Source organism: Robertmurraya sp. FSL W8-0741 (assembly GCF_038004005.1).
In the GTDB taxonomy this organism is placed as follows: Bacteria; Bacillota; Bacilli; order Bacillales; family Cytobacillaceae; genus Robertmurraya; species Robertmurraya siralis.
In genome coordinates, this window is record NZ_JBBOQG010000001.1 from 535,686 (window position 1) to 651,028 (window position 115,343).

Consider the following 115,343-nt stretch of genomic DNA (forward strand, 5'->3'; position numbering starts at 1 on the left):
GGCAGAACAGCTGTTGCTCGATGTTCGCGACCAGATTCTTGGGGGAAGTATTTCAGTTGAAGAAGGTTTAAAGGCAACAGAACAACAAATTAACGAATTATTACAGTGATCGAGGATATGGTAAGGGAGCCTAAACCGGCTTCTTTATCATGAAAGGTTGGAGGATAGGAAAAATGAGTGCTCTTACAACAGGTGTAAAAAGATTCAATAGAGAGAATTGGAAAGCTTATTTTTTATTATTTCCGTCCCTGCTAATATTTGCTTTCTTTATGTTTTGGCCGTTTATTTACACCATTTATTTAAGCTTCTTTGATTGGAATATGATCAGTCCTACAAAAGAATTTGTCGGTTTGCAGAACTATATAGATATCCTAACTGATCCGAAGTCTTATAAAATTTTTGGCAACACATTTATCTATATTGCTATCTTGCTTGTTTTAAATTGTGTCGTCCCATACGTTTTTGCCTTTGTTATTGATATGGTTTTGAAACGATTTAAAGGCTTCTATAAAGGGGCGTTGTTTATGCCCGCCTTTATTTCATTGGTAGTAGGCTCGATTTTATTTACATGGATTTTGAATCCTGTTTCAGGGCCAGTTGCTATTATTCTAGGCTGGTTTGGGCTAGAAATGCCGATTTGGAGCAAGATGGACGGCTGGGTCATATTCGTATTAAGCTTGATCACTTCATGGAAGGTATTTGGCTACAATTTCATCGTTCTATACGCCTCCATCAATGGAATTTCCCGAGAGTTAATTGAGGCGGCCCGTTTGGACCAGGTGCCTTTATGGAGAATCTTTTTTCAAATCGTGCTTCCAATGAGCAGTGCAACAGGGATTTATGTGTTTATTATTACGATTGTACAAGGACTCCAGTATGTATTTACACCGATAAAGGTCATTACCCAAGGCGGCCCGAATTATGCCAGTTCAAATGCTATTTACCATGCTTATCATGAAGCATTCGTACTGTATCGCACAGGTCATTCAGCGGCATTGTCTATTTTAACAATGGTGATCTTTCTTGTTCTTTTACTCATCGAAATTAAGTTTGTTGAAAGAGGTATCTATTATGAAAATTAAACGCTTCGTGTCGATACCTTGGCATCTCATTTTTATCGCAACAATTTTTATTTTGATATTCCCGATTATTTTTGCCGTGGGCTCCTCATTTAAATCATTACAGGATGCTTATAATAACGTTTTAAATATCATTCCTATTCAACCTACATTAGAAAACTATCAAACCTTTTTTGATAGCTTACCAGCGATTCAGATCACGGTAAACACTTTTATCATTGCTGCAGTTGTCACAATTTTTAAAGTGATTACATCGTTTTTAGCAGCGTATGCCTTTGTTTATTTTCAATTTAGAGGCAAAACGGTTTTGTACTTTGTGTTAATTAGTACGATCTTTATCCCATTTACAGTGACAATGATTCCAAACTATTTAATTATTTCTAAGATTGGTTTAACGGATAGTATCTGGGGAGTCATTTTACCGCAGCTTGCTGATGCACTTGGGATTTTTTTAATGAGGCAGTCGATGAAAACAATCCCCATGTCATTAATCGAGGTGGCCCGGCTAGACAATTTAAGTCATGTTCAAATTATGAGAGATATTGTCCTTCCGCTCATTAAACCAGCGGTAACGTCAACAGGGATTTGGTTCTTTATTAGTTCGTGGAATGAATACGTTTGGCCAGTGTTGATTTTAAAGACGACAGACAACTTCACGCTACCTTTAGCATTGCAAATGTATATCAGTTCAGAGGGAGGAACGAACTTTACTGTAGCGATGGCAGTGTCTGTCATCACAATGATCATTCCGTTAGCATTGTATTTGGCTTTTCAAAGATATATTGTCGGGACGTTTACTTCTTCAGGAATAAAATAGCGGGGGATGAAAATGAAGGAAATTCGCTTTGAAAATGTATGGAAATCATATGGGAAAACAGAAGTGGTAAAAGGCTTGAATTTTACCATAAAGGAAGGGGAAAGATTAATTCTTTTAGGCCCTTCCGGCTGTGGGAAGTCCACAACATTACGAATGATTGCAGGTCTGGAAGAGATTACTTCTGGCGAATTATATATGAATGACAGAGTAGTAAATGATGTTCCAAGCGGAAAGCGGGATGTTGCAATGGTCTTTCAGAATTATGCGTTATATCCCCACATGAATGTCGTTGATAATATTACTTATGGATTAAGGGTTCAAAAAGTTCCCAGGAGTGAAACCAGGAATCGTTTGGATGCAGCCTTGAAAATGTTAAAGCTCGAAGGCTATGAAAATCGGTTGCCAAAAGATTTGTCAGGCGGCCAAAGACAACGCGTTGCTTTAGCCAGAGCTGTTGTAAAAAAATCGAACTATTTTTTATTAGACGAGCCGTTATCGAATTTAGATGCACAATTACGTGTTTCAGCAAGAAAAGAATTGGTTAAAATTCACGAGCTGTATAGACAAACGATTGTCTATGTTACCCATGACCAAATTGAAGCAATGACAGTGGGCGAGCGGATTGCCTTAATGAACGAGGGCAAATTGCAAATGCTGGATACTCCGGAAAACGTCTATCATCGACCGGCCAATATCTTTACGGCTAAATTTATTGGTTCACCACCGACTAACGTGGTAGAAGTGACCTATTTGGATGGGAAAATAATGTTCGGTAATCAGTCTTTCCAGTTGTCACCGATGTGGGTCAAACAAGTTGAACAAAGCAAAACAAGCAGAATTGCCTTTGGAATTCGACCGGAACATCTGGAAATCAATAAAACAGCCGATAAAAATACGCTTAAAGGTACTGTTAAATATGTTGAAAATCAAGGCAATAGCTACGGTGTATATGTCGACCTTCAAGGAAATGAAGTGATCGCTCTAAGCGAGAGTAAATATTGGCCTAAAGGTGAAACGGTGTATTTAAAACCTTTCATGAACCATATTCATCTTTTTAATTGCGAAACGACGAATTCGATTGGTTATCCGGCTGAACTAGATCAGGAAGAAACGACATTAGAAAGGGTGCTGATTCATGAATAAGGAAATTTGTTATTCCGATTTACCGTTAATTACAAACGACATAATTAAAAATGTAGAGGGATTAATTGAGAATGGTGCAGATAAGGTGGAGCTGTTAATGGATGGAGAGAAATGGGATGAGATGGAGTCTCTCTTTTCAGAGCTAGCACCACAATTAAAGGCATTGCCAGTTGGTTATACGGTTCATCCCCCTGCTTGGGATATTAATCTAACAAGTGAAAATCAGGCCATTCGTGAAGCTTCGTTTTTACAATATAAAAAGGCGATTGAGTTTGCCGGTATGATCGAAGCGGACCATGCTGTGATCCATCCAGGTTTTTGTTTTTCACCAGTGTTTAATAAAAAGAAAGCACAAGCGCGAGCAGCGGAATATATTCGCAGCCTTTGTCAAATTGCTAAGCCTTTAAATGTGAAGATTGTCGTTGAAAATGTTGGCTATAACGGCAGCTCGCTATTTACTCAAGAAGAGTTTACAAGATTTTTAGACCCAATCGAGGAAACGGCCGGATATTTAATCGATATTGGTCATGCCCACTTAAATCAATGGGACATACCAAAGCTGATCAAAGACACAAAAGATAGATTACTTGCTATTCATATTCATGATAATCACGGAATAGGCGACGATCATCTGCCAATTGGCAAAGGGACGATTCAATGGACAGAAGTCTTCTCTGCGATGCGAGAGGTAGCGAATGATTGCCAATTGATTTTAGAGTATGCCCCGATGACATCATTAGATAAATTGCGCATGGGAAAAGAGATTTTACAAAAAGAGGTTTTGTTTTAATAAAGGTGGAGTGGCAGGTTGATTAACATTGATGAATTTGACGCATTTTGCTTTGATTTAGATGGGACGATCTATCTTGGTGAAGAGCTTCTACCCGGGGTAGAGAACGTAATCGCTCATTTAAGAAAAGCGAATAAAAAAATAATGTTTATTACGAATTCACCAACAATGACAAGATCAGAGTGTTGTACGCGTTTAAAAAAAATGGGAGTGGCTGCCGAGCTTGAAGAGGTGATCACGGCGACTTTTTTATCAGCAGTTTATTTTACAGAGCAGGCTCCTGATGCACTTGTTTACATAGTGGGTGAAAAATCCATTGAAGAGGAATTTAAGCTGTTCGAATTGAAAACGACGAACAATCCGCTTGAAGCCACACATGTTTTAGTAGGGCTCGATCGCTCCTTTTCCTATCAAAAGCTTAACTTAGCGATGAATGCATTGAGAAATGGAGCGAAACTTGTTTTGACCAATCCTGATCCGGCATGTCCAGTTCCAGGAGGCTTTATTTCAGATACAATGGCCATTGCCAGTGCGATAAAGGTGGCTTCTGGGAAGTCGAATGAGCAAATTGTGGGCAAACCGTCCTCATTTTATGCAGAAAAGGTGCTTGAAAAATTGCAGATCAATACGAATCGTTGCCTAATTATCGGTGACCGCCTTGAAACAGATATTCTGCTTGGAAAAGAGAATGATATCCGAACCTGTTTAGTTTTAACAGGTACCTCCACATTGGCAGATATAAAGAAGGAACAAATTTATCCTGATTATATAGTAGAAAATCTCCAATTTTTTTTAAAAGAATAGATCTGTTCGTATTAAACAAGCGCAATTCCGAGTGAATTGCGCTTCACTATGCTTTTTAATAAAGTGTACTGCTTGTTTAGTTTTCCAATTCTTCAAAGTCACCAGGAACTTCAACTAATGTGATGATATCTCGAATATCTTCTATGGAAAGTGTATTCGCAATTTTTTCAATATGTTCAAATTGAATCCGTTCACGTTTCCCGTTAGCGAGCTCACTCAAGGCTGCTCTGCGAATCCCCGTGCGAATATGTAGTTCGCTGATGGACATATTGTATTTATGGAGCAAATCATTAACGCGGACGACTACTTTCTTCACTATTTTCCACCCTTCCACTCATTTCATTCATAAGTTGACTGTACACTTAAGCGTACAATATAATAAAGGTACATCATGTACGCATAAGCGTACATATAGTTTATTAAACTTGATGAATTTATTCTTTCTTCCACATCCGCCGGATTATTATGTTGTAAAAATAATAGATTAGGAGGGGAATATGTTTACAGAGTTAAAGAATGAGGACATTATGCAAACATATCAGCATGCAGTAAAACTAAAGCTTGATCAAGAATTTATTGAAATTTTAAAAAAAGAAATGGTTCAAAGAGGCATTATGATTGAGGAAAATTTGAAAAAGAAATAAAGTCAATATTTGAGCTGTGGGCTCGTTAATTAAGAAAAAACTTTATTTGAAAATTTGTCCACCGCTAAGGCGGTGGTCTCTTTTTTCCTCAGTGATGGAACCGATAGTTCACTCGATTGAGGAGAACACGATGCGGCTAATGAGGGGAAATATCGAATGCTAGCAAGTATCACAGTTTATTTGATTTTAGACGGAGCGGCAGGGGCGAACGAACTCTCTTGGAAGCGCTTGTGACGAGGAGTGAATTTAAGGAAGTGTCCTCATTGGACCGGAACGAGCGGAGAAAACGAAGGGAAAGTCGGAAACGAAGCTCTATTGGACCGGAACGAGCGGAGAGAACGAAGAGAAAGTGCGAAACGAAGCTCTATTGGACTGGAACGAGCGGAGAAAACGAAGGGAAAGTCGGAAACGAGGTTCTAATGGACCAGAACGAGCAGAAAAGACGAGAGAATGGACCGAAGAGAACGGCTATTAAGACTAAAATCGAATCCGGACAGGGAAATGAAATATTCGTCTGAAAGGGAGGAGCTGAACACGAAGGACAGCTCCTTTGGTAGTTGTAGCTTTGCAGGAACCAACAATGGCTCCGCAGGCATTTTGCTCTTTTGGCCTCGCTGCGTTTGCCGATTCTATAAAAATTAGCAGCAGTCATTAAGTAAACACGTTCTTTCTTATAACAAACTCTGCAGCGATAAGATTAAGGAACCAACAGAGCCAGACGGCTAAAGTATATGAAGTTCCATAAGGAATATGGATGACATGATGTGCAATCGTGACCACAATATAAATCGTCATATTGGCAAATGAAAGAAAGAAGCTTCGGAGCATCCATTGACGATGAAGGGTGACTTTCCCGCCTTTAATATACCAATAGCCTAAGACGGTTGTACCGAGCCACAATATATTTAAGATAAGAAATCCTAAGGTGCTCAGCCATCCACCGGTTGCAAAAAATGAAACGTAGACACCTGGAATAAAGTTAAGGATGATGGAAATGACGTAAAGCCGACCATTCCAACGGTGGAAGAACAATGATTTTATCCTTATTTTTTTAAGAACACCCAATGGTCCTGTGAGAAGAGAGAGCACTGCCAGTAGAATATGGATCCGTATCATGAATGTCCACAAGTCTTGGTTTGTTAACATTTCCTCTTTTCTAGATATAAACGTCTCGAAGTTCGGATCAACGATAAAGTTTTTTGATAGTGTATGGAGAATCCATAAGATCGGGATGATAACGACAGCAATTTTAATTGACTTTTTCATAAACGATTCCTCCAATGGGCTTTATGCAAATAAACCTCGATTTGTCATGATGAAGCTCGCTGCTATGATGAATAAAAAGAGACACCACCCATACCATTTCAGCTTTGCACGATTGTTTATTAAATTTTCCTCGGGCTGTTCTGATGAAAGTATTTTTTTCAAAAGAGTGTTGATCATTCCAATCATGGCGCCAATGAGGGCAAGCAGCAGTGTGGCAATGATAACCCACTCAGTGGAGGGATAGGTTGAATAGCCCATAGTCATCCATCCTCCAGTAATCAGTATAAGAACTAAGGCATAATGGCCACCACGGGTAAAGCTTAAAAAAGTCGTAATGACGGTCTTTAATTCCTGGCCCGTTTGAGAGAAAAGACGCTTGATAATAATAGGAAAGGTAAGAAACACGCCTAAAAATATTGCGCTTATCACATGAAAAAATACTAGAATAGCATACATGAAATCACCACCTTATGAAATTCTCGCTCCGATTAATTTTGATGAAGGAAGCATGCCTGCCTTCGCTTCACCAGATATGATATCGCCATCAACTGAGACAGTGAACTTTAGTGTAAGACGCATCGGCTTGGACACTTTCATTGACCATTTTAGTGAATTCCCTTCTATGGTAACGTCGTCCAAAGGAACGATATCTTCTCCTTGTTTACCCGTACCCGTCAGTTTCCCGTCGTTGTTTTTTATATCAAATAAGACAGCTAGCTTGCCAATAGGCGTATTAATCGTTGCGTCCCATTTTCCTACAAATTCAATGCCGTCTGATGTGGCAGTGAGAGAATGGGAACTTGCTGCTTCTTTCACACTTTCATCATGAACTTCTTGAGGGGCGTTTCCGTCATTTTTCCAAACGGTTCCTCTGCGTTCATATTCGAATAATTGCTCGACTGCGTGTGCGATGCGAGGTCCCCATCCGCGCTCAACTAAATAGAGAGCAAGATCGAGTCCGGAAGTTACGCCGCCGCTTGTAACAAGATCTCCGTCGTCTACTACCCGTGCGTTCACAGCTATCGCATTGGTGGCATTTAAAAGCTCCATTCCCAAATGATGTGTAACCGCATGGCGGTCTGTCAATAAACCAGCCATGGCTAAAATAAGAGAGCCGCCACAAACAGTGGAAAGAAGGATCTCCGTGTTGTCCATTGCTTCCTTGAGCATGCTCCCTAACACGGTTTCGGAAGCTTCTTTTAATTTTACGGGGATGGAATCAGGACCATAATGATTAATAGAACCAGAAGCTCCTGGAACGACAATAATACCTCGGTCATGTATATTCAGTTTATCAACGGCTTGAAGCGGTACGTCATTAACACCGCTTCTGACCAGTCTTTTTCCTTCTGCTGATACGAGCTTGACTGTAATATCTTCATGGCTGTACATGGCAGCGGCAGTGAATACCTCAAAAGGAGCGATGGCATCAAGTAAATCAAAGCCATCAAATAATACAATTTGTACGTTCATATTCATTACCTCCATTTTTACTTTGGGCTGTGTATAAAATAGAATAGCGGTAAGATGTCACAAATAAATGGACAAAAAAGTCACAAAACGATCACAACATTTCGGCCTTACTTGTTCTGTAGGGGTAAAATGGTAAACTAGAGGTAAATTTTAGTTGTAGCGAAAGCAAGGTGGAAGCGTGGAGGCCAAACAAACCATTTTAGTGGTGGATGATGATAAAAGCATTGTGGAACTTTTGAGGGATTTTTTGGAAAATGAAGGATTCTCTGTAAAAATCGCTCATGATGCAAAACGAGCATTAGTTGTTCTAGAGGAAAATGCCATTCACGCACTTATCCTTGATATTATGATGCCGGGGCAAAGTGGGTTTGAGCTTTGTAGACAAATTCGTGAAGAAAGTGATGTTCCCATTCTTTTTTTGAGTGCTCGCAGCGATGATATCGATAAAATCCGCGGATTAGCGCTTGGAGGAGATGATTACATTGTTAAAACAGCTTCACCGGGAGAAATTGTCGCAAGAGTGAAGGCTGTATTGAGACGTTCCCATTCTCAGCCTAAAAGAAACGTTATCGATTATGACCGGCTTACATTGGACTTATCGACAAGAGAAGTATTGCTAGATGGACAATCTGTTTCTTTAACGCCAAAAGAGTATGATTTGCTAAGATTATTTGCCGAACATCCTAAGCATGTTTTTACTTATGAGCAATTATTAGAGCGATTTTGGGAAGGGGTTGGCGATAAACATACCGTCCGCGTCCAGCTTAGTCGTCTTCGTGAAAAAATTGAGCCTAATCCGAACGCTCCGCAGTTTATCAAGAATGTTTGGGGGATAGGCTACTGTTTTAAAGGGGAATAAAATGAAAACGATTCGTATTCGTAAATTTACAGTGCTTTGCTTCGCACTCATCCTCACTCTTCCATGGCTGTTTTACGTCGTTGCTCATTTTCTCGTAACGAGTACATTTACTTTCAGAATCGATGATACTCAACTGGAGCAAATCGAAGCAGCAGTGAGCATGATTGAAGAAAATGTTGATATGTGGACGGTGCCCTCATGGCAGGAGCAATTAAGAGAGCAAGTGGAAGGATCCCAATTGGATGTTTCCATATGGTCGGGGGCAGGTCAATTAGTATTCCATACAGGGACGGAACGAGAACGGGCTTTTTTAAGAACAGAACAATTATCTATTCTTGAGGAAGGGGAGGTTCTAGGTCGAGTTGTGATCTCACAAACGGATTCAAGAACAATGCAGATCATCGCAGCTTTTGTCGGTTTACTTACAGCATTTATGCTTGTTGGCGTTCTCCTGCGAAAGTATATTCTTAAACCGTTAGAAAGTATGAGCAAAGGTGCACGGCAAATTGCAGAAGGTGATTTAGATATTCAACTGCCAACATCCCGAATTGCCGAAATTAGTGAGGTGCATGAAGGGTTTAATGTGATGGTAAGGGGGTTGAAGGATTCCTTTCAAAAACAAATGGAGCTGGAGGATGAAAGGCGTTTTATGATCGCGGCATTGGCTCATGACTTGCGGACCCCATTGTTTGCCTTGCGAGGTTATTTAGATGGTCTTGAAAGTGGAATTGCGGACACTGAAGAAAAACGGGCAAGGTATTTAGCTGTATGCAAGGAAAAATCAGCTCAGCTCGATCAGCTTGTGGAGGAGTTGTTTGCATTTTCAAAGTCTGAATACCATGATGAAAAGCTGAATAAGAAAGAGCTTGATTTTAATCAGCTTTTGCAGAGAGTTATTAACAGTGTAGTTCTGCAGGCGCAAAACAAGTCTATTTCGTTCGACTTGTCTCATTTGGAAGAAGCTTGCTTTGTGAAGGGGGACGCACATCTGTTAGAACGTGCCCTGAATAATTTATTAGATAATGCGGTGCGATATTCCCCTATGTATGGGAAAATAGTTGTCACCTGTGAAAAAGATAATGATAACTTGATTTTTAAAATTCAAGATACAGGGGAAGGATTCACTTCGGAAGATTTGGCACGTGTATTTGAACCGCTTTATCGTGGTGAAGCATCAAGAAACCGTGCTACCGGAGGAACTGGATTAGGGCTAGCTATTGCTAGACGAATCTTGAGGCAGCATGGCGGAGATTTAGTTGCAGCAAATCATGAGAGCGGCGGAGCGATAATAACAGGTTGGCTTCCTCTTAATAATTAAAACGGATTTTTCCCTTAACGTTTCCTTGAATCTAAAAAGTTCGGTTCAATAATAGAACTTTTTTGTTATAGTAATTATATGTGGAAAAATCCAATAGCGGGGGAGAATAGATGAGCCATTTACCAAATTGCCCAAATTGTAGTTCAGAGTACACGTATGAGGATGGGGCTTTGCTCGTATGCCCAGAGTGCGCCCATGAATGGACGCTGACTAGTGAAGTGGAAGAAGAGAAGATTTACAAGGATGCAAATGGCAACGTATTACGTGATGGGGATACGGTGACAGTGATTAAGGATTTAAAAGTAAAAGGAAGTTCATCCGTCTTAAAGCAAGGAACGAAAGTAAAAAATATTCGTTTAGTCGATGGAGATCATGATATTGATTGCAAGATTGACGGTTTCGGTGCAATGAAATTAAAAACTGAATTTGTGAAGAAGATCTAATATAAGGAGCACAGTGGCAACTGTGCACTTACCAGAAATGCCCTCAAGTTTGTGCTTGAAAAAGGAGCGAGACATTAGTGGAATTACAGCAAACTAGGACAAATGAATGGTATACAGCGATCCTCGTTTTATCAATTCTTATTCCTGTTCTTTATGTCATATATTTATTGACGATGTTACAAGAAAACGAACAGTCGATTAAAGGATTATTGAATTTACAGCCTATCTATGTTGTACTTATGTTGGTTGCTTTTATTAATCCGATATGGGGTCATTTCCTTAAGCAAATTCCAAAGGAAGAGCGGGTTAAAGAAGGAAGAGGTGATCGTTTCCTTACTTATTTGCTTGTTTCTCAAATGGTCGTAGGGAATATCGTCATGTTCATCCTTGCTTTGTTAGAAAAAAGAAAACTCCCGAGAGCTTCAGAGCCACAGCCATTAACAGCCCTTGAAAAAACTGTGGCCTTGACTTTACTCGCATTATCACTATTTGCAGGATTTCTTTTATTAAGATTCATATTCTTTGTATAGCAATCGTTTAGTAGCGCTTATCAGAAAGGTGGTTATATGCTATGTTGTCAAAATTATTTGGTAAAAAAGAAACGAAAGTAACAATCTATTCACCTGTTGATGGAGAAATTATCCCGTTATCAGAAGTACCCGATCCGGTGTTTTCGCAAAAAATGATGGGTGATGGTGCTGCGATTAAGCCCTTGAATGGAACAGTGGTTTCTCCAATTGAAGGAAAAGTTGTTCAAGTTTTCCCGACAAAGCATGCTGTCGGACTGCAAACGAAGAACGGTGTTGAAATTTTAATCCATATCGGACTAGAAACAGTTGGGATGAATGGGGAAGGATTCGAAGCACATGTTGCAACGGGGGATTCCGTTAAAGCGGGTGACAAGCTAATCACCTTTGATCCTGAATTAGTAAGGGAAAAGGCAGCAAGTGATATCATTCCGATCGTAATCACAAATACAGATCAAATGCAGTCGATTACGAAAAATGATAAACAGTCTGTTCGCGCAGGACAAGATGAATTATTAGTCGTAGAAGTAAGTAAATAATAATTAAAAACCAGGACATCTCATTGTTAGCTGTATGTTTAACAATGGGATGTCCTTTACTGTTGAAGTGTTTTTTTGCTTTAAGCGTGAGTGTTGGCAGGAACAGTAAATTCTGTTACAATATCTGTTTGTGGCTCACCTATTTTTTAGGGAGAGCGGGTAGGGAGAGGGCTAATTGAATAGTAAGGTATTATAGATGTTTAATCGATTTTTTCAGCTGGAAAAGAATGAGACAACGATTAAGAGAGAGTTGTTAGCGGGGATAGTGAGCTTTTTTACGATCGTCTATATTATTGCGGTCAATTCACTTATTCTATCAGAAGCTGGAGTTCCGCTGGAAGCAGCGATAATGGCAACGATTGTGACTTCCTTTGCAGGTTGCTTTTTAATGGGGTTTTGGGCGAATGTCCCGATTCTTCTCGTTCCTGGGATGGGTGTGAATGCTTTATTTTCATACACAATTGTCCAATCGATGGGCATGTCATGGCAAGAAGCATTAGCTGTTGTCTTAGTATCAGGAATGATTTTTATGCTCGTGGCCTTCTCGCGGTTTTCGAAAACGTTGAGTGACTCGATTCCTCAGTCATTGAAAGAAGCTATTACGATCGGACTTGGATTCTTTCTTATGCTCATCGGACTTGAAAAGGGCGGCATTGTGGAAAAGGGAACAAACTCGATCATTGCATTAGGTGATTTGGGTGAACCGCAGGTACTTGCAACAATGTTAACGTTCCTCATTGCAATTGTATTGTTTTTACGCAATGTTCCTGGGAACTTCTTAATTACAGTCGTAGTAGGAACAGCCTTAGCCTGGGTATTTGGCGGAATTCATTTTGAAGAGGGGCAATCAGAAACTTTTTCACTGTCTGATTATACCGCCGTAGTTGGAGCTTTTTCCTTTGATAATGTCCTGTCATTTGGCTTTTGGATTGCTGTTTTTTCCTTAACGATGGTGCTCGTCTTTGAAAACATCGGACTGGTGCATGGTCATGTTTCTTTCATAAACCGTTCAGATCGATTTTCACGTGCATTTCAGGCTAATTCGATATCAGTCTTTCTATCTGGTTTGTTTGGATCAAGTCCAACTGTCGCAACGGTTGAAAGTACAGCAGGGATGGCTGCAGGCGGGAGAACAGGCTTAACAACTGTGACAACAGGTGCTTTGTTTCTTCTTTCAGCATTTTTTATTCCGGTCATTAAGCTGATCCCGAATAGTGCCGTTGCACCAATCCTAATTATTATTGGAGGATTAATGCTGCAAAACATCCGTAATCTGAATTTAGGAGATTTGAGTGAAAGCTTTCCTGCGATTTTTATTATCGCGATGATTCCTTTCACTTATAGTATTGCAGATGGAATCGCTGTTGGCTTTATTTTGTATCCGATCTTAAAGATTGCAATTGGAAAAGCAAAAGAAGTCTCCGTTACGTTATACGTCATTGCTAGCCTATTTCTTTTTAACTTTGTATTTCATATATTTGGTTAATGACTGAAAAATTCCAAAACACTAAAGCAAGTGAAGCTAAATACCTCGTTATTCTTCACTTGCTTTTTAAGCTTCGATCATTAAAAGAGAGATCCACAGATCAACCTCAAAAACCCTTCAATGAATTCGTATATCTTGCAAATTAAAGATGAATTTTCACGCAATCCAGCCATCAATAAAAGGGGACATGTTCGCCTGTAATTCCGAGAGCATGAAAAAAATCTTTCCAGAGTTGAAGAACGCAATAGAAAATGGGAAAATAGAAGGAGACAAGGAAATGGAAGAATGATGGGCAATTTTTCAACTAAAGGAAATTGATGCTCCTTGTGTTGAGGAAATAGGCAGTCAGTACTTCAATAGGTCAATAAGCAATAAACAATCATTGCTTGTGGAGAATATACCATGAAAAATATACAAAATTGTATTTCTTTTCACAATAATCAATATATTGAATTTGTTAAGGAATACTTTAGTTAAAGTAAAACTTTTTATAGTAATATAATTAGAGTAAGTAAGGATTCTTAAAATTTACATTCGTCTGTACACAGATTAGGATGAGGATAAGGGAAGAAAAACTTAACCTGCTTAGTAAGGGAATTGGGAGGAAGATTGACGATTGTCAAAACAAAGTCTTATTAAACGAATTTTAATGACAGTATTTATATTGATAGTAGGAGTTTTTATTTATATTTATTTTTCTGCATTTTTACCTGTGTTATTAGCTCTTTTAACAGCCATTGTTTTTGAGCCTTTTGTTAAATGGCTTCAGCAAAAGTTAAAGGCAGAAAAAAGATTGCTACCGGTTATAATTGTTTTTTCAACTTTTATTATCATATGTGGTGCTAGCTTGTACATTATCTTAACTAAGGTTGCAAGCTCCATATATGAGTGGTCCATTAATATACCCGAATATGCAGTAGAAATACAACAATTTACTAATAATTTGATTGTTCGATTTAATCAGTTTGTTGAAGAAATTCCACAAGGTCACCTGATTATTATTGAGTTAGAAAAACAGTCAGATGCCCTCATTAATACCGTAACGCAAATTACTACACAATTAATTAATTCTCTTGGTATATGGCTACAGTCTATCCCTAATATGTTATTTGTGACACTTGTTTATTTGATTACTTTTTTCTTAATCAGTTTAGATCTACCGAAATTAGTCACCATATTTTACAACTTATTTAAAACAGAGACATCGGACAAATTGCGTTTTGTTTCTCAGCAGATGAACAAAGTCTTTTTAGGGTATTGGAAAGCACAATTTGTTCTTAGTATTGGGGTTTTCCTTATTACCTATATTAGTCTTCTATTTATTTCACCGCGGGCTGCCCTGATTATGTCAATTATAATTTGGGTGGTTGATATTATTCCACTTTACGTTGGTCCTGCACTTATCCTTGTTCCATGGGGGATCTTGGCTGCCATAATTGGAGATATGAATACAGGTATTCAACTTATTGTTCTTGCTGTTATCCTTCTTATCCTAAGGCGTGCCATTGAACCGAAAGTGCTGGGTGATTCAATAGGTCTTAATGCATTGCCAACGGTACTAACAATGTACTTCGGTTTTGTGTTTTTTGGTGTCATGGGATTGATATTGGGCCCTTTTGTTTACATTGCCATCCGTTCAGCAAAGGATTCAGGATTGTTTGATTTTGCATTAAAGAAAACACAGGAAAAAACTTGAGGTATGTATGGGCAAACTTTATAACAAAAAAGGGGCATTCGTAAAGAATCGCCCCTTTTAACGTTGGGATTATATGATTTACGGATTTGTCGACCATAAGCCTGCTGTTTTGATGAATACTCTTGGGTTTAGTTTTAAACCTGCGACAAGGAGATCAGCTAAATCCTCCGGTTGCATCACATTTTCAGTGTTTCCAGAAATGAGATTTGTTTCAATTGCTAAATCAGTGGCCACGGTGCTCGGTGTTAATGCTGTGACGCGGATATTATGCTTTCTCACTTCCATCATTAGCGATTCGCTTAATCCTAAAACAGCAAATTTAGAGGCGCTGTAGGCACTTGTTACAGGAGCACCTTTTTGACCAGCCGTAGAAGAAATATTGACGATATCACCGGATTTTCTTTCGATCATCTCTGGTAAAACGGCTCTTGTTACATTGTAGACACCCATTACATTTACGCGGATAATGTTCTCCCATTCTTCTGGTGTCAAGTCTAGGAAGCCTCCGAATTTAGCTGTTCCAGCATTGTTAATGAGGATATCAATGGGACCAAGATCTGATTTGATATGTTCAACTGCATGGCTAACCGCTTCAAGGTCTGCAACATCTGCTGTTGCTGCGGAAATATTGATATCATAGGTTTCAAGCTCGGCAGCAACCTTCTCAAGATTGGACATTGTCAAGCCTATTAATCCTAAGTTAACACCTTCTTTTGCTAATGCTACGGCGACTGCACGTCCAATACCTCTGCCTGCACCGGTAATGATAGCTGTTTTTCCTTTTAGTGAGATCATATCATCATCCCTTATCAAAGATTTTTAAAACATTACATTTGTAATTAAAAACGAAGGAGGATGAAAATGCAAAATTTTTACCTCAGCGTCGTGATAAGTTTTTTAATTCGCTCTACATATTGAAAAAACTTGATCTTTACAGATCGGTGTATTATTATTTAAATCGTAATCTTTACGATTTAAATACGATTGCTATCCGGCTTTGTCCCTCATTGTTATGAAAACTTATGTTCACGATTTAGTAAGTAAAAAGGAGGAGCTATTATTATATTTTAAATCGTAATAATTACGAATTAATTGAAGGAGTGCTAATAAAGTATGGGAAAAATACCAGTAACAGTATTAAGCGGATACTTAGGATCTGGAAAAACAACGTTGCTAAATCATATTTTGGCTAATCGAGATAATAAAAAAATTGCCGTTATCGTCAATGATATGAGTGAAGTAAATATAGATGCCTCGATGATCAAGCAAGGAGGATTTTCTAGAACCGATGAAAAGTTAGTGGAGCTTCAAAATGGTTGTATTTGCTGTACATTAAGGGAAGATTTGATCATTGAAGTGGAAAAACTTGTGAAGCAAGGTGATATTAACTACATTGTAATCGAGTCTTCTGGAATTTCAGAGCCAATTCCTGTTGCTCAAACCTTTACTTATATTGATGAGAACTTAGGGATCAATTTAAGTGAATTATGTAAGTTGGATACAATGGTAACGGTTGTCGATGCGAATCGTTTTTGGCATGATTTTGCTTCAGGGGAAACTTTGCTTGAGCGAAATCAAGCCAACGATGAACTGGACACGCGCGAAGTCGTTGATTTATTAATCGATCAAATTGAATTTGCTAATGTGCTTCTTTTAAATAAAATTGATTTAGTCGATAAAGAGGATGTTCAAGAATTGAAAGCTGTCCTTCAAAAATTAAATCCAGGCGCAAAAATAGTGGAAAGTATTCAAGCACAGGTGCCTTTACATGAAATTTTAGATACGAATCTATTTGATTTTGAGGAAGCAAGTCAAGGAGCAGGCTGGATAAAAGAATTGAATGAGGAACATGTTCCAGAGACAGAAGAGTATGGAATTTCTTCCTTCGTTTATCGCAGAAAAAGACCTTTTCATCCGGAAAGATGGATGAAATGGCTCGAACAGTGGCCAGAGGATATTGTACGGGCAAAGGGCTTTTTCTGGCTAGCCACTCGCAATCATATAACAGGCTTACTTTCACAAGCTGGTCCTTCTATTATGATTCAGGGAGCAGGTGAATGGATTGCGGCTTATTCTGAATCGGAAAGAGAACAAATGCTCAAGGAGGAGCCTGAGTTATTGGAAAGATGGGATGAAAAATTTGGAGATCGGATCATCGAACTCGTCATGATCGGGATCGATATGAACCAAAGAGAAATTGAATCGACATTAGATGATTGCTTGTTAACTGACGAAGAAATGAACATGAATTGGAGCGATTTGGACGATCCGCTTCCAGCATTCACAATCGCTAACTAATAAAGGAGGAAGAAAAATGAGAGTCAAAATTACTTTAGCATGCACAGAAACAGGAGATCGCAATTACATTACCACGAAGAACAAAAGAAATAACCCTGATCGGATTGAACTCATGAAATATTCGCCAAGATTAAAAAAACATACTTTGCATCGAGAAACGAAATAAGGAAAGAGCCAGAATCTATAGAAAAGCTGCTAGTTATCAGAATAAAATAACATGTGTAGGTAATGAAAAGGCAATCAAATGCAGATTTTTTATTAAGAGCTAAAATTATTAGGCATAACATATTAGTCATATAAAATATGTTATGCCGCTTCTACGTTAGTGCTCTATTTCTGGCCTTGTCTCTTTAAATTGATAACGTGGTTTTCCTTGCTCCATTCTTATTTATATCCGAAAAAGACATCCTTTTTAATATTCCGTTTTGGAGTGCCATTATTTTGTAAATAAGTAGAAATTGATTGTATCATTGACGTTGGTCCTGCAATCAAGTATTTACCTTTACTATTATACAAGGTTGAAAATCTTTCTATCTCCTGATATAAGTTATCCCTTGAATCAATGTAAGTTATAGTAATTGAAGCATTGTTTGCAATGCTATCAAGTTCATCTTTAAACAAAAATGCCTTTTCACTATCCAAATAGAGTAGTTGTATCGGCTCCTGATTACCAATTCCTTCTTCTTCTATCTGCTTTAACATTGCTCTAAATGGTGTAATTCCAATTCCACCGGCAATTAAGAGTGAAGGATTGTTCTCTTTTAAATAAAAGCCCCCAACTGGTCCATTCATACTTACTTTCATTCCCTGCTTCAGTTCTAACAGTGCATTCTTAAATTCACTTGGATTTTCATCAATTTTTGTAGTAATTTTAACAATATCTTCAGATGGCGTAGTTACCAAAGTGAAAGGTCGTGTAGGATTTTTAATTTTCTTATGAGTTATATTAAACAACCCATGTTGCCCAGCTTTCCAGGTTAAATCCTTTTCTTTTTCAAATAGAAAAGTATATACGTCTTCTGATTCTTTATAGTACTCTAAAAAAGGTATTTCTCTCTTTTTGAAAATGGACAACGAATCCTTTAAGAAATTCATTCAACCAACTCCTTCCTAGCTTCGAAATGCCGTTTATTTCCTCCAAAAAGTCGAACAGTTTGCCTTGTCCCAAATATTAAACTCAATCATTTTCTCTAGAAGTGAGTATTCAACTGGTTTATTATTCCAAGGAATTCGAATTAACTCCTTAGTGTAGTCGTATCCAGCCTTCACAATATCATCCTCTACATGAGTTATAGTTATACTTTCTGGTGCAACGGCTAAATGTTTTTTAGAAACGCTAAAGCCGATTATGAAAGTGCCATGATCAGTAAACATCTGCTGATTCCATTTGATTTCTGCCTTTAAATTTGGATATTTTTGTTCTATCCAGGTAAATATCTCCTCTGTCCTTTCCCGGTGAAAAGGGTCATCAATTTCTGCTAAAAAATCATCCATCGTTTTTCCTCCCAAAATTAACGCTATGGTCACACTGTCGCGTTGAATATTTTAAAATATCGTCAGAGTTATTTTTACATCTCTGCTAACACTTTTTTAAGTTCATCAACTTTATAAGCCCAACCATATTTAGCACCATTGAATGCTTGACCCTCTTCTTCGAACCCAGTCTGTTCAAGGTGTAAGTATGTTGTATCACCCTCTTGTTTTAACGTCCATGTCACTATAGTATTAATGGAACCACCTACCCACGTGTAAGATAATTTATAAGGCTTGTCCACTATCAATACTTCACTATCTACAATTAGGTCTATTTCATCGTTGCGAAACTGGCATTTGTATCCTACGATTGGCTTGAAATTATTGTCCATAACCCATTGTGCCAGAATTTCCGAAGTGGTTAGGGCATTCCATACCTTATTGATAGTACTCTTAAATTGAAAATCTAATGATAAATCAGCCATTCATTTACTCCTCCAATATTTTTTTTAGTAAAGTAGCTCTTTCATTCCAAAACTTCTCATAAAAAGATAACCAATCCTTAACTTCCTGTAGAGGAGCTGCATTTAGCCGGTATCTTGTTTCTCTGCCTAATTTACGGTTAATTACTAAATCAGTTTCTTTAAGGATAGCTAAATGTTTAGATACTGCAGTACGACCTATTTGAAATTGCGCAGTTAATTCGTGAAGAGGTAACTCATCTGCATCTGCCAACAAACGTATTATTTTTCTTCTTGTAGGATCTGCGATTGCTACATAAATGTCATGCTTTGGGTGAGTTTTATTCAAAATCATCCCCCTTTCTGAAAAAAAGACACCGATCAGTGTCGTAATTATATGACACTGATCGGTGTCTAGTCAATAACGATATTTATACTTTTTCTATGTTATTTAGTATTTTATGTGTTTTTAGGTATTGCTTAAATATCTCCCAGTTTATATTTAGTGATTGTTATATGTCTATTGCCAAAGTATGGGTTAATTCTAATTAACGAAACTATTTAAAAATTTACTCGCATCACTATTAAATTTCCACGTTATACCGAATTTATCGACTAACAAACCAAAACTTGCTGACCATGGAGTTGAAGATAACGGCATGATTACAGTACCACCTTTGGAGAGACTTTCGAAATAGTGTTGATTCATTTCAGGATCAGCATCGATAATACTAATTAAAACATTATTCCCTCTTTTTACCTCGCCTGTCACAGCTTGCATAGAAGGCAGTACGTCAGAGAGCATTAAAATATTCCCTGAAAATTCAATTCGAGATTCCATAATCATGTTTTGTTCTTCATCTGATAATGGAAAATTTGGATCTTGACCAAAAGCACCAAATTTCACCTTTTTGCTGCTTGTCACTTGTAGTGCCTGCTCGTAAAAGGCCAGTGCTTCTGCTGCCTTTCCGTCAAATTGTAAATACGCAATAGTGTTCATCATGTATTTCCTCCTTTCATGATTGAAGTATAATAGGAGATAGGCGACATATGTATGTCGTATATAGGAGGGAAGTATGAAAAAAATTGAGAGACTTATCTCGATCGTGATGATCTTGTTACAGAAGGAAGTGGTTTCGGCATCAGAGTTCAGTCACCTTTTTAATGTGTCGAAGCGAACGATTCAGCGTGATATGGAGGCATTAAGTTATGCTAACATCCCTATTTATGCCGAATATGGTGCTGAAGGGGGATATGCGTTAATGGAGGAATACAAGTTCGATAAACGACTATTAAACCACAAAGATATTGAAAATATTCTTGTGGCTTTAGGTGGGTTTGAGCAGTTAATCACGAATAACGAAATTCAAGCAACGATTCAAAAAATCGCAGCAATGACGAACGTAAATATCTCTCCAAAACTGGATTTGACTTTTTACGAGTGGCCAGGGAGAAAGGAAATCAAAGAAGAAATTTCGTTTATCAGTCAAGCGATTGAGAATCATTGGTTATTAAAATTTGATTATGTGGATCAAAATGGACACACAACATATAGATCTGTAGAACCCTATAAAATTCATTTAAACGAGATGCATTGGTATTTATTTGGTTATAGTTTAGAACGTGAAGATTATCGAACATTTAAGTTAACAAGGATTTTAAATCTCAAAAAAGATGGTTTTTTCGTCCCAAGGTCCGATAAGAAGGTAAAGGAAGAAAAGGATAGCAAACGTCAAGATTTGGTGAGTGTACAGCTGTTGCTTGATGTTGCTGTAAGGGAGCAATTTATTGAGAGATATGGGAAAAATGCAGTTGCAAAAGTGGATACGAGAAGTTACATAACGACAATTGAATTGCCTGAGAGTCAATATGCTTACCAGTTTTTAGCCGGATTTGGAAATAAAATTAAAATTTTGAAGCCAAAGAGTTATATTGCTCAATTTGTGAATTTTTTGGAGGAAACAGTGAAGTTGTACAAATAAAAAGGATCAGGAATGGCTGTTCTCGTTTTCCGTTTCTTGTGGCAGCTCTACTTGTCCAACCGAAAGAGCCTGATATTTTTGCAGGAGCACAATAATTTTTCTCGTTTGCTCTGCTTCACATTGTATAATAATGGTTGCTTCATCCATTCTATCCGCTTGCTTCTGTCTCTTTCTCCCGTTTTTAACGAGAGAATAAGCAAGTAATCCGAGCGCAAAACCAATGGCCGTTCCGAAGAGCCCCCAGAGAATGGGTCCTAATGTTAAGACAAATCCGCAGGAAGCTCCAATTACAGCGCCTGCGGTTCCAAATGAAATTCCTACTTCAAAAGCGTGGGGGTTGTTTAGATCATTTTTGTTTTCACCTGAGTCCATGAAAGCAATCAGTATACGTTCCCTTGAAATGATTTTTTCCAGTTCAGCAAGTGCCTGCTCTAACTCGATTGATTGTTTAAATAGACCGATAATCAACATGTAAAAAGCACCTACCTGATTACGTAAATATTCGCAGTTTAGCCTGTTGGTATCTATTTTTTAGCAAATAGCGCTGCTCTATTTGAAAAAGCTTGTTGTGCTCAATGCTTGTTCGATATGAGAAGTAAATAGAAGCAAATAATACAGATGGCATAAAGAGTAGCCAATGGGGATGAAGTATGGCAATTGATTCTTCAAAATGGCCTTGCAAGAGCAAACAAAGGGAATGGTGCAAGTTTGAAAGCGCTGCATAAATCCATCACCACAACATGGCATAGAAGGCAAGTCCAAAACGATGATTGTATAATTGGCCTAATCCAGGATGGAAGAAAGAGTATAAAGCGCCAATGATTGGATTTTTCTTTTCAATATATTGAATTTCCATTGGGGAAATATGCAGTCTACGAATGCCCTTGTATTCCAAAACAGCAAGGTGATGGAGCTTATTTTGATATATTGCCGAACGGTAGCTATCTGCGATTGCTACTAAATAAATGGTTAAGTACCCGAAAGCCCATTTAGGTTCAATTACTACTTTGGCAAGTTCAAATTGGCCACAGAAGGAATAAATCATTCCTTCGTTAATATGGGCCAATGTATTGAGGATCACCTCGGCTAATGTTAAAAAGGTGCCTCTTAAATATTGGCAAAGCAAGTAAGGCCCAAAACCAGAGAATACAGCCGACCACCATGCGACCATATACGGATTTTGCTGTTTTAATTGAGTACTCCAAACATACTATTTTTGGCAAGAGAATGTTGATTCTGAGCTGTCATATATAAAACCTTCTTAATCCAGTTTTAACCATAGTATGGGATAAACTGTAAAAATAATGATGTTGGTCGTGCACGATATATCTGCATTAATCATTACACTATTTTTTGGTGTACATATTTATCTCACTGTATTTCATCCGAGTGAACGAGCCTCTTTTAATGCGATGGCAACGGGATATATGGATTCGGAATATGCAGAGCATCATCATGAAATTTGGTATAACGAAGTGCAAGAGCAAGATGAACATAATGAACAGCAACTCCAGCCAGAGTCGAAGTCTTACACCGTGTAGCTTAACAAGAAAAGCGAATCGTGAATATGGACGATTCGCTTTTCTGTGAGAATGAGTTTGGGAAGGATTAAAAGATGGATTTAGAAAAACACTTTCATCATTTTAGAGAAAATACCATTGGAAATGAGCAAGTTTTTCAAACACATTATGGAAACAAACGGATTCTCTATGCAGATTGGACAGCTAGCGGAAGGTTGTATAAACCGATAGAAGATAAAATTCTTTATCAGTTTGGTCCTTATGTTGCCAATACTCATACGGAGACGAATGTAACCGGAAAAAGGATGACATGGGCGTATAAGGAAGCAAAAAGTATCATTAAAAAACATGTAAACGCTTATGAAAGTGATCTTCTTTTCTTTGAAGGGACAGGCATGACCAGTGCATTACATAAGGTACAAAGAATCTTAGGTTTAACACTTCATGAAAAGTATGCGGAGATGGTCAGTGACATACAAAAACCAGTCGTTTTTATCACGCATATGGAGCATCATTCCAATCATATTTCTTGGGAAGAGACGGTTGCTGATGTGGTTGTGATTCCCCCTGATGCAGATGGGAAGGTATCACCTATAATGCTGGAAAAGGTTATAAAGAATTATACGGATAGACCGATGAAAATCGGAGCTTTTACCGCTTGTTCAAATGTCACAGGTGTTCAGACACCTTATCATCAACTGGCGGATGTGATGCATCGCTATGCTGGCGTTTGTTTTGTTGATTTTTCGGCTTCCGCTCCGTATATATCAATTAATATGCATCCTCAAAACCAGTCTGAGCATCTAGATGGGATCTTCTTTTCACCACATAAGTTTTTAGGTGGCCCTGGTTCAATGGGGGTAGCGATTATATCGAATAATCTATATAAAAATAATGTTCCTGATCGTCCGGGTGGTGGCACAGTTCAATGGACGAATCCATGGGGTGGAAAATCTTACACGGCAAATATCGAGGATAGGGAGGATGGAGGAACACCTGGGTTTTTACAAGCAATCAAAGCAGCTTTAGCTATCCGTCTAAAGGAAGAAATGGATAGTGAGTACATGTTGGCACAGGATGAAAAACTGATTCGCTTATTGCTTGAGCGTTTAGTAGAGAACAAGAAAATTATTATTTTAGAAGAGCATAGATGGGACAGGCTTCCGATTGTATCATTTTACGTAGAAGAGGTTCATCATCAACTAATTGTAAAATTATTAAATGATGTCTATGGAATTCAAGTACGAGGAGGATGTTCCTGTGCAGGAACATACGGGCATTATTTACTGCAAATTGGAAAAGAACGTTCTTTAGCGATAACAAATGAAATTGATAAAGGAAATTTTTTTATAAAGCCAGGCTGGGTCAGAGTGTCGCTTCATCCAATAATGACAGAAAAAGAAGTTCTCTATCTTGCGAAAGCGGTTTGCGATATCGTTGCTCATATAAATCAGTATAAAAAGGACTATCGGTATTCGGAAAAGAACGATTTTTATCACATAGATGAGAAGCCCATTTTTTCCGATCATTTGTTTGAATTTTGAAGTTAAAAAGATGTAGGGAAGCAATTGTTTTTGCATCCCTACATCTTTTTTTCCGTATTTGTATGCTGCTTAAGGTGGTTTAACAGTTCACCAAGATGGTCTTCAAACAAGTTATCTACAGCCTCTTGAGCTTTTTTCTGAAAGATTTCGTATTGAAGGAGTAACTCTTTCCCAGCAGGAGTTAAGGTAGTTCCCTTTTTCCTATTTCCCTGCTGGCGTTCGACTAACTGCATAGCCAATCTTTCTTCTGTAGCCGTTACTTTCCCCCAAGCAGCTCGATATGACATTCCTAGCAAAGCGGCAGCCTGACTCATTGAACCAGTTCGTTCAATTTCACGAAATAAGCGAATGCGGCCAAGTCCAAAAATAACTTCGCTGTTAAGTTCGATCCAAATTTTAGATTTTACTTTAAGAGATTGTTTATCACTCATTTCCACTCCTCCTTCTCTATAAATCTACCACTGACCTTCTCATGAGCAAAGATCATAAATTGTCATTCGTATGAACTTTTAGAACTAGTGAGCAAAAGAAGGATAAAAAGCCATATCGGGATTAGTTTTGTTAAAGAAAGAGCATTGAGTTTATTAAAGATCAATAAGAACAGGCAAAATACGAGAATAAATGAATAAGTAAGCAAATTTCAACACACCTTTTGTTTTAAGTATTTCATTTTAGTATTTACTCGTAAGGTCGCTTTTATTGAATGAAAAGATGCAGCAAATTTTTAAAATGAACAGGAATGGAGATAGTAAAAGTATCAATGTAAAAGGAGGCTCTTGCGTGGAAAAACTACTTCAAGGTCAAGTCGCTTTTATGACAGGAGCAGGTTCTGGGATAGGGAAAGCGGCGGCACTAAAGTTAGCTGAAAACGGAGCAAAAGTTGCTTTAGCTGACTTACATAAGGAGAACATAGAAGAAGTAAAAAGTCAGATTGAAAAATCGGGCAGCGAGGCTCTCGTTCTAGAGGCAAATGTTTCTTCACCTAAGGAAGTGGAGAACAGTTATAAACAACTGATGCACCATTGGGGGAGAGTAGATTTAGTTTTTGCTAATGCTGGAATAAATGGGGTAGTAACACCGATAGAGGATTTGGACCCGAAGGAATGGGAACTAACGCTTTCCAACAATTTAACGAGTACTTTTTTAACGGTGAAATATGCAATCCCTCATATGAAAGCAAATGGAGGAAGCATCATTATTACGAGTTCTATTAATGGAAACCGCGTTTATAGGAATATAGGTATGTCTGCCTACAGCACTTCTAAAATCGGACAAATGGGATTTGGGAAAATGGCTGCTCTCGAACTGGCAGAGTACCAAATCAGAGTCAATATGATCTGTCCAGGTGCGATAGAAACCAATATAAGTGAAAATACGTGGAAAGAAAAAGACAATTTAAAAAAGGTGGAGATTCCTATTCAATATCCGGAGGGAAATCAGCCGCTTGAGCATCGGGCTGGAAGGCCTGAACAGGTCGCCGATCTTGTCTTATTTCTTGCTTCGAGCCAATCGAGTCATATAACCGGGAGTGAAATCTATATTGATGGTGCAGAGTCCCTTTTATAAGTAGAAAGCTCCCAATCACAAATTTTAAAAAAGTAGTTGACAAAACATGTATATACAAGTTACGATGAAAACGCAATCATATAACATGTATATACAAGTTGTCCAAATAAATTTTTGAGAGTGGGGGAAATACATGAGTAAATATACTCAACCGGCACAAGAGCTACTCGAGCATATTGGTGGAAGCGACAATATTTCTGTTGTGACACACTGTGCGACAAGAATGCGTTTTGTATTAAAAGATCCGAAAAAAGCAAATGTTGAAAAAATCGAAGCCATTAGCCTTGTGAAAGGAACGTTTACACAGGCGGGGCAATTTCAAGTGATCATTGGGAATGAAGTATCATCCTTTTATAATGAATTTACAAAAATAGCGGGAGTAAGTGATACATCAAAGGATGAAGCAAAGGAAGCGGCTAAGCAAAATATGAACTTCCTGCAAAGAATGATTGCTCATCTTGCAGACATCTTCACACCACTCATTCCAGCAATAGTTGTTGGGGGTCTCATTCTTGGTTTCCGAAATGTAATCGGTGACATTAAAATGTTTGAAGATGGAACGAAGTCATTAATTGAGATTTCTCAATTTTGGGCTGGAACACATGCCTTTTTATGGCTTATTGGGGAAGCAATTTTCCACTTCCTCCCTGTTGGTATTACATGGGCTGTAGCAAGGAAAATGGGAGCTACACCAATACTCGGAATTGTACTCGGAATTACGCTCGTGTCACCGCAACTTTTAAACGCTTACGGGGTAGCAGACGCAGTGGAAATTCCATTCTGGGATTTCGGATTTGCTCAAATTGACATGATCGGTTATCAGGCTCAAGTTATACCGGCAATTTTTGCAGGCTTACTTCTTTCATATCTTGAATTGCAATTGAGGAAAATTGTTCCAAATGCAATTTCTATGATTGTTGTTCCATTCTTTGCATTAGTTCCAACTGTATTAATCGCTCATACTGTTCTTGGACCAATCGGTTGGCAAATCGGAGCTTTCATTTCTGATATTGTCTATTCTGGTTTAACTTCTGCATTTGGTTGGTTGTTTGCGGCGGTATTTGGTTTTGCCTATGCACCGTTAGTTATTACAGGGTTGCATCACATGACAAATGCTATTGATCTTCAATTGATGAGTGAATTTCACGGCACGAATCTTTGGCCGATGATTGCCTTATCAAACATTGCCCAAGGTTCTGCGGTTTTAGCGATGATTTACATTAATCGCAAGAATGAAGAAGAAAAGCAAGTTTCGATCCCAGCGACAATCTCTTGTTATCTTGGGGTAACGGAGCCGGCAATGTTTGGGATTAACTTGAAATATGGCTTCCCATTCTTAGCAGCGATGATTGGGTCAGCAGTTGCGGCTGTGATTTCAGTAGGAAGCAATGTGATGGCAAACTCCATTGGTGTGGGCGGATTGCCAGGAATTCTTTCTATTCAACCTCAGCATATGGTAACCTTTGCGATTGCGATGGTTGTAGCGATCGTGATTCCATTCATTTTAACTATTATCTTCGCTCGAGCTAATGTAGGCAAAATTTCTTTTAATCGCAAATAAAATAAGGGAGAGGGACATTTACTTGTTCCTCTTTTACTATTCAGTGTAGATTAAATTTGTGGAAATTTAGCTCTTTGCTATTGGGATAACCACTAGAAAAAATCATCTTGATTTGAGACAAGTTAAATGATCTCAAAACCAAATAAAAAAGGTAAAGGGCAGGTGAGTAGATTGACTCAACCTTGGTGGAAAAAAGCAGTTGTTTATCAAATTTATCCGAAAAGTTTTTGTGATACGACCGGCAATGGTGTCGGTGATATACAGGGAATAATACAAAAGTTGGATTATCTGGCCAATCTCGGTGTCGATGTTGTGTGGATTACTCCGATTTATGATTCGCCGCAAAATGATAATGGTTACGATATTCGTGACTACTTTCATATATACGAGCCGTATGGAACGATGGGAGATTTAGAGCAGCTTTTAGCAGAGGCGCATAAACGCGATATAAAAATTATTATGGATATTGTCGTCAATCATACATCTACTGAGCATCAATGGTTTATTGAATCCCGCTCTTCCAAGGAGAATGAATATCGCGATTTTTATATTTGGAAAGATGGCAAAGATGGGGAGCCTCCGACAAATTGGGAGTCAAAGTTTGGAGGCAACGCCTGGCAATATGACGAGCAAACTGGCCAATATTATCTTCATTTGTTTGACGTCACACAGGCAGATTTGAATTGGGAAAATAATAAAGTTCGAAGTGCTGTCTATGAGATGATGAAGTATTGGCTTGATAAGGGAGTTGATGGCTTCCGTTTAGATGTGATTAACCTCATTTCAAAGGATCAGCAATTTCTTAATGATGAACTACCTGGGGATGGGCGGAAGTTTTACACAGACGGGCCGAAAGTTCATGAGTATCTTCATGAAATGAATGCAGAGGTATTTTCAAAATATGATATGATGACAGTGGGAGAAATGTCTTCGACCTCTATTGAAAATTGCATTAAGTATACAAATCCAGAGCGTAAAGAACTGGACATGGTCTTTAGTTTCCACCATCTGAAGGTCGATTATCCGAATGGGGAAAAGTGGACAAAAGCTGATTTTGATTTTTTAAAGCTCAAGCAAATTCTCTCTGAATGGCAAGTGGAGATGAATAAAGGGGGCGGTTGGAACGCTTTATTCTGGTGCAACCATGACCAACCGAGAATCGTTTCCCGCTTCGGCAATGACAAGGAGTATCATCGTGAATCAGCAAAAATGCTGGCGACAACCATGCATATGATGCAAGGGACTCCTTATATTTATCAAGGAGAAGAATTTGGAATGACCAATCCAAATTTTGATAAGATTGACGAGTATCGCGATATTGAATCATTAAACATGTTCCAAATTTTAAAGGCAAGCGGAAAATCAGAACAAGAGATTTATGATATTCTTAAGCAAAAGTCTCGGGATAATTCAAGAACGCCTGTTCAATGGGATGACAGTGAACATGCTGGATTTACAACTGGCACTCCGTGGATTGGGACGGCAGCCAATTACAAGGAGATCAATGCGAAAAATGCTTTAGCGGACGATAATTCGATTTTCTATCATTATCAAAAATTAATCCAACTGAGAAAAGATTATGATATTGTGACAGATGGCAATTATCAATTGATTTTACCGGAGCATGATGCTATTTTTGCTTATATACGGGAAAATGCTGCGGAAAAATTATTGGTGGTAAACAACTTCTATGCAAATGACGTTGAGTTTACGTTACCAGCGCATGTGGACATCGAGGGCTACGCAAGTGAAATCCTTCTTTCAAACTATCCTGATTCATCACAAGATCTGAAAGGATTTACATTGCGTCCGTATGAATCGATTATCTACTATTTAAAAAAGTAAATTGGAGTTTTTTAACATGATAAATAAGTATTTAATGATTCATAACGATATTGTAGAGAAGATAGAGGCGGGGGAACTCGCCTTTAATTCTCTTTTGCCTTCAGAGCATGAGTTGAAGGATCATTATAATACTTCAAGGGAAACCATTCGGAAGGCGTTAAATCTGTTATCACAAAATGGCTATATACAAAAGATTAGGGGAAAGGGCTCCATCGTGATTAAAAGTAAAAAGGTCGATTTCCCTGTTTCCGGTCTGACTAGCTTTAAGGAATTAACAACGAAAATGGGGAAAAAGCACCGGACCATCGTTCATGAACTGTCGTTAGTTAGGCCGGAGCAGCATATACAAAGCCAACTCTCCCTTTCAAGCAAGGACTTTGTTTGGCAAGTTTTTCGCGTGCGCGAGATTGATGGAGAAAATGTTATTTTAGATAAGGATTATTTAAATAAAAAATTTGTTCCCGAGCTGACAAGGGAAGTTTGTGAAAACTCAATCTATGAATATCTTGAAAATGATTTACAGCTAAATATAAGCTTTGCCAAAAAGGAAATCATCGTTGAAGAGCCGACGTCGGAAGATAGAAGGCTGCTAGATCTGGATGGCTTCCACAATGTTGTCATCATTAAAAATTATGTCTATTTAGACGACGCTAGTCTATTCCAATATACAGAATCACGACATCGTCCAGATAAATTTAGATTTGTAGATTTTGCAAGACGAAATCACGTATGAAAATAATAGTGCACGATTAAAATGAAGATCTCTCAAAAATAAAGTGTCCTTTTGATCCTTTATTGAAGTAGAGAATCTTCTTTTTTTATGTCGTATTAATTGTTGACTTCTTTCTTGTGAAACCTTGGTTTCAAAAAGCTTTTTATAAATAAAAATCGGAATATTCGAATTTATACACTTGCAACTTAATATAGTAAAAGTAAACAGGCTTAAATGACTTTGTAACAATGGCAAAAGTGAAAAGAGGGGGGAATGGAATGCTGCATATTGTAGCATGTATTAAGCAAGTACCAGATACGAAAGTTATTAAAATGAACCCAAAAACAAACACGATGGACAGGAGAACGGCACCGGCAATTTTAAATCCGTATGACGCCCATGCAGTAGAAGAAGCTGTGCGTTTAAGGGAGCGGTATGGGGGAAAGGTATCCGTCTTAACGATGGGGCCGCCTCCTGCAGTTAAAGCGATTAAGAAATGTATTGAAATAGGTGCTGATGAAGGCTATTTGATAACGGATCGGAGATTTGCGGGAGCTGATACGTTAGCGACCAGCTATGCATTAACGAAAGCGTTAAACAAAATTTCAAAAGAGAATCCAGTAGATTTGATCATTTGCGGAAAAATGTCGATTGATGGTGATACTGGGCAGGTCGGACCAGGTATCGCGAGACGCCTTGATATTCCTCCGCTTACATCTGTCAACAAAGTGGTGGAGATAAATAAAGAAGAGAAAAAGGCGATCGTTCATCGGAAATTGGAAGATGGTTACGAGGTAGTCCAATCAACGTTACCTTGCTTATTTTCTGTTGAAAAAACCATTAATGAAGTGCCATATGCCCCGTTTCCAAATATGCTGAAGGCAGCAAAATACAATCCATATATTTGGTCTGTTGATGATTTAGAAGACGTGGATATTAAACAATTAGGGTTGAAGGGCTCGCCAACAATCGTTTCAAAGGTATGGGCACCGCCAAAACCTGAGGGCGGTACAATGCTAGAAGGAAACCGGCAGGAGCAAGTTGAACAATTGCTTTCCATTCTGCACAAGAAGAAAGAATTGTTTACGATAAAGGGGGAATCATAATGGATTTCCAAGATTACCAAGGTGTTTGGGTATTTATTGAGGAAAAGGATGGTGCCGTTGCTTCCGTATCGCTAGAATTGCTAGGGGCGGGGAGAAAGCTGGCTGATAAAAGAGGCGTTGAACTCGCGGGTGTGATTATTGGTGAACATATTAAGCATCTTTCCAAAACAATTTTTGAATATGGGGCAGATATTGCTTACGTTTACGATGATCCCATTTTTAAAAATTACCGTACAGAGTCATATATGAAGGCTTTATTAGATTGTTCAGCAAAACATAAGCCGGAAATTATTCTTTATGGTGCTACTTCAACGGGAAAGGATTTGGCGAGCGCAGTAGCAACGGATTTGCCAACAGGTTTGACGGCAGACACAACCGAGCTGGATGTGGAGGAGGATACTGGGCTATTGCTTGCAAGTCGACCAGCTTTTGGCGGGAATATTATGGCAACCATTTTATGTAAGAAGTATCGTCCGCAAATGGCAACTGTACGGGCAAAAGTAATGAAAGCGCTGCCTCCTGAGCCTGGAAGAGAAGGGAGGATTGTAGAGGAGAGCATTTTATTGCGTGAGGAGGATATTCGCACAAAAGTATTGGAGATTGTGAAGGAAACAACAAAGAAGGTGCGAATTGATGAAGCGGATATTATCGTTGCTGGTGGAAAGGGGTTAGGGAGCGCGGAAGGGTTTCAATTGGTGCATCAATTGGCGGAGACACTAGGTGGAGCTGTTGGAGCGAGCCGAGACGTGGTAGAAGCAGGTTGGATTGAACATGCCCATCAAATAGGGCAAACGGGGGTTACGGTAACCCCGAAAATTTATATAGCACTCGGCATTTCTGGAGCGATTCAGCACATTGTTGGAATGAAAAATTCAGGACTCATTATCGCCATCAATAATGATCCGGAAGCGCCCATTTTCGAGTCATGTCACTACGGAATTGTCGGGGATGCATTTGAGATTGTGCCGATGTTAATTGAACAGTTAAGTGAGGTAATGTCGAGAGAGGGGGTTAGTCATGTCTGAGAAATTTGATGCTATTGTCGTTGGAGCAGGGCCGGCCGGGATTTCATGTGCTCATGATTTAGCAAAGGGAGGAGCGCATGTCCTGCTTTTGGAAAGAGGGGAATACCCAGGTTCAAAAAATGTTATGGGCGGAGTGCTTTATCGGAAAATGATGGAGGATATTATTCCTGAATTCTACAAGGAGGCTCCGCTCGAGCGCCCTATTGTGGAACAGAAATTTATGATGATGGATAAGGAATCAGCAGTCACCTTTAGCTATAAGGGGATGGAATGGGGAAAGGAACCTTATAATAATTTCACGGTTTTACGGGCGAAGTTTGACCAATGGTTTGCCGATAAAGCTGTACAACAAGGAGCAATCCTTATAAATGAAACAGTTGTACTCGAATGTATTGTTGAGAATGGTAAAGTCGTGGGCGTTCGCACGGATCGCCCGAATGGGGATGTGTATGCTGATGTGGTCGTTCTTGCAGATGGGGTTAATTCCCTCCTAGCTCAGTCACTTGGTTTTCATAAAGAATACAGGCCAGATGAAGTGGCGTTGGCGACGATGGAAATATTGAAGCTTGATAAAAAGGTGATCGAGGATCGCTTTAATTTGGAAGACAATCAGGGTTGCACGATTGAATTGTTTGGGGATGCGACAAAGGGGATTCTAGGTACCGGATTTCTTTATACGAATAAAGATACTTTAAGCATCGGCGTCGGCACGCTTTTATCAGGCTTAATTAAACACAAAATTAAACCATACGAGCTTCTCGAATATGTCAAGTCTCATCCGATGATTCGCACCCTTATTCAAGGGAGCGAGCCACAGGAATACTTGGCTCACCTTATACCGGAAGGTGGCTATCACTCGATGGGGAGGATTGTCGGTGACGGGGTTATTGTCATTGGGGATGCCTCTCAATTAGTCAATGCGATTCATCGTGAAGGATCGAATTTGGCGATGACATCAGGCAGATTGGCAGCGGAAACGATTCTTTTAGCAAAAGAAGCAGGGGATTTCACCGAAAAAACGCTTGATCATTATCGTGTTCGATTACTGGACGGATTTGTCGGTCAGGATATGAAAAAGTATAAGGATTCAACCCATCATTTTGATCAAAATCCTCATTATTTTGACCAATATATTCCGATGCTCAATAGAGCAGCTAGTCAAATGTTTACGGTTGATGGACAATCAAAATGGGAAAAACAAAAGAAAATCTGGAAGGATCTTGGCTCACCCAAGGAAAAAATGAAAATGGCTCGTGATATGTATCGAGCGTGGAAGGTGGTCAAGTAATGAGTGAACAGAAGAAGTATCAAACGATTGAAGAGAAGCAATATCTTGTTCGTTTTAATGCTGATACAAAATCCCATCTTCATGTAAAGGACGAATCAATTTGCTTAACAAAATGCCCCGATAAAATTTGCACAATTTTTTGTCCAGCTGAGATTTATAAGTGGGAGGACATTCGCATGCATGTTGGCTACGAAGGCTGTCATGAATGTGGCAGCTGCCGGATAGGTTGCCCTCACCAAAATATTAAATGGGAATACCCAAAAGGCGGTCACGGGATCGTATTTCGCTTGGGATAATGAACGAAGCCGCTACTTTTATAAGGAAGCGGCTTTCTATACGCGCCTTTTGTAGATGTGCCAGTGAAATTCCTCTGGAATTATGTAATTCCGGAAAAAATAGCTGCGATTCCGGAAAAAATCGGTCTAATTCCGGAAAAATCCCCTGTAATTCCGTAAAATTCAGTTTAATTCCGAAAAAACCCCTCGTAATTCCGAAAAAACCGTCCATAACATAAAAAAAACGCATGTGTTTTTACAGGAACTTTAGAAAACCCCTTTTCCTCTTAACATAGCATTTACAAATGAACGGTATAATTTTTATAGGAAAATAGTTGCGTACAAGGAGGAATCCTTTTGAAAAAATATAGGATTAAAGCATTAAATCCTTTGCAAAAGATGAAAGGGTGGAGTACGAAAATTTTGCAAAAATTAACGTTGGGAAAGAGGATATTTCTGCTGTTCGTCTCATTATTAATTGTTGCTGTTGTAGGAGTTGGGTTCACATCCTATATGAAGGCGAAAGATATTACAATGGATACGATAGAAAAGCGATTAGAGAGGGAAACAGAATTGATCGGTTATATCGCTGAAAACTTGAAATTTGTCTATATTAGTGATGATGCTTATTTCATGCAACAGCTAGACAGCAGTGTTCGTTCTCAACAGGAGGTTCTTAAAAAAGAGGGCATTGAGTCAGAGGTTATGTACATAGCAGATGGTACAGCTATTCCGTTTAAGGTCAGTGAAAAGAGCTTACCTAACCTTTCTCCAAAACTAATACAAGAGATAACAGAACTAGAAGATGGGGTCTTGCATAGGTCAATTAATAATAAGGAATATACGATTACTTTTCGGCAGTTGGAGGAGATTGGAGGAATCTACGTGATGTTGATTCCAACAAGCGCTTATTTGCAGCCTGTTCAAAAGATGGTTTATGTTACCCTTATTGGGATTGGGATCAGTGTGTTAGTAGCGACCGTCATTATTCTATTACTCGTTCGCACCGTAACAAAGCCGCTTAATATTCTCCGCAATACTATGCGAGAGGTGCGTGGCGGTACATTCAAAATGACCAGTGGAATCAAAACGACCGTTCCCGAAATAACCTCTTTGCAAAAAAGCTACCATTCTATGATTGAACATATGAGCGGCATTATCCGCGAACTGCAGATGACGACAAAGGAACTTGCACAAACGGGTGGCGATTTAATGAAATCGTCTGAACAAACTCTTGATTCTAGTCATCATCTCATCTCCGCCATCGATTTAGTAAGGCATGGTGCAGAGCAAACTGCTAGCAGTTCAGAGGACAATGCCAATAGCTTCAAAGATATGAAACAATTAATAGAAGCGATGATTGTGAAAATGGAAGCGATTTTTGCCAGTTCTAATAAAATGAATCAAACCGCCGAAGACGGAGAGGTAAATATTAAGGAACTCATTTCGATGATCTATCAGTTTGAGGAAGATTTTGAGCATTTGACTGGTACGATTACGGAAGTAAAACAATTTTCAAGTTCGATTACAAAGCTTGTCGGTTTAGTGAGTGGCATATCGGAGCAAACAAAATTGCTGGCACTTAATGCATCGATTGAAGCGGTGAGGGCAGGAGATGCAGGAAAAGGGTTTGCAGTTGTCGCTCAGGAAGTTCGAAAATTGGCAGAGCAATCTTCGAAGGCGACAGAGGACATCGCTAATGCGATTGGAAAAATGGAGAATATTACAATTGGTGCAACGAAAGAATTTGAACAAATGCTAACTAAGATTAATATGAACTTGAAAATGGCGAGTGCTTCAAGAGATTCTTTCGATGAACTAATGAAGGAGATTGGTGAGGAGAGCAGCCGATTACAAGGAATGAAACAAGAATTATCGCAATTGGCAGGTTTTTTACCTAAGCTTGAGCAAGCAACTGTAAGCTTTACTTCCATCTCACAGGAGACGCTAGCAAGTTCAGAGGAAATGCTTTCTGTTAGTGACGATCAAATCGAGCAAATTGAGAACACCAATCAAATTGGCAAGAAACTCCATCAATTGTCACAAACTCTCACTGAAATGGCAAACAGATTTCAATTTGAAGGGCAATCAAGCACTAAAGCATAAAATTTTCGGGGCTGTCCGATAAGTCTCTAAAATAATGGAAGTGGAGTTTCTCTCGATGGATACTTTGAAAGTAGCTGGCGAATACCTGCTACTTTCCAGATATTGAGCTCATGCTACAACTTACGAACTCGACGTACCCAAAATGAGAAAGTTACCATGACTTCTTAAACAGCTTTTTTTGTGAGCTATCGTAATGCAAGGGAAATCCGCAGTTAACTTTAAAAAACCTCGCAATCAACCAGTAAATCCCCGCAATTTTATGCAAATTTTTCACAATTCAGTTAGGTGGTCGAAAAAATAGCTCATGCGATTTAGCTGATCATCAACCTCGTATCATAAATGCAAAACCACTGCGGTCAAGCCAGAGTAGAGTTTTTCTGTCGGCCTTTCTTACGGCTGCCTTTTAAAGAAAATGGTTTTATAACAGAGTATCTTCCTCATGAATTTCCTATTCGTTATTTTTCATCGCTACATCCGAGGTTGTCTCGGCTGAATCCATTCGGAAGAATCTCCGCCAAAACAGCCGAGGCCAAAAAATTTTCGCTTGTTGGACATTCCCATTGCTTTAAGACTGTATGGAAGAGGCGTTGTTCTTCATTTCAATCTCAAATTCATTAAATTTTTCAACGACAGAATTATGTGGCTTAGTGAATAAACTAACAACAAAGATGGCAAGAGAGCTAAAGGCAAAGCCGGGAATCATTTCATAGAGAACCTCGGATAATCCGAGGTTGGCCCAAGTGATTACCGTTGCTGCTCCGACTATCATTCCAGCTAACGCCCCCCATTTCGTCATTCTTCTCCAATAGAGGCTAAATAAAATAAGAGGACCGAAAGCAGCCCCGAAGCCTGCCCAAGCATACCCAACAAGCTCAAGAATGGTTGAGTTCTTTTCCCATGAGATGGCAAATGCCACGAGGGATACGATAAGTACTGAAAATCTTCCGATGAGTACTAGTTCTTTGTCAGTGGCTGAGCGCTTGAGGAAAGTTTTATAAATATCTTCTGTTAGCGAGCTAGAAGAAACTAATAATTGCGATGAAATCGTACTCATAATAGCAGCAAGAATCGCAGCAATTAAGAAACCGGTAATAATAGGATGGAACAACACGTCTCCTAATACAATGAAGACTGTTTCCGCATCCTTTAATGCTTCGCCTTTTGTCGTGAAATATGTGATGCCAAGAAAGCCTGTAGTGATGGCGCCAAGCATGGAGAAGATCATCCAGCCCATTCCGATACGCCTTGCCTTTTTAATTTCTTTAACTGCTTTAATCGCCATAAAGCGAACGATAATATGTGGCTGGCCAAAATAACCAAGACCCCATGCGAACAAGGAAACAATCCCCAAAAAACTTGTGCCTTGAAAAATATCGAGAAAAGCTGGATTGATAGTACGAACTGTCTCAATTGGGCCATCTCCACTTACATGAATCCACGTAACAAGAGGTACGAGAATGAGGGCAATTAACATGATGAGCCCTTGGACAAAGTCAGTTAAGCTTACAGCTAGGAACCCACCGAATAATGTATAGGCAACGACAACGGCAGCAACAATCCAGAGGCCTGTCGTATAGTTTAAGCCAAACATGCTTTGGAATAATACGCCACCGGAGACCATGCCTGACGAAACATAAAAGGTAAAAAAAATTAAAATGACCAGGCCAGAAATGATTCGTAGAATTTTGGAGCGATCGTCAAAACGGTTTTCCAAGAAAGCAGGAATCGTAATAGAGTTATTGGCTTTTTCTGTAAAGATTCTAAGACGGGGTGCTACATAGATCCAGTTTGCCCATGCACCGAGTGTGAGTCCGATTGCAATCCATGAACCGCTGAGCCCTGTTGCATAAATAGCTCCTGGGAGTCCTAATAACAGCCAACCGCTCATATCAGAAGCTCCGGCACTTAGTGCTGTAACCGCCGGACCTAGTGTTCGTCCGCCAAGCATGTAATCAGTTAAATCGGAAGTCCTTTTATAGGCATAATAACCAATCCAAAGCATTCCAAACATATAGATTACAATCGTAATTAGTACAGAATAATCCATGAACTTTCCCCCTTGTAATTCGTTATGGCGATAAAATATTATTTCATTTTGAAATAAACAAACCAAAATGTTTAGCATTATTAATAGATATGTAATCTAGACGAATCATTATACTATTTTTTTAGCTGTGCTAAACAAATTGCTTGGCTTAGGGCTTTTCATGGAGTTAACACTACTTTTAAACAGAGCGGGAAGGTGTGAGCAAGACGGGGTTTACATAAAATGATCCAATAAAAAAGGACAATCTGAGGTGATTGTCCTTTTGCTGATAAAAATGTTTATTTTTTTGAGAAAAATCCTCTTAATGCAAATCCGACATTCTGTGGTCTTTCTGCTAAGCGGCGCATAAAATAACCGAACCAATCATCACCGAATGGAACATAAACACGCATCTTATAGCCTTCTTTCATAAGACTTTCCTGAAGCTCTTCGCGAAATCCATAGAGCATTTGGAATTCAAATTGGGTGCGCGGAATATCATTATCCTCAGCAAATTTTTTAACTTTTGCGATAATACGGTGGTCATGTGAAGCGATGGCAGTGTAACTGCCGCTTTGCAAATGCTCTTTAATAATCTTCATGTAATTTTCGTCAATTTCTTTTTTATCTTGATAAGCAACCGCTGGTTCTTCTTTGTAGGCTCCTTTTACGAGACGGAGAGATATCCCCTTTAAGTCTTTCACGTCATTGTGGGCACGGTATAAGTAAGCTTGAATAACCGTACCGACATTATCAAAACCGTACACTTCTCGGAGTTCCCGTAAAATATCTAATGTTATTTGACAATGAGCATAATCTTCCATATCAATCCTTACAAAATTGTTCGTTCTTTTGGCGGCATCAAGAATTTGGCACATATTCTTTACACAAAACTCCCGATCGATATCAAGTCCAAGCTGGGTCATTTTTACAGATAAATGGCTGTTTACCCCCGCTTTTCCAATCGCCTCTAGCGTACGGACGTTGTATTCGGTAGCCTGCAATGCCTCCTCGGTGCTATTAACAAACTCTCCTAAATGATCCAATGTACATAAAATGCCTTTGTCATTAAGTTCTTTCACAGTTTGAATGGCATGATCGATCGTTACGCCCGCTACTACTTGCGCTGCACCGAACTTCAGCCCCCACTTTCGAGCTGCTTTATTCAACCCTTTATGCTGAGATACATAGAGAAAAAAATTTTTAGAAATTGTTGAAAACATACAAATTTCCCCCATTATATATAGTTTCCAAAAAACTAAGCAATTCCTTGCTCAAGAATGAATGCTGTTTTTTATAACAATGCAAAAAACATGCCAACATTAAAAATAGTTACTTGAGTACATTTCACAATGTACAAAGACTGAATAAAAACGAACAATTCTTCAAGTGAATATGCTAGTAGTTCGTGCTTCATAAAGCTTAAATAAGGAGGGAGCTTCTGTATTTTTATTTTTTAATTTGGTTTTATTAAACAATACATGATTTTTGGGCTCATTTCGTGTGAAACCTTGGTTTCACACGCCTTCCAGTTATGCTGAAAGGTCCTCTAATCCCATGAAACAATAGGAGAAAACAAGATTTCTTCTAGTGTTTCATGGGATCAGAGAGAAAATGAGCCCAAAAGTAACACCAATATATAACAAAGTTATTAATTCAAAGTACGTGATCAAGAAATTAATTTAATTATAAAATATTCTTTACATGTTGTTTATGAGATTGTATTGTTTGGTTAACAAAAGTGTTTATAATTGTATTTTTTTTATACAAAATAGAGGTTTAGTCTTAAACAGTACTCAATAAAAGGTGGGTTGATATACATGGAAGCTCGGTTTGCTCTACAAACGTTGCAGGCAATATTGTCTTCGTTGGAGGAAGCGATTTCAGTTGTTAATACAAAGGGAGAATTAGTCTACTGGAACGAGGCGGCTGAAAGAACGTACCAGATTAAAAAAGAAGAAATTATTGGAAGAAACATCCGTGATTTTTTTCAGCAAGAAGATGTGATGCACTTAAAGGTTTTGGCAACAGGTAAGCCTGTCCGGGATGTCTACCATATGCCAAGACCTGACAAGCATGTGCTTATTAGTACGACCCTGCTTTACAATGAAGAAAATGAAATCATGGGCAGTTTGTCGATTGAAAAAGATATTACGTCGACGATTCATTTAAATGAAAAACTATCATCGGCATCGAAGGAATTACAGCAGTTAAGGCAGCATATGAACCAACAGCATGATGATCCGTTTGCAAAAGTAAAAGGCGTTCACAGTTCAATCCAACAGTTGATCCATCAAGCAAAGAAAATGGCAAAATCAGATGCGACGATTCTGATTAGCGGCGAGAGCGGTGTTGGGAAAGAGTTATTTGCCCATGCCATTCATGAGAAAAGCAGTAGAAAGGAAAAACCATTTATTCCGATCAATTGCGGAGCGATTCCGAATGCATTGTTTGAAAGCGAGCTCTTTGGTTATGAGTCAGGTGCCTATACGGGGGCATCAAGAGGAGGAAAGCCAGGGAAATTGGAACTGGCAAACGGAGGAACTCTCTTTTTAGATGAAGTAGGCGAGCTCCCTCTTGATATGCAAGTAAAGCTACTGAGGGTTTTGCAGGATAGAGAAGTTTATCGAATTGGAGGTTTAACTCCGAAACAAGTTGATATTAGAGTGATTGCCGCCACGAACCAAATTTTGGAAAAGATGGTTGCTGAAGGAACTTTCCGTTCAGATTTATACTATCGCTTAAACGTGTTCTCCGTAAACATTCCACCTTTACGGGCAAGAAAAGAGGATATTCCGTTACTCGTTTATGATTTCCTTGAGGAGTTTTCCTATAAATATCAAAAACAAGACTATACAATTGAGCAGAACGCTTTGGCGATATTGCTTGATTATGATTGGCCAGGTAATATTCGCGAGCTGCGAAATTTAATGGAAAGGCTCGTCGTGTTAAACGAAAGCGGTGAAATTACGGAGACAGATCTATATCAAGTACTTCATGTTGGGAAGGAGCCTTCCGTACATCTTGATTTCCAAGTGGCATCCCTTGCAGCAGAGAAAGGAAAATTGGAAAAGGAACGGATTTTGGAGACTTTGCAAAGTACATTTGGCAACAAAAGCATCACGGCAAAAAGACTTGGCATGTCGCGGGCGACCCTATACAAAAAGATGCGAAAGTACGGAATTGTATTTGAAAAATGATGGGAGTGAACAAATGTATATTCCAGATTCATTTCGGAAAAAAATGACACGAGCCTTTAAAGAAGAAGGAGCACGCTGGTTAGATACTCTTGAAGAGCGTGTCAATGGTTACTTAGCAAGATGGAATCTAATCTCATTGGGACCGGTTTCTAATTTATCTTATAATTATGTGTTAAATGTGTTAGATGAAAACGGTGTGCCAACTATTTTAAAAGTGTCACTTTCGAGTCGTGAATTGGAAAATGAAATGAGAGCATTGCAGCTTTATGATGGAAACGGCTGCTGCAGGCTATTGAAGGCAGATGTGGAGAACGGCGTCATTCTCTTGGAAAAAGTAGCACCAGGGACGATGCTTGCAGAGCTAGAGGACGAAGAACAAGTGCTAGAGCAATTTATGAACGTTTGGAAAGCTCTGCGTCGCCAAGATCCAAAGGGGGCTCACTTTCCTATGATTCATCAATGGGCTTCCCAGCTTCCGAGATGCAGAAAAATGCAAGAGTACCAAACTGGCCAATTTTCAGAAGAGATTTTGCAATTAGCTGAGCAGTTTTTTAAGGAAATGACCGATACAACCGAGGGTTTGCAACTGCTTCATGGCGATCTCCATCATGAAAATATTCTTTTTTCAGAGGAGAAAGGGTGGATCGCGATTGACCCGAAGGGAATCATCGGGGATCCTTATTTTGATGTTGTTTCATTTTTAATGAATCATCTACAGGAAAAGGAAGATCCGAAGCGGGTGTTATGGGAGAGAGTGGAAGTACTGTCTCGCGGCTTGTCATTTGAGCGTAAGCGACTATTAAAAGCGGGACTAGCGATGACGGCATTGTCAGCCTTTTGGAGTATGGAAGAAGGCGATCGGAGCTGGAAGCAAACTTATCAATATACATGGTGGTTTCATGAGTGGTTAAGAATGTAAGGAGGATGGGTATGATGGAACATTGGGAAAAGGCAACTTTTGCAGGGGGCTGTTTTTGGTGTATGGTTTCTCCGTTTGACGAGCACCCAGGAATTAAAGACGTGATCTCAGGCTACACAGGCGGCCATAAAGAGAATCCAACCTATGAGGAAGTGTGCTCTGAAACGACAGGACATTATGAAGCTGTCCAAATTACCTTCGATTCGACGGTAATGCCTTATGAAAAATTACTAGAGATTTATTGGCAACAAATCGATCCAACCGATGAAGGAGGTCAATTTAACGATCGTGGCTCTTCTTATCGTACTGCGATATTTTACCATCATGAAAAACAGAGAATTGCTGCGGAGAAATCGAAGGAAAAGCTTGAAGCTAGCGGACGTTTTTCCAAACCTATCGTCACGGCTATTTTACCAGCAAGTCCTTTTTATCAAGCAGAAGAGAAGCATCAAGGTTATTATAAAAAGAATCCATTTTATTATAATTTATATAAAGAGGGTTCTGGGCGTGGGCAATTTATTCGTGAAAATTGGAAGAAGGGTCCGTCAGCTGAAGAGCTCCGCAAGCTCTTAACCCCGATTCAGTATGAAGTGACGAGAAACAATGGGACAGAGCCCCCGTTTCAAAATGAATATTGGGATTTGGAAGAGGATGGAATCTATGTTGATATTATTTCGGGAGAACCTTTATTTAGTTCCCTTGACAAATATGATGCAGGCTGCGGCTGGCCCAGCTTTACGAAGCCAATCCGTCGCGTGGAATTGGAAGAAAAGTTTGATACATCCCATGGTTTGAGGAGAATTGAAGTCCGCTCGAAAACTTCCGATTCCCATCTCGGTCATGTCTTTGATGATGGCCCAGGGCCTGACCGAGCGAGGTATTGCATAAACTCAGCCGCATTGAAATTTATTCCGAAAGATAGGCTTTTCGAAGAAGGATACGGCCAATATATTAAGCTTTTTGAGTAAAACTAGGTAGTAATAACAAGGTCAACTAGAAAACGGAGGTTGACCTTGTTTATTGTTCAAAATTCAGATGGTCTGCTTTTCGCTTTATCCTTCTCCAACAATACGATTAATCCAGGTAATAATATCCCGCGAATCAAGAACGTATCCAATAAGATGCCGACAGCAACGATGAAGCCAAAAACAAATAGAAGTTCAATTGGTTGGGTCATTAAGACGGCAAAAGTTGCCGCAAGGATTAACCCGGCTGATGAAATGACCCCACCTGTGTTGGCTACCGCAATTTTTACAGCTTCTCGAACGGAATGCTTCTTTCGTTCTTCTTGGAACCTTGATACAAGAATGATATTATAGTCAATCCCTAATGCAACTAAAAAGACAAATGAATAAAGCGGGACGCGATCGCTGATTGAACTGATATCAAACAATAGGTTGCTCAAAAATGTTCCGAGTCCTAAAGCGGCAAGGAAGGAAATCAAAATAGTGCCCATCATATAAAGCGGCATTTTCACTGATTTTGTTAAGAAGATGAGCATGACAAAGATAAGAATGGTTTCCAACAAAACAATGAGGATGACATCGCGATCATTGATTTTTCTGTCATCAACTTTTGCCGCAGTCTCACCAGCAAAATAAAGCTTCCCTGTTAATTGGCTGTCAGAGATGAATTCGTTGCTTTTCTCGATCATTTTTTCCAAAGTGTTCATCGTCTTGATCGCATAGGGGTTTCCTTCAAATGTCAGGTTATAATGAACGGCCGTCTTGTCGTCTGTTATCCCATTGACTCGGATATTGCTGACAAGCTCTTGCTCCGCCAGTATGTTTTTTAATACATCTATTTGTTCGGTTGTTAATGGGCTCGTTGATTCAAATAAAACAGCTGTTGGTGCAAGCTCCCCTTTTTCGAACTTATCTTCTAGAATTTCGTAGCCCTGACGCGAAGGCATATCGTCTGGGAATGATTTCATTGTGTCGAATTCATATTTTAAGTTGAACATATTACTGGCGGAGATAAGAAGAATGAGACTAATAGCTGCCACAGAGAGCTTTGGCTTATTTGTCACAATTTGGCTGACTTTTCCCCAAAAAGAGTGTGAGTGAGTGTTTGTTTCACCCACTTTAGGGATTTTAGGCCAAAATGATTTTCTGCCAAATAACGTAAATAAAGCTGGGATTAACGTTATCGATGCAATCATGATAATGACCATGGTTGTAGCAAAGGTTGGGGCAAAGTTACGATAGTCCCCTGATTGTGCAAAAAATAACACAAGCATGGCGGCAAGTACGGTTCCACCCGAGAAGAACACGGGCATACCTGTTTCTTTCATGGCTGCCTGCATGGCGTCATATTTGTTGTTATAGGTTTTCAATTCCTCGCGGTAACGAGAGAAGACAAATAAAGAATAATCAATTACTGCGGCAAACAAAAGAATCGACATAATCGAGATCGTTTGACTGCTAATGTCGAGTCCGCCTTTGCCCATGATTCCAAGCGACTGTATCACAATTTGATAGACAAACACGGCTCCGAGTAATGGGATTAAGGCTAATAAAGGTGAACGATAGATAACGATTAATAAAACTAAAATGATTCCGATTGTTGAAAAGATCAGAACTAAATCAGCACGGGAAAATAAATCAAGGGTATCAGCTGCAATTCCGGCTGGTCCTGTTACATAAAGAGTAAGCTCAGATGAATCCTTTACGATTTGATTAATATGTGCAATCGACTTTTGCATTTCTTTTGTCTCTAAAGAAGAATCAAAGGTCAGAGGAATTAAGGCAGTTGTTTTATCCTCTGAAAAAAATTCAGCCGTTGCTTGAGGAGGCAGAGCTGATAACGGTACAATCTGTTGGAGCCCGGGAATTTGTTCGTTTCCAATCATGTCTAATAAGTTAGTCAGGTCTGAAAGGTTTACATTCTCGCTTTTGTTTTTTGACTGGAAAACGAAAATGGCGGGTACTCCTTCACCATTTTTAAAATACTGTGTTATTTTCTCTTGGGCGACAACGGAATTTGCGTCATCAGGAAGAGTATCTATGTTTGAGACTTGATGATCATGTACGCTCGGTGCAAATAAAGTCAAGGCAATCGTAGCGATGAGCCAAAGGGTTAAGGTGATCCACATACCTTTTTTCGTTGTAACGCGATTGGTGACGGCCTGTATGAATGTTTTCATTGTTTTCTTCCTTTCTAAAATGTTTTGTTAAACCGTATTGTTGATCAACATTTTTGAGCTCATTTCGTGTGAAATTTTGGTTTCCCATATCTTAAAGCACAGTTTAAAGGTCCAGAGAGAAAATGAGCAAAAACCGACATATAAGAAAGCCTTCTTGTCTAAAGTAACACAAGTGTCACTTTAGGTAAATTGATAGTAACACTTGTGTTACTTATCATTATCTTTAAAGTTTGTCAATTAATGATGATTTAATATTCCATGACAAAGGATCTCTTTTATGGATTGAACCCATTTTGATTGAGGGATTTCAAAATGATTAGGGATCATAATGGACTGGAAGATAAATCCTAGAATCAATGTATCGGGTACCGACGGATTCAGCTTTTTTTCCTGTCTTCCGAGATCGATAAATTTTTGGAGTTGCTGATACATCTTAAGGCGAAGGTCCTCCAACTTGAAGAAATCTTCTTTCATTTTTAGATTCTCATGAATTGGAAGACGTTGTCCAATTTCGATTAATCTTGGAACAGCAGGATTTTTAAAAATAAGCTCTAATAAAAACGTTAATTTTTCGTCAAAAGATGGAAATTGCTCAACATCTTTTAAGTCTGTCAGAAAAATTTTCATTTCGTGTCGCATAAAGTGGACGATGAGTTCCTCGCGATTATCAAAGTATTTATAAATGGCTCCTCTTGAAATATTCAATTTTTCCGCTAAAAGGCCAAAATTAAAGCCATCATAGCCCTGCTCAAGCAAAATTTGTTTTGTGGCATGGTATAAATCTTCTGTGGAGAATTTGCGGTCGCGTGCCATTGGGTCACCCCCTAGCCATTATTATAATGCAAGAGTCGAAGTCTAACAAACTTCAGTTATCAGTAAAGTACTAATACTGTAGGTTTCCCATTATTGAAAGAAAGGACATTAGAAGGGCACTAAATTTTGAATAAAAAGAATAAGGGTTGGAACTAACCATAAAATCAACAGATTTACCGACGAAAAGGCGTGGAAGATACTTAAAAAGCTATGTGAAAAAGTCGTTCTAAACGGTTCCTCCCATAGCTTTTTTTGATTATCCCTGTTCTTCCATAATGATGCTCTTTTGCTTGCTTGTGTAGACGAAAAACATAAAGAGCGCGACAACAGATAAACCAATGCCGATCACAAAGGGAAGTCCGATGGAGATCGAAAAGAGCCACCCACCTAAAGGTGGACCAATGATTCTGCCAAGAGAATCAAAAGAGGAAAGCATCCCGGTTGTACTTCCGTGACCAGTGCCTGATTTCTTCGTAAGCAGTGAAGATACTCCAGGTCGGATTAACCCATTCCCGATACCGAAAATGGTCAAATAAAGAGCGGACGTCCAAAATGAATTGGATAGGAGAATAAGGCCAAAGCCAATTCCAGAAATGATAATTCCGAGTTGGATGACGAATCCTTCTCCGAATTTTTTCGTCATCCTTCCAATTAACCCACCTTGGACAAATGCTTGAGCAAGTCCCATAATCATGAAAATATAGCCAAGCTTTACGGCATCTAAGTCAGCTTTTTGTGCTGCGAAATAGGCAAAAGTTGCTTCTAATCCTGCAAGTGAAATAGAGACAAAAAGTTGTAAATAGAAGAGCGTGGAAACAGGGCTTTTAATCGCTTCTTTCCATGGAGCTTTTCGCTTTGAGTTCATCCTGCGATTCTCAATAAGCAGTGATTCTTTCAAGACAAAGATGACTAAAAAGAAAGTAAAGAGCGAAGAGGCACCAGCAATAAAGAATGGGAGACTTAAGGCAATTTCAGAAAAGATGCCGCCGATAGCCGGTCCAAAAATGAACCCAAGCCCAGTAGCTGCGCCGATGATTCCCATTCCTTTTCCTCTATCCTCTTCAGTTGTAATATCCGCTACATACGCCATGACAGTTGGCATATTAGCTGAAGATAGAAAACCGCCGAGGATTCTAGCCAAGAAAAGCATCCAAAGCTGTTCGGAAATAGCCATTAGAAAAAAAGAAATGGACAAACCTAATATGCCAATCATGATGACTGGTTTACGACCGATACGATCGGAGAGACGCCCCCACATCGGTGCAAATAGAAGCTGCATAATGGAGTAGACAGCCATCAATAAACCTAGTTCAGTGGGCGAGGCCCCGATATTCTCCGCATAAAAAGGTAGCACGGGAATAATAATGCCAAATCCGACCATGACAAGGAACATAACGATAAATAAAATAGGCAATGATTTTTTTGATTCCAAATTCATTTTCACTCCGAGCTTTCTGTTTTCAACTGAACGTTGTTCGTGGCAGTAATGTTAAATAAACAATCCTACAAACATAAATTATACCATTGTAAAGGTGAAAAAAAAAAATTCAATTGTGAACACTTTTAGGTGCAGAAAAAAATAGAAACTAGTTTGAGCAAGATGGTATCTTGAATTCAGTATTATAGAAGGCTAATAAGGTTCTCTTTAGTATGAAGGCGGTACTCGAAAAACTCTTGGATCAATTGCAAAAATACTCATTTCAGCAAAACCGATTTTAGTTTGCCTGCAAGTGTTACCTTTTTTCTTTGCCTTGTCCGCATCTTATATATTCGACCAAAAAAAGGGAGGGAAGTGTGCGTAAATATGAGCATAACTTGCTATCTCTTCCCACATGGGAAGAGATTATCCTATACCATAGCGAAGGTAGGAAATCGACAGTATATTTTCAATTGGTCCTTTATTGGCAAAAAGTAAAAATAATCGAAAATCAAACAAACCATATTTGGGGACTATGTAGGAGAAGTTGAACACTCCCGTCACATAAAGAGATAGAAGAAATAAATATGTGTCGTAAAGCATCAGTTGAAAGAGATTTCGGCTGATACAAAAGAAAAGCGTGGGATGGGAAGTGCAAAAATTAAATAAATGGACAAGATCGGTAACTTGCTTAAAAGAATGCAGCTGGTTGACTGGAGCGGACTCCCCGTGGGAATAGCGTACCCCGAGAGCCCTCAGGAGCACCAGCGACGAGGAGGCTTTGAGAACAATCCTCGGAAAGCAAGCGTCTGGAGCGGAAATCTATGAAGTTATGGCAGTTCCTAAATGACAAAAGTCAACAAAAGGTTTCTCGATGCCTTTTGTTGACAAGCTGGAATTATCATAAAAACTGTCTTTTCCTAATTAACATTTGTTTATTTCACACCACCTTTTGACTGTTCTGCACTTTGCGAAGCAGTTCATCAGCACGTGCTCCTGCAGCCTCGGCAAAGTTCTCATAAATTTGATCCCGTAATATATCTAATTCAACAATTTTTTTAGCTAAATCAATGACATCTTCTTTATTGGCCATTTTTGGTTACTCCCTTCTTTTTATTGACTAGCTTTTTATATTCAACTTCAAGCTCTGTTAATGTTAATAATTGAAGATCCTCTTGCCTGAAGGCTCCGATTCTTGTTAACACAGATATAACATACTCTCTTCTCTTACGTACCGCATTTCTCAGTACTGGCATGAGCGCTCACCCTTCATTATATTTTTCCGTTGGTTTTCTCAATGACCTCTTTTTCATCCTCTTTTTTAACTATTTTCTTTCTGTATAGAGACATTGTATGAAGATTCGCGTATTAAATCACTTGTTTTGTTAAAAAATCTTACAGAGTTTTTATTTTTATGTAAGAAAATCTTACATAATACTAAAGGTTTTTCGAAAGCCGGTATATAATTGAAATAAACAAAAAAATCGAGGGGTGAAGGGATGAGGGAAGACCCTTTATATAAGAATAGGAAGGTTATTACAATCGGTGTTGTTAGTGAGTTGACGGGTTTATCGGAAAGGCAAATCAGATATTATGAAGAAAGAAAGCTTATCTTTCCAGAAAGAACTGAACGAGGGAATCGCAAGTATTCTTTTTCGGACGTGGAACGATTAATTGATATTGCCAACAAGAGGGATGAAGGTGTACGAACTTATGAAATTAGGCAGGAGATGCTGAAAAATAAGAAAAAGGAGGATGCAAAAATTCGTAACCAAATGCTGCGAGGGCAAATTAATGCTAGATTTGGAATTCAGAAAGGAAAAAATTAGTTAGGTGGTGAATGAGTTTCCGGTGGCTTTTAAAAAGATACTGAGGCGAGAGAGAAAAGGGTGCGTAGCCGGTATGTGAATTTTCTTTACATCAAGAGAGTCGTTTAATTTTTTCAGGATATTTTAAATAGGGTTACAGGTGAATGGTTGCTTAATAGCAAGAATTTTAAACGCTGCCGTACATCTATCGCTGTAAATGCAATTTTCCGTTTTGTGATTTGAGGTATGGGCTTCTCTTTTGCTTATCTCTTTATAAAGGGAGAGCTCTTTTTTGTTTTCATAAAAATTTAGGGAATCGAATGGTATCGAAAATAATGAATTTTTGGTAAAATTGGTAAATCGAAGATGCTAGCGGATTCCTTTTATAGGGTTTCTTTTACAGCGAGAATGTACGGGGGAAGACAGATGAAGTTATTGTTTAAATTTATTCAACCATATAAATTAGCGATGTTGATTGCCCTTTTTTTTACTATCCTGGAGCTTGCGGTAGAATTGTACCAGCCAGTTATTATGGCCATTATCATTGATGATGGAATTGTCGCTGGGGACCTCAGCATCGTCTATTTATGGGGAAGTGTGTTGCTTGGTACCTCTTTGCTAGCCTTTATTGGCGGAATCATTAATTCTTTTTATGCGGCGCAGGTCAGTCAAGGAGTGGGATATGGTATACGTAAGGAGCTTTTTCAAAAGGTGCAGGAATTTGCGTTTCAGCAATTTCAAAAATTCCCAACGTCTTCATTGATTACAAGATTAACGAATGATGTTACGCAAATTCAAAACTTTATTTTTATGGGTCTAAGAATTGCGCTGAGAGCTCCTTTGTTTATCATCGGCGGAATCATTATGGCTTATATGGTGAATGTAAAGCTTGCTCATATTTTGCTAATAACTGTACCGGTTTTGTTGTTGATTACGCTTTGGTTGTTGAAAAAGGGTGTTGTGCTATTTCAACGTGTTCAAAGGAAACTAGATTCATTGAATCGTGTCATTCGTGAGAATTTATTAGGGATTCGTCTAGTAAAAGCGTTTACTAGAGAAACATATGAAGAGAAGCGCTTCAAGGAAGTGAATTCCTCTTTAATGGGGGACAATAAAAAAGCATTGCGGATAATGGAGCTAACGATGCCGATTTTGATGCTGGGAATGAATGGGGCGATGCTTCTCATGCTCTGGCTTGGTCATAAGGAGCTGGGGATTGGTACTGCACAAGCAGGGGAAATAGTTGCCATTATTAATTATGCTACACGAATTATGTTTTCCTTTACGGTATTTTCCTTTTTAATGATGAATTATTCTCGGGCGAAAGCTTCCTCGTCAAGGATTACGGATGTTCTTGAGGAAGAAACAGAGGAAGGGAAGCATCAGTCTGCTGTTTGTGAAAAGATCGCCGGCGAGATTGACTTTGATAACGTCTCTTTTCGCTATGGAGATGACTTGGTGTTAAAGGGGCTTTCTTTTTCCGTCAAAGCTGGAGAAACAATTGGAATTCTCGGCGAAACAGGATCTGGGAAATCGTCGCTGTTTCAGTTGATTCCAAGATTATATGAGGTAACATCAGGAAGAATTTATATAGATCAAAAAAATATAAAATTGCGGAATGTGGAAAATCTTCGTCAACAAATTGGTTTAGTTCCGCAAGAAGCCCATTTGTTTTCCGGAACGATCAAGGAGAATATTCTGTGGGGAAAAGAGGATGCTAGTTTAGAAGAAGTGATGGAGGCAGCGAAACAGGCGGAAATTCACGAATTTATTATGAAGTTGCCAGATGGTTATGATACTCTTATCGGTCAGCGAGGAGTTAATTTTTCCGGTGGGCAGAAACAGAGGCTTTCGATCGCGAGAGCCCTTGTTAGAAAACCTAGCATATTGTTGTTAGATGATAGTACAAGCGCGTTGGATGCGCGCACGGAAGCGAGCATTCTTAGTACGTTAAAAAAACAGTCCTGTACTATTCTGCTTATAGCTCAAAAAGTTAGTTCCGTAAAGGAAGCGGATTCGATTCTTCTTATTCATGAAGGTGAGCTTGTGGCAAAGGGAAGCCATCACGATCTTTTAAGAGAAAACAGCTATTATCAAAAGATTTATTCATCACAGTCAGAGGGAAAGGAGGCTGGTTGTGTTGGGTAAAAAAGCTCATAATATGAACGGTACTTTACGAAGAATGTGGCGTTATTTTGCAAAGGAAAAGGGTCTCTTTCTTCTTGTTTTGACAATGATAATGATTAGTTCTGTTCTTTCCTTAGCAGGTCCTTATTTAATGGGACTTGCTGTAGATGGTGTTCTCGCGGGTTGGACTGGAAGTGAGTTGCTGCATATGCTCATCTGGCTAATGCTTGTCTATCTCCTTCAGTCTGTTGCTGTCTTTTTCCAAAACTATTGGATGATTGGCATAGCTCAAAATGTCGTTTTCTTTATGAGAAATCAATTATTTGCCCATCTCCAAAGACTGCCGCTTTCTTTCTTTCAAAAGCGTCAGCATGGAGAATTGATGAGCCGCTTAACAAATGATATGGAGAATGTCAGCAGAACGCTTAACGGTGCTGTTATTCAAGTAGTGACAAGTACATTAACGTTAATGGGAACGATCGTAATGATGCTATGGCTAAGTCCGTTATTAACGGTGTTAACTTTGCTGATTGTCCCGGTGTTATTTGCTGGAATGAAATGGATTACAAAACGAACAGGGAGATATTTCAAGGCTCAGCAAAGAAATATTGGAGATATGAACGGTTTTATTGAAGAAACGATCTCTGGTCAAAAAATAATAAAGATGTATTCTCAGGAGAGAAGGGTCATTGCTGAATTTGAGAGCAAAAATGAGGCTCTTCGAATGTCCAGCTATTGGGCGCAAGCTTATTCGGGCTTCATCCCAAAGCTGATGAACATGCTAAATAATATCAGCTTTACGATCATTGTTGGAATCGGAGGGATTTTAGCGCTAAAAGGGGCGGTTTCGATCGGGGTGATCGTCACTTTTACGACGTACTCGAGACAATTTACTCGCCCTTTAAACGATTTGGCGAATCAATTTAATATGATTCTTTCTGCTGTTGCGGGAGCGGAACGGGTTTTTCAAATTATGGATGAAGAGAGTGAAGAAAAAAATGAACAACGGGCAAAATCAATTTCTACTTTAACAGGAGATATCGTTTTTGATCAGGTCTCTTTTTCCTATGAGAATGAAGTAGCCACACTGAATAGCGTTTCATTCCATGTTTATCCAGGGCAAATGGTGGCCCTCGTTGGTCCAACTGGTGCAGGGAAAACAACCGTTCTTTCTTTATTGTCTCGTTTTTATGATGCTGATGAAGGAACGATATATGTCGATGGCACGGACATTAAAAATATCACAAGAAAAAGTTTGCGAAGACATATGGCTTTCGTTCTTCAGGATTCTGTCCTGTTTCGGACAACTGTGAGAGAGAATATCCGTTATGGGAAGCTTGATGCAACGGATGAGGAGGTAGAAGAGGCAGCGAAGCAGGCCAATGCCCATGATTTCATCATGAAGCTTTCGAAAGGTTATGATACGGTATTAACTTCAGAAGGAAGCGATTTAAGCCAGGGGCAAAAGCAGCTCCTTTCAATTGCAAGAGCGATGCTTGCCGACCCTCGTCTCCTTATTCTTGATGAAGCAACAAGCAGCATTGATACAATTACGGAAATGAAAATTTCAGAAGCCTTGAGCAAGCTTATGCGGGGAAGAACTACATTTGTCATTGCGCATCGCTTAAATACGATCCAACATGCCGATTTAATTCTTGTATTAAAAGCTGGCATGGTGATTGAAAAAGGAACAGATCAGGAGCTTATGAAGCAAAATGGCTTCTATGCTGATTTGGTGCAAACGCAGCGGCAAAAAGGAGTTATGTAGGTAGACATATTCAATCTTCTCTCGGGGAAGCTATAAAGTAACCTTGTCCGAAAGGAGATTTTTTCTTGAGATATGATTGTGTCATTATCGGTGGAGGAATTGCAGGCTTGCAGGCAGCGATACAATTGGGAAGATACCGGCATCATGTGCTGGTCATTGATGCTGGGGTTGGCCGTTCTACATTATGTAGAAGGTATCATAATCTATTAGGATACCCAGATGGCGTAAGCGGAGAGCATCTGCGTAAGGTCGGAAGGAAACAAGCTGAAGGGTTGGGAGTACAGTTTGTCCTTGGTAAAGTAGAGGCAGTGAGTAAGAAAGAAGAAGTTTTCGATATTCGAACTGAAAATGGCGATAGCTTCCTTGGAAAAAGGCTTTTGCTTGCCACTGGTGTGATGGATCGACTGCCACCCTTGCCTTCGTTAATTCCATGTCTTGGTTCAAGTGTTTACGTATGCCCGGATTGTGACGGCTATGAAATAAAGGATCAGATCGCGCTCGTGCTTGGTTCTGGAAATGTTGGCGCTAATATGGCCTTAACATTATCTTATTGGACGAAACAGTTAAGCTATATTAATCATGAACAAAGACCGGTAGAGGGTAAGCTTCTTCAAAAGCTTCAGGAGGAAGAAATTGATTATTATGCAAGCCCGATTGTGGAATGTTTGGTAGAGGGGGAGCAATTTCAAGGAGTTGTATTGCAAAATGGAGTTAAGCTGACAGCTAATCATGGGTTCATTGCTTTTGGAGCGAATGAAGTGAAATCTCAGCTAGCAAAGCAGCTTGGTGTAGAATTATTAGAGAACAAACATATTGTGGTTGATCCGCGTACGAAAATGAGCAATGTTAAACATGTATGGGCGGCTGGTGATGTTGTCGCACACTCCGAGCAAGTAACGATTGCGTTAGGGGAGGGCTCGCAGGCGGCAATATGGATTCATAAGTCGCTGTTGGAAGCTTGAGATGACAGAAGCAAATGGGAGAAAAGAAGGTTATAGCAGTGAAGGTAAATAAAACGAATGCCATGCGGATATTAGATAAGAAAAAAATTGCATATGAGCTTTTGACCTATGAGAACAAAGATGGGAAAATAGATGGCATTTCCGTTGCCGGAAAGATTGGCAAAGAGCCAGCAAGCGTTTTTAAAACATTGGTCGCCCAAGGAGCAAGCAAGGAAATCTATATCTTTATCATTCCTGTAGCAGAGGAACTTGATTTAAAAAAAGCTGCCAAGGCAACGGGAGAGAAAAGGGTTGAAATGATTGCCGTGAAGGATATTCAAAAATGGACAGGGTATATTAGAGGCGGCTGTTCGCCAGTAGGGATGAAAAAAACGTATCCAACCTTTATTCACGAAAGTGCGTCTACACTTGAAACGATCGTTGTGAGTGCTGGGAAAATTGGTATCCAGATGGAACTGAAAGCAAGTGATTTACAATTGATAACAGGGGCGAAGCTAGCTCCGCTCATTAAAGAATAAAGCTTTGAGATAGGCACTCACCCATTATTTTGCTTTTGCATATAAATATCCTGAAGAAATCAAAAGGATGTGTTTATGTGGCTGGGAAGATCAAACATTACTTCGCAGGTGGAAATACGGCTCGCGGATTTTTCAGCTTATTTGAGGAGTGCCTGGCAGGGCTAGAGAGAGTATTTATTTTAAAAGGTGGTCCAGGTACTGGAAAATCAACATTAATGAAAAACATTGGAGCTAAATGGCTAGAAAAGGGGTTTGATCTAGAATTTCTGCATTGTTCCTCTGATCCTCATTCAATTGATGGTGTAATCATTCGAGAGCTTAAAATAGGAGTTGTCGATGGAACGGCTCCCCACATCATTGAACCGAAAGTGCCGGGTGTCGTTGAAGAATACGTCAATCTTGGTGAGGCGTGGGATTCAGAAAGGCTAGCTTTAAAGAAAGAGAGAATCGTCGATCTCAACAGTAGGATTCAATTAGCTTTCCGTTCTGCTTATGAAACGTTTGAAGAAGCGTTAAAAATTCATGATGACTGGGAGAAAATTTATATTAGCAACATGGATTTTGAAAAGGCTAACAAACTAACTGACAAGCTGGCAGACTTATTTTTTAACGATGCGGCGTTAAATAAACACTCCGATGTGAAGCATCGTTTCCTAGGCGCAGCTACCCCTGAAGGAGCCGTGGATTTTGTTCCAAATCTGACTGAGGATATTGCCCGCCGTTTTTTTATAAAAGGGCGACCTGGTTCTGGGAAATCAACCATGTTAAAGAAATTAGCAGCGGAAGCAGAGTCAAAAGGCATTGATGTGGAGATTTATCATTGCGGTTTTGATCCACATAGTCTTGATATGTTAATTTTTCGCGAGCTTGGGATTGCCATCTTTGACAGTACGGCACCCCATGAATATTTCCCATCCCGTGAAGGGGATGAAATTATTGATTTATATGGGACGATAATCGAGATGGGAACAGATGAAATTTTTGCTGAAAAAATTAAGCATTATTCGCAAAGCTATCAAGAGAAGATGAAGCAGGCGATTTCTTATTTAGCTCAAGCTAAGGGATTAAGAGATGAACTGGAGAGCATTTATATAGCTGCTATGGACTTTGCGATCGTCGACACTTACAAAGACAGGATCAATGCGGAAATCATGAGGATTGTAAAATAAAGGTAATTCAATCAGCCTGAAGGTAACTGCCGTCTAATATTTTTGAGCTTTGTCTTCACTCTGGAATGGCTATCTCATGATGGATAGCCATTTTTTATATGAATATGTTAGAATATGAAATAGTCTTAAAAATCAAAATTATTTACGGGGTGCAGGGAATGAGCAGTTGGAGTATGTATTGGACATTTACAAAAAAGGCTTTTCTTCGCTCATCAGTTTATCGTTTTGAGGTTTGGTCACGGACAGGCTCCAATATTATATTTTTATTAATGTGGGGCTCGATTTGGACAGCTCTTTATGCGGGACGGGATGAGGCTGGTGGAGTCACCTTTACAGCGATGCTAACTTACATAGTGGTGAGTCAATTTTTAGATGGAGTGAATGAGGCTGGGACTCCGTTATGGGAGATTCAAGAAAAGGTAAGAACGGGAGATATTTCATTGGAATTAATGAGGCCGTTTGATGTGCCATTAAGGTATTTATTTGCCGATTTTGGTAGTGTCGCCTTTTATATGATCACCGCGTTATTGCCATTATATCTTGTCATTTTTTACTTTTTAGACTTAGCTTTGCCGACCAATTGGCTGACTTGGGTCTACTTTATCATTTCTGCATGTATCGGCTTTTTAATTCGCTACTGTGTAGAAATGACATTCGGATTGTTAACCTTTTTTCTAGTGGAAACAGGAGGAATAGAAGATATCTTTTATTTTGCGATGTCCTTGCTTTCTGGTTCAGTTATTCCTCTTTGGTTTTTCCCAAGCTGGCTGGAAACAATCGCTGTTTATTTGCCCTTCCAAGCCATTTTCTTTATGCCGATTTCGATTTTTATCGGGGAGACGACTGGGGGAGAGGTTTTCACCTCTTTAGGGCTTCAATTATTTTGGTTATTCGTATGTTACCTTGTTTTAAGAATGGTCTGGAATCGGGCATCCCATAAAGTGGTTGTTCAAGGAGGATAAAGAGATGACAATCGCAAAATATATAAAACTTTATTTTAAACTTGTCTCCGCGGGGATTAGAGCCCAGCTTCAGTATCGCTTTGCCTTCGTGATGCGGATCATCGGGATGATTACGGCCTATACAGGAACGGCTGTCACGATGTGGGTCATGCTCTATCAATTTCAAACATTAGGAGATTGGAACTTTTTTGAGATGCTTTTTTTATTCGCGTTGTCCATTCTCTCATGGGGATTTTGCATCATCCTTTTTTTTCATTTTCGCAGTCTTGATACATATATTTTGAATGGCACATTTGACCGCTTTCTTGTCCGACCGCTTAATCCATTCTTTCATTTTATGGCGATGAAATTTGATATTGCCTCATTCGGGCAGTTTCTGTTTAGTATCGTTGTGTTCGTGATTGTCAGCTTTCAGCTACAGCTTGAATGGACTTTGGGCAAGTTGCTTTTTTTACTCGGGGCGATCGTTGGCGGTGTGTTGATTCAAGGGGGACTCCTTGTCATCATTTCGGCATTTGCATTTTGGACGACGAAGTCGGAGCAATTTTATTGGGTTGCCATGTTTCCGGCGCGAAATTTAACCTATTATCCATTGGCCATATATCCAAAGTTTATCCAATGGATAACAGCATTTGTCATTCCGTTTGGCTTTGTAAATTACTTTCCGACAACGGTTATTTTAAATAAGGAAACTCCTTATTTCCCAGATTACATGGGCTATTTTTCCCCGCTTGTCGGTGTGCTGTTCTTTGGTCTTGCCTATTTTATTTGGATGTTAGGATTAAGCAGATATAAGAGTACTGGCTCATAGAAGGACGTGAGAAGATGTCAATTATTGAAGTGAACAACCTGCAAAAGGAATTTATGATTGCCAAGCGTGAAACGGGGCTAGTTGGTGCGTTAAAGAGCTTGGTTAAAAGGGAATTTGTAAAAAAAGAAGCGGTAAAAGATATCAGCTTTTCGATTGAAAAGGGGGAAATGGTCGGTTATATCGGGCCAAATGGAGCAGGCAAGTCAACAACGATTAAAATGCTTACGGGAATATTGGTACCATCTGCTGGGCAAGTGACTGTGAACGGAATCGTTCCGTATGAAAATCGCCAAGAAAATGCGAAAAGCATCGGTGTTGTCTTTGGCCAGCGGACTCAGCTATGGTGGGATCTTCCAACGATTGAATCATTTGAGCTTTTGAAGGCCATTTATCGGGTAACGGATCAACGGTATAAGGAAAATATGAGTATCTTTCAAGAGATTCTGGGTCTTGATGAATTTATCAATACACCTGTACGGCAATTGTCACTGGGTCAAAGAATGCGAGCGGATATTGCCGCGTCCTTACTTCATGATCCTCCCATTCTATTTTTGGATGAGCCAACGATCGGCCTCGATGTTGTGGCCAAAGAGAAGATGAGGACGTTTATTCAGGAGATTAATAAGGAAAAGGAAGTGACGGTTATCTTAACAACTCATGATATGGAGGACATCGAAAAGCTTTGTCAACGAATGGTTCTGATTGATCATGGGCAAAAGGTATACGATGGGGACATACTTGCGGTAAAAGAACGGTTTGGAAAAATGAGAACACTTGTCGTCGATTTAGAGGATGCAAATAGTTCCTTTCATATTAAAGGCGGGGAGCTATGTAAGCAGGAGGGCAATCGTTATTGGCTTCGCTTTAATCGAAATGAAGTCTCCGCATCTGACTTGATTACACAAATCTCGCAAACGCATAATATTAAAGATTTAACGGTAGAAGAACCAGATATAGAATCGATTATTAGTCGAATTTATCAGGAGGGCTTTATCGAAAAGCAAACCGTGAAAGGATAATAGCATGCATGCCTGGCGATAGTAAATGCGCCAGGCATTTCAGTGGTGATTAGTTAATGGGTTTAGGTCTGTCTCCTAATTTTGCTACGTAGTCGATCAAGAAATGAAGGAGCATAAGTGGCAGTATGGAGCCAATTCCTATATAAAGAATTGAAAAAAAGACACCTACCATTGTGGTTTGCAACACTCCTCTAACACCTTGATAGGTATGTGCTAAACCAAATAATAATGAAGATAATAATAGGACGAACCAAATCGAAAAATCAGGAAATAAATAAGAGAAAGCAAAGATTAAAAAGCCTCTATATATTACTTCTTCAGTAATTCCTGCAGTTAATGAAACATAATTCCATCTCTTTTTCTCTTTACTCGTAATGGGCAAAATCTCTGAAAAACCGACATTATCCCATTCTTTTTGTTTTGCTTCTTCTAATTTAGCTCTAATCTTTTCACTTAATTGATAACCGATAGAATAATATAGGAGTCCGATCAAATAGAGTATTGCTAAGACAAATACAGAATAGGTGATGAATGGTCCTAAGCTGTCCGTGTTAATGGTTGGAAAAGATAACCCGATATCTTGAAAAGATAATTCTGTAAACAGAGCTAGCAGTACTATGAAAATTGTAGGAATCCAAAGACCAAGCATGGTCTGCTGATAAAACTTCAACCTTACACGTTGATTTTCTCTGACGTCAAGTATAAATTTTTTGAAAGCAAAATAGCCGATAATGGGCTCATAAAGGATTGCAAAGAGGATAAGCAACCAATAGTTAAATTCCATCAATCATCATTCTCCCTAAATTCTTTTCCGACTTCAGAAGTTAGTGATTCATTTCTTAATTGCTGTTCAGCTAACTTTTTGTATAGGTTATGAGCATGTAGAAGTTTATTATGGGTTCCAATCCCTGTGATTTCACCTTGTTCCAAAACGATGATTTGCTCCGCCTCGACAACGGTTGAAAGGCGATGAGCGATAACGAGTGTTGTCCTCCCTTTCATAAGATGATTCAGTGCATTTTGCACAAGTTCTTCGGAAGCGCTGTCAAGGTTGGAAGTGGCTTCATCAAGAAGGAGAATTTTAGGGTCTTTGATCAATGCCCTTGCAATGGCAATCCGCTGTCTTTGACCTCCGGATAGTTTGATGCCTCTTTCTCCCACCTCTGTTTGAAACCCGTTCGGGAGGCGTTCAATAAATTCTGCCGCATTTGCCTGTTTGGCGGCGTGGAGCACTTCATCATCGGAGACCTCCTGTGCCAGCCCATAAATTATATTATCTCGTATCGTTCCAGACATAATGGGACTTTCCTGAGAGACATAGCCAATTTGGCTTCGCCACGAGTGTAAATCAAAGAGCTGAATGGGTTTGTTGCCCAAACGAATTTCTCCCTCTGCGGTTAAATAAAAACGCTCCAATAAAGCAAATATGGTAGTCTTCCCGCTTCCGCTTGGCCCGACAAATGCTGTTGTTTTCCCAGGTGGGGCGACGAAGGAAATATTTTTTAAAATCGGTTCGTTCTTTTTATATGAAAAAGAGACATTTTGAAAGATGAGTGGTTCTGCTTCTTGTCCCACTGCAACACCTGTTGTTGTTGGTTCCTGATGAATAGAGAGGATTTCTTGAATACGTTCAGTTGCGCCCATTGCTTTTTGGAAAGCGGTAAAAAAGGTGGCCATTTGACTAAATGGGACAACGATTTGAAACATATATATGATGATTGCGACAAGAGAGCCTGCGGACAAGGCTCCAGAGGCAACGCGGACTCCGCCATATCCGATTAGTACGACAAGTACTACCATCATAATAAAAGTCATGAACGGAGAAATAACAGCAAGTATACGTGCTTCCTTTAATCCATATTGAAAAAGGTGGCGAATTCCTTGCTCCCCTTTTGCTTTTTCACCCTCTTCTGCATGATAGGCTTTGACGAGGCGAATATCAGCCAGTACGCGACCTAAATTGGCCGTAAAGGTGGCCATTTCATCCTGTGTTGCCTTGGAGACTTTGTACATCTTTTGTCCGAGTGGCATGATCACGAGGATGGCAATAGGGACAGAAATGATCATAATTAGCGTCATTTTCCAATCAATAATGAATAAAATTGTGACTGCACCGATAATGGAGATGACTCCGGAAACAAACGTAATTAAATGCTGGGTGATTAAGGTTTTCACCGTATTTGTATCCTGAGAGACACGGCTCATCGTTGCACCTGATTGATGTTCATCAAAATAAGGGATCGGCAAATGGATAATATGCCCCCACAGCCGCTTCCGTATCGAAGCAACGATTGATTCTCCGATGTAGGTCATAAAATAATAGGAAAATCCAGATGAAATCGTTTGAACGATAAAAGCAGCACCCAATAGGACAATCAGTGAAATTTCAAGCGCGGATTGTGCCAATTGATCGACTAACGATCTCGTGAATAAGGGAAGCACGAGTCCTGCTGCCGTTTCAAGTAACCCTAAAGCTAAGGCAAGAATAAAGATCCCTTTTGGTGGGTTGGAGCTCTTGATTAACCTCCAAAAAGCTTTCAAGTGATTAGCATTCATTTGTTCCTTTTTTTCTTTCATTTATGGTGATTCCTCTTTTCTGTAGATTTATTTCGATCCCTTTGGAAATCCACTCCTCAACATCTTTTGAAAAAGGGAATGGAATCGCCCAGTCCTCATCGTTGATCTCAACATTACCAACCTCCTCTAGAAAGTGAAGATCTCCTCCTGTCAATTCTGCAATTAAATCGATTAGTTTTTCGATTAGTAGTTGTACTTTTGCGGATTTAGGATCTGTACCATAAAGTTCCTTCAGCTCCGTTAATAATCCAACTGTATTTGTGTTGATTTCCAGATGTCTTTTTTCGTCGATACTAAAAATTTGTTCTACTTTTTGTTCGTCAAGGACTCCCTTTAGCAATTTTTTATGTTCTTTTTCCATGTGAATATCATTAATTAATGTAATAAATATGGATGAATCTAGTTCACCATGGCGATCTACAATATATATAGCATGATCTAATGCTCTAATGACCTGTTCCAGTTGTTCCTTTTGCTTCACCATTGCTTTTTTTTGTATGGAAAGGGAGTCCTTTAAATCCCATTTTTCGGATTTTAGGAACATTTTAATTTCTTCGAGCGAATAGCCTAGAAATTTCAAGGTAATGATTTTATGCAATGTAATAAAATTTTCTGCGGTGTAAATTCTCTTTCCTTTATCGGAAACATGTGAAGGTTTAAGAATTCCAATTTCATCGTAATAATGTAAAGTTCTTACTGTTAAACCGGTCTTTTTGGCGAATTCCCCAATTGAAAATGTATTCATTGCCATCCTCCTATCTATTACTATCATAAGTCCTAACGTAACGTTAGCTGCAAGTTTAATGTTAAATTTCTCTCAATTATTGGATTATCTTCCTCGAAACTCTTACAATGAAAAAGGAGGACAAGATTGAGGGGGAGCAAATTTGAACTATATCAATGAGCTTGAGACAATATTTGTCGGACATCGTAATAAAGAAATGGCAGTTCCAATGGAAAAGTATATGCGAAACCAGTTTTCCTATCTTGGCATAAAAACACCTGAGCGCAAAAAACTTCTAAAAGAGTTTTTTCAGGCATCCGCCATTTTACAGAAACCGCTACAGCAAGATTTTGTTCTTGCCCTTTGGGAGAAAGACGAAAGAGAGTACCAGTATGCGGCGTTATTTTATTTGGAGAGTATAAGGAAAAAGCTGGGGCCAACCCACCTTGAATTGTTAGAAAAGCTGATTACAACTAAATCGTGGTGGGATACGGTCGACACCATTGCTCCTAAGCTTGTTGGATATATAGCTGCTAAACATCCTGAAGTAATCCCGGCAAAAATTGACCATTGGGCAAAAAACAATAATATTTGGTTAAGAAGAACCGCCATATTATTTCAACTAAAATATAAGGAACGAACAAATGAAGAGCTGCTTTTGCAGTATATTGAACAAAATGCTGGAGAGCAGGATTTTTTTATTCGAAAGGCAATTGGATGGGCCTTAAGGGAATACTCGAAGACGAACCCACAGTCTGTCAAGCAAATAATTGAAAAGGTGCCCCTATCCAATTTGAGCGTCCGCGAAGGAAGTAAATACATATAAAGATAAAGGGTGATACAACAATGATTAAATGCGTAGCAATTGATATGGATGGAACATTATTAACGAAGGATCATGAAATTACGGAAGAGAATATGACAGCAATTAAGGCGGCACAAGATAAAGGTGTGGAAGTAGTCATTGCTACAGGCCGCTCCTATCCAGAGGCGATTTATTTACTAAAGGAGGCAGGGATTAATTGTCCGGTGATTTGTGCCAACGGGGCGGAGGTGCGTTCACCAGAGGGAGAAATTGTTGCTGATAATCCTCTTAAGAAGGAGATTGCAAAGGATGCATTAAAGGTTCTTTCTGATAGCAATATTTACGTTGAATTTTTTACAAGTAAAGGAATTTATACAGCCGATAAGGAAAGAGGCATCCGCCATTTTAAAGAGTATACTGCTAACAAACTTGAGAAAATAGAGGTTGAAAAAATAGAAGAAATTTTACAAGAAAGAATGAATTTTATAAAAGCAGTAGAGAGCGCCGATTTTATTTTTGAACAGGAAGATTATCATCTTTATAAACTATTAGCTCTCTCTTTTGATCCGGAGCAACTGCAAAAGGTAGAAGAACAGCTAAAAGAAATTGAGGGAATTGCTTTAAGTTCTTCAGGGAAAGAAAATTTAGAGATTAACGGGGTTGAAGCGCAAAAAGGAATTGCTTTAGATCGTTTTACAAGAGAAAAAGGCATCTTGCTAACGGAGACGATGGCGATCGGTGACAATTACAATGATTTATCGATGTTTCAAAGGGTTGGAAGAGCGGTGGCCATGGGAAATGCGGACGACTATATTAAAGCTCAATGCCATTTTGTCACAGCTACAAATGAGGAAAGTGGCGTAGCAAAAGCGATCTGGGATGCTATAAATTAGTTTTTCTGTAAAATGTGCTTGACGCTAATAGTTATAAACTGGGTAGTAAAAAAGTTCAAAAAGAGAGCTTAAATCGCGGTGTTGTGTTTTAGGTTAATCTTGTAAAGGTCTTGATAAAATAAGGAGGAGTGCGATGAAGAAAGGATTCCTGCTGTTAACCGTTTTGTTTTTGGCTGCATGCTCTGGGGGAAATGAGCGTGAAACAATAGATGAAGATGAAATGGGGGAGGCAGCAGTTACGGCTACGGGCAGGGAGGTAGTTGCTGAAAACCTCCAAGTTCCGTGGTCCATTAATAAGATGGGGCAAACGTTTTATATCAGTGAACGAAACGGAACGGTCATGAAAATTGAAGGAGATAGGCAATCAAGACAAAAGGTGGAGCTGGAGAAGACGTTAGCAACAGCAGCGGAGGCAGGCTTGCTCGGATTTGTCCTAGCCCCAGATTTTGCTAACACGAATCGCGCTTATGCCTACTATACCTATACGGACGAGCATGGGCAGTTTAATCGAATTGTTACGCTAAAGCTTGTGGACGAGGTGTGGAAGGAAGAAGAGTTATTTCTTGACGGAATACCAAGTGGGCAATATCACCATGGAGGACGTTTAAAGCTAGGACCAGATCAAAAGTTGTACGCGACGACAGGAGACGCTGCAACAGATCCAGATATTGCCCAAGATGTGAAGTCGTTAGGTGGAAAAATTTTGCGGCTCAATTTAGATGGCTCTATCCCTGAAGATAATCCTCTTGCTGACTCCTATGTATATAGTTACGGCCATCGTAACCCTCAAGGTTTGGCATGGGCTAGTGATGGCACGATGTATGCTAGTGAACACGGTCCTTCAGCACATGATGAAATCAACTTAATTAAACCTTTTGGAAATTATGGGTGGCCGATGGTGATCGGAGAAGAAGAGCAGACAGGTATAGAATCACCTCTTTTTCAATCCGGAGCAGAGATGACCTGGGCACCGTCAGGAATAGCCTATTATGAAGGAAGGCTTTATGTTGCAACCTTAAGAGGAAACGCTGTAAGAGAGTTCAATCTTGAGACAGGTGAGACGAATGAGGTAATCACAGGGCTAGGGAGAATTCGTGATATTTTGATTGAGGATGGAGTCCTTTACTTTGTATCCAATAATACGGATGGTCGTGGTACTCCCGAAGAAAATGATGATCGCTTATATAAGGTTGAGCTTAGTGAAATTTAAAGGAAGAGGTACCTATAAAACGATCGGAGACTATTTTGCAAAAAAGGATATGTCGTAAGTTTCGAAGATGAAGCAGTGGGACATTATTGAATAATGAGCATTCTTTTTAGATTAAGAAGAGAAAACAATTTTCTTTAAAATAATGAAAAAAGCCGCTCATTAAAGGCTGTTCGATTGTTTCGAATTTCTTTATATGACCAGGGAAAGCAAGGGAGATAACTAGCAAATTTATCTTCCTTGCTTTGTTAGATGGAACTTTTCGGTCAACTCTCTTTTTAAGCTTATTTTTGTGTTGAAATCCCATGCATAATCATTTGAATCGTCTGTTCGATTTCCGCTTTATCATCCCAGTCAAGTTCTGGTAACAGAAGATTGCGAAAGATAAGGTAACCAAATATGGTAGATGCTATAAATCGAATGATATTAAAGGGAGGGGCCACGAGTATTTCCCCTTTTGCTTGGTAATACTCAACAACTTGTGTAAAACGCGCAATGACTTTTGTACCGATATGCTCTTTAAACAGATTTTTTAATTCGGGTTGAAAAGGGATCTCCTGAATAAAAATTTTTAACAAAAGCATATTTTTAGATAGGAATTTGATACGGTTTTCAATCATTGCTCTCAAAAAATCTTCAAATGTAGCATGCTTTTGGTTTAGAACCTTTTCCATATCTTTTAGGACAAAGGGAGCTATAAATTTTTCCAGCATTGGTTCGATGATCGAATAGAGTAAATCTTTTTTCGTTTTATAATGGCGGAAAATAGTTCCTTCTGCAACTCCAGCGTTTTTCGCTATTTCACTTGTCGAGGTAGAGGCATACCCTTTTTCCGCAAATGCCTGAATAGCAGCAAGAATGATTTTTTTTTGTTTCTCCGTAAGCTCGTCGCTATGTTCAAAAATTTCCTCAATAAGATTATCTGGACCGTTCATGATAAACTCCTTCAATACTTGATATTCTTATTGTAATGGATTATAAGACAAGATGCTAAATCTTTCGGTATCTCTGTAAAGCGGATATATTCAAGAATATAAATAATGCTGAAAAACCGAGGAGCACAAAAAGGTTTATATAGATATCACCCCATCCGTATCCTCTGACCATCACATTCCGCAGAGCATCGGCTGCGTAATAGAGCGGTGTCAGTGGACCAATCCAATTTAACCATGGAGAGATCGTCTCTAAATTGAATAGTCCTGAAAAAAAGATTTGCGGGACGACAACAATGGGAATAAATTGAATCATTTGCAGCTCATTATTAGCGAATGCAGATAGTAATATTCCTAACGTTAATGCTGTTAAGGAAAGTGTTAACGTAATCAGAAGAACATATATAAAGCTCCCTTCCATAAGCATCCCCAACACATAAATAGCATAGGCCGCTATAATTGTTGCCTGAAGTAATGTGAAAATCCCGAACCCGATAATATAACCAACGACAATTTCCCATTTTCGTAACGGACTAGATAGTAGTCGCTCTAGTGTACCAGTGGTTCGTTCTCTTAAAAAAGAAACACCGGCAATTAAAAAGACGAAGAAAAATATAAAAAATCCTAATAAAACTGGACCAAAATAATCAAACTGGCTCATATCTTCCGAACCGTGAATAAACTCAATATCTAGCTCATTTGCGTCGCTTGACTGTAAAGGAGCAAGAGCCTTTTGCAGCCACTTTATCGTAGCGCCATTGACATTTGGATCACTGCCTTCAAGGACAATGGAAGGGCTAGTGTTTTCAAATGTGATATAGCCATCGAGCAATTGCTTTTCAGTATCTTTGTTGGCGGATTCGATATTTGTGTATTTTGTAATGTCCGCATCGTCTAAATCTAGCTGTTCTTCAAAAGCTTCAGGAATATCAACCAACCCGACCTTTGGCACATAATCATCACCGTTAAAAACAAGATGAAGCATCGTTAAAATAAGAATTGGAGCAAAAATTAGTAGTCCAAGCGTTCTTTTATCACGAATAATTTGTCTTAAAATCCGGATTACGAGTGCTCTTACTCTCACGCCTTTACACCTCCATATGCTAGAAATGCTTCTTCAATGGAAGAGGAATCGGTGTCTGCTTTTAATTGCTCGGGCGTGCCAACAGCGATTAGTCGACCATCGCGAAGCATTGCTAGACGGTGACATTTTTCCGCTTCCCCCATAACATGCGTCGTAACAATAATCGACACGCCCTTTTCATTTAATTCGTAAAAGGCCCTCCAAATACTCATGCGCAAAACAGGATCAATTCCTACAGTTGGTTCATCAAGAATTAACAGTTCCGGTTCATGGAGCAAAGCAGTTGCAAGCGATAATCTTCGCTTCATTCCCCCGGAATAATGGTGGACGGTTTTGTTTAAATGGTCGCTTAACTCAACAACGTCCATCACTTTGCTAATTCTACTTTGCAATGCTTTTCCATTTAAACCGAAAAGAGCACCGAAAAATTCAAGATTTTCCTTCGCAGTTAATTCTCCGTATAAAGCGTCTGATTGCGCCATGTAGCCAATCTTTTCAATGAGCTTTAAGGAAGGCATTTTTTCTTGGAAAAGATGGTTTTCTCCCCGATTCGGCAAATCTAATCCAGTTAGCATTTTCACTAATGTTGTTTTACCAGCACCAGATGGACCTAATAGCCCGAAGATCTCCCCTTTGTAAACATTTAAAGAAATATCGTTCAACACTTCCTGCTTACCAAAAGCCTTCGATACATTCTGGATAGACACGATCACTTCATTTGTATTCATTATATTCACTCCTTTTCAAAAAGTGAGTAATCACTCACTTACATCATAAAGCATAAAAGGAGATTTGTGAAGTGAGTAATCACTCATTTTGCAAAAAAATAAATCCCGATTAAGCTCAGGATTTATAACAGTTCAATTGTTAATGAATTAACTTGAGAAACAAGAAGTTCTTCGTATTGTTTTTGGGCAAGATAAAGGATCTCCTGCTCGTTGACATCGGGATTTTCTTTTCGTACTTGAGCAATCAAATCGTTTTGAACCTTTTGCGAGAGAACAATGAGTTCATATTGTTGTTGTTCTTTGTTCCAGAATTTCTCTTCTCCAAATTCTTGAATCATTTTCTTGGCAACGGGGACTGCTTCATATTGAGTGCGTACCTGTTTGACTTGCTCGGTTACTTCCTTTTGCGTTGCCTCATGGCCTTTTTCAAGAGCAAGCAGAGCCATGGAACGGAGGCGGATAATCTGGGTTAGTAGCTGATTTCGATCTTGATTTAGCTTCTCTTGCCCGTCCCAATAAGCTAACGCTTCTTCTAATTCGTCGCCTTCATACTTTGCTTTATCCTGTTCGCGGTTAATGGCAATGTGCAGTTCGTTGATAAACTGATAAAATTCTAGATCTTCATTTGTAATCCATTCACCGTTGATTTTAGCGATTCCACTTGGCTCTTTCACATCGTATGTGATTACTTTTTCAACAGATTTCCCATTATGGTCAAACGTGAAAACAATCTCCCATTTTCCGGCCATCGGCAATTTGACCTCTGACGAATAAATACCTTCTCCGATTTCTTTAAAGTCTGCTTCTATCTGCCCATGGTCCATGTCACTCATCGCGAGCACGGCATTGACCTTGAGGCCGGAAACAGGTTCATTGTCATCAGTAATTTTAATGACAAGCTCGGAGTCTGCATCTTTTTCATAATATAAATCCTTTTCGACCTCGACAGCGACAGAATCTTTATTGCAGGCAGTCAGTAAGAAAAGCAAACTGGCTAAGGCGAATAAAAATTTTTTCATGATCCATTCTCTCCTAATTTTTGTGTTAGTAGAAAGTCTGCAACTGTGTATTTACTGATTTGCTGATTTTCTAAAAAAGCGACGTGTGAACATAGCTGTTTAATTTCATCTAAATGGTGGGAAGATACTAAAATCGTTTTATTTTGCAAAGACCTTAACGTTTCCAAAATTTCTTTTCTACCAATTGGATCAAGACCGCTTGTCGGTTCGTCCAAGACGAGGATTTGTGAATCTTGATAGAGCGTCACTGCGAGTCCAAGTCGCTGCAGCATTCCCTTTGAATACCCCTCGATAATCGTATGACGCTCCTCCCAAAGATTGACGGATTGTAAGAGCTCTTCCATTCGTTTCTCATCGTAGGTCTGGGAAATGCTTCTGGCAAAAAAACGCATATTGTCCAGTCCAGTTAAAGAAGGATAAAGCAAAAATTTTTCTGGAAGATAAGCGATTTCGCTGCTTATATCTCTTTTTTCCTTGCCATTGATTTTGATTGTCCCCTTTTTGACAGGAAGAATTCCGAGAAGACTATTAATAAAAGTTGATTTCCCAGCCCCGTTTCGACCAACGAGAGCACATATTTCATTTTTTTCTATTTTTAAGTGAATATCTTGAAGGACTGTTCTCTTTCCGAACGATTGATAGAGATTGGCAACTTCAATCATTGTGAGCCCTCCTTTCGTTTAAAAGCAACTCCAGCTCCAAACGAGAGCAGTAGTCCGAGTACAACATTGCCGATTAAAAATAAAGACGGCTTTAACCACATGAATGATTGAAGGAGCTTTGACATATGCTCAAAGGAATAGACGCCGAATGCTGATTCAAGGTAAATTCTTGCGGCTTGCAACGGGTTTAGGAAATAAAAGCTAGAAAAGAGTTTCACATTATCATAGGTAACGTTACTTAACCATGATAGTAAGAGAAAATCGTGTAAGAAGAAAAAGTAGAACCAGATGGCGATCACGAAGCCAACAATTTGCATTCTGGAGCGGCTGATGCTCCCAACGAAGACTCCAAACTGGGTGAAGACGAGAATAAGACTTGTGATAGTGAACAAGAATGCAAGGTAGGCAGGGCCATCTATTTGAAAATAAAATTTTAACGGAATCAAGTAGAGAAAGAGCCATAGAGCAATCGGCCCTAATAACACTGATTGAATTGCCACGCTTTTTTTACATAGAAAGCCAGTAAAGTGCTCTCCCCTTGTTAAGAGCATGATCAATGTTTTTTGTTCTTTTTCCTGAAATAGGGAAAAGGCCCCTAAAAAAAGGCATAATATCGGGATGAAATAGACGAATGCATCAAATAAATTAATCAAGTGAATATAGAATCCTTGATCAAAGGAAAGAGCAGAGGAACGGAACAATAAACTAACTGAAACGAGAACAATGAGCGCAAAGGCCAGCCAAAGCCCTTTTCCTTTTATGTTTTCCTTCCATTCTTTCCAAATATAATGCATAGTGGATGTCTCCCTTATAATAGTCTCTTTTTGTAGTGGCGATAAATATATAGGTTGGATGAGATGGCTAGCACCCCGATGAGAATGAGCGACGCTTGTTTCCTTTCATGCTTTGTCACGAGCGGATAAGGATCGGTAAACATCGTTTTCTCTTTATGGAGAAACTGATTCAGCTTCTCATAAACAGCGATAGCAGGACTTTGTAAAAAGAGATAAACTAGTTCTTGATCTTCTATTAGTTGATGGAGTGAAGATTGATAGCGCACCTCTTCATCACCGATCCCGTCTTGATCTAAATCGATCATAGGAAATGAGCGCCCCCAGTTATTGCCAATGCCATTTTCACTCCAGCTATTTCTTCCTTCCCCACCAAGGCTGGCAACAGGAATGGTATTTTCATTAATTTCATTTAAGGTAAAAATTTGCTCGTTTGAACTTGCCCATATTTCGATCCCGATTTGGTTCTTAATAATTCGGTTGTTTTTTACTAAACTCCCTGTTGCCTGATCGATATATAATCCTCTCTGATTGAGAAAAAAGGTGTTATCTTGAATGATTGTGTCTCTGGACGATAATAACAGGAGGCCGAAGGATTTATGTCCATAGTTAAAAATAAATTCATTTTGCTCAAGCTTAATTCCGTTGGAATGCATAATGGCGGCGCCACCGGTATTCATCGTAAACGTATTCCCTTCAAAAAAATTATCATCAGAATACATATAGTGCAGACCATAGCGTGTTTCGCTTATGGAATTATAAAGAATTTCATTGCGGTTGGCATAATCAAAGAACATGCCATCTCTAGAACCTTTGACCACGTTGTTTTGTAGAATATTATCGTTTGCGTAATAGATATGAAGCCCGTTTCCTTGATTGGCAATCTCCCCTTTGCCTAATCCTGTAATGAGGCTATTCTCAATCAGATTATGATGGGCTTGACTTAAATAAATACCGTGAAAGGAATGCTTAATCGTTACTGAATCAATCACATTATGATTAGAGTAAACCTTAATTCCTGCGTATTCCTCAGAGCTATTGCGATTCATGCTGCTGCCTAACACGGTCATATTGCGAATCTTTACATTAGGTGCTTCGATAGAAATGACATTTCCACTTCCATCACCACTTATAACGGTTCCTTCTTTTCCAATTAATTCTATTGATTTATTGATGGTAATATTTCCTTCGTACGTCTTATCTTCTAGCTCCAGTATGTCTCCGTTGTGCAAGGCATCGATCATTTGTTGCAGATCATCTTTCGCCAAGCTTGAATGCGGAGCAGCAAGGAGAATGATGGACATGATGAAGAATAAGAACGTCAGCTTTTTCATTGTTTTCGATCCTTCCATAAAGGAATCAGCAGCAAAATAAAGGCTGCAATGACTAAATAAGCACCCGTTCCTAACAGGCTATAGGTTGTAAAGTTGGCGACGACATTTTCTCCAATGATCGGCGGGACAAATGGTTCCATTTCAATTGGAGCCATTGGATCTAAGTTGGTTCCATACTCCTTAAGTGCTGCCCATAAATCCCATACACCGATTGCACCACCAATAAGAAAACTAGCAATAAGGCTTATTAAATAAGCTTTTTTACGAATAAAGGCTCCAAGTAGTACGAGTATGGAAAGCCCGCCAATGAGATAAGGAAGATAATTTAATTCTGGGAAGCTTTCTTCATTGAATTGGGCCATGCCAATATAATGATTCAATCCGTTAATTTGCTCCAGTTCCCCTTCAAGGTGATCAGGATAAACAATAATATTCAGTCCCTCGGGGTATTGAGGAGCGAAAAATTCCATTCTCCACCATGGGAAGAACAGGGCTAACATGACTAATATGGCAGAGATAATCATTAAGAATGATGAGAATCGAGAAAGCTGTTTTCCTTTCATTGCAAACACTTCTTTCTAGTGACTACCCATTTTATAAAAGGGGCGCTGAACGTTTAAATGCTGCCCCTTCTTTGTCTAAGGCTTTGTTATATGTCAGTATTGGTTATCGGCTCATTTTCTCCCTGACTTTTCAGTATAAGTGAAGGCGAGTGAAATCAATGCTTCACACGAAATGAGCCAAGAATCGTTTTACCAACATAAAGATTTTACTAAAAAACGGAATTAAACAAATATTATCGTTTTTTTCAGTTTTTCGGCTTTACGAGGAAATAGCCTGACATTTCTTGATGCAGGGCAGAGCAGAAATTCGTACAATAAAGTGGATATGTTCCTGCTTTATCTGCTGTGAATTCAATCGTATTTGTTTGTCCAGGTTGAACCTCCATATTGAAATCATATTGATTAATCGCGAAGCCATGCGTGATATCCTGGTCAAAGTCTATATTTGTGAGATGAATAACGACTTTATCTCCCTCATTTACTTCAATCACGTCCGGCCGTTTCGCGTTGGCATCAAAGATAAATTTGGAACGCATGGCGATCCCATAGACGTGAACTTCATTGCCTTTACGGACGATTTTTGCATCTTCTTGGTTATAAATAGCATTTGGATTGCTTTCGTCCTTATCATATACGGTAATCGTATTGATTTTATCCGCCTTAATCATTTGCGCATAATGTGGTTCAGGGTTGACAGGTGCCGATTGGATCACTTCCATTTTGTCCCCTGTTAAATCGATTAGCTGCATGGATTCTGGATGTGATGGCCCTACTGATAAATAGCTGTCTTTTGCAATTTTGTTAAGGGCAATAATATATTTACCATCTGGCGCGACAGTATCTCCTTCAGCGGCAACTGAGTGTCCCGGAGAATATTGAACAGGAACCCGATCTAATGTTTCTCCTGTAGCTGGATCCCATTTAACAATTTCAGATGAAATAAACATGGTAGTATAAGCCATCCCTTCATCATCAAATTGAGTGTGAAGCGGACCAAGAGCGTTTTCAGGATTAACTTCTCGTTCCATAACAGATTCATATTTGAGAATAGGGATTCCGTTACGTTCTCCGTCAAATTCACCGTTTTCAATCGCTGCAAAAGCTTTTTCAAAGGAGAAAACCGTCATCGCTGGAGCAAGCTTACCCGAAGCAATGAAGTGTTCCCCATCTGGTGTAACGTCTACCCCATGAGGCGATTTCGCAACAGGAACTAGGTAAATGCCACCTTTATGCTTTTCAGGAAAGATCATTTTTTGGCCTGTCACTTCGTCATATTCTCCAGTGGCAATTTTCTGTTCAAGCTCCTTCCAATTGAACAATACGATGTAATCACGATCTGCTTGAGAAGCATTAATTTCTAGGTTTGTTGTTGCTTCTTCCGTATTGTACGTCGTCATAACTGCCCAATCGGCAGACATCTTTTTACCAGCGTCAGATAAGTCATAGGACCATGGTGGCAAGGCTACTTGATAGGCAATATCCAGCTTTTCTTTCTCTTCATCAAATGTTACAGCAGACATGACACCATGGTATTGTTCACTATAGTTATCAAGGTCTGCATATTCACTTCCAATCGGCACAGAAAAACGAGTTGGAAGGAACATATACTCAGTGTTTTGCGTGACAAAAGCGGCACAGTGCGGGCCAGAGGTATTCGGAACTTTCATAATATCTTTTACAGTAAACGTTTTTAAATCCATGACGGCAGCACGACTATTGGCGACATCGGTGGCGAACATATACTTTCCATCATAATCTCCCTCGGTTTCTGAGAAAGCGGGATGATGGAGATCTCCCCACGAATAATCTCCCATTAACTCTTTCGTGTGGTTATCAAAACCGTATCCAGTCGCAGAATCTGGTGAAAAAACCGGGACTGTGCGGATGTGGCGCATGGATGGAACTCCGTAAATGAACATTTGCCCAGAATGTCCACCGGACGCAAATAAATAGTATTCGTCTTTTTCCCCAAATGGGACATAGACCTTCTCTGCATTCGTTTTATTAGCTGAGTCAGAGGTTGCGGAGCCGCTGGGACCAGTTGAGAAGTCAGCGAAAAATACCGTTGCCGCTAAGAAACCGGCGGCTAGCCCGGATGCAGCAGGTATCCATTTCTTCATGGTAAAACACCTTCCTTTTTATGAGTCGTTTCGGTGCGCTGTTTTCATCAAAAATGAAATTCGTTCTATAAAGCATTTTTTTGATTAAGGTACAGATAATTACAGAATGTCAAAAATTATTGTTCTGCCGCTTTTTTTAACTCCTTGACAATTTGGTCAATTTCTTCAGCAGATAAAGGATTCCCGCCGATCACGGATGACATGACGGCAGAGGTTGGCTCTTTTAAAAATTCTTGAAGCGGCTTACCATGCTTACCTTCAACTTCATTATAGGCTTTGGACAAGTCCGGACCGGTTGCTCCACCTTGAAGCTTCAGCCCTTCCACAGCGTGGCAGCCAATGCAGCCTTTTGCTTGAAGAATGCTCTCCTCATTGGAAACGTTTTCAACATCGGATGTTTTGGTTTCATGGTCCTCCTCGTTTACAGTAGCAGTCTGATCAGCAGTTTGTTCTTGTGTTATCTCAGTATCTTTACCACCGCTGTCTAAGATTACATCAAACACAAGATAACCTAGGCCAAGGCCGATGATGGCGCTTATGACAAAGTGAATAATGGATGTCTTCAAAAGTTCTCCCCCTTTGCAAAGTAGTATTTCATCACAAATTCATCCTAGCTGTTAGGGATATTGTCAGGTGTGATTCACTTCACATGAAAGAAGTCTCTTTGTGAAGGTTTTGTGAAACTCCAATGAAAGATCTTTAATATCACGGGAAATAAGAGAAAAAATGTGATATTTTACACATTCTTGTTGAATTGGATTCTCTAGAATAGGAGTAAATCTGAAAGGGGGATTTGAGATGGAAAATCAGAGCATGGAGGTTTCCGCCATTCATGAGTTTTTAAGTAAAGTAGAGGTATTTAAAGATCTGCCGCCACAGTCTTTGCAAATAATTGATAAGCGAATCAAGAAGATGTCATTTAATAAGGGTGATAAAATAATATCTGAATATGAAAGAGCTAGGGGAGTATTTTTCGTCCATTCAGGTATGGTGAAGCTTACAAAACAAAATGAACAAGGGAACGAACTTATTGTTTGTATGAAGAAAAAAGGGGATATTTTTGCTGAGGCATGCTTATTTAATTATGGCGATCTCACCTATCCAGCAACAGGAACGATGATTAAGCCTGGTGAAATCTATTTTCTTAGCACAGAGGATTTTGAACAAGAATTATTATTAAATCCAGAGTTGGCAGTCCAAATGATTCGATATATGGGTGAGACTCTCCGGGATCTTACGTCGATAATGAGAGACATTGCCCTTCTTGATGTTTACACGAAAACGATGAAAATGCTCGAGCGATTAGCAGAGAAATTTGGGGCCAATCGATGTAATCGAATGTACATTGAGCTTCCGTTAACAATTCAGGAATTTTCCACTCTGATAGGCACATCAAGAGAAAGTGTAAGTCGCGTTTTTTCAAAGCTAAGAAAAGAGGGCTTAATCGATATAAAACAAAAGCATATCATTATTACTGATTGGTGTAAGTTCTGTGCAGTTTATAACAATAAATTAATGTAGGAACATTAGGCAGCTGAAGAAATGGAGACATCATAAATAGCATAAACTTCAGTGCAAGAAGCTCGATTAAGGGAACGCTGCTTTTCCTTTGGAAAATAAAGATGAACATTATCTTGAAATAATATTTACCTAAGTCTCGATGAGTGTTCATCACGCCCGGGCTCCCACTGCTTAGATAATTTGGTTAAGGGGAAATGCGAATAAAGCAAGCGACTGTCAAACAGCTTGTTATTATTCGTTTTTTTTATAAATGAAAATCATTTCAAAAATAAAGCTCAAGCGTAATGGAGATGGTAAAGCTCCAAAAAACTGTGTCAGATGACCTGACAAATTGTAAGACAGATGAACTTAATTGAAATAGAATGATTGTAATTAATAGAGTTATGTTATTAAGTAAGAGATTTTATTAATAGGGAAGTTGTAGGAGATTACTTAATAAGCCGAACTCCAAGTCATGAATATTTTTGAATTATTAGAAAATTTTTAATTGATTTCAAAGATTTTTAATGATATTATTTTATAAAATTTGAAATATTTTAAAAATACAAGAAACTGATATGGTGGTTAAAAATGACAAGATCGGTAAACCGAGCATTAGAAATTGTTTATCTTTTACTCTCTGACAATAGCAAAAAAGGTTGGCAAATTAGCGAAATTGCGGAGAATTTGAAATTGCCATTAAGTACGACGCACAGGCTGATTGGTACTTTAATAGAGCATAAACTAATCACGCAATCAATTGATACTAAAAGATATTTAATCGGACCAAGGTGGTTAGAAATAGGCTTGCTGCAACTAGAAAAAATGGATTTAAGAACAATTGCAAGGCCGATTATGGAGAGGCTTTCTTATGAAGTTAAAGAAAGCGTTTATCTTAGTATCCCAGATGATTATTTTTCTTTTCCAATTGAACGAATTGATAGTCCTATGAAGGTGCGGATTGTTGAAAACCTTGGAGAACGCATTCCAATGAATATTGGTGCTCCCAATAAAGTAATGCTGGCACATATGGCTTCCTCTAAGGTAGAAGAGATACTAACTAAATTATTGCAGACTAAAGAGGAGAGAAGGGAATTTTTAGAAGCCTTAAAACAAATAAGGAGTGCAGGATATAGTATTAGTGTTGCAGAGAAAACAGAGGGAACCGTCTCAATCGCTGCTGTAATAAAAGAGTTCGATAATCAAGTGGCAGGGGCCATTAGTATTGGACTTCTTAGTCATGATTTAAGTGAAAAAAGAGTAGCCGAATTAAGCAATGCTGTAATTCGATGTGCTGATGAAATATCTGCTCGATTGGGTGGATAAAAAATTTGCTATAAAAATGGAAACACTTTCCGTACAACGGAAAAATAAGTACATTTCTTATCTGAATTGGCTAAAGGGGGTAATGGTGTGGGGAGTTTTATTATTCGTAGGAGCTTTACAGGAATACTAATTATTTTTGTTGCTATTTTCCTTAACTTTATGCTGATACAGCTCGCTCCAGGAGATCCTATCAGTATTTTGTCAGGGCAAGATAGTCCTTCACCAGAGATGGAAGAGGCATTAAGAGAGAAATACGGTTTAAATGATTCTGTGGGTGTTCAATTTCTAACATATCTTCGAACACTTGCCGATGGAGATTTAGGAGAGTCTATTTTGAGCGGGCGTCCTGTAAGTGAAATGATTGGGGAAAGGATAGGTCCTACCCTTATGCTCACGCTTACAACAGCGATATTGGCTTTGCTAATAGGTACCTTATTAGGTATATATTGTGCCCGACGACCCGGTTCAAAATTGGACAACTTCCTTTCTGGTTTATCTTATCTATTCGATTCCATGCCGAGTTTTTGGTTGGGAATGATGTTTATTTTACTATTCGCCTCTTGGTTGGGAATTTTTCCAACTTCAGGGATGGTTGATTTACGTGCAAATCATTCGGGAATCGCATACTACATAGATGTTTTGCACCATATGTTTCTTCCTGCCACTACACTAACATTGCTTAGTATTCCATACTTCTTTAGAATCACTCGTTCTTCTGTTATTCAGGTTATGTCAGAGGATTTTGTAACAACTCTTAGAGCAACTGGAATGAGTGAAGGCAGAATATTCAATAAATACGTATTGAAAAATTCAATTTTACCGACCATTACTGTTTTTGGAATTACGATTGCATACATGATTACTGGGGTAGCTATTATTGAAATTGTATTCTCATGGCCAGGGATGGGAAGTTTCATGCTGAATGCAATTTCGCGAAGAGATTATCCGCTATTGATGGGAATTTATCTCGTGCTTTCAATATCGGTGGCTGTGACGATGATTGTAGTTGATGTTCTATATGCTTTTATTGACCCTAGAATAAGATACAGTAAGTGAGGTGGTATATTTGGAGATCAAGAGGAATAATCAAAATATTTTCAAAAAGTCCATAAACAAAATTAATGACATTAAACAACTAAAAGTAGGGGTTATTCTATTAGTTCTATTATTAATTGTTTCAATATTTGCTCCTGTTTTCGCAACGCATGATCCATATTCATTGGGGGATGAGATGATAGCCGCACCAAGTTCAACCCATTACCTTGGTACAGATGGACTAGGGCGTGATGTGTTTAGCATGATAATTTATGGAACTCGCACTTCGTTAATGATCGGAATTGTGGCTGCGCTCATTTCAGGGGTTATTGGAACATTGCTAGGCGGTATAGCTGGTTTTTTCGGAGGAAAACTAGATAGACTGCTAACGGAAATAAACAATATATTTTTGATGATGCCGACTTTTTTCCTGATTTTGATCGTTGTTGCACTGTTTGGAAGCAGTCTCATAAACGTCATGCTTATTATCGGCTTAACAAGCTGGGTTGGTAATGCACGTCTTATGAGAGCGCAGGCTATGTCATTAAGAGAAAGGACATTCATTATGGGGGCCTATTCTATTGGAGAAAAGAAATGGAAAATTCTATTAAAACATATTATTCCGAATGGAATATTTCCCATTATTGCTAATACAACCATGATCATTTCTGGAGCAATTCTTACGGAGGCAAGTCTCAGCTTTTTAGGGCTTGGAGACCCCAATGTAGTCAGCTGGGGACAAATTATTTATAACGGCCGTGAATATATGACATCTGCTTGGTGGATATCGACTTTTGCAGGAATCGTCGTTGTACTCACTGTACTTTCATTTTATTTAATTGGCGACGGGCTTAATCGAGTGCTTAGTCCCAAGCTTCATGATCAAAATTAGGTGGTGAGCAATATGTCCATTTTAGAAATTAAAAACCTCACAGTAACCTTCCATACAAAAGATAAGATTACAAGAGCTGTTCACAATATTTCACTTTCTGTTGAGGAACAGGATTCCATAGGTATTGTGGGGGAGTCGGGATCAGGTAAATCTACTTTAGCAATGGCAATATTGCAATTATTACCAAAAAGAATTGCCAGAATAGAAGGGGAAGTTATTTTAGACGGGAAACATTTATTTCAATGTACAGACGAACAAATAAGGAAGATAAGATGGAGGGATTTGGCTGTTGTGTTTCAGAAATCAATGAATGCTCTCAGCCCAGTCCATAAAATCGGAACTCAGATGTCTGATATTTATAGAATACATGAAAGCAAGATTTCCAAAAAAAAGCTTAAAGAGAAGATAATTTCATTACTAGAAATGGTGAATCTACCGTCACGAGTATATGATCTTTATCCTCATGAACTGTCAGGAGGGATGATGCAGAGAGTATCAATTGCACTGAGCTTAATGCACAATCCTAAATTGCTAATTTTAGATGAAGCAACAACGGCATTAGATGTGGTAACTCAAGGTCAAATTTTATCTGAGATAAAAGAGCTTGAAAAGGAGCTGAACCTAACTCGCATTATGATCACGCATGATATGTCAGTGGTAGCTTCAGCTTGTAAGAAAGTAGCAGTTATGTATGCAGGGAATATATTGGAGTTTGGGTACGTAAAAGACGTTTTAGTTAATCCTTTACATCCCTATACACAAGGCCTTCTAAAGTCTATTCCTACTTTTAAAGGAGAAAAGAAAAACATACGAGGGATTGCAGGAGCTTTACCAGATTTAAGTGTTCCTGTTCAAGGCTGCATATTTGCTAGTCGTTGTGAATTTGCAACAGACATTTGCTATCAAGTAAAACCAACTGAAGAGCTTTTATCTGGTAATCATCGAGTGGCTTGCCACCTTGTGGGAGGTATGGAACATGCAAACGTTAATCACAGCTGAAGAAAAAGCTATTTCCGTAGAAAATATATACAAGTATTACAAGCAAAGAGGAAAAAGACAAAGAAATCAGGATATCAAATCGGTTGATGGTGTAAGTTTCTCATTAAATAAAGGAGAGATTTTAGGCGTTATTGGCGAAAGCGGCTGTGGTAAATCGACTTTAGGGAGAATTTTAGTAAAACTGGAGGAGCCGACGTCAGGTTCAATAAGCATTAATGGAGTTCCTTCTCAAAATCTATTTAAACAAGACCCTCTGGCATTTCGAAGAACAGCTCAAATGATTTTCCAAAACCCATTTGATACTTTTGATCCTAGATATACAATTGCTAAGGTTCTTATCAGTACGATGAAATTACATCATATCGGTGAAAGCAAAAATGAACGACTTGCCATGTGCATCGATTTGCTAGAAAAGGGAGGGCTAAAACCGGCGACAGAATACTTGCACCGATATCCACATGAATTATCAGGTGGACAATTGCAACGTATTTCAATCCTGCGTTCAATGCTGCTTGAACCAATGTTTGTCGTTGCTGATGAGCCAGTTTCGATGTTAGATGTATCAATTAGAGCAGATATTATCAACATGCTCGCAGACTTATGTAAACAGGAAAATACAGCTATGGTATTTATCAGTCATGATATTACAACGACCCGATATATTTCCGATAGAGTTGCAGTAATGTATTTAGGACGTATTGTGGAGACTGGTCCTACTGATGAGGTCATGCATAATCCCCAGCATCCGTACACACGTGCGTTAATTTCCAACTCCGTTCAGTTAGACTCCTTTGAAAATCAACAAATTATTCATATCGCGGGAGAACCTCCCACACCAATTAATATTGGCCCAGGCTGTAGGTTTGCTCCAAGGTGTTATCAAAGCAGGGAATCTTGTAACCATGAAGACCCAGAGTCAACACATATTGGTAATGGCCATTATGTCAGTTGTCCTTATATCAATGAATAGGTTGGGCCAAGCTTTCTTTAATAAATCAGATTATATTTAAAATAATTCAAAATAGCAGTTGGAACTGGAGAGAGGTGATAAAATTGCGTTTCTCCATCCAAATACAGATAAAAGGAGTTTTGATGAATGAAGAAGGGACTTTTACTACTTATAAGCTTCGTATTTTTTGTTGGGATTATTGCTGGTTGTAGTGGTGGAGTAAGTGAAACGCAAGGGAACGAAGGTGATTCTGAAAGTGGTTTGAGTGGAGGCGACACATTAATTGTCGGTCTCGCTGGAGACCCGCAAACGTTCAATCCAGATGCACGAGCAGATGACTTCCTATATCCAATCGCTCAGAATGTTTTTAGCCGATTAGTGAAACTAAATAATAACCAAGAAATCATTCCGGATTTAGCAGAAAGATGGGAGTTCAATGATGATGGAACTGAAATTACCTTCCATCTAAATGAAAATGTAAAATGGCATGACGGAAAAGACTTTACTTCAGCTGATGTTAAATTCACCTTGGATTCAATTAAAAATAATAATGGCTACGCAGTTTCAAATTTAAAGAGTATGGAAGAGGTTAGTACTCCAGATGACAATACGGTCGTAATAAAATTATCTAATCCAGATGCTACATTTTTAGGGTATCTAGCTTGGTATGCCACTTTTATTCTGCCTGAGCATGTCTATAGTGGAGAAAATTGGGATTCTGGGACAAATATTGAACCGATCGGGACCGGACCATTTAAGTTTTCTGAGTACACAACAAGTGTGAATGTTACTTTAGAGCGAAATAATGAATATTTTGGGCAAGTACCTTATGTAGATAGGTTAGTTTTTTCGATTATCCCTGATCCAAATACATTGGTACAGGCTTTTTATAATGGTGAGGTAGATATATTTGGAGGTTCCCCTCCAAGTTCTGAAATTGAGAAAATGAAAAATGATCCTAATATTGAAGGGGAATCTAAGGTATGGCCTTCTCGACAATACTTAGTGTTTAATTTTGAAAAGGAGCCATTTAATCAATTGGAGGTTCGTCAAGCAATAGCCTATGCGTTAAATAACGTGGAAATTGTGTCAAAAGCCCAAAAAGGCGATGGTCAAGTGGCAGAGCACTTCTTATCACCTGTTTATAATTGGGCAATAACAAATGAATATAAAATTCCAGAATATAATCCAGAAAAGGCAAAAGAGTTATTAGAGCAGGCCGGATATACTCCAGACAAAAATGGAAATTATTTGAACATAACTTTTGACGTGTTTGAATCAGGTTCGAATGCGGATATGGGAACAGTTATAAAAGATCAACTTAGACAAGTAGGTATCAATGTAGAATTAAATATTTTAGAATATGCGACATGGCAGCAAAAAGTAAAAGATAATGCAGATTTTGAAATGAGTATGTTAGGTGGCTATCAAGGACCTGATGTAGGCTCAATATCTCCGAGAATAAGCTCGGAAGGCTCCAACAATTTATCTCTATATAAAAACACTGAATTAGACGAGCTTCTTGTCAAAGGAGCCCAATTGGTGACAGAGGAGGAGAGAGCACCTATCTATCAAGATATTCAGCGTATTTTGGCAGAGGATTTACCAATTTATCCAATATCTGAGTGGGTGGGTTATTCTCCAGTGCATTCATATGTAAAAGGGGATCCGTCTTCTGATGAAGCGATTCAATCCACTGGGTTCTCTGAATACAACTATGTCAAGATTGAAAAATAAAATAAAGTAGATAAAGGGGATTTGTTTGATGAATAACACGATAAATATTCAATCTGTTGTTGATAGGGTGCCAGATTATAAAGTTTTCTTAACGGTAGACGAAATGGATGAAAGTACAAGACAATTGGCTGAAGAATTCCCCGATATTGTTACGGTATTTGAAGCAGGAAAATCTCGAAATGGACACTCTATAGAATGCATTAAAATAGGGAACGGAAAGAAAAATGCTTTATGCTTTGCTTGTCCTCACCCCAATGAGCCGATTGGTGCTATGACTATGGAATATTTTTCCCGTGCTTTGGCAGAGGACGACAACCTACGGGAGGCACTTGGGTTTACTTGGTATATTATCAAATGTATTGATCCCGATGGTGCGAGACTGAATGAAGGGTGGTTTAAGGGGCCGTTTAATATTTATAACTATACTAAACATTTTTTTAGACCTGTCGGGTTTGAACAAGTGGAATGGACATTTCCGGTAGATTATAAAGAATTGCATTTTCATGACCCACTTCCGGAAACGCAAGCCCTTATGAATATCATAGATGAAATAAAACCTGAGTTTATGTATTCATTGCATAACGCTGGGTTTGGAGGAGCTTACTGGTATATTTCTAAAGATATTCCGGAAATTTATGAGGATTTACGTAACTCGGCGATTAAACAGGGTGTCGCGCTGAGTTTAGGAGAACCAGAAGCACCTTATATTAAAGAATTCTCACCAGCCGTATTTCAAATTATGGGTGTTGCACAGTCATACGATTATACGGAAAAGTTCACAGGCAAGGCCCCGACTATTCATTCTGGGACTTCAAGTGCTGACTATGCATCAACAAAAGCTGATTGTGTTACTTTGCTCACGGAGTTGCCATACTTTTTTGACGAACGTGTGCAAAATTTGAGTGAAGGTGATATCACCCGTAAAGAGGCGCTCTTAAAGAATATCGAAATGAATAAAAATCACTACGCTCAATTAAAGGAATATTTAAGTGAAGTGCGTCCATATTTGACAGATAGGAATCCTTTTGTAAAACTGGTTGATCAAATCATTGTCCATCAAGAAGAGAGTAGTGAAGCAAAAAAGAATTGGGCATCAAGTAGTTTAGAATTTGAACAGCCTGCAAAGATAGCTCAGATTTTTGATAATCTTTACACAGCGAAATTTTATAATGGGTTGTCACTAGGTTTATCCGTTCGTACGTATGATTACGAAATTGCTCAGCTTGAGAAAGAAGAAAATATAGATCTCGAAGCAATTGAAAAACTAAAAAAAAATCTTAGACAGGGGGCAAAGTGGTTAGAGGAGTATTGTAAAGAACTTGAAAATGAATTGAATTATTCGGTTATCTCCATTCAGAGGCTTGTTCGCATTCAAGTTGAGAGTGGCCTGATTGTTGCAAGCCATATAAACAAAAATAAATAAGGGAAATGATAACGACCTTTCTTGCTTTTTAGGAAACAAGGCAAGAAAGGGAAAATCATGGAAACTTGCTGATGAATCTATAACACTACTAACATGGAATAGTGATTCCTATCTTTCCTTAGGAGGATGAGAATGGTGGAGGAGCTTTACTATAATGGTCAAATTTTTACCTCAAATACAGAACAGCTTTATGCAAGCGCAATGGTCGTAAAATCAGGAAAAATAGTATGGGTTGGAAATCAGCGTGATGTTAAAAAAGAGGGAAAGAAGTTGATAGACCTTCAAGGGAGAAGAGTGCTTCCTGGCTTTATAGATGCTCATATGCATCCATTATTATTGGCAGAGGTAGAGCAGCAAATTTATTGTGGTCCTCCGCTCATCAATTCAATTGAACAATTACTATATGAAATAAGAAAGAAATATGAGGTTATAAAAGAGAATAAAAAAGATGAATGGATTCGAGGGTGGGGATTTGATGAAGCAAAATTAAGAGAACAAAGAGAGATTACCCGTTGGGATTTAGATAGGGTCGCACCAGATATACCAGTTATTATTACTAGAGCCTGCTCACATATAATTATTGTGAATAGTTTTGCCTTAAAGCTTGCTGGGATTGATAGGTATACAACATCCCCTATAGGAGGGCAAATTGATGTTGATGCTAGAGGAGAAATAAACGGAATATTAAGGGAAAAAGCAAGGTATCTATTTTATGATATTATTTCTGACTTAACGCTTGCAGAAAATGCACAATTACTTACGAAGTTAAGCTGTAAGCTATCCTCACAAGGGATAACGACGGTTACCGATATGATGTCCAAAAACTCTCCAATTGATTATTATGATTTATACAAAACAGCGACAAGCCTCGGATATAAACAAAGAACGGTTCTTTATTATATTTGGGAGGATTTACAACATGTAACAACACTTCCTAAGACCCAATTGGATTCTCTTGAGCCCATCCATATTGGTGGTGTTAAATTATTCGCAGATGGAAGTATTTCTGGAAAAACAGCATGGGTAGAGCAACCATATTTAGGTGATGGGAATAATACTGGTTTAGCCATTACTACCGAAGAGGAACTTTTACAAGCGGCTGATTTTGCCAAAAAACAAGGAATTCAATTGGTCGTACATGCGATGGGGGAAAAGGCAATTAAACTTATTGTAGATACATTTGCCAATCAAGAAATGTGGATTCAGGATGCTCCTTCTATAAGAATTGAGCACGGATCTTTTCCGACAATTGAGACATTAAAAAAGGCGCAAAATGCAGGTATAGGATTTGTTACTCAACCTATCTTTCTTTTCGCTGAATATGATAGTTATTTGAATAATCTAGGAGTTAGTAGGGTTGAAAAGTCTTACCCTTTTAAAACAATGTTAGAACATGGAGTGATCTTTTCATTTTCATCAGATGCACCGGCTACTTCGTGGCCAGATCCTTCTGATCCATTCATTGGGATTAAATCTGCTGTTACAAGAAAAACCTACACTGGATTGGAATTTAACCGAAATGAAAGAGTTACGATAGAAGAAGCTGTCCTTTTGTATACGAAATATGCTCAACAAATTATTCGTGTTCCGAAGATAGGGCAATTAAAGCCTGGTTATTTTGCTGATTTCATTGTGTTGGATAAGGATATTTTGACTGTTCATCCCGAAGAGATAGATGAAATAAAGGTTTTGGAAACATATTCTGGAGGGGAAAAAATCTTTTCTTTAGAGGAGCTCACTAAAGCCAGCGGGTGAAAATAGGAAAGGAGGGAAATGAATGCGTCGAGAATTACCATTTAATAAAATGATAGGATCAGAAGAAGAATTACGAGCGTTAGTTGGTTATCCAAGTGAAATTGTAACCAAAAAAGTTGTCCGTTATTTGGATGAACATTGTCGTACGTTCATCTCTTTATCGCCTTTTTTGACAATGTCGACAGCTGATAAGTCGGGGTTTTGTGATGTATCACCAAGGGGAGACAGTCCGGGTTTTGTATTGGTTTTAAACAAGAATTATTTAATCATTCCTGAAAGGCCGGGTAACAAGAGGGTGGATTCGCTCTCAAACATAATTAGCAATCCAAAGGTGGGGCTCTTATTTTTTATTCCAGGATTAGGAGAAACGTTGCGGGTCAACGGAAAAGCTTTTATAGTGAAGGATGAGGAGTTGCTTAAGCAAATGGCTGTAAATGGGAAAACCCCCATGTTAGCTGTTGCTGTCGAGGTGAACGAGTGTTTTATCCATTGTGCCAAAGCATTTAAAAGATCTAGGCTATGGGATTCTTCATCATGGCATAGTAAAGCGAAGTTACCATCCGCGGCAAATATGCTACGTGATCACACTAAGTTATCCGATTATTTATCAGAGGATTTAGAAGAAATGTTAAAAGAGGACTATAAAGAACTTTATTAGTCTGAAGTACATATGAGTATTGGGCAAATTACTTAAGAGGACGACTCCTGCAGGAAATGCTAAGTTTTTCGGACATCCTCGTCTTTTAGTTAAGCTAAAAGGATATAGAAAGTGATCTAAAAATGAACACCGATACATAACAAAGCCAAGAATTTTAAAACTTTTTGACTCTTGACTAATACTTGTAGCTTTTGAGACGATAATCCTATCACTTTTTGAAAGATGAGGTTGTGTTATGGCGGATTTCCAATCAAGTATTATCATTGAGAGACCTGTAGCGGAAGTATTTGAGTATTTAATAACGTTGGAAAATATTACAGATATCATGCCTAATGTGGTGAAGTTAGAAAAATTGACAGAGGGTCCGATTAAAAAAGGGACGAAACTATTAGAAACAAGAAATGTTCGCGGAAGAGAGACAAAAGCGGAAATTGAAATTATTGAGTATGAGCCCAATCGAGTTTATACAACGGAAAGTGTGGCAGGTGCCATCACGATTACGTATAAATACTTATTTGAAGCGATTGAAGAAGGGACACAAGCTCAGTTTGAAGCCGATGTAAAAATAAAAGGGCTGTTCAGCTTTTTCTCAAGGCGTGCACTTGTGAAAATCCTTAAACAGGAAGATGGTTATTTGCTGCGATATTTAAAGGAAGAAGTCGAAGGAAAGAAAGAAGGGACTGAGTAAAAAGGTCGGACTCTTTACACGATCCCTTACTGATCTCCTGACTTAATCTATTTTGTAGCTCCAGAAGCGCTCGTTTTGTAGCCACGCAATAATTTGTGGGTCGTTTTGCTTCAGTTTTTTCTCGGCATCGGCGACCATTAATTGGGTCTGGGAACGATGCGCTTTAATTGTCGCAAGCTTTGTTGAAATAAAAGGATGAACATCATGAATAATATCTGGTTCCCCTAACTCCTCAACACAGTTCTTTGAGAATGCCACTAAATTTAATTTCGGTCTTTTCTCTTTTGCCATTCGCTTTACGGTTTCAACGACAGCGGCCCCTGTTGCATCATGGTCTGGATGGACAGAATATCCAGGGTAAAAACTAATAATAAGCGAAGGATTGACTTCAGCAATGATTGAACTAAAGTCATTGATCAATTTCTCTTGATCTTCGAACTCAACGGTTTTATCTCGATAGCCAAGCATTCTTAAGTCAGTGATTCCTAATGTTTGTGCGGCATTTTGCAGCTCCTGCTTTCGTATTTGTGGAAGTGTTTCCCGATTACAGAAAGGAGGATTTCCCATGTTTCTCCCCATTTCACCTAACGTCAGGCAAGCATAAGTGACCGGTGTACCATTGCTAATATGACTGGCGATCGTACCTGAAACACCAAATGCCTCATCGTCTGGATGAGGGAAAATAACTAATACATGCCGTTCTTTTTCCATTAAAGATCTTCTCCTTCCATACTATAACTTTATAGTGAGTTATTTTCAGTCGTTCTAATTTTATGCCAGCTCCATTTTCAACTATTCAAATGGTGTTTGGCTAATCTCTAAGGCAACAGCGAGCTTGCCTTGAAAATCATGACCGGCTAGAAGCAATCTTCCTTTTTCATCCATTTCATAATGAGTGATTCCCTCGGCATACACCCAGCCAATATCCAGTTTTAATCCTACACGATATGGATTCGGCCCTGTAATTTTTCCAAGCGTGTAAACTAACTTTGCGTTACGAATGTAAGCACCTGATGAAAAAAAAGATTCATCATGGTGGGTTGCATATGCACCATTAGTCGTTTCAAGATGGATATATACTTCTTGATTAGCTAAGCGATTAAGTTCTTTTTGTACAATTTCCGTATTCACTGCTTCCAATGTAGAATACCTCCTTTAAAACATCCAAGCGTACATTCATTCTACTAAAATTGATGGCAAAAAAGAAATAGTTGGCTTACAACCATGATCAATCTACTTAAAAAGGGCTCTTATAGGTTGGGAATTCTGGTGTTTATTGCAGTTGTTTTGAATGTCATTACAAAGATATGGTGATGAATGGCGCGAAGCTGAGGCATCATTGCCAGTGTGTTACTTTTTAGTGCAGCTTTCTTCCAAAAATCCGAATCAAAAAAAGAGCAGCCTCTTGGATGCGCTCAGCTTTTCAACAAAGGCATCGAGAGTACTCTCGCTGTCTTTTGGCATTTTGGATGGAATTGCGGTTAAAATACGTTAATTTCAGCTCCAAGCGCTTGCTTTCCGGGGGCGGTGAGCCTCCACGGAGCAGTGGCCCCAATGAGAGGTTTTCAGACAGAACGGGTAAAGCGATCAAGACTTCAGTCCGAATAAGAGTTGTAATCGGACAGAACGGGCAAAGCGATCAAGACTTCAGTCCGAATAAGCTCGCAATTCGATTGATCGGAACAAAAGAGGTTTGCAACTCAAGAGTTCAATTCGATTATTAGTGACAATTATAAAACAAACTGCTGAACCAAAAAAACATGGTCCGCAGTTACGGATAAATGAAGGAGAAATCAATTGCAGACTCGAGCTAACGTATTAAATGATCTTGAGGTACCAACTGCTCTACTGTAATCATTTCGAATGGGTCTCTGTCTGTAATAGGATTTCTCGTCATCATTTTACTATCATCTTTATATAACTTTTAATGAATATTCTAAATCAAAATAGACTGTAGGCAACTTGATTTCATCGAGTTTGTCTACAGTCTATGAGCAGCCTCTTGGATGCTCTTTTTTCACTAGCCCTTTTGTAAACGGCAGTCTGTTTATCGTTTATTTTCTTTCTGCACCAAACGTACGGTACGCTCCGTGCATTGTTGGTCCAACATATTCATTTAATTTAAAGCCATGACGAATGGCAGCCGTAACAAAATCTTTTGCAAGTGCAATGGCTTCTAATACGGATTTCCCTTTTGCTAGCTCAGCAGTGATTGCTGCAGAATAAGAACAACCCGCACCGTGCACATAGGTTGTATCAATTTTTTCACTCTCATAAAGCTTGTATTCTTCCCCGTTAAAGAGCAGGTCAACTGCTTTGTCATGATCCAGCTTGCTTCCGCCTTTAATGAGAACATACTTTGCTCCGAGAGCATGGATCTTTGCAGCCGCTTCTTTCATATCATCTATCGTTTTGATTGGGGCAGTTCCAGCAAGTTGGGAAGCCTCAAATAAATTTGGTGTAACAATTAAAGCTCTAGGTACGAGCACATCCCTTAATGCAGTTGCATTCTCAGGGTTTAACACCTCATCCTCACCTTTACAAACCATCACTGGATCGATGACCACATTTTTCACGCCATATTCATCAATTGCCTTTGCAATCCGCTCAATAACTTCGACATTTGCTAGCATTCCCGTTTTCAAAGCATCGAGATTAACAGAAAATACCGTTTCTAGCTGTGCCTCAAAGGAATCGATTGAAAGAGGAAAAACGCTGTGGCGCCAATTGTTTTTTGGATCCATCGTAGCAATGACGTTAATAGCAGACATTCCATAAACATCGAGTTCCTGGAATGTTTTTAAGTCAGCTTGAATACCGGCCCCGCCGCTTGTGTCTGAACCTGCGATGGTTAAAGCTTTTTTCATTGACATTGTAGTTGCCCCCTAATGAAGTGTTTTGTTTTTCATTTTATCTTAAAGAGACAGGTTAATCAATTTTAGAACGACTACGGACATTATTAAAAAAAATCAGTGCACATAAAGTATGTGCAAATTGTGAATCGTGGTCTCTACAATTTTGAACATTCTGTGAAGACGCTGGAATGTCAAATTTGCAACATTAACAAGGTAAAAGGGTGGTTTATGATAAGAGTGTAGACATCCTCATTTTCACTACGTAAGTGTGATAAAAGTTACAGAATTAATAGGCAATAAGATTTAAGCTACGATCGTAACACTATCCAATTGCACTATAAAAACGCTGAATATATTAAATCTACTTTCCCATTTTTTGTTAACATTCTTGCCAAAAACATATAACTTGAAATTATTGGAGAATAAAAAATGTCACTGAATAGACAAAAAATAATTTCACAATTTCATCGAATGTGCCTTTTTTATCGGAAAGATTAACACGAACGATATTATTGTTTTATTCGTTAATATCCGTATATAGTGTTTGGTTTCAAAAAGATGAGTCATAAACATTCGTTTTTAACAATGAAAAAGAGCTGGACCAACGACACGAATGAGTTGCAGAAATCATTTGTGAACGCCTTCATGCTAACTTCGATAGCAAGTATAAACTTGTGATATTTGTCGCAGAAATCGAAGGAGCTGTTTTTTTAAAATAAACAAGTGAACCAAGCTGGGTTTGCTGACGAGGTGAATAGTTATGAACCAAAAAGGTTGCCCGGAGGAGTATCCTATTACTCTTGTAGTCAATGATTTTGAAATTGCGGTCTTTCAGTTAACGAAACAGGATTTAGAGGATTGGGTTTATGGGTATCTTTTTTCTGAAGGAATGATTGAGTGTGCTGCTGATGTACAAACGGTTCTAATTAATGAAGAAAGTGGCGTCATCGATGTTACATTAGCGACAAATTTTAATACAGAAAAGATGTTTTCAAAGAAAAAACACTACACTGCTGGCTGCGGCAGAGGGGTTACTTTTTTCTCCATGACAGATGTGAAAACGTTTAACAAGGTTGAGGTAGGAAAAACATACCAACTTTCTTATCTCTTAAAAAAGAGAAGCGAGTTTGCTAGAAATTCCCCTCTTTATCTTGAGTCGGGCGGAATGCATGGAGCTTGCATTGTCGAGGAAAGTGGAGCTATGACCATTCGTGAGGATATTGGGCGTCATAATGCAGTTGATAAAATTATCGGTCATGCGATTAGAAATGAGTTAGAACCGTCTTCTTTATTGTTGCTTACGACCGGTAGAATATCCTATGAGATGCTATCAAAAGCAGCGAAGTTTGGCTTTCCAGTCGTTGCTTCAAGGACTGCTGCCACAAAACAAGCCGTTCAACTTGCTAAATATTTAAATATTGAAGTGGTTGGATATTTAAGGGGGAGAATGGCCATTCAATATACATCACTTGGTAGAGTGATATATGACTTGGAAGAAAGAGTTTTGGGGGCTAATCCTAACTAGCCTTTTTTAACATGGGTCAGATACTTCGTTACAAAGGATCTGACGGGGATAGGTAGGATTTTCTATATAATTATTATTTTTTCTATTTATGGAAAAGAAAATAAACACAACGGAGGGGGAAGAGAAATGGAAGTGAATGTAACAAGAAGGCAGTTCCTTAAACTGTCTGGTGCAGTAGCTGCTACTTTGGCAGTTGTTGAGCTTGGATTTGACGAGAAGTCAGCAAAAGCACAGTCAGAGGAATTTAAGATTGCGAAACTAACGCCAACACCTACTATCTGTCCTTATTGTTCTGTAGGCTGCGGAATACTAGTTTACGCAAATGAAGATGATGTTGTTTATACAGAGGGTGATCCTGATCATCCAATAAACGAAGGCACTTTATGCAGTAAAGGAACGACAGTGCGTCAAGTATATACATCAGAAAAACGTGTGACTAAGCCAATGTACAGGGCCCCAGGAAGTTCTAAATGGGAAGAGGTAGATTGGGATTTTGCGCTTGATAAAGTAGCGAAAAACATTAAGGAAACAAGAGATAAAACGTTCATGGAGAAAGAAAATGGAATCACCGTTAATCGAACTGATGCGATTGCCTATTTAGGCGGTGCAGCGTTGGATAACGAGGAATGCCATTTGCTTCAGAAATTGTTCCGTGCTGGTCTAGGGCTATCTTATATTGAACACCAGGCCCGAATATGACACAGTTCAACGGTTGCCGGTCTGGCGCCTACATTCGGTCGTGGAGCAATGACAAATCATTGGAATGATCTGCAATTTGCTGATGTCCTTATGGTTATTGGGGCAAATCCTGCAGAAAATCATCCAATTAGCTTTAGATGGATCTCAAAGGCCATTGAAAAGGGGGGTAAATTGATTTCTGTAGATCCCCGTTATACGAGAACATCACAAATGGCGAACGTATATGGACAACTCCGCTCAGGAACGGATATCGCTTTTATCGGCGGGATGATTAATTATGTTTTAGAGCATGAACTTTACCATAAAGAATATGTAGCTCATTATACGAATGCAGCTTATATTGTTGCGGATACGTATAAGTTTGAGGACGGAATGTTCAGCGGTTATGACGAAGCGACAAGAAAATATGATCAATCGCAATGGGCCTTCAAAACGGATGAGGAAGGAAATGTTTTAACCGATCCAACATTAACCGATCCAAATTGTGTCTATCAACTTATGAAAAAACACTATGCGCGCTATGATATTGACACAGTAGTTGGAGTGACGGGTACGGATAAGGATACCTACATGGATATTTGTAAAACGTATGGTTCAACAGGTGAAGTAGGCAAAGCAGGAACGATTCTTTATGCAATGGGTGGTACTCAGCATACAGTTGGTACGCAAAATATTCGTGCATATGCAATTCTGCAATTACTCCTTGGAAATATTGGAATTGCCGGTGGTGGTGTAAATGCTCTGCGTGGGGAGTCCAATGTTCAAGGTTCAACTGATTTCGGTTTACTTTATCACAATGTCCCAGGTTATATGGAAGTACCGACAGGCTCTGAAGGAGATTCAACTTACCAAGGTTTCTTGGATCGAATTACTCCAGCATCAGGGTATTGGGTCAATAAGCCAAAGTTTTACACAAGTATGCTGAAGTCATTCTATGGGGATAACGCGACAGCCGATAATGAATTCGGCTATCACTTTATGCCAAAAATCGCACCTGGGAAAGACTACTCGTTTATGCGCTTATTTGATGCGATGCACCGAAAAGAGCTTGAGGGCTTAATCCTTTTCGGATCAAATCCAGTTGTCGGTGGTCCGAACAGCTTTAAAGAACAGGCTGCCATGGCTAACTTAAAGTGGATGGTAGCAGTGGACCTATTCGAGACGGAAACATCTGCTTTCTGGCAAAAAGAAGCGGGAAACGACCCCTCTTCGGTTCAAACGGAAGTCATTTTTCTACCAGCATGTTCATCCTTTGAAAAAGAAGGTTCTGTGACAAACTCAGGACGTTGGATGCAATATCGTTGGCAAGGAATTGCTCCGAAGGGAGAATCTCGTGCTGATTTAGAAATTACCCATATGTTAGCACGCCGCTTGAAAGAGCTTTACAAAAACGAATCAACCCCTGCTGCGAAACAAATTAACGCCTTATATTGGAATTACGGGGACGATGACCATCCAGATATTGAACTAGTATGTAGAGATATTAATGGTTATGATTGGAAGACAAAGAAGCAAATTCAATCGTTTGGTGACCTTCAAGACGACGGCTCGACTACTGCTGGATGTTGGATTTATACAGGTTTCTATCCTGAAAATGAAAATCTAGCAAAACGTCGTGATAATACAAACGAAGGTATGAGCAACTTCTTGAATTGGTCCTTTGCATGGCCTGCAAACCGTCGAATCCTTTACAATCGTGCGAGTGCTGACCTCAACGGAAAAGCATGGAGCAAGGAGCGGGTAGGAATAGAATGGAATGCACAGGAAGGCAAGTGGACAGGATATGATATTCCTGATTTTGTGGCAACGAAGGGTCCGGATGACCCGACCTTCAATGATCCATTCATTATGATGGCAGGCGGAAAAGGTGCGCTCTATGCGGCAGCGAAATTAAATGAGGGACCGTTCCCTGAACATTACGAGCCATACGAAAATCCAATTTCCAATGCATTCTCCAGTGTGCAGTTGAACCCAGCTGTCCAATTTGGTGAAGAAGAAATGAATGCAAAAGGGGAAGCGGATAAATATCCAATTGTTGCAACAACTTATCGTTTATCAGAGCACTGGCAGTCCGGTGCAATGACAAGAAATGTTCCTTGGCTGGCAGAGCTTGTCAACCATATGTTCATTGAGATAAGTGAAGAGCTTGCCAAAGAAAAAGGCATTAAAGAAAAGGATAAAGTGATCGTCGCAACTGCGCGTGGTGAAATTGAAGCATACGCCATGATTACGAAGCGTTTTAAACCGTATAAATTAAAGGAAAAAACTGTACATCACATTGGGATGCCATGGCATTTTGGCTATAAGGGAATTGCAACAGGTGCTACGGCAAACCGCTTAACACCGCATATTGGATGTGCAAACTCAACAATACCGGAATATAAAGCATTCCTGTGCGATGTAAGGAGGGTGTAATGATGGCCGATTATATTAAATTTGTAGATGTAACAAAATGTGACGGTTGTCGTGCATGTATGGTTGCTTGTAAAAACTGGAATGACCTTCCTACCGTAACGGAAGAATATTCCGGCTCCATTCAATCACATGCGAAGGTAAATGCTCATACATGGAATGTGATTACTTATAATGAGCATGAAACGGCAAATGGTGGTTTTGAGTGGTTATTTAGACATCAATCATGCTTACATTGCGTCGAAGCTGCTTGTGAAAAAGCATGTCCAGAGGATGCGATTAGTCATACAGAATTTGGTTCTGTCGTCATTGATCATGATAAATGTGTTGGCTGTGGATACTGTGTGCAAAACTGTACGTTTGACGTGGTTGAGTTGGCTACCTATAAGGACAAACATGGGAAAGAATATCGCAGAGCGCAAAAATGCACTCTTTGTACAGATCGCCTTGAGCAAGGGCTGGAGCCAGCGTGTGTAACAGCTTGTCATACAGATTGCCTTATCTATGATGAAAAGGAAAAAGTGTTATCCGAGGCTGAACAGCGTTTAGCAAAAATTAAGGAACGCTTCCCGAACGCGAATATTTATAATCCGCAAGGAATCAAGGGGACAACGACAGTCTACTTGCTTGCAGATAAGCCGTCCGTATACGGACTTCCGGAAAATCCGAAGGTGCCACTATCACAAATCGTATGGAAGGACTATGCTCAACCGCTAGGAAAAGCAATGTTCGGCGTCACAACGATGGCAGTGGTCGGCTCAGTCATTGCCCATGCGATGAACAGAGAGAAAGGGGAGCATAAAGGAGGCCAGGATCATGAGTAATCATGGGAATCAAAAAATGGTTAAACGATTCAATTTAGGTTTTATTATTGCTCACTGGGTAAATGCTGGTGCATTCTTTGTTCTCTATATCTCTGCACTGCCGATGTATACAGACTTTTTCAATTGGCTCTATCCAATACTTGGTGGTCCAGAAGGGGCACGTTTAATTCATAGAATTGCAGCAGTAGCTTTTATGCTGCCACTTCCAATTTTATTACTTTTTGATCGCCATGGCTTAAGAACATGGAGCAAAAATATTTTCACTTGGAAGAAACACGATTTTCAGTTTTTCCCCCAGTTTGGAAAAGAGTTCTTCGGAATGAAGTCGAATACTCCAAAACAGGATTTCTTTAATGCAGGAGAAAAGCTTAATTCTTGGCTCATGATCATTACGACGATTATGTTGATTTGTTCGGGTCTTGTCATGTGGTTCCCGCAATATTTCGCAAAGGGAATCATCATGTGGGCCTACCCTATTCATAATATTGGACTTGGTCTTGCTGCGGCGGTAGCGATCGGCCATATTTATATGTCCGTGGCACTAGCAAAACCATCTTTGCGTGGCATCTTCAAGGGTGATGTAACGGAAGATTATGCAGAACATCATCATGGTCGCTGGTACGATGAATTGAAGGAAGAAGAAAAGAAGAAATCAAAAAAGCATGCCTAAGAAGAACCATTCGAAACTTGATAACAGGATAGAGGGCTATTGAATGATCATGATGTGGAAAGTGCTACCCAACTTTTGGGTAGCCTTTCCTCTATTAATGAAGAGGTGAATAATATGAATGTGCTCAATAAAGAATATCAACAATTGGAAGAACAGATTCAATTGTTAAATGATAAATGGAGTCAGCAATTAGAGGCCGAGAAGTTGATCGATATAGAACAAGTAAGGGCATTGACCCAGTATCCTGTGCTTCCTCAAGTGCAGCTGTCGGTCGATTTTCAACAATATCATCGTTTTATTGAAGAACTGCTTACACTATTAGAAGAGAAGCAGCCTTCACTTGAGGCTGATACTAAAGCGTTAAAATCAAGAATTTCAACAAAAATATTGGAACAGTGGCATCCCGAGGTGCTAACTGTTCATCAGCGTTATTTTCAAGCATTTGCAGAAGAACATCATATTGCAAGCTGGCTTCCTTATTTTGTGGCTGAGCACGCGATCCGTCCATTTCTCCAAAGAGCTACCGCTGAAATAAGAGACGAATTAAAAAAAGCTGATGTTCATGGTTGCTGTCCAGCTTGTGGAGAGGCTCCTCGCCTTGCTATTATTAACAAAAAAGGAAGAAAAGAAGTTACTTGTCCCCGCTGTCATTATGCTTGGGAAGTGAAAAAAATTAACTGTGCCCATTGCGGCAGTGAGGAACCTGGAAAATTGGAAATCCTCAAGGTTGAAAAGGATGATAGTGCGGAGATTCATGTTTGTCATGACTGCAACGGCTATACAAAGGTAATTGATGTTCGCAAAATGATCAAAAAGGACTCCATTGCCCTTCTTGATATTAAATCCATTCATTTAGATTTCATTGCGCAAGAAAACGGATATGGTATGCCTGACGATACGAAAGTAAATTAATATACGGAGCTTATGTTTTTGATGAGGTGGAGAAATGGAAGCGACAGGAATAATATTAGCCGGCGGTAAATCGAGTCGAATGGGTACCAATAAAGCATTATTAAGGATAGACGGAAAATCTGTGATTGAGCATGTGGTGGCAGAGCTAGATTCGATAGTTAACAACATTATCATTGTTACTAACTCGTTTGAAGATTATGCTTTTTTAAATCTTCCCATGGTGGAAGATGAGTGGAAGGGTATGGGGCCGCTTGCAGGTATTCATGCTGGACTAAGCGCAACTAAAACAGAGCAAAATTTGCTTGTTGCCTGCGATATGCCGTTTATTTCGGCGCAACTTGGTTCCGTGCTTCTTGGGCAATTGGCAGAGTACCAAGTAGCAGTACCTAAAATTTCTGATAAGATCCATCCTTTATTTGCCGCTTATCGAAAGGAAGTAAAAGAAGAGGCAAAAGCAGCGCTGGAACAGAAGCAATTGCGGATAAGAGGGATGTTTCGGAATATTCATGTTAAAATAATGGATGAAAAAGAATTGAATGATTACGGCATTAAGCTGAGTGAATCTGACTTATTTAATATGAATCATCCGGAAGAGTATGAGCAGGCCAAGAAGATGAGTATGAAAAATGGCATAAGCAAAGGGTAGAGATGATATGAAATTTTTCCAGGTTAAATCAGTGGAAGAAACTCAAAAGTTAATTCATAAGATGGTAAAACCGCTGACAGAGGCCATTACAATGCCTCTCGATCATGCACTTCATTTCGTTTTAGCTGAAGATATAACTGTACGAGAGAATGTTCCAAATTTCCGCCGTTCTTCTGTTGATGGCTATGCTGTTAGAGCTAAGGATACATTTGGCTCATCAGAGAGCATGCCAGGCTTTTTAACTGTAGTGGGGGAAGTAAAGATGGGACAGGTGCCAGAAAGGCCAATACAAAGCGGAGAAGCGATGTATGTTCCAACTGGAGGAATGCTTCCGGATGGCAGTGATGCTGTTGTTATGATTGAACATTGCGAAGAAATAAGTCACCTTTTGAATTTATATCGGCAAGTTGCACCGGGGGAAAATTTAATATCAATCGGAGAAGATTTAAAAGAAGGTGCGGTGCTTTTAGCTAAAGGAACTAAACTGCGTGCGCAAGAAATTGGCGCTCTTGCTTCCCAAGGAATTCATCAAGTTTCAGTTTGGCGAAAGCCGGTGGTAGGATATTTATCTTCGGGAGATGAGATTGTTCCTATGGAGTCGCCAGATTTGCGAATGGGAGAAGTCCGTGATATGAATGGGGCAACCATTGGCTCATTAGTTAAGCAATGGGGGCTTGATTTTATTTATGGCGGGATTGTCGAAGATAGCCGAGATGAATTGGAAAGACGAGCGAGAGAATTGCTCGATATTTCGGATTGTCTTATCCTTACAGGTGGCAGTTCAGTGGGAACGAAGGATTATTCGGTCGAGGTGATAGAAGCATTGGGAGATCCGGGTGTATATGTCCATGGAATTTCAATTAAACCAGGAAAACCAACGATTTTATCACAAGCAGGAATAAAACCGATTATTGGTCTCCCTGGACATCCAGCTTCAGCGATGATTATTTTTTCGTTATTTGGCAAACCGATTCTCGATATTCTTGGAGGAGGAAGCGTGAATCATTTGAGTCTCACCTTTGCGAAGGTAACAAAAAATATCCCTTCTGCTCCAGGTCGTACTGATTATATTCGCATTCGACTTTTTGAAGAAAATAATGAATGGTATGCCGAGCCGATTTTGGGGAAATCAGGGCTCATCTCTACTCTTGTAAAAAGTGATGGGATGTTGGAAATTGCTTCCGAGAGTGAAGGGATCCATAAAGGAGAGCGAGTACCTGTTATATTATTTCAATGAGGTGTGGAACAATGAAAAAATACAAACGAAAAGTATACCTCCAGGATAAACCTCGAAAAGTGGCAGTAGAAGAGCTTCTCACCCATTTTCGTCCGCGCAGGGAAACGGAGTGGATTGATAGCAATAAGGCATTAGGAAGAATAACAGCGGAGCCAGTATTTGCATTAAATTCAATGCCTCACTACCATGCTTCTGCTATGGATGGAATTGCTGTAAGGGCTGAGGATACTTTTTTGGCTCATGAACAGAATCCAATTCAGCTAAAACGAAATGAAGATTTTGTCTATGTGGACACAGGAAATATTATTCCTTCTCCATACAATGCAGTGATTATGATTGAAAATGTGGACGAGTTATCGGAGGATGTCGTTGAAATTATTGAACCGGCTTCTCCATGGTTGCATATTCGTCCGATAGGTGAAGACATCGTCCAAGAAGAAATGCTTTTTTCGCAAGGACATAAAATTAGACCGGTAGATATAGGGGTATTATTGGCGTCGCAAACGACAAAAATTAAGGTGATGCGTCCGCCTGTTGTAACGATTATTCCAACGGGAAACGAATTAATTGCTCCGAGTGTAGGGGCTGAACTAGGAAAATTAATCGAATTTAATGGTTCTGTAATCGCCAACTACATTTATGAGTGGGGCGGGGCCCCGATCCTGCATGATATTGTAAAGGATCAACCGGAAGAAATTAAGCAAGCTTTGCTACATGCCGTCGAAACTTCCGATATCGTTGTCATCAATGCTGGCTCATCAGCAGGTTCAAAGGACTATACTGTTCATTTAATCAAAGAGCTTGGAGAAGTGTTTACCCATGGTGTGGCAACAAGGCCGGGCAAGCCAGTAATTTTAGGAAAAATAAACGATACCATTGTTATTGGTATTCCCGGCTATCCTGTCTCCGCGTATTTATCCCTTGAATGGTTCGTGCGCCCGCTTGTTTGTGCATATTTAGGAACAACAGAACCGAAAAGGCAGACGTTAAGGGTAAAACTTGGGCGCAGGATTGTTTCAACAATGGGGGCCGAAGATTTTGTGCGCATGACGATTGGCTATGTAGGAGGCGAATATATTGCTAATCCCCTAACAAGAGCGGCAGGAGTAACAATGTCTCTTGTGAAAGCAGACGGGTTATTAGTTGTCCCTTCTGAACAATTGGGGTATGAACAAGGGGAATATGTTGAAATAGAGCTTCTTCGTTCCGAGGAGGAAATAAAATCCGCAGTGGTGTTTAATGGCAGCCACGATTTAACCATTGATATTCTCTCATCTTACCTACGAGCACAATCGAACAGTGCCAAAATTATTTCTTCACATGTCGGCAGTATGGCTGGGATTATGGCAATCAGAAAAGGGGAAGCTCATATGGCAGGGGTTCATTTATTGGATCCTGAAACAAAGCAATATAATCTTTCTTATGTGAAGAAGTTTCTTGCGGAGCAAGAAGTCGTTCTTTACCCTTTTTTGAGACGGAAGCAAGGGTGGCTTCTGCCAAAAGGAAATCCGTTAAATATCGAAAATGTTTCTGATATTGCTGAAAAAGGAGCATTGTTCGTAAATCGTCAAAAAGGAGCCGGCACGAGAATCTTATTTGATTTATTATTAAGAGAGCACGGGATAGAGCCAGAACAAATCAATGGTTATGATCGGGAGATGTTTTCCCATCTTAGTGTTGCAGCTGAGGTGAAGGGCAGTCCGAAAGCGGTCGGCCTTGGAATTTACCCGGCAGCAAAGGCGATGGGCTTAGATTTTATTGCGATCGCTGATGAAGAGTACGATCTGCTCATGACGAAGTCTTTCTTTGAAAGTGACCGAGGGCAGCAATTAGTAGGCATCATTCAGTCAAAGGAGTTTCAGGCTAGAGTGGAGGCAATTGGTGGCTATTCTGTTGTAGTAAATGCGGAGCCGAGAAATTTACAATGACGTTGAAGAGGGTGCTAGATGATGAATTTTGAAATTGCAAAAGAACCAATTAATATACAAGCAGTAATTGATAAGGTTGTACAGCGCAATGCAGGGGCAATTACGACATTTATTGGGACAGTCAGGGAATTAACGAAGGGGAAAAAGACCCTTTATTTAATTTATGAGGCCTATGAGTCAATGGCTGTCAAAAAGCTTGAGCAAATTGGTGATGAAATTAAAGAGCGGTGGCCAGGCGCGGAGGTAGCTATCACCCATCGTGTTGGGAGATTAGACATTACCGATGTAGCGGTAGTGATTGCTGTGTCAACCCCTCACCGTGCTGATGCATATGAAGCCAATCGCCATGCGATCGAGCGAATTAAAGAAATCGTTCCTATTTGGAAGAAGGAGCATTGGGAGGACGGAGAAGAGTGGATTGGTGATCAGCTCGAAAAGGTCGCATATCCTACAGGAAAACCAGAGGAGAAGGATTTATATGAATAAAATTCTATTTTTCGCTCATTTAAAGGATGAGGTTGGTGAAGAAAATATTCGCATCGATGTAGCGGGGAGAACAGTTGCTGAAGTGAAGGAATTACTTGCAGCGGAATATAACCTTCAGAAGCTTGACTCTGCGATGACAGCGATAAATGAAGAATTTGCTTCAAATGAGGATGTTATTGAAGCAGGCGATGAAGTTGCGTTTATTCCTCCTGTGAGCGGAGGTTAATTTCCAGACAGATGACGAACGCTCGCATTCTTCGTTGCTTGCCTTTGTCTGGATACAAATTGCTTTCATTGTAAAGTTACATATATGCCCTGTTAGAGTAACTTCGCATTTCTCAAGGGTTTGTGTGCTTTACAATCAGCCTTTTAGAATGATTTTCATTTAAACTGTCCGTTGGGCAGTTTTTTCTACCTGGAAAGGAGGGATAGTGATGTACGAACGCTATTCAAGACAGATGTTATTTGCTCCGATTGGGAAAAATGGACAAGAGAAGCTGCGAGCAAAGCATGTTCTCATGATTGGTGCAGGCGCACTCGGTTCCAGCAATGGTGAAATATTGACTCGGGCAGGGGTTGGGAAATTGACGATTGTCGATCGGGATTATGTGGAAGCAAGCAATCTCCAGAGACAACAGCTTTATACGGAGGAAGATGTGCTACAAAAACTGCCGAAGGCTGTGGCTGCAGAACGGCGATTAAGAGCGATTAACTCTGATGTAGAGCTTTGTGCCGTAGTTGGTGATGCGACTCCTGAAATGCTTGATGAACTTGTGAAGGGCGTCGATCTCATCCTTGATGCGACTGATAATTTTGAGACAAGAATGGCGCTTAATGATATTGCCCATAAATATCAAATTCCTTGGATTTACGGTGCTTGTGTAGGAAGCTTTGGGATGAGTTTCACGATTATCCCTGGAAAGACGCCATGTCTTAATTGTTTGCTTAAGTCTCTTCCTGTACAGGGAATGACTTGTGATACAGTTGGGATTATTGCCCCAACTGTGCAGATGGTTGTGGCCCATCAAACGGCTGAGGCATTAAAAATTCTCGTGGAAGACTGGGAGGCACTGCGTCACTCTTTCGTCAGCTTCGATTTATGGAGGAATCAATATAGCAGCATGAAAATGTCGAGAGCAAAGGATGAAAGCTGCTTATCCTGTGGTAGTGAGCGAACGTATCCATACTTAAGTCGAGAGAATTTGATGAAATCAGAAGTGTTATGTGGTCGAGACACGGTGCAAATCCGTCCGTCAAAGGAAGGAGAGGTGGATCTCAATGAGCTCGCCGCTCATTTAAGCTCGATTCACTATGAAGTGAAAGGAAATCCATACTTATTATCAATCGAAATGGAAGCTAATCGAATCGTGATTTTTAAAGATGGACGAGCCCTTATCCATGGAACAAAAGATTTAGCACAGGCCCGCTCCATTTACCAAAGATTGCTTGGATAATGTGAATGATGTACCTCTTTGCTGTAATGGCAAGGAGGTTTTGAATTGCAGAAAGTTCAAAGTTTTTTTAACTAATGAATATAGGTGGTTATTAATACTGTTCAATGTATTAAACTTAAAGAAAGATAAATATACAAATTCTTCATAAAGTGGAATTCAGTGTAATAAAAATGATCATGGTTCGTTCTGCAGCGTGCTTTAAATTAAAAGTGTTTTTAGTTCTTACAAGGTAGAGGCACTAACTTTATTTATGCATTTTAAGCTTACCTCATATACCTGGGCTAGACAGTTTTCCATTTCTACTATACAGTATTTTATTTGACTTTAATTTTTGTCTCACTTACTTATGAGACCGATTCATTTATTTTTATACTGCAAAAATACTTGCTTTATATAAAATAGTGGATTTATTTAATAAACAGCATGAACACATTTTAAATTCTTCTATAAGACTATATCGATTATTTTTTTATAGCCTTGAAATTGGTTTTACCAAGAAATGACCCAAATTGCGCACTAATCGCGAGTTATTTATGTTTTTATATTTTTAAATTCCTAACCCGTGTTTGATTACTTGAATTCTAAATACAAATGTAGATGTTCCTCTATTCACGTTAACTGAGGTGGTAGAACTAAGACTACTTGCATTAGTATTTTTACTCAACCATCTCCAGGAAGATGGGGCATACTTAGTGAAAGAATTTGAGGTAAGATTTGAAGTTGAATTGCAATCATTGTAAATACATGCTTCTAAACCGACTTGTCCATAAGTAACTTTTCTGTTTGATAGATTAAAAGTAGAATCCTGTAATGTCCAGCTTCCAGAAGTGCTATATAATTTAAAATACATTTTTGAATTCTCAAACTTTTCTTGCCAACGAATAGATACAACACCTCTAACAGTTGAAGAAGGATCTACTATGTTTCCTGATGATTTGTCTTGATAAGTTACTACGGCATTTGTAACATATTCAGTAGTAATAACACCTTCTGATGATTGAGTTTGTTTAAGTTTTTGAGTAGTTAAAAACACCTCAAATTCTTCTTTATTAAATAGATTGCTTATAGGAATTGAACTTAGTTTTTGTATTGAAGGTAATACATCAAAATAGATATTTTTTACATCTGTTTCACCGTTGACAGCTCTATCAATGATTTTATTAGTTTCTGTTATTTCTGACTTTAAGTAAATTACTTTTTCCTCAATAGACTGCTCTTTACTAAATGATGCAAAGGCATAGTCTGGTATGAAAAGTAAAAACGTCAAACATAAGAGAACTACAAATTTCTTCATCATTAACACCTCTAGAATTGTTATTTTATACCATTCTAAGATATTACGTTTGAAATGTATATAGTAATATTTTACTTTATTTTTAAAAAAAGGAATTTTTATCATTTTCTAGATTTAATGATATAATTATATATGAATATTCTTAAAATTTGATTAAAGGGATGATTTTATGCAAAGACTCAAATTGTTATTCTTTACTTTAATTTTCTTATTAACAAGTTGCTTTCAACAAAAAAATATTGAGGCTAAAGGTGAAGGTGAACATTGGAAGGTACATATAATATATGAAGTGACAGATTCATATCTCTATGAAAGAGGAGGAATTGAGTTTAAAGGCGATGAGAAACTCACTAATGTCAAATATACAGTTATTACTGATAACAATGTTAGTCGGAAGGGAGAATTTTACCCTCAGGAAAATCAAATCGCTGAGTTATTTGAAACTACTGTAACTAATCATCCACCAACTAAGAACGAAGCTATTAGTCTGTTAAATCATTCTTATATAGAAATTACATGGAAAACTAGTACAGGGGAATATCAGGAAAGGATTAATTTGAAAGTGAGTTCATAAATTCATTTTAAAGAGGGTATGGATTTCAAGAAAAAAGCAGTAAATTGCATCTATTTTTTAAATAGGCATTGCTTCTTGTTATTCATATGTTCATTTTATAATCAGCGATTGTACATTATGAAATCATTCAGTTAATTTCTATCAACGTGAATATTACTTTGTGTTCTTGATTATTTAAAAATTCCTAAAATTACAATCTTAAATAGAAAAATCAGAATGATGCTTCTCTATTAGTTTTTAATTGGTGCTTAGAGCACAAACTATGATGTTTGAAAATAATATACTTCTTTGAGTTAAATAATATTTAAATGTTCTTAGTTTATTTTTAGATGTGCCAACCTTAGTGTGATTTACATTTGAATGCATCACCTATTATATTTGTTATATAGTTCTTGGTATGTTAATTGCTGCTATCCCTCGAAATGTATAATAATTTTTCCTGTTCAAACCTGACTCCTCATACCCTAGTAAACTTTGGTCAGTATCTTCATCTATACTTCTAAATGGGAGATAGACTTTCTCCACTAGTAATCTGACTTTATTCACATTTTTTTCTGAAAGCTTATTAATAAGTATGCTCAATAATAATTATGAGTTGTATCCTTGTATTACTCTTGATTTTCGAACAACTCTTGTTTGTATGGAAAATCTATTAACCTTATCGATTCTTTCTTTTTCCTTTATAATAGGTAGAAGGACATAGGATTAGGAGGGCGAGGATAATGGAAAAGAGAGATGATGAGAAAATATTGGCACAGCTTGATGCAATCATGAATGAACTTCAGCAAGGTAAGGAGCAGACGGCAACTGCAGCTGCTTTAAATATAAATAAAAGAACGCCAACTTTTAAAGGCTTTTTAAAAGTAGGTCTTCGGAAGTGGTATTTTAAAATAATCGTTATTTTAGTTGCGCTATTATTGGTTGGAACTGTAATTGGGATTGGAACTTTTAAGCTCTTTTCTGGAGCAGAAGCAAAGGTGGAAAAAGGTAGTTTCATAGAACAGATGAAGGAGCTCTCTTCACTTGCCTCTTCCCAAGCATTTGTAAAGGCCGTGATTGAAAAAGAGGATAACCAGCTATTTGGGAAGGAAATTTCAACGAATATTCCTGGGACAAAAAGAAAGTTATTATTAGTTGTACCTGGAACGGTGACTGCAGGAGTAGACTTAGAAAATGTGGCTGCCGAGAATTTAAGAATAGACGAAGAAGAAAAGACGCTAGAAATCACATTGCCTTCTGCGACCATTATTCAAGAGCCAGCATTAGATTTTAATCATGTACAAGCTTTTTCGGTCGAAGGAATTTTTCGTGCGGAGGTCAATTGGGAGGAAGCTTTTGAACTGGCTGCAGAAGCGAAGGAACTCGTGAAGGAAGAGGCGATGGCACAGGGGCTGTTGCAAATGGCTGAGGCAAATGCCGAAAAAACATTGCAGAAGTTTTTTGAACAAATGGGCTATGAGGTGACCGTACACTATGAACATGAATAGTCTCTTGCATCGCGATTGGCGCGAGAAATTGAAATCGGAGATGGAAAAGCGATACTTTCAAGAGCTGATCGATTTTGTGCGAATGGAATATGATCGTACGAACGTCTATCCAACGCAAGAAAATATATTTCAGGCACTTAACTTAACCTCATTTGATGATGTGAAGGTTGTGATCTTAGGTCAGGATCCTTATCACGGTCCAAATCAAGCACATGGATTGAGCTTTTCTGTTTTACCCGGAGTTCCGATTCCGCCATCACTTAAAAATATTTACAAGGAGCTTGAGGCAGATCTGGGCTGTAACATTCCAGATCATGGCTATTTAAAAAAATGGGCGGAGCAAGGCGTTCTCCTTTTAAACACGGTTCTAACAGTTCGAGCAGGGGAGGCCAACTCCCATCAAGGAAGAGGCTGGGAAACGTTTACGGATAGGATTATTACATGCCTAAATGATAGGGAAACTCCGATTATTTTTGTGCTTTGGGGGAAGCCGGCTCAAAAAAAACGGAGTCTGATTGATGAGCAGAAGCATTTTGTTATTGCTTCTTCCCATCCAAGTCCTTTATCGGCTCATAGAGGCTTTTTTGGAAGTAGGCCGTTCTCGCAAATAAATCAATTATTGAAAAAAAGCAAAAGCGAAGAAATTGATTGGGAACTGAGCTTTGTTTCTGAAATAACAGTAGAAAATGAGTTAAAATGAAAAGGGTTGACGATATTGAAGGAAGAACGAATCAATTGTTTTGCCTGCAAACATTTTTACGTTACGTGGGATAAGAAATTTCCGAAGGGTTGTCGGGCGTTCCAATTTAAAACAAGCAGGCTTCCTTCTCAAGAGGTTTTGCGAGCTTCAGGACATAATTGTTTGAGATACGAGAAGAAATAAGCGTTTCCCTCATGGAATCTAGGTCTTTTTTTTAAAAATCCAGTTCTGTAAGATATGATATGGTAAAGTAGATAACTGTGAGGTGGTAAGATGAATATTTCGATGCAATCATTGCTTGGTAAAATAGAGGAAGAATTAAAGCAGGCGAAACAAAGCGACTCGGAAGTGCGAACAAGAGAAAAGATCTATGCGATTAAAACATTGTGTGAGTTGGTATTGGAGCAGAAGACAAGTCGACAATCCCCAGCACCTATAATAGAACCTCAGCGGGCAGTTCAATACCAACAGCCAGCAAAAATGAAAGTAGACGATGAAGCAAACGGTGATTCCCTGTTTGATTTTTAAACGCTTAGCATTGCTCTGTGCCGCTTAATTTGCAAGAGCTGCATTGTAATGGAGAGTGCTGATAATGGTTAAGGAACAACGCCATTCTATTCATCAAAATTTGCAATTTTTGCGTCAAAGGAGAATGAACATGAAAATATTAATTATTTTAGGTGCGATAAATGCCTTTTTAGCAGTCGCATTAGGTGCTTTTGGAGCGCATGGATTAGAGGGGAAGCTTGAACCAAAATATATAAATATTTGGGAAAAAGCGGTTAAATATCAGATGTTTCACGCAACAGGCTTATTTATTATTGCACTACTGCTTGGCAAATATCCTGCAAGTGCGCTCTTAACGTGGTCTGGTTGGCTCATGTTTATCGGAATCATTCTTTTTGCGGGGAGCCTATACATCCTTGCTGTAACGCAAATATCCGTGCTCGGGGCAATTACTCCATTGGGTGGTATAGCCTTTTTGGCAGCGTGGCTATTGCTTGTGATTGCAGCTGTAAAAATAATGTAAAAACGGGAACCTCAAGGGAGTTCCCGTTTTTACATAGACTTTCAATGTTAATTTTTAAGGCGAGCGCAACTAAGGTTTCACACGAAATGAGCGTTTTATCAACCACTCTGTTTAACAAAGCCTTTTCATAAAGTTTTAAGATGGTGCATACGCTTTTTTATCTCGGAGGGTAGGCGGTTGCCCCTGGTACTCCGTATGGATAGTCGTACTCTAATTCCTCATCAAATGTGGCATAGCCGAAGTAAACCATTGGAATCAGATAGCGCGTTCCAGACTCCGGATCACTAATAATCAGATGGTCTCTTCCAGCTGCTTCAATAATTCCTCTAAAGGTTCGTGTTGATGGACCTTCAGCAGATACTGTGTCGAACATTGCATACACCGTGACTAATTTCCCTCTGTTTAAACGTAAAATGTTTTCAATATAAGACTGTTCCAGCGGCAGCATTCCTGGAATCTGCTGTGTCGGCTGTTGTCCTCCGGCAGTTGGAAACATGGTTCCTGTCTGCACAGGAGGCGTTGTCGGTGCTTGACCTGTCGGAGCGGCATATCCGTAGTTGGGCTGCTGGTATCCATAATAGGGTGTTTTTGAATAAGAATTGGGATTGTACGTCAATTGACTTCCCTCCTAAATATGAATGTAATTTTAATATTTTCTTACACTAGACAAAAAACGAAACGATTTTGGACGGATCTTCATTAATGAAGCATTGCTATTAAGAAAAAAGTTGAGCTATCACTATATATATTTTTCCATGTGAAGAATATGTTCGTTTTTTACATATGAAAGCTATGATAAATTAGATCCTAATGAATAGTTATGATTCTATTTTTTCTTTTATGACAACAGACAAGCTGGGAATGTTACGATGAAATTAGAAGATTTAAGGCAAAAAAGGATCTTTAGTATGTACTAAAGAGCAACTGGAGCCTACTGAAGGTCATTGTGTCGTCTTTACTGAAGCAGCATTATACCGCAAATACTCACAATACGTAATGATGCGAAAGCGTCATATTTTTTGGTGGTTTTCATGAAGATAGTTGTAATAACGAGGAAAGTCTTATTTTAGGGCTTCGTTTTAAAGGGCGTCTCAAAAGCTTTCGCATTTAAGACGCCCTCTATTCAAAAATAATTAATTAACGTGTAAAAATGACTCAATTCGGTCAACTTCAAGGATGTTTCCAACAAAGAATGAACCGAATTCTCCGTAACGTGCACTCACTTCATCGAAACGCATTTCGTAAACAAGCTTTTTGAATTGGAGAACATCATCAGAGAACAGTGTTACTCCCCATTCGTAGTCATCAAAACCAACCGAACCAGTAATGATTTGCTTTACTTGTCCAGCATAGCTTCGTCCGATCATCCCGTGGCTGCGCATTAAGCTGCGTCTTTCTTCCATTGGAAGCATGTACCAGTTGTCTTCCCCTTGGCGGCGCTTATCCATTGGATAGAAGCAAATATATTTTGCTTTTGGAAGCGTTGGATAAAGCCGAGCCAGAATTTCAGGGTTTTGGTATGGATCTTGATCAGATGGTAAATAATTGCCTAACTCTACCACTGAAACATACGAATGAGTAGGTACTGTAAACTCAGCCAATTTTGTTTTGTTGAACTCTGTTTCAATTTCATTTAATTCTTCCATTGTTGGGCGTAAAATCATCATCATAAAATCTGCTTTTTGACCAACAACCGTATATAGTGCATGACTCCCTTTTTTATCGTCTTGTGTACGGTTCCATTTTTCGATTAGACCTAAAAACTCGTGAATGGCTGCTTGTCTTTCTTCTGGCGATATCATTTTCCAAGTCGTCCAGTCCATTGCACGGAAATCATGTAGGCAATACCAACCATCGAGCGTTTTAACCGCTTCACTCATACTAATCACTCCTAAAATATATACTAAAATGTGGCGATTTCAATAGAAATCGATTCACTAATTAAAATTACTATAACATAGTTTCACCATTAAAAATATGAATAAACCTTGAATGTGAAAACCATTTCCATTTCAGGGGAAATAAGGGAATTTTAGTTGGTTAAATCCATGATTTTTTGTGAATAGTAAAAAAGAAACTCAACATTTAAATATTCAACTTTTAAGAATATATAAACTTTTATGAAGTAAACGTTCTCATTTGCTTGACTTCTTGAAAATTTATATGAGAAGGGTATGCTAATGAAGGCGGCTCTTTTTGCCCCGTGAAAAAATATAGATAGGTTTAAGCAGATGAATAGTTGAAATTATTTTTTAAATATAAGCTTTGTTAAATAGAATTGTTGTTAAAATGATTTTGGGCTCATTGCATGTGAAACCAAAGTTTCACATGCCTTTCAGTATAACTGAAAGGTAAGAGAGAAATGGGCAAAAAATCAACACCGACATATAACAGAGCCTAAATATAAGGAGGATGACATATGAGTGATCTATTTTCAGCGTTAAAAGAAAAGGTAAGCAGCAAGCAAGTGAAGATCGTTTTTCCAGAAGGCTTGGATGAAAGAATTATTGCAGCAGCAGCTAGATTAGCAGACGAAAAAGTATTAACACCTATTCTTATTGGGAACGTTGAAGAAATTGAAGAGAAGGCAAAAAGCTTGAAAGCTTCCCTAAACGGAATGGAAATTTACGATCCGAAAGCTTATGAGCATATGGAGGAGTTAGTTGCTTCTTTTGTTGAAAGAAGAAAAGGGAAGGCAACCGAAGAGGATGCCAGAAAAATCCTTTTAGATGAAAATTACTTCGGAACGATGCTTGTACATACGAATAAAGCAGACGGTCTAGTGAGTGGTGCAGCTCATTCAACAGCGGACACCGTTCGCCCGGCACTACAAATTATTAAAACAAAAGCAGGAGTGAAAAAGACATCTGGTGTATTCATCATGGTTCGTGGCGATGAAAAATATGTCTTTGCTGATTGTGCGATTAATATTTCCCCAGACAGTCAAGATTTAGCGGAAATAGCTCTTGAGAGCGCAGCTACAGCGAAAATGTTTAATATTGATCCGCGCGTAGCAATGCTAAGTTTCTCAACAAAAGGTTCAGCAAAATCACCGGAAACTGAAAAGGTATCAGAAGCGGTTAAAATAGCTCAACAACTAAACCCTGAACTTGTTTTGGATGGTGAGTTCCAATTTGATGCTGCTTTTGTTCCGTCAGTTGCGGAGAAAAAGGCGCCAAATTCCCCTCTTAAAGGTGACGCAAATGTATTTATTTTCCCAAGCTTAGAAGCTGGAAACATTGGTTATAAAATTGCGCAACGCCTTGGAAATTTTGAAGCGGTAGGACCAATTCTTCAAGGATTAAATCGTCCGGTTAATGATTTATCAAGAGGTTGTAATGAAGAAGATGTATACAAGCTTTCTCTTATTACTGCGGCGCAAGCTTTAGAACAATAATTTCTTTGCTGCCTTTTCTTTAAGGGAGGTGGCAAGAAGAGCAAAAGGGTATTCCACAGGGGCAGATGCTTAATGGGATACCCTTTTGCCAGTTATTTCTGCCGAAGGGAGCCAAGCTTTTAACTTGCCTCCCTTATATGTGTTGTTTTTTCATCAAAAAGAAAACATAATATAATAAATGGATCAATAAAAGCGAGTAGAAGGAGAAAACAAAGGGATGCAGGAAGACTTATTAAGTCAAAAAGTGTGGCGAGTGATAGACCAATCGGTTGTTGGCTTGCATGTAAATGCTCTTCAATCTTTTGGCATGGATGATTGTTTATGTGCTTCGGTTGGATCAGGCCTGTCACCAGCAACAGCGAGGTCCTGGGTTCATCATAATACGGTCGTTTTGGGGATACAGGATACGAAGCTGCCGTATTTAACGGATGGATTGAAGCACTTGGAGGAACGTGGTTACCGCTACATTGTGAGAAATTCAGGTGGTTTGGCAGTTGTCCTCGACGAGGGTGTCTTAAATGTGTCGCTTATTTTCCCAGAAACAGAGAAGGGCATAGATATAAATCGCGGCTATGATGCAATGCTCACATTAGTTGCAGCGATGTTTGCCGATCTAAATGTAGAAATTGAGGCACGGGAAATTGTCGGCTCATATTGCCCCGGTAGCTATGACTTAAGCATTGCCGGAAAAAAGTTCGCTGGCATATCGCAAAGACGTTTGCGCAGAGGAGTTGCTGTGCAAATTTATCTCTGTGTCAATGGGAGCGGAGGTGAACGGGCTCACCTCATTCAAGCGTTTTATCGATTAGGAAAAAGGCATTCTGAAACAAAGTTTGAATATCCAGAAATTAATCCGGTTGTTATGGCCTCATTAGCAGAATTAACGCACCAGAATTTAAAGGTAGAAGATGTCATGTTGCGCTTATTGCAAGTTCTGCGAAAGAAAAGTGAACATTTATATGCAGGAACCTTAACTAAAGAAGAACTGCCGCTATATCAGAGTTATTATGAAAGGGTAGTCGAACGCAATCAAAAGATCCTTTTCGGACAGTAAAAAAGCCGTAGCATTTCGTTTTGCTACGGCTTTCTTAAGAAAGATATTGTTACCAACCCTTCTCCTTGAAAGAAAATCTTTTTATCGATAAGCTTTGTCATATGTCGGTGATGCTCCTTGGCTTATGTGCGAAATCAAGGTTTCATACAACATGAACCAATAAAAGATTTATCACCCATTTTGTTTAAACGAGGCCTATGGCTAAGTTCAGACGTATTCTTCGTCCCATTACTTCATTACTCAGCTACTTTTTCTAGATTTCCATTGCGATCCATCTTAAATGTGGAAGCTGGACGTTCTTCCTCTTCGAATAAAACAAGCTTTCTTGCCCGATTCATGATTTTCATGAGGGTCTCGTAATCTTCTTGGATAGTGACAGTATTTTGTTCCAACTTCTCAATTTTTGCTTGCAGTTCTTGTTTTGTTTTACGCATTTCAGCATTTTCACGTTTCAATCTTTCATTCTCACTTTTTAATATATCAACCTGAAAATTAGAACTATCTAGATTCTGTAAGTAGGAGATCACCATTTCTAAATTTAGTTGTTCTGTATTAGTTTGTGTTGCAACAGGCGCTGCTACACTCATTTCGCTGCTAGGCTGTACGTCTGTCTCTGCATTTTGAGATAAAAAAGTCATTTCGTCCATTGAAGGAGCTGGTGGTGAATATAGTAATTTCTTCTTTCCACCTTGTTCCTTTCCTAGCATTCTTTGCCTTTGTTTACGTTGCTTTTTTGCTAACTGCAGCGCTTTTTCGTAGCGATGTCTAACAACTGCATTCCACCGGAATCCACATGCTGCCGAAGTTCGATTAAGCTTATCACCAACCTCTTCAAATGCATTTAACTGTGTGCTTCCTTCGCGTACATGTCTTAGTACAGTTTCTGCTAACAATAAATCATTTTCGTCTGTCCATGCGTCTTGACGAACCTTCATTTTTTTCAACCCCTTATGTGTTTAATTCTAATTTTTTATCGTGCTTAGTCACAGGATGACCAGTTTTGCAAAGGTTTATACAAAAGTGATTAAAAGGATAGTAGATTTTTTAAAATTTTTCCAAATCGATAGAGACCACGATCCTTTAAAATAAGGGTGCGTGAACTTGCAATCAGCTAAGAGAAGAGGTAAAATGGCGAATGTGTAAATTCATTATTTAAGCCTTATGATTGGCAAAAAAGTATAATTATATCCGTATAGATGATCGATTGATAGAAAGGGTTGTAATACTATGGCAAACGAATTTCGAGTTTGCGATGATTGTCAGGCCGTGAACTTAAAAACATTGATTCCGAAACTAAAAGCCATCGATCCCGATGCGACAATTGATATTGGCTGTCAATCTTATTGTGGCCCTGGGCGAAAGAAGACTTTTGCTTTTGTTAATAATCGTCCGTTGGCTGCGTTAACAGAAGAGGAATTAATGGAAAAAGTGAATAAAAAATTAAAAAAATAATGTCATATTTCCAAATGTCAATCACCTTTCTTGAATTTTCATTAAAGGTGATTTTTTCTTTTGTTGATTCTAGGACTTTTGTCGAATTTTCTCTAATTTTTTCATTATGTAATGATTTGTAAATGGAACAAGGATATAATGTATAACTAGATAAGTTCGTTTCGTAACGATGCCGGAATGCTTTATGGAAAGGAGGTAGAAAATGGATTACGCTGAGCAAAAGCTGAAGGAAGAGAAGGTATTTAAAGATCCTGTACATCGCTATGTTCACGTTCGGGATCAAGTAATTTGGGATTTGATCGGCACAAAGGAATTTCAAAGGCTTAGAAGAATTAAACAATTAGGGACAAGCTTTTTAACCTTCCACGGTGCAGAGCATAGCCGTTTTAATCATTCTTTAGGAGTGTATGAAATTATCCGCAGAATTGTCGATGACGTATTTGTCGATAGGCCAAAATGGAACAAAGAGGATCGCTTGCTATCTCTTTGTGCAGGGTTACTTCATGATCTTGGCCATGGTCCGTTCTCCCATTCCTTTGAAAAAGTATTTGCCCTTGATCATGAATATTTCACCCAGGCCATTATTTTAGGGAACACGGAAGTAAATGCTGTGCTTTCAAGGGTGGAGCCTAATTTTCCGAAACGTGTGGCAGAGGTAATTGGAAAGACGTCTGAGAATAAAATTGTGATCAGTTTAATTTCAAGTCAAATCGATGCAGACCGAATGGATTATTTACAAAGAGATGCCTATTTTACCGGTGTGAGCTACGGTCATTTTGATATGGAAAGAATTTTGCGTGTGATGCGCCCCCATGAGGATCAGGTCGTTATTAAGAAAACAGGGATGCACGCTGTAGAAGACTACATTATGAGCCGGTACCAAATGTACTGGCAAGTATATTTCCATCCTGTAACTCGAAGTGCGGAAGTGATTTTGACGAAAATCTTGCACAGAGCAAAAGAACTGTATCACGATCAATACGTTTTTCAGCAAGAGCCAACCCATTTTACCTCCATTTTTGAGGACACTCTCACCTTAGAAGACTATTTAAAGCTAGATGAATCGATTATCCTCTACTATTTTCAAATGTGGCAGGATGAAGAGGATGACATATTAAGTGATTTGTGTAAGCGATTTGTGAATCGAAATCTATTTAAGTATGTGGAATTTGATCCTGCGAAGGAATATAAGAAGCTGGCAGAACTCTCGACGCTTTTTATAAAGGCTGGGTTGGACCCAGAATATTATTTAGTTGTCGATTCCTCATCGGACCTTCCTTATGACTTCTATCGACCAGGAGAAGAGGAGGAGAGGCTTCCTATTCAACTACTTATGGGCAATGGGGACATTCGAGAACTTTCCCGTGAGTCCGAGATTGTCGATGCTATTTCTGGAAAAAGAAGAACCGATCATAAGCTCTATTATCCAGAGGATTTATTAATCGATGATACGACAAAGAAAAATATAAAAGAGCAAATTCAAACGCTTTTAGAATTATAAGGAGTTGACCTTGTCTTGTTAAAAGATCACGCTAAGCTGATGCAAGCACTTGCCGCTTCAGGTGAAATAACTGGTCGGAAGAAGCTGCAAAAGATGATATATATTGCGAAGAAAATAACATTCCCATTTCAGGAACGATTTCAATTTCATTTTTACGGGCCATATTCAGAAGAACTGACCTTACGCATGGAAGAGCTTTGTAATATGGGTTTTGTCGATGAAGTGAAAGAGAATAAAGGTGGATATTATCAATATCGTTATACATTAACGGAAACAGGTAAAGAGTTTCTTAGTTTAAATGAAATTGATATGCCATGCCTTGAGGATTGCATGACCGACATGAATGAGCAAAGTGCACGATTTCTTGAACTTGTATCGACCATTCTTTATTTTGACAGCCTCGATAGAAAAGAGGTCGAGGAAAAAGTTCATACTCTTAAAAAGAAGCAAAATTATACGGGGGAAGAAATCGATCAAGCATATGCATATATTGAA

The 115,343-nt window shown here is 39.0% G+C and carries 117 protein-coding genes (2 of these 117 cut by a window edge); 77 read left to right on the forward strand and 40 right to left on the reverse strand.

The genetic code is table 11. From position 1 onward, the window contains the following. The 6 genes from NST02_RS02630 to NST02_RS02655 all read left to right on the forward strand — a co-directional run. Nucleotides 1–109, forward strand: partial view of an ABC transporter substrate-binding protein gene (locus tag NST02_RS02630; protein WP_095312297.1) — the final stretch only. 1,193 nt of this gene lie to the left of the window's left edge; the window shows 109 of its 1,302 coding nt (coding positions 1,194–1,302); its start codon lies off the left edge, out of view; its stop codon occupies nucleotides 107–109. Nucleotides 110–173: 64 nt separating this feature from the next. After that, nucleotides 174–1,082, forward strand: a complete 909-nt coding sequence (locus NST02_RS02635) for a carbohydrate ABC transporter permease (protein WP_340947883.1) — start codon at nucleotides 174–176, stop codon at nucleotides 1,080–1,082. Then, a complete protein-coding gene (locus tag NST02_RS02640; protein WP_150915224.1) occupies nucleotides 1,072–1,896 on the forward strand; it encodes a carbohydrate ABC transporter permease in 825 nt (274 codons plus the stop codon). Before NST02_RS02635 ends, NST02_RS02640 begins: the two co-directional genes overlap by 11 nt. A 12-nt stretch (nucleotides 1,897–1,908) precedes the next feature. Then, entirely contained in the window at nucleotides 1,909–3,039 is a 1,131-nt protein-coding gene (locus NST02_RS02645) for an ABC transporter ATP-binding protein (RefSeq protein ID WP_095312306.1), read from the forward strand. Then, on the forward strand, nucleotides 3,032–3,829 hold the full coding sequence (locus tag NST02_RS02650; RefSeq protein ID WP_095312308.1) for a sugar phosphate isomerase/epimerase family protein: 798 nt from the start codon (nucleotides 3,032–3,034) through the stop codon (nucleotides 3,827–3,829). Before NST02_RS02645 ends, NST02_RS02650 begins: the two co-directional genes overlap by 8 nt. An 18-nt stretch (nucleotides 3,830–3,847) precedes the next feature. After that, the gene (locus NST02_RS02655) at nucleotides 3,848–4,633 is read left to right on the forward strand and encodes an HAD-IIA family hydrolase (protein ID WP_095312311.1); all 786 of its coding nucleotides are present in this window, start codon (nucleotides 3,848–3,850) and stop codon (nucleotides 4,631–4,633) included. Between the two features lie 76 nt (nucleotides 4,634–4,709). Here NST02_RS02655 and NST02_RS02660 read toward each other — a convergent pair whose 3' ends face one another. Continuing rightward, entirely contained in the window at nucleotides 4,710–4,949 is a 240-nt protein-coding gene (locus NST02_RS02660; RefSeq protein ID WP_095312314.1) for a helix-turn-helix domain-containing protein, read from the reverse strand. Nucleotides 4,950–5,130: 181 nt separating this feature from the next. Here NST02_RS02660 and sda point away from each other — a divergent pair, with 181 nt between their 5' ends. Together sda and NST02_RS02670 are read left to right on the forward strand one after the other, a co-directional pair. Beyond that, on the forward strand, nucleotides 5,131–5,277 hold the full coding sequence (sda, locus tag NST02_RS02665; protein ID WP_095312317.1) for a sporulation histidine kinase inhibitor Sda: 147 nt from the start codon (nucleotides 5,131–5,133) through the stop codon (nucleotides 5,275–5,277). A 263-nt stretch (nucleotides 5,278–5,540) separates the two neighbouring features. Continuing rightward, nucleotides 5,541–5,795, forward strand: a complete 255-nt coding sequence (locus tag NST02_RS02670; RefSeq protein ID WP_340947887.1) for a hypothetical protein — start codon at nucleotides 5,541–5,543, stop codon at nucleotides 5,793–5,795. A 133-nt stretch (nucleotides 5,796–5,928) separates the two neighbouring features. Here the strand turns inward: NST02_RS02670 and NST02_RS02675 are convergent, their stop codons facing one another. The 3 genes from NST02_RS02675 to NST02_RS02685 are packed head-to-tail and all read right to left on the reverse strand — an operon-like array spanning nucleotide 5,929 to nucleotide 8,016. Further along, complete coding sequence (locus tag NST02_RS02675; protein ID WP_095312323.1) at nucleotides 5,929–6,543, reverse strand: DUF2306 domain-containing protein; 615 nt, start codon at nucleotides 6,541–6,543, stop codon at nucleotides 5,929–5,931. Between the two features lie 21 nt (nucleotides 6,544–6,564). Beyond that, nucleotides 6,565–6,999 (reverse strand): hypothetical protein, encoded by a 435-nt coding sequence (locus tag NST02_RS02680; RefSeq protein ID WP_340947889.1) that lies wholly within the window; start codon nucleotides 6,997–6,999, stop codon nucleotides 6,565–6,567. Between the two features lie 12 nt (nucleotides 7,000–7,011). Continuing rightward, entirely contained in the window at nucleotides 7,012–8,016 is a 1,005-nt protein-coding gene (locus tag NST02_RS02685; RefSeq protein WP_340947890.1) for a DJ-1/PfpI family protein, read from the reverse strand. A 178-nt stretch (nucleotides 8,017–8,194) separates the two neighbouring features. Here NST02_RS02685 and NST02_RS02690 point away from each other — a divergent pair, with 178 nt between their 5' ends. The 7 genes from NST02_RS02690 to ytvI all read left to right on the forward strand — a co-directional run bounded on the left by NST02_RS02690 (nucleotide 8,195) and on the right by ytvI (nucleotide 14,884). Beyond that, complete coding sequence (locus NST02_RS02690) at nucleotides 8,195–8,875, forward strand: response regulator transcription factor (RefSeq protein ID WP_340947891.1); 681 nt, start codon at nucleotides 8,195–8,197, stop codon at nucleotides 8,873–8,875. A 1-nt stretch (nucleotide 8,876) separates the two neighbouring features. Then, on the forward strand, nucleotides 8,877–10,193 hold the full coding sequence (locus NST02_RS02695) for a sensor histidine kinase (RefSeq protein ID WP_340947893.1): 1,317 nt from the start codon (nucleotides 8,877–8,879) through the stop codon (nucleotides 10,191–10,193). A 110-nt stretch (nucleotides 10,194–10,303) separates the two neighbouring features. Next, nucleotides 10,304–10,636 (forward strand): zinc ribbon domain-containing protein YjdM, encoded by a 333-nt coding sequence (locus tag NST02_RS02700; protein WP_137743789.1) that lies wholly within the window; start codon nucleotides 10,304–10,306, stop codon nucleotides 10,634–10,636. 77 nt (nucleotides 10,637–10,713) lie between these two features. Beyond that, entirely contained in the window at nucleotides 10,714–11,166 is a 453-nt protein-coding gene (locus NST02_RS02705) for a hypothetical protein (protein ID WP_340947896.1), read from the forward strand. Nucleotides 11,167–11,207: 41 nt separating this feature from the next. After that, complete coding sequence (locus tag NST02_RS02710; protein WP_095312342.1) at nucleotides 11,208–11,702, forward strand: PTS sugar transporter subunit IIA; 495 nt, start codon at nucleotides 11,208–11,210, stop codon at nucleotides 11,700–11,702. A gap of 196 nt (nucleotides 11,703–11,898) precedes the next feature. Continuing rightward, complete coding sequence (locus tag NST02_RS02715; RefSeq protein ID WP_340947898.1) at nucleotides 11,899–13,188, forward strand: NCS2 family permease; 1,290 nt, start codon at nucleotides 11,899–11,901, stop codon at nucleotides 13,186–13,188. 616 nt (nucleotides 13,189–13,804) lie between these two features. Further along, on the forward strand, nucleotides 13,805–14,884 hold the full coding sequence (gene ytvI / locus NST02_RS02720; RefSeq protein ID WP_225310645.1) for a sporulation integral membrane protein YtvI: 1,080 nt from the start codon (nucleotides 13,805–13,807) through the stop codon (nucleotides 14,882–14,884). Between the two features lie 78 nt (nucleotides 14,885–14,962). Here ytvI and NST02_RS02725 read toward each other — a convergent pair whose 3' ends face one another. Next, entirely contained in the window at nucleotides 14,963–15,679 is a 717-nt protein-coding gene (locus tag NST02_RS02725) for a 3-ketoacyl-ACP reductase (protein WP_340947901.1), read from the reverse strand. 318 nt (nucleotides 15,680–15,997) lie between these two features. Between NST02_RS02725 and NST02_RS02730 the strand changes: the two genes are divergently transcribed. Beyond that, nucleotides 15,998–17,182 carry a GTP-binding protein gene (locus tag NST02_RS02730; RefSeq protein WP_150915237.1) on the forward strand — a complete coding sequence of 395 codons (1,185 nt, stop codon included), beginning with the start codon at nucleotides 15,998–16,000 and terminating at the stop codon, nucleotides 17,180–17,182. A gap of 16 nt (nucleotides 17,183–17,198) precedes the next feature. Then, nucleotides 17,199–17,348, forward strand: coding sequence for a 50S ribosomal protein L33 (gene rpmG, locus NST02_RS02735; RefSeq protein ID WP_095312352.1), 150 nt, complete (start codon nucleotides 17,199–17,201; stop codon nucleotides 17,346–17,348). Nucleotides 17,349–17,566: 218 nt separating this feature from the next. Here rpmG and NST02_RS02740 read toward each other — a convergent pair whose 3' ends face one another. The 5 genes from NST02_RS02740 to NST02_RS02760 all read right to left on the reverse strand — a co-directional run bounded on the left by NST02_RS02740 (nucleotide 17,567) and on the right by NST02_RS02760 (nucleotide 20,116). After that, the gene (locus tag NST02_RS02740; RefSeq protein WP_340947911.1) at nucleotides 17,567–18,277 is read right to left on the reverse strand and encodes an FAD-dependent oxidoreductase; all 711 of its coding nucleotides are present in this window, start codon (nucleotides 18,275–18,277) and stop codon (nucleotides 17,567–17,569) included. Between the two features lie 33 nt (nucleotides 18,278–18,310). Further along, complete coding sequence (locus NST02_RS02745; protein WP_095312357.1) at nucleotides 18,311–18,676, reverse strand: iron chaperone; 366 nt, start codon at nucleotides 18,674–18,676, stop codon at nucleotides 18,311–18,313. 74 nt (nucleotides 18,677–18,750) lie between these two features. Continuing rightward, nucleotides 18,751–19,140 (reverse strand): SRPBCC family protein, encoded by a 390-nt coding sequence (locus NST02_RS02750; RefSeq protein ID WP_340947913.1) that lies wholly within the window; start codon nucleotides 19,138–19,140, stop codon nucleotides 18,751–18,753. 4 nt (nucleotides 19,141–19,144) lie between these two features. Then, nucleotides 19,145–19,465 carry an ArsR/SmtB family transcription factor gene (locus NST02_RS02755; RefSeq protein ID WP_095312359.1) on the reverse strand — a complete coding sequence of 107 codons (321 nt, stop codon included), beginning with the start codon at nucleotides 19,463–19,465 and terminating at the stop codon, nucleotides 19,145–19,147. Nucleotides 19,466–19,660: 195 nt separating this feature from the next. After that, nucleotides 19,661–20,116, reverse strand: a complete 456-nt coding sequence (locus NST02_RS02760) for a VOC family protein (RefSeq protein WP_095312386.1) — start codon at nucleotides 20,114–20,116, stop codon at nucleotides 19,661–19,663. A gap of 76 nt (nucleotides 20,117–20,192) precedes the next feature. Between NST02_RS02760 and NST02_RS02765 the strand changes: the two genes are divergently transcribed. After that, nucleotides 20,193–21,098 carry a helix-turn-helix transcriptional regulator gene (locus NST02_RS02765; protein WP_095312362.1) on the forward strand — a complete coding sequence of 302 codons (906 nt, stop codon included), beginning with the start codon at nucleotides 20,193–20,195 and terminating at the stop codon, nucleotides 21,096–21,098. A gap of 6 nt (nucleotides 21,099–21,104) precedes the next feature. On the opposite strand, the gene NST02_RS02770 is transcribed toward NST02_RS02765, so the two are convergent. Then, on the reverse strand, nucleotides 21,105–21,569 hold the full coding sequence (locus tag NST02_RS02770) for a hypothetical protein (protein ID WP_137743791.1): 465 nt from the start codon (nucleotides 21,567–21,569) through the stop codon (nucleotides 21,105–21,107). Between the two features lie 259 nt (nucleotides 21,570–21,828). Beyond that, entirely contained in the window at nucleotides 21,829–22,269 is a 441-nt protein-coding gene (locus NST02_RS02775; RefSeq protein WP_211344113.1) for a hypothetical protein, read from the reverse strand. Between the two features lie 133 nt (nucleotides 22,270–22,402). Between NST02_RS02775 and NST02_RS02780 the strand changes: the two genes are divergently transcribed. Further along, nucleotides 22,403–22,639 carry a hypothetical protein gene (locus tag NST02_RS02780; RefSeq protein WP_340947916.1) on the forward strand — a complete coding sequence of 79 codons (237 nt, stop codon included), beginning with the start codon at nucleotides 22,403–22,405 and terminating at the stop codon, nucleotides 22,637–22,639. 74 nt (nucleotides 22,640–22,713) lie between these two features. Further along, a complete protein-coding gene (locus NST02_RS02785) occupies nucleotides 22,714–24,162 on the forward strand; it encodes an aminotransferase class V-fold PLP-dependent enzyme (RefSeq protein WP_095312377.1) in 1,449 nt (482 codons plus the stop codon). A gap of 38 nt (nucleotides 24,163–24,200) precedes the next feature. Here the strand turns inward: NST02_RS02785 and NST02_RS02790 are convergent, their stop codons facing one another. Then, entirely contained in the window at nucleotides 24,201–24,593 is a 393-nt protein-coding gene (locus tag NST02_RS02790) for a winged helix-turn-helix domain-containing protein (protein ID WP_095312380.1), read from the reverse strand. A 349-nt stretch (nucleotides 24,594–24,942) separates the two neighbouring features. Between NST02_RS02790 and NST02_RS02795 the strand changes: the two genes are divergently transcribed. From NST02_RS02795 to NST02_RS02835, 9 genes are all read left to right on the forward strand, one after another. Beyond that, a complete protein-coding gene (locus NST02_RS02795) occupies nucleotides 24,943–25,728 on the forward strand; it encodes an SDR family oxidoreductase (protein WP_340947919.1) in 786 nt (261 codons plus the stop codon). Between the two features lie 133 nt (nucleotides 25,729–25,861). Next, nucleotides 25,862–27,289, forward strand: a complete 1,428-nt coding sequence (gene treP, locus NST02_RS02800) for a PTS system trehalose-specific EIIBC component (protein WP_095312395.1) — start codon at nucleotides 25,862–25,864, stop codon at nucleotides 27,287–27,289. 126 nt (nucleotides 27,290–27,415) lie between these two features. Beyond that, nucleotides 27,416–29,134, forward strand: a complete 1,719-nt coding sequence (gene treC / locus NST02_RS02805; RefSeq protein ID WP_328592002.1) for an alpha,alpha-phosphotrehalase — start codon at nucleotides 27,416–27,418, stop codon at nucleotides 29,132–29,134. A gap of 16 nt (nucleotides 29,135–29,150) precedes the next feature. Further along, a complete protein-coding gene (treR, locus tag NST02_RS02810) occupies nucleotides 29,151–29,867 on the forward strand; it encodes a trehalose operon repressor (protein WP_095312398.1) in 717 nt (238 codons plus the stop codon). Nucleotides 29,868–30,124: 257 nt separating this feature from the next. Next, nucleotides 30,125–30,952 (forward strand): electron transfer flavoprotein subunit beta/FixA family protein, encoded by an 828-nt coding sequence (locus NST02_RS02815; RefSeq protein WP_340947924.1) that lies wholly within the window; start codon nucleotides 30,125–30,127, stop codon nucleotides 30,950–30,952. Continuing rightward, nucleotides 30,952–31,977: an electron transfer flavoprotein subunit alpha/FixB family protein gene (locus NST02_RS02820; protein ID WP_137743794.1), complete on the forward strand. Its 1,026-nt coding sequence runs from the start codon at nucleotides 30,952–30,954 to the stop codon at nucleotides 31,975–31,977. The genes NST02_RS02815 and NST02_RS02820 overlap by 1 nt, the downstream gene beginning before the upstream one ends. Further along, a complete protein-coding gene (locus NST02_RS02825) occupies nucleotides 31,970–33,265 on the forward strand; it encodes an FAD-dependent oxidoreductase (RefSeq protein WP_095312407.1) in 1,296 nt (431 codons plus the stop codon). Before NST02_RS02820 ends, NST02_RS02825 begins: the two co-directional genes overlap by 8 nt. Further along, nucleotides 33,265–33,561: a ferredoxin family protein gene (locus NST02_RS02830; protein ID WP_170943631.1), complete on the forward strand. Its 297-nt coding sequence runs from the start codon at nucleotides 33,265–33,267 to the stop codon at nucleotides 33,559–33,561. Before NST02_RS02825 ends, NST02_RS02830 begins: the two co-directional genes overlap by 1 nt. 336 nt (nucleotides 33,562–33,897) lie before the next feature. After that, nucleotides 33,898–35,646: a methyl-accepting chemotaxis protein gene (locus NST02_RS02835; RefSeq protein ID WP_211344114.1), complete on the forward strand. Its 1,749-nt coding sequence runs from the start codon at nucleotides 33,898–33,900 to the stop codon at nucleotides 35,644–35,646. Nucleotides 35,647–36,211: 565 nt separating this feature from the next. Here NST02_RS02835 and putP read toward each other — a convergent pair. Further along, nucleotides 36,212–37,693: a sodium/proline symporter PutP gene (gene putP, locus NST02_RS02840; protein ID WP_212934066.1), complete on the reverse strand. Its 1,482-nt coding sequence runs from the start codon at nucleotides 37,691–37,693 to the stop codon at nucleotides 36,212–36,214. 278 nt (nucleotides 37,694–37,971) lie between these two features. After that, nucleotides 37,972–38,895: a proline dehydrogenase gene (locus tag NST02_RS02845; RefSeq protein ID WP_340947930.1), complete on the reverse strand. Its 924-nt coding sequence runs from the start codon at nucleotides 38,893–38,895 to the stop codon at nucleotides 37,972–37,974. 597 nt (nucleotides 38,896–39,492) lie between these two features. Between NST02_RS02845 and NST02_RS02850 the strand changes: the two genes are divergently transcribed. From NST02_RS02850 to msrA, 3 genes are read left to right on the forward strand one after another with little or no spacing between them, the layout of a single operon-like run. Next, nucleotides 39,493–40,872: a sigma-54 interaction domain-containing protein gene (locus NST02_RS02850; RefSeq protein ID WP_212934065.1), complete on the forward strand. Its 1,380-nt coding sequence runs from the start codon at nucleotides 39,493–39,495 to the stop codon at nucleotides 40,870–40,872. 13 nt (nucleotides 40,873–40,885) lie between these two features. Next, nucleotides 40,886–41,791 (forward strand): aminoglycoside phosphotransferase family protein, encoded by a 906-nt coding sequence (locus NST02_RS02855; RefSeq protein ID WP_340947932.1) that lies wholly within the window; start codon nucleotides 40,886–40,888, stop codon nucleotides 41,789–41,791. Nucleotides 41,792–41,802: 11 nt separating this feature from the next. Beyond that, a complete protein-coding gene (gene msrA, locus NST02_RS02860; protein ID WP_340947933.1) occupies nucleotides 41,803–42,759 on the forward strand; it encodes a peptide-methionine (S)-S-oxide reductase MsrA in 957 nt (318 codons plus the stop codon). Between the two features lie 56 nt (nucleotides 42,760–42,815). On the opposite strand, the gene NST02_RS02865 is transcribed toward msrA, so the two are convergent. From NST02_RS02865 to fbpA, 5 genes are all read right to left on the reverse strand, one after another. Then, nucleotides 42,816–44,936: an MMPL family transporter gene (locus tag NST02_RS02865; protein ID WP_137743798.1), complete on the reverse strand. Its 2,121-nt coding sequence runs from the start codon at nucleotides 44,934–44,936 to the stop codon at nucleotides 42,816–42,818. A 237-nt stretch (nucleotides 44,937–45,173) separates the two neighbouring features. Next, nucleotides 45,174–45,749 (reverse strand): TetR/AcrR family transcriptional regulator, encoded by a 576-nt coding sequence (locus tag NST02_RS02870; protein ID WP_095312432.1) that lies wholly within the window; start codon nucleotides 45,747–45,749, stop codon nucleotides 45,174–45,176. Between the two features lie 256 nt (nucleotides 45,750–46,005). Further along, the gene (locus tag NST02_RS02875) at nucleotides 46,006–47,181 is read right to left on the reverse strand and encodes an MFS transporter (protein ID WP_095312561.1); all 1,176 of its coding nucleotides are present in this window, start codon (nucleotides 47,179–47,181) and stop codon (nucleotides 46,006–46,008) included. A 925-nt stretch (nucleotides 47,182–48,106) separates the two neighbouring features. Further along, on the reverse strand, nucleotides 48,107–48,259 hold the full coding sequence (locus NST02_RS02880) for a hypothetical protein (protein ID WP_170211296.1): 153 nt from the start codon (nucleotides 48,257–48,259) through the stop codon (nucleotides 48,107–48,109). Beyond that, nucleotides 48,249–48,422: a Fur-regulated basic protein FbpA gene (gene fbpA, locus NST02_RS02885; protein WP_137743799.1), complete on the reverse strand. Its 174-nt coding sequence runs from the start codon at nucleotides 48,420–48,422 to the stop codon at nucleotides 48,249–48,251. The genes NST02_RS02880 and fbpA overlap by 11 nt, the downstream gene beginning before the upstream one ends. A 243-nt stretch (nucleotides 48,423–48,665) precedes the next feature. Here fbpA and NST02_RS02890 point away from each other — a divergent pair, with 243 nt between their 5' ends. The 9 genes from NST02_RS02890 (at nucleotide 48,666) to NST02_RS02930 (ending at nucleotide 58,310) form a co-directional block, all read left to right on the forward strand. Beyond that, on the forward strand, nucleotides 48,666–48,995 hold the full coding sequence (locus tag NST02_RS02890) for a MerR family transcriptional regulator (protein WP_095312435.1): 330 nt from the start codon (nucleotides 48,666–48,668) through the stop codon (nucleotides 48,993–48,995). A gap of 405 nt (nucleotides 48,996–49,400) precedes the next feature. After that, a complete protein-coding gene (locus NST02_RS02895) occupies nucleotides 49,401–51,122 on the forward strand; it encodes an ABC transporter ATP-binding protein (RefSeq protein ID WP_137743800.1) in 1,722 nt (573 codons plus the stop codon). Nucleotides 51,123–51,135: 13 nt separating this feature from the next. Further along, nucleotides 51,136–52,869, forward strand: coding sequence for an ABC transporter ATP-binding protein (locus tag NST02_RS02900; protein ID WP_137743820.1), 1,734 nt, complete (start codon nucleotides 51,136–51,138; stop codon nucleotides 52,867–52,869). A 65-nt stretch (nucleotides 52,870–52,934) separates the two neighbouring features. Then, nucleotides 52,935–53,831, forward strand: coding sequence for an NAD(P)/FAD-dependent oxidoreductase (locus NST02_RS02905; protein ID WP_095312443.1), 897 nt, complete (start codon nucleotides 52,935–52,937; stop codon nucleotides 53,829–53,831). Nucleotides 53,832–53,869: 38 nt separating this feature from the next. Beyond that, nucleotides 53,870–54,349, forward strand: a complete 480-nt coding sequence (gene ybaK, locus NST02_RS02910; RefSeq protein WP_095312564.1) for a Cys-tRNA(Pro) deacylase — start codon at nucleotides 53,870–53,872, stop codon at nucleotides 54,347–54,349. A gap of 77 nt (nucleotides 54,350–54,426) precedes the next feature. Next, entirely contained in the window at nucleotides 54,427–55,518 is a 1,092-nt protein-coding gene (locus NST02_RS02915; protein ID WP_340947940.1) for a PRK06851 family protein, read from the forward strand. Nucleotides 55,519–55,676: 158 nt separating this feature from the next. After that, nucleotides 55,677–56,480: an ABC transporter permease gene (locus NST02_RS02920; RefSeq protein ID WP_095312567.1), complete on the forward strand. Its 804-nt coding sequence runs from the start codon at nucleotides 55,677–55,679 to the stop codon at nucleotides 56,478–56,480. Nucleotides 56,481–56,484: 4 nt separating this feature from the next. Then, nucleotides 56,485–57,291 carry an ABC transporter permease gene (locus NST02_RS02925; RefSeq protein ID WP_095312449.1) on the forward strand — a complete coding sequence of 269 codons (807 nt, stop codon included), beginning with the start codon at nucleotides 56,485–56,487 and terminating at the stop codon, nucleotides 57,289–57,291. A 14-nt stretch (nucleotides 57,292–57,305) separates the two neighbouring features. Then, nucleotides 57,306–58,310 (forward strand): ABC transporter ATP-binding protein, encoded by a 1,005-nt coding sequence (locus tag NST02_RS02930; protein ID WP_095312453.1) that lies wholly within the window; start codon nucleotides 57,306–57,308, stop codon nucleotides 58,308–58,310. Nucleotides 58,311–58,359: 49 nt separating this feature from the next. Here NST02_RS02930 and NST02_RS02935 read toward each other — a convergent pair whose 3' ends face one another. The 3 genes from NST02_RS02935 to NST02_RS02945 are packed head-to-tail and all read right to left on the reverse strand — an operon-like array spanning nucleotide 58,360 to nucleotide 61,632. Next, nucleotides 58,360–59,094, reverse strand: coding sequence for a CPBP family intramembrane glutamic endopeptidase (locus NST02_RS02935; RefSeq protein ID WP_095312456.1), 735 nt, complete (start codon nucleotides 59,092–59,094; stop codon nucleotides 58,360–58,362). Next, on the reverse strand, nucleotides 59,094–60,887 hold the full coding sequence (locus tag NST02_RS02940) for an ABC transporter ATP-binding protein (protein ID WP_095312459.1): 1,794 nt from the start codon (nucleotides 60,885–60,887) through the stop codon (nucleotides 59,094–59,096). The genes NST02_RS02935 and NST02_RS02940 overlap by 1 nt, the downstream gene beginning before the upstream one ends. Further along, nucleotides 60,856–61,632 (reverse strand): MerR family transcriptional regulator, encoded by a 777-nt coding sequence (locus NST02_RS02945; protein WP_170211297.1) that lies wholly within the window; start codon nucleotides 61,630–61,632, stop codon nucleotides 60,856–60,858. The genes NST02_RS02940 and NST02_RS02945 overlap by 32 nt, the downstream gene beginning before the upstream one ends. A gap of 142 nt (nucleotides 61,633–61,774) precedes the next feature. Here NST02_RS02945 and NST02_RS02950 point away from each other — a divergent pair, with 142 nt between their 5' ends. The 3 genes from NST02_RS02950 to NST02_RS02960 all read left to right on the forward strand — a co-directional run bounded on the left by NST02_RS02950 (nucleotide 61,775) and on the right by NST02_RS02960 (nucleotide 64,519). Continuing rightward, a complete protein-coding gene (locus tag NST02_RS02950; RefSeq protein ID WP_095312465.1) occupies nucleotides 61,775–62,437 on the forward strand; it encodes a DNA alkylation repair protein in 663 nt (220 codons plus the stop codon). Nucleotides 62,438–62,457: 20 nt separating this feature from the next. Then, nucleotides 62,458–63,309 carry a Cof-type HAD-IIB family hydrolase gene (locus NST02_RS02955; protein WP_095312468.1) on the forward strand — a complete coding sequence of 284 codons (852 nt, stop codon included), beginning with the start codon at nucleotides 62,458–62,460 and terminating at the stop codon, nucleotides 63,307–63,309. A gap of 133 nt (nucleotides 63,310–63,442) precedes the next feature. Further along, nucleotides 63,443–64,519 carry a PQQ-dependent sugar dehydrogenase gene (locus NST02_RS02960; RefSeq protein ID WP_137743803.1) on the forward strand — a complete coding sequence of 359 codons (1,077 nt, stop codon included), beginning with the start codon at nucleotides 63,443–63,445 and terminating at the stop codon, nucleotides 64,517–64,519. Nucleotides 64,520–64,800: 281 nt separating this feature from the next. Here NST02_RS02960 and NST02_RS02965 read toward each other — a convergent pair whose 3' ends face one another. The 10 genes from NST02_RS02965 to NST02_RS03010 form a co-directional block, all read right to left on the reverse strand. Then, on the reverse strand, nucleotides 64,801–65,451 hold the full coding sequence (locus tag NST02_RS02965; RefSeq protein ID WP_095312474.1) for a TetR/AcrR family transcriptional regulator: 651 nt from the start codon (nucleotides 65,449–65,451) through the stop codon (nucleotides 64,801–64,803). Nucleotides 65,452–65,506: 55 nt separating this feature from the next. Then, the gene (locus NST02_RS02970; RefSeq protein ID WP_095312476.1) at nucleotides 65,507–66,532 is read right to left on the reverse strand and encodes an ABC transporter permease; all 1,026 of its coding nucleotides are present in this window, start codon (nucleotides 66,530–66,532) and stop codon (nucleotides 65,507–65,509) included. Further along, nucleotides 66,529–67,260, reverse strand: coding sequence for an ABC transporter ATP-binding protein (locus NST02_RS02975; RefSeq protein WP_095312478.1), 732 nt, complete (start codon nucleotides 67,258–67,260; stop codon nucleotides 66,529–66,531). The genes NST02_RS02970 and NST02_RS02975 overlap by 4 nt, the downstream gene beginning before the upstream one ends. Before the next feature lie 122 nt (nucleotides 67,261–67,382). Next, entirely contained in the window at nucleotides 67,383–68,279 is an 897-nt protein-coding gene (locus tag NST02_RS02980; RefSeq protein ID WP_235879469.1) for a FixH family protein, read from the reverse strand. Continuing rightward, a complete protein-coding gene (locus NST02_RS02985) occupies nucleotides 68,276–68,941 on the reverse strand; it encodes an ABC transporter ATP-binding protein (RefSeq protein WP_137743805.1) in 666 nt (221 codons plus the stop codon). Before NST02_RS02985 ends, NST02_RS02980 begins: the two co-directional genes overlap by 4 nt. Beyond that, nucleotides 68,938–69,735 (reverse strand): ABC transporter permease, encoded by a 798-nt coding sequence (locus NST02_RS02990; RefSeq protein ID WP_095312487.1) that lies wholly within the window; start codon nucleotides 69,733–69,735, stop codon nucleotides 68,938–68,940. The genes NST02_RS02985 and NST02_RS02990 overlap by 4 nt, the downstream gene beginning before the upstream one ends. A 14-nt stretch (nucleotides 69,736–69,749) precedes the next feature. Continuing rightward, nucleotides 69,750–71,066, reverse strand: a complete 1,317-nt coding sequence (gene nosD, locus NST02_RS02995; protein ID WP_137743806.1) for a nitrous oxide reductase family maturation protein NosD — start codon at nucleotides 71,064–71,066, stop codon at nucleotides 69,750–69,752. Then, complete coding sequence (locus NST02_RS03000; protein ID WP_095312493.1) at nucleotides 71,063–71,629, reverse strand: hypothetical protein; 567 nt, start codon at nucleotides 71,627–71,629, stop codon at nucleotides 71,063–71,065. The genes nosD and NST02_RS03000 overlap by 4 nt, the downstream gene beginning before the upstream one ends. A gap of 245 nt (nucleotides 71,630–71,874) precedes the next feature. Beyond that, nucleotides 71,875–73,749, reverse strand: a complete 1,875-nt coding sequence (nosZ, locus tag NST02_RS03005) for a Sec-dependent nitrous-oxide reductase (RefSeq protein WP_095312496.1) — start codon at nucleotides 73,747–73,749, stop codon at nucleotides 71,875–71,877. 116 nt (nucleotides 73,750–73,865) lie between these two features. Then, the gene (locus NST02_RS03010) at nucleotides 73,866–74,315 is read right to left on the reverse strand and encodes a c-type cytochrome (RefSeq protein ID WP_137743807.1); all 450 of its coding nucleotides are present in this window, start codon (nucleotides 74,313–74,315) and stop codon (nucleotides 73,866–73,868) included. A gap of 232 nt (nucleotides 74,316–74,547) precedes the next feature. On the opposite strand from NST02_RS03010, the gene NST02_RS03015 reads away from it, so the two are divergent. The 11 genes from NST02_RS03015 to NST02_RS03065 all read left to right on the forward strand — a co-directional run bounded on the left by NST02_RS03015 (nucleotide 74,548) and on the right by NST02_RS03065 (nucleotide 86,711). After that, entirely contained in the window at nucleotides 74,548–75,270 is a 723-nt protein-coding gene (locus NST02_RS03015; protein WP_095312502.1) for a Crp/Fnr family transcriptional regulator, read from the forward strand. Nucleotides 75,271–75,840: 570 nt separating this feature from the next. Continuing rightward, nucleotides 75,841–76,575 (forward strand): IclR family transcriptional regulator, encoded by a 735-nt coding sequence (locus tag NST02_RS03020; RefSeq protein ID WP_095312505.1) that lies wholly within the window; start codon nucleotides 75,841–75,843, stop codon nucleotides 76,573–76,575. Between the two features lie 87 nt (nucleotides 76,576–76,662). Next, nucleotides 76,663–77,631: an ABC transporter permease gene (locus NST02_RS03025; RefSeq protein WP_340947948.1), complete on the forward strand. Its 969-nt coding sequence runs from the start codon at nucleotides 76,663–76,665 to the stop codon at nucleotides 77,629–77,631. A gap of 10 nt (nucleotides 77,632–77,641) precedes the next feature. Continuing rightward, the gene (locus NST02_RS03030; protein WP_212934057.1) at nucleotides 77,642–78,502 is read left to right on the forward strand and encodes an ABC transporter permease; all 861 of its coding nucleotides are present in this window, start codon (nucleotides 77,642–77,644) and stop codon (nucleotides 78,500–78,502) included. A gap of 12 nt (nucleotides 78,503–78,514) precedes the next feature. After that, the gene (locus NST02_RS03035) at nucleotides 78,515–79,501 is read left to right on the forward strand and encodes an ABC transporter ATP-binding protein (protein WP_212934056.1); all 987 of its coding nucleotides are present in this window, start codon (nucleotides 78,515–78,517) and stop codon (nucleotides 79,499–79,501) included. After that, a complete protein-coding gene (locus tag NST02_RS03040) occupies nucleotides 79,479–80,471 on the forward strand; it encodes an oligopeptide/dipeptide ABC transporter ATP-binding protein (protein WP_137743810.1) in 993 nt (330 codons plus the stop codon). Before NST02_RS03035 ends, NST02_RS03040 begins: the two co-directional genes overlap by 23 nt. 126 nt (nucleotides 80,472–80,597) lie before the next feature. After that, entirely contained in the window at nucleotides 80,598–82,187 is a 1,590-nt protein-coding gene (locus NST02_RS03045) for an ABC transporter substrate-binding protein (RefSeq protein ID WP_340947953.1), read from the forward strand. Nucleotides 82,188–82,215: 28 nt separating this feature from the next. After that, nucleotides 82,216–83,610 (forward strand): M14 family zinc carboxypeptidase, encoded by a 1,395-nt coding sequence (locus NST02_RS03050; protein ID WP_340947955.1) that lies wholly within the window; start codon nucleotides 82,216–82,218, stop codon nucleotides 83,608–83,610. Nucleotides 83,611–83,742: 132 nt separating this feature from the next. Further along, entirely contained in the window at nucleotides 83,743–85,365 is a 1,623-nt protein-coding gene (locus NST02_RS03055; protein WP_340947958.1) for an amidohydrolase, read from the forward strand. A 22-nt stretch (nucleotides 85,366–85,387) separates the two neighbouring features. Further along, a complete protein-coding gene (locus tag NST02_RS03060) occupies nucleotides 85,388–86,023 on the forward strand; it encodes a pyridoxamine 5'-phosphate oxidase family protein (protein WP_340947959.1) in 636 nt (211 codons plus the stop codon). A gap of 235 nt (nucleotides 86,024–86,258) precedes the next feature. Next, complete coding sequence (locus tag NST02_RS03065; protein WP_095312526.1) at nucleotides 86,259–86,711, forward strand: SRPBCC family protein; 453 nt, start codon at nucleotides 86,259–86,261, stop codon at nucleotides 86,709–86,711. A 42-nt stretch (nucleotides 86,712–86,753) separates the two neighbouring features. Here NST02_RS03065 and bshB2 read toward each other — a convergent pair whose 3' ends face one another. Together bshB2 and NST02_RS03075 are read right to left on the reverse strand one after the other, a co-directional pair. Beyond that, entirely contained in the window at nucleotides 86,754–87,422 is a 669-nt protein-coding gene (bshB2, locus tag NST02_RS03070; RefSeq protein ID WP_095312529.1) for a bacillithiol biosynthesis deacetylase BshB2, read from the reverse strand. An 81-nt stretch (nucleotides 87,423–87,503) separates the two neighbouring features. Then, complete coding sequence (locus NST02_RS03075) at nucleotides 87,504–87,851, reverse strand: YojF family protein (RefSeq protein ID WP_095312533.1); 348 nt, start codon at nucleotides 87,849–87,851, stop codon at nucleotides 87,504–87,506. Between the two features lie 151 nt (nucleotides 87,852–88,002). Between NST02_RS03075 and NST02_RS03080 the strand changes: the two genes are divergently transcribed. Beyond that, a complete protein-coding gene (locus tag NST02_RS03080) occupies nucleotides 88,003–88,206 on the forward strand; it encodes a hypothetical protein (protein WP_095312535.1) in 204 nt (67 codons plus the stop codon). A 559-nt stretch (nucleotides 88,207–88,765) separates the two neighbouring features. Here NST02_RS03080 and pdxK read toward each other — a convergent pair. After that, nucleotides 88,766–89,584, reverse strand: a complete 819-nt coding sequence (gene pdxK, locus NST02_RS03085; protein ID WP_340947960.1) for a pyridoxine/pyridoxal/pyridoxamine kinase — start codon at nucleotides 89,582–89,584, stop codon at nucleotides 88,766–88,768. A gap of 742 nt (nucleotides 89,585–90,326) precedes the next feature. On the opposite strand from pdxK, the gene fdhD reads away from it, so the two are divergent. From fdhD to NST02_RS03140, 11 genes are all read left to right on the forward strand, one after another. Further along, nucleotides 90,327–91,091, forward strand: a complete 765-nt coding sequence (gene fdhD / locus NST02_RS03090) for a formate dehydrogenase accessory sulfurtransferase FdhD (protein WP_095312541.1) — start codon at nucleotides 90,327–90,329, stop codon at nucleotides 91,089–91,091. A 132-nt stretch (nucleotides 91,092–91,223) separates the two neighbouring features. Continuing rightward, a complete protein-coding gene (gene fdnG, locus NST02_RS03095) occupies nucleotides 91,224–94,205 on the forward strand; it encodes a formate dehydrogenase-N subunit alpha (protein ID WP_137744921.1) in 2,982 nt (993 codons plus the stop codon). After that, complete coding sequence (locus NST02_RS03100) at nucleotides 94,205–95,026, forward strand: 4Fe-4S dicluster domain-containing protein (protein ID WP_306421094.1); 822 nt, start codon at nucleotides 94,205–94,207, stop codon at nucleotides 95,024–95,026. Before fdnG ends, NST02_RS03100 begins: the two co-directional genes overlap by 1 nt. Next, nucleotides 95,019–95,696, forward strand: a complete 678-nt coding sequence (locus NST02_RS03105) for a formate dehydrogenase subunit gamma (protein WP_212934049.1) — start codon at nucleotides 95,019–95,021, stop codon at nucleotides 95,694–95,696. The genes NST02_RS03100 and NST02_RS03105 overlap by 8 nt, the downstream gene beginning before the upstream one ends. Nucleotides 95,697–95,810: 114 nt before the next feature. Further along, nucleotides 95,811–96,608 (forward strand): formate dehydrogenase accessory protein FdhE, encoded by a 798-nt coding sequence (locus NST02_RS03110; protein ID WP_137743439.1) that lies wholly within the window; start codon nucleotides 95,811–95,813, stop codon nucleotides 96,606–96,608. A 34-nt stretch (nucleotides 96,609–96,642) separates the two neighbouring features. After that, nucleotides 96,643–97,254, forward strand: coding sequence for a molybdenum cofactor guanylyltransferase (gene mobA, locus NST02_RS03115; RefSeq protein ID WP_137743440.1), 612 nt, complete (start codon nucleotides 96,643–96,645; stop codon nucleotides 97,252–97,254). A gap of 7 nt (nucleotides 97,255–97,261) precedes the next feature. Further along, nucleotides 97,262–98,491, forward strand: coding sequence for a molybdopterin molybdotransferase MoeA (locus tag NST02_RS03120; protein WP_137743441.1), 1,230 nt, complete (start codon nucleotides 97,262–97,264; stop codon nucleotides 98,489–98,491). A gap of 11 nt (nucleotides 98,492–98,502) precedes the next feature. Next, nucleotides 98,503–100,419: a molybdopterin biosynthesis protein gene (locus NST02_RS03125; protein ID WP_340947966.1), complete on the forward strand. Its 1,917-nt coding sequence runs from the start codon at nucleotides 98,503–98,505 to the stop codon at nucleotides 100,417–100,419. 21 nt (nucleotides 100,420–100,440) lie between these two features. Next, nucleotides 100,441–100,905 carry a molybdenum cofactor biosynthesis protein MoaE gene (locus tag NST02_RS03130; protein ID WP_095312234.1) on the forward strand — a complete coding sequence of 155 codons (465 nt, stop codon included), beginning with the start codon at nucleotides 100,441–100,443 and terminating at the stop codon, nucleotides 100,903–100,905. Next, complete coding sequence (gene moaD / locus NST02_RS03135; RefSeq protein ID WP_095312232.1) at nucleotides 100,898–101,131, forward strand: molybdopterin converting factor subunit 1; 234 nt, start codon at nucleotides 100,898–100,900, stop codon at nucleotides 101,129–101,131. Before NST02_RS03130 ends, moaD begins: the two co-directional genes overlap by 8 nt. A 208-nt stretch (nucleotides 101,132–101,339) precedes the next feature. Beyond that, nucleotides 101,340–102,359, forward strand: a complete 1,020-nt coding sequence (locus NST02_RS03140; RefSeq protein WP_095312229.1) for a thiazole biosynthesis adenylyltransferase ThiF — start codon at nucleotides 101,340–101,342, stop codon at nucleotides 102,357–102,359. A gap of 547 nt (nucleotides 102,360–102,906) precedes the next feature. On the opposite strand, the gene NST02_RS03145 is transcribed toward NST02_RS03140, so the two are convergent. Next, nucleotides 102,907–103,656, reverse strand: a complete 750-nt coding sequence (locus NST02_RS03145) for a hypothetical protein (protein WP_340947970.1) — start codon at nucleotides 103,654–103,656, stop codon at nucleotides 102,907–102,909. 166 nt (nucleotides 103,657–103,822) lie between these two features. Between NST02_RS03145 and NST02_RS03150 the strand changes: the two genes are divergently transcribed. The 5 genes from NST02_RS03150 (at nucleotide 103,823) to NST02_RS03170 (ending at nucleotide 107,444) form a co-directional block, all read left to right on the forward strand. Continuing rightward, nucleotides 103,823–104,227, forward strand: coding sequence for a hypothetical protein (locus tag NST02_RS03150; protein WP_212934043.1), 405 nt, complete (start codon nucleotides 103,823–103,825; stop codon nucleotides 104,225–104,227). 722 nt (nucleotides 104,228–104,949) lie between these two features. Then, a complete protein-coding gene (locus NST02_RS03155; protein WP_095312226.1) occupies nucleotides 104,950–105,714 on the forward strand; it encodes a DUF4230 domain-containing protein in 765 nt (254 codons plus the stop codon). Further along, nucleotides 105,707–106,414, forward strand: a complete 708-nt coding sequence (locus NST02_RS03160; RefSeq protein ID WP_170943626.1) for a uracil-DNA glycosylase — start codon at nucleotides 105,707–105,709, stop codon at nucleotides 106,412–106,414. The genes NST02_RS03155 and NST02_RS03160 overlap by 8 nt, the downstream gene beginning before the upstream one ends. A gap of 273 nt (nucleotides 106,415–106,687) precedes the next feature. Continuing rightward, complete coding sequence (locus NST02_RS03165) at nucleotides 106,688–106,942, forward strand: YwdI family protein (RefSeq protein ID WP_095312218.1); 255 nt, start codon at nucleotides 106,688–106,690, stop codon at nucleotides 106,940–106,942. Nucleotides 106,943–107,072: 130 nt separating this feature from the next. Then, entirely contained in the window at nucleotides 107,073–107,444 is a 372-nt protein-coding gene (locus NST02_RS03170) for a DUF423 domain-containing protein (RefSeq protein ID WP_095312261.1), read from the forward strand. Between the two features lie 157 nt (nucleotides 107,445–107,601). Here the strand turns inward: NST02_RS03170 and gerQ are convergent, their stop codons facing one another. Beyond that, nucleotides 107,602–108,060, reverse strand: coding sequence for a spore coat protein GerQ (gene gerQ, locus NST02_RS03175; RefSeq protein WP_095312215.1), 459 nt, complete (start codon nucleotides 108,058–108,060; stop codon nucleotides 107,602–107,604). A 517-nt stretch (nucleotides 108,061–108,577) separates the two neighbouring features. Continuing rightward, on the reverse strand, nucleotides 108,578–109,324 hold the full coding sequence (gene hemQ, locus NST02_RS03180; RefSeq protein ID WP_212934042.1) for a hydrogen peroxide-dependent heme synthase: 747 nt from the start codon (nucleotides 109,322–109,324) through the stop codon (nucleotides 108,578–108,580). A 539-nt stretch (nucleotides 109,325–109,863) separates the two neighbouring features. On the opposite strand from hemQ, the gene pta reads away from it, so the two are divergent. Then, entirely contained in the window at nucleotides 109,864–110,841 is a 978-nt protein-coding gene (pta, locus tag NST02_RS03185; protein WP_340947972.1) for a phosphate acetyltransferase, read from the forward strand. A gap of 217 nt (nucleotides 110,842–111,058) precedes the next feature. After that, nucleotides 111,059–111,895: a lipoate--protein ligase family protein gene (locus NST02_RS03190; protein WP_095312205.1), complete on the forward strand. Its 837-nt coding sequence runs from the start codon at nucleotides 111,059–111,061 to the stop codon at nucleotides 111,893–111,895. Nucleotides 111,896–112,131: 236 nt separating this feature from the next. Here the strand turns inward: NST02_RS03190 and NST02_RS03195 are convergent, their stop codons facing one another. Then, nucleotides 112,132–112,830, reverse strand: coding sequence for an RsfA family transcriptional regulator (locus NST02_RS03195; protein ID WP_340947974.1), 699 nt, complete (start codon nucleotides 112,828–112,830; stop codon nucleotides 112,132–112,134). Between the two features lie 292 nt (nucleotides 112,831–113,122). Between NST02_RS03195 and NST02_RS03200 the strand changes: the two genes are divergently transcribed. The 3 genes from NST02_RS03200 to NST02_RS03210 form a co-directional block, all read left to right on the forward strand. Next, on the forward strand, nucleotides 113,123–113,347 hold the full coding sequence (locus NST02_RS03200; RefSeq protein WP_095312200.1) for a DUF1450 domain-containing protein: 225 nt from the start codon (nucleotides 113,123–113,125) through the stop codon (nucleotides 113,345–113,347). Nucleotides 113,348–113,549: 202 nt separating this feature from the next. Continuing rightward, nucleotides 113,550–114,848, forward strand: coding sequence for an HD domain-containing protein (locus NST02_RS03205; protein WP_340947979.1), 1,299 nt, complete (start codon nucleotides 113,550–113,552; stop codon nucleotides 114,846–114,848). A 15-nt stretch (nucleotides 114,849–114,863) separates the two neighbouring features. Beyond that, on the forward strand, nucleotides 114,864–115,343 hold the 5' portion of the coding sequence (locus tag NST02_RS03210) for a YwgA family protein (RefSeq protein WP_137743449.1). The gene runs 33 nt beyond the window's last position; the window shows 480 of its 513 coding nt (coding positions 1–480); it begins with the start codon at nucleotides 114,864–114,866; its stop codon lies off the right edge, out of view.

What these genes read in the sequence shown, in the direction of transcription:
- NST02_RS02635 (WP_340947883.1), top strand. Translation starts at nt 174, where the DNA reads ATGAGTGCTCTTACAACAGGTGTAAAAAGATTCAATAGAGAGAATTGG.
- NST02_RS02640 (WP_150915224.1), top strand. Translation starts at nt 1,072, where the DNA reads ATGAAAATTAAACGCTTCGTGTCGATACCTTGGCATCTCATTTTTATC.
- NST02_RS02645 (WP_095312306.1), top strand. Translation starts at nt 1,909, where the DNA reads ATGAAGGAAATTCGCTTTGAAAATGTATGGAAATCATATGGGAAAACA.
- NST02_RS02650 (WP_095312308.1), top strand. Translation starts at nt 3,032, where the DNA reads ATGAATAAGGAAATTTGTTATTCCGATTTACCGTTAATTACAAACGAC.
- sda (WP_095312317.1), top strand. Translation starts at nt 5,131, where the DNA reads ATGTTTACAGAGTTAAAGAATGAGGACATTATGCAAACATATCAGCAT.
- NST02_RS02675 (WP_095312323.1), bottom strand. Translation starts at nt 6,543, where the DNA reads ATGAAAAAGTCAATTAAAATTGCTGTCGTTATCATCCCGATCTTATGG.
- NST02_RS02680 (WP_340947889.1), bottom strand. Translation starts at nt 6,999, where the DNA reads ATGTATGCTATTCTAGTATTTTTTCATGTGATAAGCGCAATATTTTTA.
- NST02_RS02685 (WP_340947890.1), bottom strand. Translation starts at nt 8,016, where the DNA reads ATGAACGTACAAATTGTATTATTTGATGGCTTTGATTTACTTGATGCC.
- NST02_RS02695 (WP_340947893.1), top strand. Translation starts at nt 8,877, where the DNA reads ATGAAAACGATTCGTATTCGTAAATTTACAGTGCTTTGCTTCGCACTC.
- NST02_RS02700 (WP_137743789.1), top strand. Translation starts at nt 10,304, where the DNA reads ATGAGCCATTTACCAAATTGCCCAAATTGTAGTTCAGAGTACACGTAT.
- NST02_RS02710 (WP_095312342.1), top strand. Translation starts at nt 11,208, where the DNA reads ATGTTGTCAAAATTATTTGGTAAAAAAGAAACGAAAGTAACAATCTAT.
- NST02_RS02715 (WP_340947898.1), top strand. Translation starts at nt 11,899, where the DNA reads ATGTTTAATCGATTTTTTCAGCTGGAAAAGAATGAGACAACGATTAAG.
- NST02_RS02725 (WP_340947901.1), bottom strand. Translation starts at nt 15,679, where the DNA reads ATGATCTCACTAAAAGGAAAAACAGCTATCATTACCGGTGCAGGCAGA.
- NST02_RS02730 (WP_150915237.1), top strand. Translation starts at nt 15,998, where the DNA reads ATGGGAAAAATACCAGTAACAGTATTAAGCGGATACTTAGGATCTGGA.
- rpmG (WP_095312352.1), top strand. Translation starts at nt 17,199, where the DNA reads ATGAGAGTCAAAATTACTTTAGCATGCACAGAAACAGGAGATCGCAAT.
- NST02_RS02740 (WP_340947911.1), bottom strand. Translation starts at nt 18,277, where the DNA reads ATGAATTTCTTAAAGGATTCGTTGTCCATTTTCAAAAAGAGAGAAATA.
- NST02_RS02745 (WP_095312357.1), bottom strand. Translation starts at nt 18,676, where the DNA reads ATGGATGATTTTTTAGCAGAAATTGATGACCCTTTTCACCGGGAAAGG.
- NST02_RS02750 (WP_340947913.1), bottom strand. Translation starts at nt 19,140, where the DNA reads ATGGCTGATTTATCATTAGATTTTCAATTTAAGAGTACTATCAATAAG.
- NST02_RS02760 (WP_095312386.1), bottom strand. Translation starts at nt 20,116, where the DNA reads ATGAACACTATTGCGTATTTACAATTTGACGGAAAGGCAGCAGAAGCA.
- NST02_RS02765 (WP_095312362.1), top strand. Translation starts at nt 20,193, where the DNA reads ATGAAAAAAATTGAGAGACTTATCTCGATCGTGATGATCTTGTTACAG.
- NST02_RS02770 (WP_137743791.1), bottom strand. Translation starts at nt 21,569, where the DNA reads ATGTTGATTATCGGTCTATTTAAACAATCAATCGAGTTAGAGCAGGCA.
- NST02_RS02775 (WP_211344113.1), bottom strand. Translation starts at nt 22,269, where the DNA reads ATGGTCGCATGGTGGTCGGCTGTATTCTCTGGTTTTGGGCCTTACTTG.
- NST02_RS02780 (WP_340947916.1), top strand. Translation starts at nt 22,403, where the DNA reads ATGATGTTGGTCGTGCACGATATATCTGCATTAATCATTACACTATTT.
- NST02_RS02785 (WP_095312377.1), top strand. Translation starts at nt 22,714, where the DNA reads ATGGATTTAGAAAAACACTTTCATCATTTTAGAGAAAATACCATTGGA.
- NST02_RS02790 (WP_095312380.1), bottom strand. Translation starts at nt 24,593, where the DNA reads ATGAGTGATAAACAATCTCTTAAAGTAAAATCTAAAATTTGGATCGAA.
- treP (WP_095312395.1), top strand. Translation starts at nt 25,862, where the DNA reads ATGAGTAAATATACTCAACCGGCACAAGAGCTACTCGAGCATATTGGT.
- treC (WP_328592002.1), top strand. Translation starts at nt 27,416, where the DNA reads ATGATCTCAAAACCAAATAAAAAAGGTAAAGGGCAGGTGAGTAGATTG.
- treR (WP_095312398.1), top strand. Translation starts at nt 29,151, where the DNA reads ATGATAAATAAGTATTTAATGATTCATAACGATATTGTAGAGAAGATA.
- NST02_RS02815 (WP_340947924.1), top strand. Translation starts at nt 30,125, where the DNA reads ATGCTGCATATTGTAGCATGTATTAAGCAAGTACCAGATACGAAAGTT.
- NST02_RS02820 (WP_137743794.1), top strand. Translation starts at nt 30,952, where the DNA reads ATGGATTTCCAAGATTACCAAGGTGTTTGGGTATTTATTGAGGAAAAG.
- NST02_RS02825 (WP_095312407.1), top strand. Translation starts at nt 31,970, where the DNA reads ATGTCTGAGAAATTTGATGCTATTGTCGTTGGAGCAGGGCCGGCCGGG.
- NST02_RS02830 (WP_170943631.1), top strand. Translation starts at nt 33,265, where the DNA reads ATGAGTGAACAGAAGAAGTATCAAACGATTGAAGAGAAGCAATATCTT.
- putP (WP_212934066.1), bottom strand. Translation starts at nt 37,693, where the DNA reads ATGGATTATTCTGTACTAATTACGATTGTAATCTATATGTTTGGAATG.
- NST02_RS02845 (WP_340947930.1), bottom strand. Translation starts at nt 38,895, where the DNA reads ATGTTTTCAACAATTTCTAAAAATTTTTTTCTCTATGTATCTCAGCAT.
- NST02_RS02850 (WP_212934065.1), top strand. Translation starts at nt 39,493, where the DNA reads ATGGAAGCTCGGTTTGCTCTACAAACGTTGCAGGCAATATTGTCTTCG.
- NST02_RS02855 (WP_340947932.1), top strand. Translation starts at nt 40,886, where the DNA reads ATGTATATTCCAGATTCATTTCGGAAAAAAATGACACGAGCCTTTAAA.
- msrA (WP_340947933.1), top strand. Translation starts at nt 41,803, where the DNA reads ATGATGGAACATTGGGAAAAGGCAACTTTTGCAGGGGGCTGTTTTTGG.
- NST02_RS02865 (WP_137743798.1), bottom strand. Translation starts at nt 44,936, where the DNA reads ATGAAAACATTCATACAGGCCGTCACCAATCGCGTTACAACGAAAAAA.
- NST02_RS02870 (WP_095312432.1), bottom strand. Translation starts at nt 45,749, where the DNA reads ATGGCACGCGACCGCAAATTCTCCACAGAAGATTTATACCATGCCACA.
- NST02_RS02880 (WP_170211296.1), bottom strand. Translation starts at nt 48,259, where the DNA reads ATGGCCAATAAAGAAGATGTCATTGATTTAGCTAAAAAAATTGTTGAA.
- fbpA (WP_137743799.1), bottom strand. Translation starts at nt 48,422, where the DNA reads ATGCCAGTACTGAGAAATGCGGTACGTAAGAGAAGAGAGTATGTTATA.
- NST02_RS02890 (WP_095312435.1), top strand. Translation starts at nt 48,666, where the DNA reads ATGAGGGAAGACCCTTTATATAAGAATAGGAAGGTTATTACAATCGGT.
- NST02_RS02895 (WP_137743800.1), top strand. Translation starts at nt 49,401, where the DNA reads ATGAAGTTATTGTTTAAATTTATTCAACCATATAAATTAGCGATGTTG.
- NST02_RS02900 (WP_137743820.1), top strand. Translation starts at nt 51,136, where the DNA reads ATGAACGGTACTTTACGAAGAATGTGGCGTTATTTTGCAAAGGAAAAG.
- NST02_RS02920 (WP_095312567.1), top strand. Translation starts at nt 55,677, where the DNA reads ATGAGCAGTTGGAGTATGTATTGGACATTTACAAAAAAGGCTTTTCTT.
- NST02_RS02925 (WP_095312449.1), top strand. Translation starts at nt 56,485, where the DNA reads ATGACAATCGCAAAATATATAAAACTTTATTTTAAACTTGTCTCCGCG.
- NST02_RS02930 (WP_095312453.1), top strand. Translation starts at nt 57,306, where the DNA reads ATGTCAATTATTGAAGTGAACAACCTGCAAAAGGAATTTATGATTGCC.
- NST02_RS02935 (WP_095312456.1), bottom strand. Translation starts at nt 59,094, where the DNA reads ATGGAATTTAACTATTGGTTGCTTATCCTCTTTGCAATCCTTTATGAG.
- NST02_RS02940 (WP_095312459.1), bottom strand. Translation starts at nt 60,887, where the DNA reads ATGAAAGAAAAAAAGGAACAAATGAATGCTAATCACTTGAAAGCTTTT.
- NST02_RS02945 (WP_170211297.1), bottom strand. Translation starts at nt 61,632, where the DNA reads ATGAATACATTTTCAATTGGGGAATTCGCCAAAAAGACCGGTTTAACA.
- NST02_RS02955 (WP_095312468.1), top strand. Translation starts at nt 62,458, where the DNA reads ATGATTAAATGCGTAGCAATTGATATGGATGGAACATTATTAACGAAG.
- NST02_RS02960 (WP_137743803.1), top strand. Translation starts at nt 63,443, where the DNA reads ATGAAGAAAGGATTCCTGCTGTTAACCGTTTTGTTTTTGGCTGCATGC.
- NST02_RS02965 (WP_095312474.1), bottom strand. Translation starts at nt 65,451, where the DNA reads ATGAACGGTCCAGATAATCTTATTGAGGAAATTTTTGAACATAGCGAC.
- NST02_RS02975 (WP_095312478.1), bottom strand. Translation starts at nt 67,260, where the DNA reads ATGAATACAAATGAAGTGATCGTGTCTATCCAGAATGTATCGAAGGCT.
- NST02_RS02980 (WP_235879469.1), bottom strand. Translation starts at nt 68,279, where the DNA reads ATGAAAAAATTTTTATTCGCCTTAGCCAGTTTGCTTTTCTTACTGACT.
- NST02_RS02985 (WP_137743805.1), bottom strand. Translation starts at nt 68,941, where the DNA reads ATGATTGAAGTTGCCAATCTCTATCAATCGTTCGGAAAGAGAACAGTC.
- NST02_RS02990 (WP_095312487.1), bottom strand. Translation starts at nt 69,735, where the DNA reads ATGCATTATATTTGGAAAGAATGGAAGGAAAACATAAAAGGAAAAGGG.
- nosD (WP_137743806.1), bottom strand. Translation starts at nt 71,066, where the DNA reads ATGAAAAAGCTGACGTTCTTATTCTTCATCATGTCCATCATTCTCCTT.
- NST02_RS03000 (WP_095312493.1), bottom strand. Translation starts at nt 71,629, where the DNA reads ATGAAAGGAAAACAGCTTTCTCGATTCTCATCATTCTTAATGATTATC.
- nosZ (WP_095312496.1), bottom strand. Translation starts at nt 73,749, where the DNA reads ATGAAGAAATGGATACCTGCTGCATCCGGGCTAGCCGCCGGTTTCTTA.
- NST02_RS03015 (WP_095312502.1), top strand. Translation starts at nt 74,548, where the DNA reads ATGGAAAATCAGAGCATGGAGGTTTCCGCCATTCATGAGTTTTTAAGT.
- NST02_RS03020 (WP_095312505.1), top strand. Translation starts at nt 75,841, where the DNA reads ATGACAAGATCGGTAAACCGAGCATTAGAAATTGTTTATCTTTTACTC.
- NST02_RS03035 (WP_212934056.1), top strand. Translation starts at nt 78,515, where the DNA reads ATGTCCATTTTAGAAATTAAAAACCTCACAGTAACCTTCCATACAAAA.
- NST02_RS03040 (WP_137743810.1), top strand. Translation starts at nt 79,479, where the DNA reads ATGCAAACGTTAATCACAGCTGAAGAAAAAGCTATTTCCGTAGAAAAT.
- NST02_RS03045 (WP_340947953.1), top strand. Translation starts at nt 80,598, where the DNA reads ATGAAGAAGGGACTTTTACTACTTATAAGCTTCGTATTTTTTGTTGGG.
- NST02_RS03050 (WP_340947955.1), top strand. Translation starts at nt 82,216, where the DNA reads ATGAATAACACGATAAATATTCAATCTGTTGTTGATAGGGTGCCAGAT.
- NST02_RS03055 (WP_340947958.1), top strand. Translation starts at nt 83,743, where the DNA reads ATGGTGGAGGAGCTTTACTATAATGGTCAAATTTTTACCTCAAATACA.
- NST02_RS03060 (WP_340947959.1), top strand. Translation starts at nt 85,388, where the DNA reads ATGCGTCGAGAATTACCATTTAATAAAATGATAGGATCAGAAGAAGAA.
- NST02_RS03065 (WP_095312526.1), top strand. Translation starts at nt 86,259, where the DNA reads ATGGCGGATTTCCAATCAAGTATTATCATTGAGAGACCTGTAGCGGAA.
- bshB2 (WP_095312529.1), bottom strand. Translation starts at nt 87,422, where the DNA reads ATGGAAAAAGAACGGCATGTATTAGTTATTTTCCCTCATCCAGACGAT.
- NST02_RS03080 (WP_095312535.1), top strand. Translation starts at nt 88,003, where the DNA reads ATGTCATTACAAAGATATGGTGATGAATGGCGCGAAGCTGAGGCATCA.
- pdxK (WP_340947960.1), bottom strand. Translation starts at nt 89,584, where the DNA reads ATGTCAATGAAAAAAGCTTTAACCATCGCAGGTTCAGACACAAGCGGC.
- fdhD (WP_095312541.1), top strand. Translation starts at nt 90,327, where the DNA reads ATGAACCAAAAAGGTTGCCCGGAGGAGTATCCTATTACTCTTGTAGTC.
- NST02_RS03100 (WP_306421094.1), top strand. Translation starts at nt 94,205, where the DNA reads ATGATGGCCGATTATATTAAATTTGTAGATGTAACAAAATGTGACGGT.
- NST02_RS03105 (WP_212934049.1), top strand. Translation starts at nt 95,019, where the DNA reads ATGAGTAATCATGGGAATCAAAAAATGGTTAAACGATTCAATTTAGGT.
- NST02_RS03110 (WP_137743439.1), top strand. Translation starts at nt 95,811, where the DNA reads ATGAATGTGCTCAATAAAGAATATCAACAATTGGAAGAACAGATTCAA.
- mobA (WP_137743440.1), top strand. Translation starts at nt 96,643, where the DNA reads ATGGAAGCGACAGGAATAATATTAGCCGGCGGTAAATCGAGTCGAATG.
- NST02_RS03120 (WP_137743441.1), top strand. Translation starts at nt 97,262, where the DNA reads ATGAAATTTTTCCAGGTTAAATCAGTGGAAGAAACTCAAAAGTTAATT.
- NST02_RS03125 (WP_340947966.1), top strand. Translation starts at nt 98,503, where the DNA reads ATGAAAAAATACAAACGAAAAGTATACCTCCAGGATAAACCTCGAAAA.
- NST02_RS03130 (WP_095312234.1), top strand. Translation starts at nt 100,441, where the DNA reads ATGAATTTTGAAATTGCAAAAGAACCAATTAATATACAAGCAGTAATT.
- moaD (WP_095312232.1), top strand. Translation starts at nt 100,898, where the DNA reads ATGAATAAAATTCTATTTTTCGCTCATTTAAAGGATGAGGTTGGTGAA.
- NST02_RS03140 (WP_095312229.1), top strand. Translation starts at nt 101,340, where the DNA reads ATGTACGAACGCTATTCAAGACAGATGTTATTTGCTCCGATTGGGAAA.
- NST02_RS03145 (WP_340947970.1), bottom strand. Translation starts at nt 103,656, where the DNA reads ATGATGAAGAAATTTGTAGTTCTCTTATGTTTGACGTTTTTACTTTTC.
- NST02_RS03150 (WP_212934043.1), top strand. Translation starts at nt 103,823, where the DNA reads ATGCAAAGACTCAAATTGTTATTCTTTACTTTAATTTTCTTATTAACA.
- NST02_RS03155 (WP_095312226.1), top strand. Translation starts at nt 104,950, where the DNA reads ATGGAAAAGAGAGATGATGAGAAAATATTGGCACAGCTTGATGCAATC.
- NST02_RS03160 (WP_170943626.1), top strand. Translation starts at nt 105,707, where the DNA reads ATGAATAGTCTCTTGCATCGCGATTGGCGCGAGAAATTGAAATCGGAG.
- NST02_RS03165 (WP_095312218.1), top strand. Translation starts at nt 106,688, where the DNA reads ATGAATATTTCGATGCAATCATTGCTTGGTAAAATAGAGGAAGAATTA.
- NST02_RS03170 (WP_095312261.1), top strand. Translation starts at nt 107,073, where the DNA reads ATGAAAATATTAATTATTTTAGGTGCGATAAATGCCTTTTTAGCAGTC.
- hemQ (WP_212934042.1), bottom strand. Translation starts at nt 109,324, where the DNA reads ATGAGTGAAGCGGTTAAAACGCTCGATGGTTGGTATTGCCTACATGAT.
- pta (WP_340947972.1), top strand. Translation starts at nt 109,864, where the DNA reads ATGAGTGATCTATTTTCAGCGTTAAAAGAAAAGGTAAGCAGCAAGCAA.
- NST02_RS03190 (WP_095312205.1), top strand. Translation starts at nt 111,059, where the DNA reads ATGCAGGAAGACTTATTAAGTCAAAAAGTGTGGCGAGTGATAGACCAA.
- NST02_RS03195 (WP_340947974.1), bottom strand. Translation starts at nt 112,830, where the DNA reads ATGAAGGTTCGTCAAGACGCATGGACAGACGAAAATGATTTATTGTTA.
- NST02_RS03200 (WP_095312200.1), top strand. Translation starts at nt 113,123, where the DNA reads ATGGCAAACGAATTTCGAGTTTGCGATGATTGTCAGGCCGTGAACTTA.
- NST02_RS03205 (WP_340947979.1), top strand. Translation starts at nt 113,550, where the DNA reads ATGGATTACGCTGAGCAAAAGCTGAAGGAAGAGAAGGTATTTAAAGAT.